At 60.1% G+C, this 115,343-nt stretch carries 100 protein-coding genes and 1 other RNA gene (1 of these 101 running past the window's edge); 39 read left to right on the plus strand and 62 right to left on the minus strand.

Going from position 1 to position 115,343, the window contains the following annotated elements:
* Positions 1–447: 447 nt before the first annotated feature.
* From glxR to gcl, 3 genes are all read right to left on the minus strand, one after another.
* Entirely contained in the window at positions 448–1,335 is an 888-nt protein-coding gene (gene glxR, locus AKL25_RS15325) for a 2-hydroxy-3-oxopropionate reductase (RefSeq protein WP_050478566.1), read from the minus strand.
* A gap of 44 nt (positions 1,336–1,379) precedes the next feature.
* Positions 1,380–2,159, minus strand: coding sequence for a hydroxypyruvate isomerase (hyi, locus tag AKL25_RS15330; RefSeq protein ID WP_050478567.1), 780 nt, complete (start codon positions 2,157–2,159; stop codon positions 1,380–1,382).
* A 301-nt stretch (positions 2,160–2,460) separates the two neighbouring features.
* Positions 2,461–4,236, minus strand: coding sequence for a glyoxylate carboligase (gcl, locus tag AKL25_RS15335; protein ID WP_050478568.1), 1,776 nt, complete (start codon positions 4,234–4,236; stop codon positions 2,461–2,463).
* A 172-nt stretch (positions 4,237–4,408) separates the two neighbouring features.
* Here gcl and AKL25_RS15340 point away from each other — a divergent pair, with 172 nt between their 5' ends.
* The 8 genes from AKL25_RS15340 (at position 4,409) to AKL25_RS15375 (ending at position 17,559) form a co-directional block, all read left to right on the plus strand.
* Positions 4,409–5,317, plus strand: a complete 909-nt coding sequence (locus AKL25_RS15340) for a LysR family transcriptional regulator (RefSeq protein WP_050478569.1) — start codon at positions 4,409–4,411, stop codon at positions 5,315–5,317.
* A 376-nt stretch (positions 5,318–5,693) separates the two neighbouring features.
* Positions 5,694–6,986, plus strand: coding sequence for an NCS2 family permease (locus AKL25_RS15345; protein WP_050478570.1), 1,293 nt, complete (start codon positions 5,694–5,696; stop codon positions 6,984–6,986).
* A gap of 210 nt (positions 6,987–7,196) precedes the next feature.
* Entirely contained in the window at positions 7,197–8,708 is a 1,512-nt protein-coding gene (xdhA, locus tag AKL25_RS15350; RefSeq protein WP_050478571.1) for a xanthine dehydrogenase small subunit, read from the plus strand.
* 12 nt (positions 8,709–8,720) lie between these two features.
* Entirely contained in the window at positions 8,721–11,099 is a 2,379-nt protein-coding gene (xdhB, locus tag AKL25_RS15355) for a xanthine dehydrogenase molybdopterin binding subunit (protein ID WP_050478572.1), read from the plus strand.
* A gap of 21 nt (positions 11,100–11,120) precedes the next feature.
* Complete coding sequence (gene xdhC, locus AKL25_RS15360; RefSeq protein WP_050478573.1) at positions 11,121–12,212, plus strand: xanthine dehydrogenase accessory protein XdhC; 1,092 nt, start codon at positions 11,121–11,123, stop codon at positions 12,210–12,212.
* A gap of 131 nt (positions 12,213–12,343) precedes the next feature.
* The gene (gene guaD, locus AKL25_RS15365) at positions 12,344–13,642 is read left to right on the plus strand and encodes a guanine deaminase (protein WP_050478574.1); all 1,299 of its coding nucleotides are present in this window, start codon (positions 12,344–12,346) and stop codon (positions 13,640–13,642) included.
* A gap of 270 nt (positions 13,643–13,912) precedes the next feature.
* Complete coding sequence (mutS, locus tag AKL25_RS15370) at positions 13,913–16,621, plus strand: DNA mismatch repair protein MutS (protein ID WP_050478575.1); 2,709 nt, start codon at positions 13,913–13,915, stop codon at positions 16,619–16,621.
* Complete coding sequence (locus AKL25_RS15375; RefSeq protein WP_050478576.1) at positions 16,618–17,559, plus strand: hypothetical protein; 942 nt, start codon at positions 16,618–16,620, stop codon at positions 17,557–17,559. The genes mutS and AKL25_RS15375 overlap by 4 nt, the downstream gene beginning before the upstream one ends.
* 311 nt (positions 17,560–17,870) lie before the next feature.
* Here the strand turns inward: AKL25_RS15375 and AKL25_RS15380 are convergent, their stop codons facing one another.
* Positions 17,871–18,431 carry an FKBP-type peptidyl-prolyl cis-trans isomerase gene (locus tag AKL25_RS15380; RefSeq protein ID WP_050478577.1) on the minus strand — a complete coding sequence of 187 codons (561 nt, stop codon included), beginning with the start codon at positions 18,429–18,431 and terminating at the stop codon, positions 17,871–17,873.
* A 301-nt stretch (positions 18,432–18,732) separates the two neighbouring features.
* Here AKL25_RS15380 and AKL25_RS15385 point away from each other — a divergent pair, with 301 nt between their 5' ends.
* Together AKL25_RS15385 and AKL25_RS24810 are read left to right on the plus strand one after the other, a co-directional pair.
* Positions 18,733–19,857, plus strand: a complete 1,125-nt coding sequence (locus AKL25_RS15385) for a cupin domain-containing protein (protein ID WP_050478697.1) — start codon at positions 18,733–18,735, stop codon at positions 19,855–19,857.
* Between the two features lie 283 nt (positions 19,858–20,140).
* Positions 20,141–20,395: a hypothetical protein gene (locus AKL25_RS24810; protein ID WP_083444733.1), complete on the plus strand. Its 255-nt coding sequence runs from the start codon at positions 20,141–20,143 to the stop codon at positions 20,393–20,395.
* On the opposite strand, the gene AKL25_RS24815 is transcribed toward AKL25_RS24810, so the two are convergent.
* The 11 genes from AKL25_RS24815 to AKL25_RS15440 form a co-directional block, all read right to left on the minus strand.
* Positions 20,364–20,579, minus strand: coding sequence for a hypothetical protein (locus AKL25_RS24815; protein ID WP_157050659.1), 216 nt, complete (start codon positions 20,577–20,579; stop codon positions 20,364–20,366). The two genes, AKL25_RS24810 and AKL25_RS24815, sit on opposite strands and share 32 nt — an antisense overlap.
* Positions 20,557–21,339 carry an MBL fold metallo-hydrolase gene (locus tag AKL25_RS15395; protein WP_050478579.1) on the minus strand — a complete coding sequence of 261 codons (783 nt, stop codon included), beginning with the start codon at positions 21,337–21,339 and terminating at the stop codon, positions 20,557–20,559. Before AKL25_RS15395 ends, AKL25_RS24815 begins: the two co-directional genes overlap by 23 nt.
* A gap of 40 nt (positions 21,340–21,379) precedes the next feature.
* Positions 21,380–22,555 carry an outer membrane protein assembly factor BamC gene (gene bamC, locus AKL25_RS15400; protein ID WP_050478580.1) on the minus strand — a complete coding sequence of 392 codons (1,176 nt, stop codon included), beginning with the start codon at positions 22,553–22,555 and terminating at the stop codon, positions 21,380–21,382.
* Between the two features lie 64 nt (positions 22,556–22,619).
* Positions 22,620–23,498 carry a 4-hydroxy-tetrahydrodipicolinate synthase gene (gene dapA, locus AKL25_RS15405; protein WP_050478581.1) on the minus strand — a complete coding sequence of 293 codons (879 nt, stop codon included), beginning with the start codon at positions 23,496–23,498 and terminating at the stop codon, positions 22,620–22,622.
* 123 nt (positions 23,499–23,621) lie between these two features.
* Positions 23,622–24,821, minus strand: a complete 1,200-nt coding sequence (locus AKL25_RS15410; protein WP_050478582.1) for a tryptophan--tRNA ligase — start codon at positions 24,819–24,821, stop codon at positions 23,622–23,624.
* 8 nt (positions 24,822–24,829) lie between these two features.
* Complete coding sequence (locus tag AKL25_RS15415) at positions 24,830–25,492, minus strand: site-2 protease family protein (protein WP_050478583.1); 663 nt, start codon at positions 25,490–25,492, stop codon at positions 24,830–24,832.
* A gap of 193 nt (positions 25,493–25,685) precedes the next feature.
* The gene (locus AKL25_RS15420) at positions 25,686–26,312 is read right to left on the minus strand and encodes an L-threonylcarbamoyladenylate synthase (RefSeq protein WP_050478584.1); all 627 of its coding nucleotides are present in this window, start codon (positions 26,310–26,312) and stop codon (positions 25,686–25,688) included.
* Positions 26,313–26,395: 83 nt separating this feature from the next.
* Positions 26,396–27,277, minus strand: a complete 882-nt coding sequence (htpX, locus tag AKL25_RS15425; protein WP_050478585.1) for a protease HtpX — start codon at positions 27,275–27,277, stop codon at positions 26,396–26,398.
* Between the two features lie 150 nt (positions 27,278–27,427).
* Positions 27,428–28,264, minus strand: a complete 837-nt coding sequence (locus AKL25_RS15430; RefSeq protein WP_050478586.1) for a 3',5'-nucleoside bisphosphate phosphatase — start codon at positions 28,262–28,264, stop codon at positions 27,428–27,430.
* A 119-nt stretch (positions 28,265–28,383) separates the two neighbouring features.
* Positions 28,384–29,262, minus strand: a complete 879-nt coding sequence (locus AKL25_RS15435) for an alpha/beta fold hydrolase (RefSeq protein ID WP_050478587.1) — start codon at positions 29,260–29,262, stop codon at positions 28,384–28,386.
* 119 nt (positions 29,263–29,381) lie between these two features.
* Entirely contained in the window at positions 29,382–30,407 is a 1,026-nt protein-coding gene (locus AKL25_RS15440; RefSeq protein ID WP_050478588.1) for a patatin-like phospholipase family protein, read from the minus strand.
* Positions 30,408–30,531: 124 nt separating this feature from the next.
* On the opposite strand from AKL25_RS15440, the gene AKL25_RS15445 reads away from it, so the two are divergent.
* Complete coding sequence (locus AKL25_RS15445) at positions 30,532–31,128, plus strand: LOG family protein (RefSeq protein WP_050478589.1); 597 nt, start codon at positions 30,532–30,534, stop codon at positions 31,126–31,128.
* Between the two features lie 83 nt (positions 31,129–31,211).
* On the opposite strand, the gene AKL25_RS15450 is transcribed toward AKL25_RS15445, so the two are convergent.
* The 20 genes from AKL25_RS15450 to AKL25_RS15545 all read right to left on the minus strand — a co-directional run bounded on the left by AKL25_RS15450 (position 31,212) and on the right by AKL25_RS15545 (position 54,912).
* Positions 31,212–32,453, minus strand: coding sequence for a cystathionine gamma-synthase family protein (locus tag AKL25_RS15450; protein ID WP_050478590.1), 1,242 nt, complete (start codon positions 32,451–32,453; stop codon positions 31,212–31,214).
* A gap of 173 nt (positions 32,454–32,626) precedes the next feature.
* Complete coding sequence (gene purF / locus AKL25_RS15455) at positions 32,627–34,144, minus strand: amidophosphoribosyltransferase (protein ID WP_050478591.1); 1,518 nt, start codon at positions 34,142–34,144, stop codon at positions 32,627–32,629.
* A gap of 38 nt (positions 34,145–34,182) precedes the next feature.
* Entirely contained in the window at positions 34,183–34,671 is a 489-nt protein-coding gene (locus AKL25_RS15460) for a CvpA family protein (protein WP_050478592.1), read from the minus strand.
* Positions 34,672–34,711: 40 nt separating this feature from the next.
* Complete coding sequence (locus tag AKL25_RS15465) at positions 34,712–35,731, minus strand: SPOR domain-containing protein (RefSeq protein WP_050478593.1); 1,020 nt, start codon at positions 35,729–35,731, stop codon at positions 34,712–34,714.
* Between the two features lie 134 nt (positions 35,732–35,865).
* A complete protein-coding gene (gene folC, locus AKL25_RS15470; protein WP_050478594.1) occupies positions 35,866–37,173 on the minus strand; it encodes a bifunctional tetrahydrofolate synthase/dihydrofolate synthase in 1,308 nt (435 codons plus the stop codon).
* 136 nt (positions 37,174–37,309) lie between these two features.
* Positions 37,310–38,182 carry an acetyl-CoA carboxylase, carboxyltransferase subunit beta gene (gene accD, locus AKL25_RS15475; protein ID WP_050478595.1) on the minus strand — a complete coding sequence of 291 codons (873 nt, stop codon included), beginning with the start codon at positions 38,180–38,182 and terminating at the stop codon, positions 37,310–37,312.
* 167 nt (positions 38,183–38,349) lie between these two features.
* Complete coding sequence (gene trpA, locus AKL25_RS15480) at positions 38,350–39,147, minus strand: tryptophan synthase subunit alpha (protein ID WP_050478596.1); 798 nt, start codon at positions 39,145–39,147, stop codon at positions 38,350–38,352.
* A gap of 120 nt (positions 39,148–39,267) precedes the next feature.
* Positions 39,268–40,527 carry a tryptophan synthase subunit beta gene (gene trpB, locus AKL25_RS15485; protein ID WP_050478597.1) on the minus strand — a complete coding sequence of 420 codons (1,260 nt, stop codon included), beginning with the start codon at positions 40,525–40,527 and terminating at the stop codon, positions 39,268–39,270.
* Positions 40,528–40,570: 43 nt separating this feature from the next.
* On the minus strand, positions 40,571–41,230 hold the full coding sequence (locus tag AKL25_RS15490; protein WP_050478598.1) for a phosphoribosylanthranilate isomerase: 660 nt from the start codon (positions 41,228–41,230) through the stop codon (positions 40,571–40,573).
* Positions 41,231–41,312: 82 nt separating this feature from the next.
* Positions 41,313–42,143, minus strand: a complete 831-nt coding sequence (truA, locus tag AKL25_RS15495) for a tRNA pseudouridine(38-40) synthase TruA (protein WP_420840715.1) — start codon at positions 42,141–42,143, stop codon at positions 41,313–41,315.
* A 200-nt stretch (positions 42,144–42,343) separates the two neighbouring features.
* Positions 42,344–45,085: a motility hub landmark protein FimV gene (locus AKL25_RS15500; protein WP_050478599.1), complete on the minus strand. Its 2,742-nt coding sequence runs from the start codon at positions 45,083–45,085 to the stop codon at positions 42,344–42,346.
* Between the two features lie 333 nt (positions 45,086–45,418).
* Positions 45,419–46,525, minus strand: a complete 1,107-nt coding sequence (gene asd / locus AKL25_RS15505) for an aspartate-semialdehyde dehydrogenase (RefSeq protein WP_050478600.1) — start codon at positions 46,523–46,525, stop codon at positions 45,419–45,421.
* A gap of 66 nt (positions 46,526–46,591) precedes the next feature.
* Complete coding sequence (gene leuB / locus AKL25_RS15510; protein ID WP_050478601.1) at positions 46,592–47,662, minus strand: 3-isopropylmalate dehydrogenase; 1,071 nt, start codon at positions 47,660–47,662, stop codon at positions 46,592–46,594.
* A 135-nt stretch (positions 47,663–47,797) separates the two neighbouring features.
* Complete coding sequence (gene leuD / locus AKL25_RS15515) at positions 47,798–48,445, minus strand: 3-isopropylmalate dehydratase small subunit (RefSeq protein ID WP_050478602.1); 648 nt, start codon at positions 48,443–48,445, stop codon at positions 47,798–47,800.
* 123 nt (positions 48,446–48,568) lie between these two features.
* Positions 48,569–48,700, minus strand: coding sequence for an entericidin A/B family lipoprotein (locus tag AKL25_RS15520; RefSeq protein WP_050478603.1), 132 nt, complete (start codon positions 48,698–48,700; stop codon positions 48,569–48,571).
* An 18-nt stretch (positions 48,701–48,718) separates the two neighbouring features.
* The gene (leuC, locus tag AKL25_RS15525; RefSeq protein WP_050478604.1) at positions 48,719–50,119 is read right to left on the minus strand and encodes a 3-isopropylmalate dehydratase large subunit; all 1,401 of its coding nucleotides are present in this window, start codon (positions 50,117–50,119) and stop codon (positions 48,719–48,721) included.
* 142 nt (positions 50,120–50,261) lie between these two features.
* Positions 50,262–51,089, minus strand: a complete 828-nt coding sequence (locus AKL25_RS15530) for a M48 family metallopeptidase (RefSeq protein ID WP_050478605.1) — start codon at positions 51,087–51,089, stop codon at positions 50,262–50,264.
* Between the two features lie 183 nt (positions 51,090–51,272).
* A complete protein-coding gene (gene aroC, locus AKL25_RS15535; protein ID WP_050478606.1) occupies positions 51,273–52,370 on the minus strand; it encodes a chorismate synthase in 1,098 nt (365 codons plus the stop codon).
* Positions 52,371–52,427: 57 nt separating this feature from the next.
* On the minus strand, positions 52,428–54,314 hold the full coding sequence (locus AKL25_RS15540; protein WP_050478607.1) for an MFS transporter: 1,887 nt from the start codon (positions 54,312–54,314) through the stop codon (positions 52,428–52,430).
* Between the two features lie 148 nt (positions 54,315–54,462).
* Positions 54,463–54,912 (minus strand): CBS domain-containing protein, encoded by a 450-nt coding sequence (locus tag AKL25_RS15545; protein WP_050478608.1) that lies wholly within the window; start codon positions 54,910–54,912, stop codon positions 54,463–54,465.
* 202 nt (positions 54,913–55,114) lie between these two features.
* Here AKL25_RS15545 and AKL25_RS15550 point away from each other — a divergent pair, with 202 nt between their 5' ends.
* Positions 55,115–55,435: an Mpo1-like protein gene (locus AKL25_RS15550; protein WP_050478609.1), complete on the plus strand. Its 321-nt coding sequence runs from the start codon at positions 55,115–55,117 to the stop codon at positions 55,433–55,435.
* Positions 55,436–55,450: 15 nt separating this feature from the next.
* Here AKL25_RS15550 and AKL25_RS15555 read toward each other — a convergent pair whose 3' ends face one another.
* Positions 55,451–56,755, minus strand: a complete 1,305-nt coding sequence (locus AKL25_RS15555) for a YihY family inner membrane protein (RefSeq protein WP_050478610.1) — start codon at positions 56,753–56,755, stop codon at positions 55,451–55,453.
* A 163-nt stretch (positions 56,756–56,918) separates the two neighbouring features.
* On the opposite strand from AKL25_RS15555, the gene wrbA reads away from it, so the two are divergent.
* Genes wrbA through AKL25_RS15575 form a run of 4 tightly spaced genes read left to right on the plus strand, consistent with a single transcriptional unit; the run spans position 56,919 to position 59,844 of the window.
* Positions 56,919–57,530 carry an NAD(P)H:quinone oxidoreductase gene (gene wrbA / locus AKL25_RS15560; protein WP_050478611.1) on the plus strand — a complete coding sequence of 204 codons (612 nt, stop codon included), beginning with the start codon at positions 56,919–56,921 and terminating at the stop codon, positions 57,528–57,530.
* Positions 57,531–57,926 (plus strand): DUF2069 domain-containing protein, encoded by a 396-nt coding sequence (locus tag AKL25_RS15565; protein ID WP_050478612.1) that lies wholly within the window; start codon positions 57,531–57,533, stop codon positions 57,924–57,926.
* A 15-nt stretch (positions 57,927–57,941) separates the two neighbouring features.
* On the plus strand, positions 57,942–59,360 hold the full coding sequence (locus AKL25_RS15570) for an FAD-binding oxidoreductase (RefSeq protein ID WP_050478613.1): 1,419 nt from the start codon (positions 57,942–57,944) through the stop codon (positions 59,358–59,360).
* 25 nt (positions 59,361–59,385) lie between these two features.
* Positions 59,386–59,844 carry a hypothetical protein gene (locus AKL25_RS15575; protein WP_050478614.1) on the plus strand — a complete coding sequence of 153 codons (459 nt, stop codon included), beginning with the start codon at positions 59,386–59,388 and terminating at the stop codon, positions 59,842–59,844.
* Between the two features lie 75 nt (positions 59,845–59,919).
* Here AKL25_RS15575 and AKL25_RS15580 read toward each other — a convergent pair whose 3' ends face one another.
* Entirely contained in the window at positions 59,920–61,551 is a 1,632-nt protein-coding gene (locus tag AKL25_RS15580; protein WP_050478615.1) for a methyl-accepting chemotaxis protein, read from the minus strand.
* Between the two features lie 535 nt (positions 61,552–62,086).
* On the minus strand, positions 62,087–64,174 hold the full coding sequence (locus AKL25_RS15585) for a putative bifunctional diguanylate cyclase/phosphodiesterase (RefSeq protein WP_050478616.1): 2,088 nt from the start codon (positions 64,172–64,174) through the stop codon (positions 62,087–62,089).
* A 278-nt stretch (positions 64,175–64,452) separates the two neighbouring features.
* Between AKL25_RS15585 and AKL25_RS15590 the strand changes: the two genes are divergently transcribed.
* Positions 64,453–65,724, plus strand: coding sequence for a phospholipase A (locus tag AKL25_RS15590; protein WP_338034495.1), 1,272 nt, complete (start codon positions 64,453–64,455; stop codon positions 65,722–65,724).
* 44 nt (positions 65,725–65,768) lie between these two features.
* Here AKL25_RS15590 and gorA read toward each other — a convergent pair whose 3' ends face one another.
* Together gorA and AKL25_RS15600 are read right to left on the minus strand one after the other, a co-directional pair.
* Positions 65,769–67,121: a glutathione-disulfide reductase gene (gene gorA, locus AKL25_RS15595; protein WP_050478617.1), complete on the minus strand. Its 1,353-nt coding sequence runs from the start codon at positions 67,119–67,121 to the stop codon at positions 65,769–65,771.
* 18 nt (positions 67,122–67,139) lie between these two features.
* Positions 67,140–68,744 carry an ABC transporter permease gene (locus tag AKL25_RS15600; protein WP_050478618.1) on the minus strand — a complete coding sequence of 535 codons (1,605 nt, stop codon included), beginning with the start codon at positions 68,742–68,744 and terminating at the stop codon, positions 67,140–67,142.
* 290 nt (positions 68,745–69,034) lie between these two features.
* Between AKL25_RS15600 and AKL25_RS15605 the strand changes: the two genes are divergently transcribed.
* Complete coding sequence (locus AKL25_RS15605; protein ID WP_050478619.1) at positions 69,035–70,123, plus strand: ABC transporter ATP-binding protein; 1,089 nt, start codon at positions 69,035–69,037, stop codon at positions 70,121–70,123.
* A gap of 97 nt (positions 70,124–70,220) precedes the next feature.
* Here AKL25_RS15605 and AKL25_RS15610 read toward each other — a convergent pair whose 3' ends face one another.
* The 3 genes from AKL25_RS15610 to AKL25_RS15620 form a co-directional block, all read right to left on the minus strand.
* Positions 70,221–71,255: a Fe(3+) ABC transporter substrate-binding protein gene (locus AKL25_RS15610; RefSeq protein ID WP_050478620.1), complete on the minus strand. Its 1,035-nt coding sequence runs from the start codon at positions 71,253–71,255 to the stop codon at positions 70,221–70,223.
* 299 nt (positions 71,256–71,554) lie between these two features.
* Positions 71,555–71,785 carry a hypothetical protein gene (locus AKL25_RS15615; RefSeq protein WP_050478621.1) on the minus strand — a complete coding sequence of 77 codons (231 nt, stop codon included), beginning with the start codon at positions 71,783–71,785 and terminating at the stop codon, positions 71,555–71,557.
* A gap of 178 nt (positions 71,786–71,963) precedes the next feature.
* The gene (locus AKL25_RS15620) at positions 71,964–73,310 is read right to left on the minus strand and encodes a TAXI family TRAP transporter solute-binding subunit (protein WP_050478622.1); all 1,347 of its coding nucleotides are present in this window, start codon (positions 73,308–73,310) and stop codon (positions 71,964–71,966) included.
* A gap of 80 nt (positions 73,311–73,390) precedes the next feature.
* Here AKL25_RS15620 and AKL25_RS23790 point away from each other — a divergent pair.
* Positions 73,391–73,465: non-coding RNA, sX9 sRNA (locus AKL25_RS23790), on the plus strand.
* Positions 73,466–73,490: 25 nt separating this feature from the next.
* On the opposite strand, the gene cynS is transcribed toward AKL25_RS23790, so the two are convergent.
* From cynS to AKL25_RS15650, 6 genes are all read right to left on the minus strand, one after another.
* Positions 73,491–73,934, minus strand: a complete 444-nt coding sequence (gene cynS, locus AKL25_RS15625; RefSeq protein WP_050478623.1) for a cyanase — start codon at positions 73,932–73,934, stop codon at positions 73,491–73,493.
* Between the two features lie 82 nt (positions 73,935–74,016).
* Complete coding sequence (locus AKL25_RS15630; protein WP_050478624.1) at positions 74,017–74,877, minus strand: ABC transporter ATP-binding protein; 861 nt, start codon at positions 74,875–74,877, stop codon at positions 74,017–74,019.
* An 18-nt stretch (positions 74,878–74,895) separates the two neighbouring features.
* The gene (ntrB, locus tag AKL25_RS15635) at positions 74,896–75,768 is read right to left on the minus strand and encodes a nitrate ABC transporter permease (protein WP_050478625.1); all 873 of its coding nucleotides are present in this window, start codon (positions 75,766–75,768) and stop codon (positions 74,896–74,898) included.
* Positions 75,768–77,177 carry a CmpA/NrtA family ABC transporter substrate-binding protein gene (locus AKL25_RS15640; RefSeq protein ID WP_050478626.1) on the minus strand — a complete coding sequence of 470 codons (1,410 nt, stop codon included), beginning with the start codon at positions 77,175–77,177 and terminating at the stop codon, positions 75,768–75,770. Before AKL25_RS15640 ends, ntrB begins: the two co-directional genes overlap by 1 nt.
* Positions 77,178–77,329: 152 nt before the next feature.
* A complete protein-coding gene (locus tag AKL25_RS15645) occupies positions 77,330–77,974 on the minus strand; it encodes a response regulator (RefSeq protein WP_050478627.1) in 645 nt (214 codons plus the stop codon).
* 51 nt (positions 77,975–78,025) lie between these two features.
* Complete coding sequence (locus tag AKL25_RS15650; protein ID WP_050478628.1) at positions 78,026–79,258, minus strand: sensor histidine kinase; 1,233 nt, start codon at positions 79,256–79,258, stop codon at positions 78,026–78,028.
* A 209-nt stretch (positions 79,259–79,467) separates the two neighbouring features.
* On the opposite strand from AKL25_RS15650, the gene AKL25_RS15655 reads away from it, so the two are divergent.
* Both AKL25_RS15655 and AKL25_RS15660 read left to right on the plus strand, forming a co-directional pair.
* Complete coding sequence (locus AKL25_RS15655) at positions 79,468–79,965, plus strand: YqhG/Tai3 family protein (RefSeq protein WP_157050661.1); 498 nt, start codon at positions 79,468–79,470, stop codon at positions 79,963–79,965.
* A gap of 65 nt (positions 79,966–80,030) precedes the next feature.
* The gene (locus AKL25_RS15660) at positions 80,031–80,543 is read left to right on the plus strand and encodes a hypothetical protein (RefSeq protein ID WP_050478630.1); all 513 of its coding nucleotides are present in this window, start codon (positions 80,031–80,033) and stop codon (positions 80,541–80,543) included.
* A gap of 77 nt (positions 80,544–80,620) precedes the next feature.
* Here the strand turns inward: AKL25_RS15660 and AKL25_RS15665 are convergent, their stop codons facing one another.
* Positions 80,621–81,391, minus strand: a complete 771-nt coding sequence (locus AKL25_RS15665) for an SDR family NAD(P)-dependent oxidoreductase (RefSeq protein ID WP_050478631.1) — start codon at positions 81,389–81,391, stop codon at positions 80,621–80,623.
* Between the two features lie 190 nt (positions 81,392–81,581).
* Positions 81,582–82,301 carry a FadR/GntR family transcriptional regulator gene (locus tag AKL25_RS15670; protein WP_050478632.1) on the minus strand — a complete coding sequence of 240 codons (720 nt, stop codon included), beginning with the start codon at positions 82,299–82,301 and terminating at the stop codon, positions 81,582–81,584.
* Between the two features lie 131 nt (positions 82,302–82,432).
* Here AKL25_RS15670 and AKL25_RS24275 point away from each other — a divergent pair, with 131 nt between their 5' ends.
* Entirely contained in the window at positions 82,433–82,666 is a 234-nt protein-coding gene (locus tag AKL25_RS24275; RefSeq protein ID WP_157050662.1) for a hypothetical protein, read from the plus strand.
* Here AKL25_RS24275 and AKL25_RS15675 read toward each other — a convergent pair.
* Positions 82,648–83,628 (minus strand): aldo/keto reductase, encoded by a 981-nt coding sequence (locus AKL25_RS15675; protein WP_205627261.1) that lies wholly within the window; start codon positions 83,626–83,628, stop codon positions 82,648–82,650. The genes AKL25_RS24275 and AKL25_RS15675 overlap by 19 nt on opposite strands.
* Positions 83,629–83,788: 160 nt before the next feature.
* On the opposite strand from AKL25_RS15675, the gene AKL25_RS15680 reads away from it, so the two are divergent.
* Positions 83,789–85,462 carry a Na+/H+ antiporter gene (locus tag AKL25_RS15680; RefSeq protein WP_050478633.1) on the plus strand — a complete coding sequence of 558 codons (1,674 nt, stop codon included), beginning with the start codon at positions 83,789–83,791 and terminating at the stop codon, positions 85,460–85,462.
* 227 nt (positions 85,463–85,689) lie between these two features.
* Here AKL25_RS15680 and acpA read toward each other — a convergent pair whose 3' ends face one another.
* The gene (acpA, locus tag AKL25_RS15685; protein WP_050478634.1) at positions 85,690–87,318 is read right to left on the minus strand and encodes an acid phosphatase; all 1,629 of its coding nucleotides are present in this window, start codon (positions 87,316–87,318) and stop codon (positions 85,690–85,692) included.
* A 226-nt stretch (positions 87,319–87,544) separates the two neighbouring features.
* Positions 87,545–88,708, minus strand: a complete 1,164-nt coding sequence (locus AKL25_RS15695; protein WP_050478636.1) for a porin — start codon at positions 88,706–88,708, stop codon at positions 87,545–87,547.
* A gap of 459 nt (positions 88,709–89,167) precedes the next feature.
* Here AKL25_RS15695 and AKL25_RS15700 point away from each other — a divergent pair, with 459 nt between their 5' ends.
* The 7 genes from AKL25_RS15700 (at position 89,168) to AKL25_RS15730 (ending at position 97,942) form a co-directional block, all read left to right on the plus strand.
* Positions 89,168–89,932 carry a DUF1868 domain-containing protein gene (locus tag AKL25_RS15700; protein WP_167541893.1) on the plus strand — a complete coding sequence of 255 codons (765 nt, stop codon included), beginning with the start codon at positions 89,168–89,170 and terminating at the stop codon, positions 89,930–89,932.
* Positions 89,933–90,723: 791 nt separating this feature from the next.
* Complete coding sequence (gene ureA, locus AKL25_RS15705) at positions 90,724–91,026, plus strand: urease subunit gamma (RefSeq protein WP_050478701.1); 303 nt, start codon at positions 90,724–90,726, stop codon at positions 91,024–91,026.
* Positions 91,027–91,107: 81 nt separating this feature from the next.
* Positions 91,108–92,745 carry an urease subunit alpha gene (locus AKL25_RS15710; RefSeq protein ID WP_050478638.1) on the plus strand — a complete coding sequence of 546 codons (1,638 nt, stop codon included), beginning with the start codon at positions 91,108–91,110 and terminating at the stop codon, positions 92,743–92,745.
* 40 nt (positions 92,746–92,785) lie between these two features.
* Positions 92,786–93,058 carry an urease subunit beta gene (locus AKL25_RS15715; protein ID WP_050478639.1) on the plus strand — a complete coding sequence of 91 codons (273 nt, stop codon included), beginning with the start codon at positions 92,786–92,788 and terminating at the stop codon, positions 93,056–93,058.
* A gap of 100 nt (positions 93,059–93,158) precedes the next feature.
* Positions 93,159–94,271 carry a MauE/DoxX family redox-associated membrane protein gene (locus AKL25_RS15720; protein WP_157050663.1) on the plus strand — a complete coding sequence of 371 codons (1,113 nt, stop codon included), beginning with the start codon at positions 93,159–93,161 and terminating at the stop codon, positions 94,269–94,271.
* Positions 94,268–96,400 carry a glycerophosphodiester phosphodiesterase family protein gene (locus AKL25_RS15725; RefSeq protein ID WP_157050664.1) on the plus strand — a complete coding sequence of 711 codons (2,133 nt, stop codon included), beginning with the start codon at positions 94,268–94,270 and terminating at the stop codon, positions 96,398–96,400. The genes AKL25_RS15720 and AKL25_RS15725 overlap by 4 nt, the downstream gene beginning before the upstream one ends.
* A gap of 270 nt (positions 96,401–96,670) precedes the next feature.
* A complete protein-coding gene (locus AKL25_RS15730; RefSeq protein ID WP_050478642.1) occupies positions 96,671–97,942 on the plus strand; it encodes a cytochrome-c peroxidase in 1,272 nt (423 codons plus the stop codon).
* 178 nt (positions 97,943–98,120) lie between these two features.
* Here the strand turns inward: AKL25_RS15730 and AKL25_RS15735 are convergent, their stop codons facing one another.
* The 6 genes from AKL25_RS15735 to AKL25_RS15760 all read right to left on the minus strand — a co-directional run bounded on the left by AKL25_RS15735 (position 98,121) and on the right by AKL25_RS15760 (position 103,188).
* Positions 98,121–98,357, minus strand: coding sequence for a hypothetical protein (locus tag AKL25_RS15735; protein ID WP_050478643.1), 237 nt, complete (start codon positions 98,355–98,357; stop codon positions 98,121–98,123).
* A gap of 194 nt (positions 98,358–98,551) precedes the next feature.
* A complete protein-coding gene (locus AKL25_RS15740) occupies positions 98,552–99,361 on the minus strand; it encodes an ABC transporter substrate-binding protein (protein ID WP_050478644.1) in 810 nt (269 codons plus the stop codon).
* A gap of 19 nt (positions 99,362–99,380) precedes the next feature.
* On the minus strand, positions 99,381–100,154 hold the full coding sequence (locus AKL25_RS15745; protein ID WP_050478645.1) for an ABC transporter permease: 774 nt from the start codon (positions 100,152–100,154) through the stop codon (positions 99,381–99,383).
* A gap of 190 nt (positions 100,155–100,344) precedes the next feature.
* Positions 100,345–101,349, minus strand: a complete 1,005-nt coding sequence (locus tag AKL25_RS15750) for an ABC transporter substrate-binding protein (protein ID WP_050478646.1) — start codon at positions 101,347–101,349, stop codon at positions 100,345–100,347.
* Positions 101,346–102,131 carry an ABC transporter ATP-binding protein gene (locus AKL25_RS15755; protein WP_050478647.1) on the minus strand — a complete coding sequence of 262 codons (786 nt, stop codon included), beginning with the start codon at positions 102,129–102,131 and terminating at the stop codon, positions 101,346–101,348. The genes AKL25_RS15750 and AKL25_RS15755 overlap by 4 nt, the downstream gene beginning before the upstream one ends.
* 175 nt (positions 102,132–102,306) lie before the next feature.
* On the minus strand, positions 102,307–103,188 hold the full coding sequence (locus AKL25_RS15760; protein WP_050478648.1) for a sugar nucleotide-binding protein: 882 nt from the start codon (positions 103,186–103,188) through the stop codon (positions 102,307–102,309).
* Positions 103,189–103,200: 12 nt separating this feature from the next.
* Between AKL25_RS15760 and AKL25_RS15765 the strand changes: the two genes are divergently transcribed.
* The 4 genes from AKL25_RS15765 (at position 103,201) to AKL25_RS15780 (ending at position 106,680) form a co-directional block, all read left to right on the plus strand.
* Entirely contained in the window at positions 103,201–104,232 is a 1,032-nt protein-coding gene (locus AKL25_RS15765) for a CDP-6-deoxy-delta-3,4-glucoseen reductase (RefSeq protein ID WP_050478649.1), read from the plus strand.
* Positions 104,233–104,528: 296 nt separating this feature from the next.
* Positions 104,529–105,731, plus strand: coding sequence for an acetylornithine transaminase (locus AKL25_RS15770; protein ID WP_050478650.1), 1,203 nt, complete (start codon positions 104,529–104,531; stop codon positions 105,729–105,731).
* Between the two features lie 16 nt (positions 105,732–105,747).
* A complete protein-coding gene (locus tag AKL25_RS15775) occupies positions 105,748–106,284 on the plus strand; it encodes a C40 family peptidase (protein ID WP_050478702.1) in 537 nt (178 codons plus the stop codon).
* A 21-nt stretch (positions 106,285–106,305) separates the two neighbouring features.
* The gene (locus AKL25_RS15780) at positions 106,306–106,680 is read left to right on the plus strand and encodes a GFA family protein (RefSeq protein WP_050478651.1); all 375 of its coding nucleotides are present in this window, start codon (positions 106,306–106,308) and stop codon (positions 106,678–106,680) included.
* A 24-nt stretch (positions 106,681–106,704) separates the two neighbouring features.
* Here the strand turns inward: AKL25_RS15780 and AKL25_RS15785 are convergent, their stop codons facing one another.
* Complete coding sequence (locus AKL25_RS15785; protein WP_050478652.1) at positions 106,705–107,640, minus strand: FCD domain-containing protein; 936 nt, start codon at positions 107,638–107,640, stop codon at positions 106,705–106,707.
* Between the two features lie 124 nt (positions 107,641–107,764).
* On the minus strand, positions 107,765–108,829 hold the full coding sequence (locus AKL25_RS15790; RefSeq protein ID WP_050478653.1) for an Ldh family oxidoreductase: 1,065 nt from the start codon (positions 108,827–108,829) through the stop codon (positions 107,765–107,767).
* A 482-nt stretch (positions 108,830–109,311) separates the two neighbouring features.
* Between AKL25_RS15790 and AKL25_RS15795 the strand changes: the two genes are divergently transcribed.
* The 5 genes from AKL25_RS15795 to AKL25_RS15815 all read left to right on the plus strand — a co-directional run.
* The gene (locus AKL25_RS15795) at positions 109,312–109,557 is read left to right on the plus strand and encodes a hypothetical protein (RefSeq protein WP_157050665.1); all 246 of its coding nucleotides are present in this window, start codon (positions 109,312–109,314) and stop codon (positions 109,555–109,557) included.
* An 87-nt stretch (positions 109,558–109,644) separates the two neighbouring features.
* Entirely contained in the window at positions 109,645–111,372 is a 1,728-nt protein-coding gene (locus tag AKL25_RS15800) for an IlvD/Edd family dehydratase (RefSeq protein WP_050478655.1), read from the plus strand.
* Between the two features lie 151 nt (positions 111,373–111,523).
* On the plus strand, positions 111,524–112,480 hold the full coding sequence (locus AKL25_RS15805) for a C-terminal binding protein (RefSeq protein ID WP_050478656.1): 957 nt from the start codon (positions 111,524–111,526) through the stop codon (positions 112,478–112,480).
* A gap of 359 nt (positions 112,481–112,839) precedes the next feature.
* On the plus strand, positions 112,840–113,928 hold the full coding sequence (locus tag AKL25_RS15810; RefSeq protein WP_050478657.1) for an ABC transporter ATP-binding protein: 1,089 nt from the start codon (positions 112,840–112,842) through the stop codon (positions 113,926–113,928).
* Between the two features lie 124 nt (positions 113,929–114,052).
* Positions 114,053–115,343 carry the 5' portion of an ABC transporter substrate-binding protein gene (locus tag AKL25_RS15815; RefSeq protein WP_050478658.1) on the plus strand. 47 nt of this gene lie beyond the right edge of the window, so 1,291 of the gene's 1,338 nt are visible here — the first part of the coding sequence; its start codon is at positions 114,053–114,055; its stop codon lies beyond the right edge, outside the window.

A 115,343-nucleotide genomic window follows, 5' to 3' on the forward strand; every position in this document is an offset into this window, starting at 1 on the left:
TCAGCGCATCTTCAAACTTCGTCACGACGCTGGGTTCCAACTTTCGTTGGAACGACAAAGCAAAAGAGACCAGACAAGTGAAAACCACCTCAGTCCCCTGGCGATGCGCAGCGAGCCAGTCTCGAAGTCCGCTTGAGAGTAGCCGGTGGCGGCAGGTGCAAATCGGATAAAGAGGGGAAAAATGTCTGAGCGCAGCGAGTTGTTTTCCCCTCCCGATTTGTACCTGCCGACACCGGGAACCCCCGAAGGGGGCTACGAACCGCGGCCGCCTTCTTTTGCTTACTTTTCTTGGCGGAGCAAGAAAAGTGAGTAGCTGCCGGGCTACCCCCGGCGAAGGGTTGATCGAAGAAAGAAAAACCGAAGCTACCCACAAAAGGCCAGTCGGAACAACGAACGCCACTGGGTCCTGACTTACGTCAGGACGACAAGCCCTTTGCAAGCTATCAATCAGCCCTTGGCAATCTCATGATTCGACATCAACTCAATCGCCCGGCACAACGCCGAGTGATCCAAGCCACTCATCCCATTCGCCGCACAAGCATTCATCAACTCCTGCGCCATCGCCGTATTAGGCAAACTGACGCCCAAAGCCTTGGCACCCTGCAACGCCAGATTCAAATCCTTCTGATGCAGCTCAATGCGGAAGCCCGGATTGAAAGTACGCTTGACCATGCGCTCGCCATGCACCTCCAAAATACGAGAAGAAGCAAACCCGCCCATCAGCGCCTGGCGCACGCGCGCAGGATCTGCACCGGCCTTGGACGCAAACAGCAACGCTTCAGCCACCGCCTGAATGTTCAGCGCGACGATGATCTGGTTGGCGACCTTAGTGGTCTGGCCGTCGCCGTTGCCGCCGACCAGGGTGATGTTCTTGCCCATCAGTTCAAACAGCGGCTTGACGTCGTTGAACGCCGACTCATTGCCGCCGACCATGATGGTCAGCGAGGCCGCCTTGGCGCCGACTTCGCCGCCGGAGACCGGTGCGTCCAGGTATTCGCAACCCAGTGCGTTGATCTTCTGCGCGAAACCTTTGGTGGCGATCGGCGAGATCGAGCTCATGTCGACCACGATCTTGCCGGCGCTCAAACCTTCGGCGACACCGCCTTTGCTGAACAGCACGGCTTCAACGTGCGGGGTGTCCGGCACCATCACGATGATGATGTCGGCGCGCTTGGCGACTTCTGCGCCCGATGTGCAGACGGTGGCGCCGCCTTCGATCAATGCTGCCGGCGGATTTTTCTGATCGTGCAGGTAGAGCTTGTGGCCGCCCTTTTGCAGGTTGTCCGCCATGGGCGAACCCATGATGCCTAATCCGATGAATCCGACTTTTGCCATGATGTGTCTCCTCTAAGATGAAATGAATTCGTTGCGATGGGCGATTAAAGACCGTGCGCTGCGCGCCAGCCCAGCCCTTCGACGGTGCCGGCCTTAGGCTTATACTCGCAGCCGATCCAGCCCTGATAGCCGATCTCGTTCAGGTACTTGAACAGGAAGCGGTAGTTGATCTCGCCGGTGCCGGGTTCGAAACGGCCCGGGTTGTCGGCCAGTTGTACATGGCGGATCAGCGAGAGATTGGCCTTGATGGTGTTGGCCAGTTCGCCTTCCATGCGCTGCATGTGATAGATGTCGTACTGGATGAACAGGTTGTTGGAACCGGTGGCGGCGATCAGTTCCGCGGCCTGCTTGGTAGTGTTGAGGAAGAAGCCGGGGATGTCGAAATAGTTGATCGGTTCGATCAGCAAGGCAATGCCTTCGGCTTGCAGTTTGTCGGCGGCGAACTTCAGATTGGCAACCAGGGTTTCGCGCGCGGCGGCGGCGCTGACGCCTTGCGGCTGGATACCGACCAGGCAGTTCAGTTGCTTCACGCCGAGCACCTTGGCGTAGCGGATGCCGTCGTCGACGCCCTGGCGGAATTCATTGACGCGATCGGGACGACAGGCGATGCCGCGCTCGCCGGCTTCCCAGTTGCCTGCGGGCAGATTGTGCAAGACCAGTTCCAGTTCGTTCTTGCGCAGCTGCTCGGCGATCTGCGCCGGTTCGAAGGCGTACGGGAACAAGAATTCCACTGCCTTGAAGTTGGCTTGCGCAGCAGCGCGGAAACGCTCCAGGAACGGCAGCTCGGTGAAGAGCATGGTCAGGTTGGCGGCGAGTTTGGTCATGTGTGTGTCCTTGGTGGTCGTGGTGCTTGTTAATGCATCGTCAAACACACCACCGTCGTCCCGGCGAACGCCGGGACCCGGTGGCTTGCTGCAATGGCGACGGCGGTTGTTCGCTCGGCACATGGCGACATGTGCCGGCAAACTGGTTTAGTTTTCCGCTATCGTTCCCGGCGACGTCGATGCGCTGACGACGCTGGGTCCCGGCGTTCGCCGGGACGACGGAGAAGTGATGGAACTCCTCCGTCGTTGTCTCCTCTGGTGATCTTTCTTCCTGCTTATCGCTATCTCTTCGCGACTATTCCTAGTCCAGCAAACTGATCGCCGTCGGCGCATGTTCGCGCTTGGTGGCCAGTTCTTCGAACTCGTTGATCGCATTGATCTCGGTGCCCATCGCGATATTGGTGACGCGTTCAAGGATGATTTCCACCACCACCGGCACGCGGTACTCGGCCATCCAGCGCTGCGCCACGGCGAAGGCGTCCTGGATTTCGTTCGGGTTGGTGACGCGGATCGCCTTGCAGCCCAGGCCTTCCACCACGGCGACGTGGTCGACGCCGTAGCCGTTGAGTTCGGGGGCGTTGATGTTTTCGAACGCCAGCTGCACGCAGTAGTCCATCTCGAAGCCGCGTTGCGCCTGGCGGATCAGGCCGAGGTAGGAGTTGTTCACCACCACGTGCAGATACGGCAGATTGAATTGCGCGCCGACGGCGAGTTCTTCGATCATGAACTGGAAGTCGTAGTCGCCCGAGATCGCCACCACCTTGCGCTGCGGATCGGCTGCGCACACACCCAGCGCGGCGGAAATCGTCCAGCCCAGCGGACCGGCCTGGCCGCAGTTGATCCAGTGGCGGTCTTTGTAGACGTGCAGGAATTGCGCGGCGGCGATCTGCGACAGGCCGATGGTGCTGACGTAGCAGGTGTCGCGGCCGAAGGCGCGATTCATTTCTTCGTAGACGCGTTGCGGCTTGATCGGCACTTCTTCGAAATGCGTGCGGCGATGCAGGGTGCGCTTGCGCTCCTGGCATTCGGCCAGCCATGCCGAGCGGTCCGGCAGCTTGCCGGCGGCTTTCAATTCTTTCGCCACTTCGATGAACAGCTTCAATGCCGCCTTGGCGTCGGAGACGATGCCGTAGTCCGGACCGAACACGCGGCCGATCTGGGTCGGCTCGATGTCGACGTGGACGAACTTGCGGTCCTTGGTGAAGACTTCGATGGAACCGGTGTGACGGTTGGCCCAGCGGTTGCCGATGCCGAGCACGAAGTCGGACGCCAGCATGGTGGCGTTGCCGTAGCGGTGGCTGGTCTGCAGACCGACCATGCCGGCCATTTGCGGGTGATCGTCGGGAATCGCGCCCCAGGCCATCAAGGTCGGGATGACCGGCACGCCGGTGAGTTCGGCAAATTCCACCGCCAGCTCGGCGGCATCGGCGTTGACCACGCCGCCGCCGATGGTCAGCAGAGGACGCTCGGACTGGTTCAGCATGGTCAGCGCTTTTTCGATCTGGGCGCGGGTGGCCGACGGACGATAGACCGGCAGCGGCTCGTAGGTGTCCGGGTCGAATTCGATCTCGGCCATTTGCACGTCGAACGGCAGGTCGATCAGCACCGGACCGGGACGGCCCGAGCGCATCAGGTGGAAAGCCTGCTGGAACACGCGCGGCACCAGCGCCGGTTCGCGCACGGTGACGGCCCACTTGGTGACCGGCTTGGCGATCGATTCGATATCGACGGCCTGGAAGTCTTCTTTATACAAACGTGCACGCGGCGCCTGACCGGTGATGCACAGGATGGGGATCGAGTCGGCCTGGGCGGAATACAGGCCGGTGATCATGTCGGTGCCGGCCGGGCCGGAGGTGCCGATGCACAGGCCGATGTTGCCGGCCTTGGCGCGAGTGTAGCCCTCGGCCATGTGCGATGCGCCTTCGACGTGGCGCGCCAGCACATGTTTGATCCCGCCATGGCGTTTCAGCGCCGAGTAGAATGGATTGATCGCCGCGCCGGGCACGCCGAAGGCTTGCAGGCAGCCCTCTTTTTCCAGCACATATACCGCTGCGTCTACTGCCTTCATCTTTGCCATGTTGCCTCCTTGGTGTGCAATGTCTAATACGCCGGGAAGCAAACAGCGATGCCCCTCGACCAGTGAGATGCATCCTATAGCCAACAATAATGTTTGATAAGAAGACTAAATATCTGTTTATTCCGTACTAAAAATATGGAAATATAGAAAAAGTATGGAATAAGGAGGACTTATGGACAAACTCAAACAAATCGAGGCTTTCGTCTCGGTCGTCGAAAAAGGCAGCCTCGCGGCGGCGGCGCTGGAAGAAAACATCACCCCCGTGATGCTGGGCCGGCGCATCGACGCCCTGGAAAAACGCCTCGGCACCAAGCTCATGCATCGCACCACCCGGCATCTGACGCTGACCGAACAAGGCAGCGTTTTTCTCGATCATTGCCGCAAGCTGCTGGGCGATATCGAAGTAGCGGAAAAGAGCATCGCCGAAGGCCGCCACAAGGCCACCGGCCATCTGGTGGTCTCAACGCCGGCGGCGTATGGACGGCTGCACGTGGCGCCGCATGCGCCGGCTTTTCTTGCCCATCATCCGGAAGTGCAGATCTCGTTCAACCTGACCGACCGCGTGGTGGACCTGGTGCGCGAAGGTTATGACCTGGGCATCCGCATCGGCGGCGCGATCGAGCCGAGCTTCGTTGCCGTGAAGCTGGCCAGCAACCGCCGCGTGGTGTGCGCCGCGCCGGAATACCTGCACCGCAACGGCATCCCCAAGACGCTGGACGACCTGGCCGATCACAACTGCCTGGCCTTCAACCTGCAGGGCGGGCAGCAGCGCGGCTGGTATTTCCAGCAAGGCGGCAAGCCGGTGATCATCCGCGCGCAGGGCAATCTGGATTGTAACGACGGCGAGCTGCTGCACCGCTGGGCCAGCGAGGGCCTGGGACTGGCGTGGCGTTCAACCTGGGAGATCCAGTCGCAGCTGGCCTCGGGCGAACTGATCACGGTGCTGGACGAATACGCCCTGCCCCATTACGACATCATGGCTGTGTATCCGCAACAACGGCACCTGCCGGCGAAGACGCGTTTCTTTATCGATTATCTGAAGGAGGTATATTCGCAGCCGGATTACTGGACCAAGGGTTGAAGGGCCAAATACGGCCACCGGCGCAGCTTAATTTCGCGATCAGGCCCCCAGCCCTTTGCGATTCGATACATTCCGATCAGGAATTCCCCGATTGGTACGATGGCAAATCGTCACTATTTGAATTCCTTATCGCCATATACCCATAAGCTTATAGTTGATATTCCCTATGCCTTACTTTTTCACCAAATATTTCAACGACATTACATACGCTGCAATCAATCTGCTCACAGCCGGTTTCCGTGCTTGTCATCAGGGATGGGAAGCGGCAAATAACAAGATGCAAATCAGAACGCCCATTTTTTGTGGACCTGAGAAATCCGCGAGTTTTCTGGCGTATAAAAAAGAACCGCGTACTGCGTAAACGGAGACAATTCTCATGACTTTTCTGGACAACTATTTCAAACTGAGCGACAACGGTACGACTGTACGCACCGAGTTGCTGGCCGGTCTCACGACCTTTCTGACGATGGCATACATCATCTTCGTCAACCCATCCATACTCGGGGATGCCGGTATGCCGAAAGACTCCGTTTTTGTCGCTACCTGTGTGGCGGCGGCAATCGGCACCTTGATCATGGGCCTATATGCCAACTACCCGATCGGCCTGGCGCCGGGCATGGGCTTGAACGCCTACTTTGCCTACGCCGTGGTCAAGGGCATGGGCTTCCCGTGGCAGGCTGCGCTGGGCGCGGTGTTCATCTCGGGCTGCCTGTTCCTGCTGGTGAGCCTGTTCCGCATCCGCGAGCTGATCATCAACAGCATTCCGCATTCGCTGCGTACGGCGATACCGGCGGGGGTGGGGTTATTCCTCGCGCTGGTGTCGCTGAAAAACGCCGGCATCGTCGCGGCTAGCCCTGCCACCTTCGTCACCATGGGCAACCTGCACCACGCCCCTGCCGTGCTGGCGGTAGTCGGCTTCCTGGTGATCGTGGCGCTGGACAAGCTGAAGGTGCGCGGCGCGTTGCTGATTGGCATCCTGACCGTGACCGTGCTGAGCTTCATCTTCGGCGGCAATCATTTCGACGGTGTGTTCTCGGCGCCGCCATCGATCTCGCCGACGCTGTTCCAGCTGGATCTGAAGGGCGCGATCTCGATGGGCCTGCTGAACGTGGTGCTGGTGTTCTTCCTGGTTGAGTTGTTCGATGCCACCGGCACGCTGATGGGTGTGGCGCAACGCGCCGGCCTGGTCAAGGACGGCAAGATGGAACGCATCAATAAGGCCCTGCTGGCAGACAGCACCGCCATCGTCGCCGGTTCGCTGCTTGGCACTTCGAGCACCACTGCCTATATTGAAAGTGCAGCCGGCGTGCAAGCAGGCGGCCGCACCGGTCTGACTGCAGTCGCGATTGCCGTGTTGTTCTTGCTGTGTTTGTTCATTGCGCCGCTGGCTGGCGTGGTCCCTGACTATGCAACGGCGCCGGCGCTGTTCTTCGTGGCCTGCCTGATGCTGCGCGAACTGGTCGACATCGACTGGAACGACACCACCGAATGCGTGCCTGCCGTCATCACCGCACTGGTGATGCCGTTCACGTATTCAATCGCCAACGGTCTGGCGCTGGGCTTCATCAGCTATGCCGCACTGAAGCTGATGACCGGTCGCTACAAGGAAGTTTCGAAAGTGATCTGGGTGATTGCTGCGATTTTCTTGTTCAAATTGATTTACCTGTAAGAACATGAAACCGGCGTCGCAACGTCACTCAGCGATGCGATGCCGGTCGATGTGAAAGTAGCAAGGAAACCAAGGATTTTCCAGAGAGAAGTGCTTCAACAATCTGTCGCAACAATCCATTGCGGCAAATAAGTTTTCTCTCTAAAAGGTCCCGGCACAGATCTTGATTCATTGTTTTTCAATAGCCATTTTTATATAGCAAAGCACACCATGTCCGAACCGATTCGCTTCTATTTCCGCGGCGAGACCCATCAAGTCGATGGCCTGCCCAATACACGCACCGTTTTGCAGCATCTGCGCGAAGACCTGCATTGCACCGGCACCAAAGAGGGTTGCGCGGAAGGCGACTGCGGCGCCTGTACGGTGGTCGTGGGCGAGCTGCGCGGCAACGAGCTGGAACTGAAAACAGTCAACTCCTGCATCCAGTTCGTGCCGACGCTGGACGGCAAGGCGCTGTTCACGGTGGAAGACCTGAAGCAAAACGACGGCTGCCTGCACCCTGCCCAGCAAGCCATGGTGGAATGCCACGGTTCGCAATGCGGCTTCTGCACGCCCGGTTTCGTGATGTCGCTGTGGGGCCTGTATCTCAAGCATGAGCAAGACAACGTCACGCCGACTGCGCGCGAAATCGACGATGCGCTGTCCGGCAATCTGTGCCGCTGCACCGGCTACCGTCCCATCATCGACGCTGCGCGCCGCATGGGTGAATTGCCGAAAGTGACGTTCGACCGCGCGCCGGTGATGGATGCCTTGCGCGCCATTCAACGCGAAGAACCGCTGTCAGTCACGCACGCCGGCCAGACTTTCCATGCGCCGCGCACGCTGGCTCAACTAGCGACATTGCGCCACGAACTGCCGAAGGCGCGCATCCTGGCCGGCTCGACCGACGTCGGCCTGTGGGTGACCAAACACATGCGCGATCTGGGCGACATCATCTACATCGGTCAGGTGGAAGAACTGCGCCACATCGCCAGCAAGGACGGCTGGCTGGAAATCGGCGCCGGCGTCACGCTGGAAAAAGCCTACGGCGCGCTGACCGAACAATATCCGCAAGAACTGACCGAGCTGTGGCAACGCTTCGCCTCGCTGCCGGTGCGCAATTCCGGCACGCTGGGCGGCAACGTCGCCAACGGCTCGCCGATCGGCGACTCGATGCCGTGGCTGATCGCGCTCGGCACCGAGATCATGCTGTACGGCGTGGACGGCCAGCGCATCATGCCGCTGGAAGATTTCTACATCGCCTACCAGAAGTCGGCCATCCTGCCGAACGAGTTCGTGCAAGGCGTGCGCGTGCCGCTGCCGCGCAAGGATGTGGCTTTCCGCGTGTACAAGCTGTCCAAGCGTTTCGACCAGGACATTTCGGCGGTGTGCGCGTCATTCGCTTTCCGTCTCGACGGCGGCAAGGTGGCCGACGCCCGCATCGCCTTCGGCGGCATGGCGGCGACGCCCAAGCGCGCTGCACTGGCCGAGGCAGAACTCAATGGCCGCGACTGGAGCGAAGCCAATGTCAAAGCGGCAATGCTTGCGCTGGCGCAAGACTATGCACCGCTTTCTGACATGCGCGCCTCTTCGGCGTATCGTATGAGAACGGCACAGAACCTGTTGTATCGCTACTGGCTGGAAACGCGCGCCGATGCGCCCTTGCAGGCTGCTTCCGTGAGCGCTTTTGTACACGGTAAAAATGCCGCTGTCGCTTCTGCTACTGCTCCACAGATTGCTTAGGAAGGAAACGCAATGAACAAGCAAACTGAAGAATTCATGTCCGTCAAGAATCCGCAAGCCTTGCCCTCCTCCGCCTGGACCGAGGTCGGCAAACCGCATCCGCACGAGTCCGCCATCCTGCACGTGACCGGCGAAGCCACTTACACCGACGACATCGTCGAGCTGCAAGGCACGCTGCACGCCGCGCTCGGCCTGTCGACCAAGGCTCACGCAAAAATGCGTGCGATCGATCTCAGCAAGGTCAAGGCCTCCGCCGGCGTGGTCGCGGTCTACACCGCCGACGATATCCCCGGCGAAAACCAATGCGGCGCCATCATCAAGGATGACCCGGTACTGGCCGACGGTCTGGTGCAATACGTCGGCCAGCCGATCTTCGTGGTCGTCGCCGACACCCACGACAACGCCCGCCGTGCGGCGCGCCAGGCCGTGATCGACTACGAAGAATTGCCGGCCATCCTGACCCCGCGCGCTGCGCACGAAGCCGAATCCTACGTACTGCCGCCGATGCACCTGTCGCGCGGCAACCCTGCCGACGCCTTCGCCAAGGCGCCGCACAAGCTGCAAGGCAAGCTCGACGTCGGCGGCCAGGAACAGTTTTATCTGGAAGGCCAGATTTCGTACGCGATTCCCAAGGAAGGCCGCGGCATGCATGTGTATTGCTCGACCCAGCACCCGAGCGAAATGCAGCATCACCTCGCACATGTGCTGCACGTCGCCTCGCATGACGTGCTGGTGGAATGCCGGCGCATGGGCGGCGGTTTCGGCGGCAAGGAATCGCAATCGGCTTTGTGGGCTTGCGCTGCAGCCGTCGCTGCGGTGCGCCTGCGCCGTCCGGTCAAGCTGCGCGCCGACCGCGACGACGACATGATCGTCACCGGCAAGCGCCACTGCTTCGCCTACGATTACGAAATCGGTTACGACGACGACGGCCGCATCGTCGCCGCGAAGATCGACATGGTCTCGCGCGCCGGTTTTTCGGCCGACTTGTCGGGCCCGGTGGCCACGCGCGCGGTCTGCCATTTCGACAATGCCTACTACCTGTCGGACGTGGAAATCCACGCCATGTGCGGCAAGACCAACACGCAATCGAATACCGCCTTCCGCGGTTTCGGCGGTCCGCAAGGCGCCATCGCGATCGAATACATCATCGACGAAATCGCCCGCAATCTCGGCAAGGATGCACTGGAAGTACGCCGCGCCAATTTCTACGGCAGCAGCGACGCCGACGGCCCGGATGCGCGCAACACCACGCACTACGGCCAGAAGGTGGAAGACAACGTGATCGCCGCGCTGGTCGGCGAACTGGAACACACCAGCGACTATCAGGCGCGCCGCAAAGCCATTCATGCCTTCAACGCCGGGAACACCATCCTCAAGCGCGGCATGGCGCTGACACCGGTCAAGTTCGGCATCTCCTTCAACGTGCCGCACCTGAACCAGGCCGGTTCACTGGTGCACGTGTATACCGACGGTTCGGTGCTGGTCAATCACGGCGGCACGGAAATGGGCCAGGGCTTGAACACCAAGGTGGCGCAAGTCGTCGCCAACGCGCTCGGCCTGCCGCTGGATCAGGTGCGCTGCACCGCCACCGACACCAGCAAGATCGCCAACACCTCGGCCACGGCCGCATCGACCGGCAGCGACCTCAACGGCAAGGCGGCGCAGGATGCCGCATTGCAAATCCGCGCACGGCTGGCGCAGGTAGCCGCCAAGCATTTCAACGCCGAAGCCGCCGACGTGCGTTTCGCCGACGGCCTGGTGACGGTCGGCGAACAGTCGATTCCTTTCGACCAGCTGGTGATGCAGGCTTACCTGCAACGCGTGCAATTGTGGTCGGACGGTTTCTACTCGACGCCGAAGGTGCACTGGAATTCCAAGACCATGACCGGCCATCCGTTCTTCTACTTCGCTTATGGCGCAGCAGTCGCCGAAGTGGTGGTCGATACGCTGACCGGCGAGTGGCGCCTGATGCGCGCCGATTTGCTGTACGACGCCGGCGAAAGCCTGAACCCGGCAATCGACGTCGGCCAGGTGGAAGGCGGCTTCATCCAGGGCATGGGCTGGCTGACCACCGAAGAATTGTGGTGGAACAAGGACGGCAAGCTGATGACGCATGCGCCGTCGACTTACAAGATTCCGGCGGTGTCGGATTGCCCGACGGATTTCCGCACGCAGCTGTTCAAGAACAGCAACGTCTCGGACACCATCCATCGCTCCAAGGCCACCGGCGAACCGCCGCTGCTGCTGCCGTTCTCGGTCTTGCTGGCGATCCGCGACGCGGTGTCGGCGGTCGGCGAACATCGCATCAATCCGCCGCTGCGCGCACCGGCGACCAGCGAAGCGATTCTGGATGCGATTGATGCGGTGAAGGCTGCACAAGTTACGCAGTAATTTTTATTGACCGGAGAATTCATGACCACTTGGCTTGCCGCACTCAAAGACTTGCACGATAGCGCCACTGCGGCGGTATTGGTAACGGTTGCGACCATTCAAGGGTCGACGCCGCGCGAGGCGGGTGCGCGCATGGTGTTTACGGCCGACGGCCAGTACGACACCATCGGCGGTGGTCATCTGGAATGGCGTGCGGCGCAGATTGCTCGCGACATGCTGGACGCTGATCCGGCGGTATTCTCCAGCACGCGTAAATTCGAACGCATCGCGCTCGGACCTAGCCTGGGTCAATGCTGTGGCGGCGTGGTGTTCCTCGCCTTTGAACGTATCGATCAACACAGCGATGCGCGCACAGGCGCGATGCTGAGCGAACTCGAACATCACTGGCGCAACGGGGTCGACGTCTGGCGCGCGGTGGCGCTGGAGGCTAACGAGCCGACGCTGCTGTATGAACTGGAAGGCGAAGCCTGCGATCTGAGCGCACCCGACAACGGCCTCGACGCGGCGATGTTCCGCGACGCCGGCAATACCCACGTGACGGAAGACCGCTACGGCCGCCGCTGGCTGCTGGACCGCTGCCGCGCGCATCAGCCGCAGGTGGTGCTGTTCGGCGCCGGCCACGTCGGCGCGGCCATCGTGCGCGTGCTGGCGACATTGCCTTGCCGCGTGCTGTGGGTGGACGAGCGCGAAGACATGTTTCCGTCCGACCTGCCGATGCAGGTGACGGTCGAAGCCACCGACGTGCCCAACGCCGTGGTGGACCTGGCCGAGCCGGACGCCTACTTCCTCGTCATGACGCACAGCCACGCGCTGGACCAGCAACTGAGCGAACGCATCCTCAAGCGCGAAGACATCGGCTGGTACGGCCTGATCGGTTCGTACACCAAGCGCAAGCAATTCGAACACCGCCTGCTCGACCGCGGCATCACGCAGGAGCAGTTGAACAAGATGACCTGCCCGATCGGCATTCCGGGCATCTATGGCAAGGAACCCGCCAGCATCGCGATCGCGGTGGTGGCGCAACTGATGCAGTTATGGGAAATCCGCTTTCAGCAGCCGGATCGCAAGATCAAGGCGAAGCTGGCCACACACCTGCTGGACGGCCGGAGCTAAAAGGACAACCGGACCGTCGCCTCAGCAGTATCTGTTCCAGCACCCATCACGTTATCATTCAGTTGTCGCAGTTGCCGCTCGCGCCTATGCAGGGTAGCACGCAACTGAATAGCCAAGATTAAAGGATCATCATGACTTCCCACGTGCAAGCCTATCGCGCCAGCCTGCTCCATTTCCGCAACGACCCGGCCTTCGACGAACATGCCACGCAATGGCATAGCGACGGCCTGCTGATCGTCGCCGACGGCAAGATCGTCGCGGCCGGCGATTACAGCAAGCTGTCCGCTTCCCTGCCCGTCGATTGCGATTTGCACGACTATCGCGGCAAGATCATCACGCCCGGTTTCATCGACACCCACGTCCACTATCCGCAAACCGACATCATCGGCTCGCCCGCACCGGGCTTGCTGCCGTGGCTGAACACCTACACCTTCCCGGCCGAGCGCCGTTTCGAGAGCAGCGAGCATGCCGGCGAAGTGGCCGACTTCTTCCTGGCCGAGTTGCTGCGCAACGGCACCACCACGGCCGCGGTGTATTGCACCGTGCATCCGCAATCGGTCGACGCCTTCTTCACCCGCAGCAGCGAACTGAACCTGCGCATGGTGGCCGGCAAATGCCTGATGGATCGCAACGCGCCGGACTTCCTGCGCGACACGGCTGAGAGCGGCGCACGCGAAACCGAAGAACTGATCAATCGCTGGCACAACAAGGGCCGCCAGCACTACGCCATCACCGTGCGCTTCGCGCCGACCTCGACCCCGGAGCAACTGAAGCTGGCCGGCGAACTGGCGACGCAATACCGCGACACCTACATCCAGACCCACGTTGCCGAAAACACCGATGAAGTGAAATGGGTCAAGGAACTGTTCCCCGACAGCCGCAGCTATCTCGACGTCTACGACCAGTACGGCCTGATGCGCGAGCGCGCGCTGTATGCGCACTGCATCTGGCTGGACGACGCCGACCGCGCACGCATGGCGGCGACGCAATCGGTGGCGACGGTCTGTCCGACCTCCAACCTGTTCCTCGGCAGCGGCCTGTTCGATTTCGCCAACGCCGACAAGCTGCGCATGCCGGTGTCGCTGGCAACCGACGTCGGCGGCGGCACCAGCTTCTCGATGCTGCAAACGATGAACGAGTTGTACAAGGTTGGCCGCATGGCCGGCACGCATCTGGCGGCGCAACGCATGTTCTACATGGCAACGCTGGGCGGTGCGCGCGCGCTGCAACTGGAAGGCACGATCGGAAATTTTGCAGCCGGTTGCGACGCCGACTTCATCGTGCTCGATCCGAAAGCAACGCCATTGCTGGCACGCCGCAGCGCCACCACGGACAGCCTGGAAGAGCAGCTGTTTGCACTGGCGATCCTGGCCGACGACCGCGCGATTGCGGCGACGTATTCGGCGGGGGTTTGCGTGCATACGCGCTGAAGCACTGATCGAAAATTTCTTTGAGGAGTTGGGGCGGGCCGTGCGAACGGTTCGCCCTTTTTTCTCGGTGGAACACCGATTCTGCACAGCATCGAAACATTGATTTTTTATCAACTGCCGCTAGCGACAGAACCATCTTGGCTCCGTCTTGTAGTTCAGCCTCGTGTGCGGCCCTCGCACGCGGTAAAATGGCAGATCGCCAGAACCCCGAAAACCTTCGCAAGACGACGCCGCTCCCATGCCATGGAAGCAGCGTCGACAATTGACTGAATGACCAAACACCAAAAATCCAACGTTGAATCCGACCCCGGCAGCGCCGGCGGCGAGAAGCACACGCCGATGATGATCCAGTATCTCCGCATCAAGGCGGAGTACCCGACCACGCTGGTGTTTTACCGCATGGGCGACTTCTACGAACTGTTCTTCGACGACGCCGAAAAAGCCTCGCGCCTGATGGGCATCACGCTGACCCAGCGCGGCTCGTCCAACGGTTCGCCGATCAAGATGGCGGGCATCCCCTTCCACTCCGTCGACCAGTATCTGGTCAAGCTGATCAAGCTGGGCGAATCGGTGGCCATCTGCGAGCAGATCGGCGATCCGGCTACCAGCAAGGGGCCGGTGGAACGCAAAGTGGTGCGCGTGATCACGCCGGGCACACTGACCGACTCCGACCTGCTGCCGGAAAAATCCGAACGGCCGCTGCTGGCGATGAACGTCGCCTCCGGCAAGCAACGCAAATCCGTCACGGTCGGCCTGGCCTGGCTGTCGATGGCCAGCGGCGCCTTGAAACTCATGGAATTCACGGTCGAACCGGCCTTGCTGGAAGCCCGCCTGAAGCAGGAGCTGGAACGCATCTCGCCAGCCGAAACGCTGGTCGGCGACAGCGAAGAAGCGGCTTACGCGCACATCCTCAGCGGTAAATCGACCACCGTGCCCGACTGGCACTTCGACCAGCCGAGCGGCGAGAAGTCGCTGCTGGATCAATTGTCGGTCGCCACGCTCAACGGTTTCGGCGCGGAAGGCATGACGGCGGCCGTCGGCGCCGGCGGCGCGCTGTTGCGCTACGCCCAGTCGACGCAAGGCAAGGGCCTGCAGCACGTGCGCGCACTGACCGTGGAATCGGAAAACGAATTCATCGGCCTCGACGCCTCCACCCGCCGCAACCTGGAACTGACCGAAACCATCCGCGCGCAAGACGCCAATGCGCTGGCACCGACGCTGTTTTCGCTGCTCGACCATTGCCGCACGGCGATGGGTTCGCGCCTGCTGCGCCACTGGCTGCATCATGCACGCCGCGATCAGAAGATCGCCAGGGCCCGCCATGCCGCCATCAACGCCTTGATGCGCACCGACGCCTGCTCGGGCTTGTCGGCGACGCTGGCGGCGGTGCCGGACATCGAACGCATCACCACCCGCATCGCGCTGTTGTCGGCGCGTCCGCGCGACCTGGCCGGCTTACGCGCCGGTTTGCAGCAGCTCGGTTCGCTGCGCAATTACGTCGCCATGTGCAGCCGCGATGCCGACGCGCCGCTGCTGCTGGAATTGCACGAAGCGCTGGCGACGCCGACCGAATGCGTCGACTTGCTGGAACGCGCCATCATGCTGGAACCGGCGGCCATGGTGCGCGACGGCGGCGTGATCGCGCGCGGCTTCGACGCCGACCTGGACGAGTTGCGCGGCCTGTCGGAAAACGCCGGCCAGTTCCTGATCGATCTGGAAACACGCGAACGCGCCCGCACCGGCATCGCCAACCTGCGCGTCGAATACAACAAGGTGCACGGCTTCTACATCGAGGTCACGCACGGCCAGACCGACAAGGTGCCGGACGACTATCGCCGCCGCCAGACGCTCAAGAACGCCGAGCGCTACATCACGCCGGAACTCAAGGCCTTCGAAGACAAGGCCTTGTCGGCGCAGGAACGCGCCCTGTCGCGCGAGAAATTCCTCTACGACCAGTTGCTGCAGGATCTGGCGCCGCATATCGTCACGCTGCAAGCCATCGCGCATGCACTGGCCCAGCTCGATACGCTGGTGGCGCTGGCCGATCATGCCGCGCGCAACAACTGGTGCGCGCCGCAACTGGTGAGCGAGCCGACCATCCTGATCGAGCAAGGCCGCCATCCGGTAGTGGAGAACCAGATCGAACGCTTCATCGCCAATGATTGCGCCTTCAGCGCCGATCGCAAGCTGCTGCTGATCACCGGTCCCAACATGGGCGGTAAATCGACCTTCATGCGCCAGGTGGCGCTAATCACACTGCTGGCCTACATCGGCAGCTTCGTGCCGGCGACCAGCGCGACCATCGGACCGATCGACCGCATCTTCACGCGTATCGGCGCCGCCGATGACCTGGCCGGCGGCCGTTCGACCTTCATGGTGGAAATGACGGAGTCGGCCGCGATCCTCAACAACGCGACCGAAAATTCGCTGGTGCTGATGGACGAAGTCGGCCGCGGCACATCCACCTTCGATGGCCTCGCGCTGGCCTGGGCGATCGCCAAGCATCTGATCGACGTGACACGCAGCTTCACGCTGTTTGCGACGCACTACTTCGAGCTGACGCAATTGCCGGACGTCCATCCGACCGCATCCAACGTGCATTTGTCGGCGGTGGAACACAAGGACAGCATCGTCTTCCTGCATGCAGTGCAGGCCGGCCCGGCCTCGCAGAGCTACGGCTTGCAGGTGGCGCAGCTGGCCGGCGTACCGACGCCCGTCATCCGCGCCGCGCGCAAGCATCTGACCGCATTGGAAACGCAATCGGTGCAGACCACGCCGCAGTTCGATCTGTTCAGCGCGCCGTCGCATCGCGCTGCCGACGACGACGCGGATGAGACAAATGACGAGCGCTCGTCCGCGGCTCCCGACCCGGCCGCGCTGGCGGTGGCGGAAGCTCTGGCCGATATCGATCCGGACGCCATGACGCCGCGCGAGGCGCTGGAAGCCCTGTACCGTCTTAAACAACTGGGCGGCGCATGAAGCTGAAGCCCTTGCGCACATTCGCCTTTGCCATTGCCGTGCTCAGCGGCACGGCGATGCAGGCGGCGACGGCACAAGACAGCTTCCAGTTCGGCGTGATCGGCCACTCGTTTTCAGGCACACCGGATGACGGCGTGCTGCGCAAAGCACTGGGCGAAAGCGATGCCGACAATCTCGCCTTCGTCGTCGTCAACGGCATCAAATCGGCGGCGGAGCCGTGCAGCGACACGCTCTACAGCGAACGCCGCGATTTGCTGAAGGAAGCGGAAAACGGCGTCATCGTTTCGCTCGCCGCCAGCGACTGGGTTAGTTGCCGCAACAAGAACGGTTCCATCGCCATCGAACGCCTGAACCGCGTGCGCGATCTGTTCTTCCCCGATGAATTTTCATTCGGCGCCAGCAAGGTACCGCTGTTCCGCCAGTCGGTGACGCCGAAGTTTCGCAGCTATACCGAGAACGCACGCTGGGAGTTCGGCAACATCCTGTTTGCGACGATCAACCTACCTTCGGCCAACAATCACTTCCTGCCTGACGGCGGCCGCAACAGCGAATTCGAAGACCGCCTGATCGCCAACAAGGATTGGCTGCAGCGCCTGTTCACCTTCGCCACGCAAAGGAAGATGGCCGGCATCGTGCTGTTCACCGACGGCAATCCGCTGGCGCAGCCGAGCCAGCGTCCCTTCCTGCTGCGCGGCCAGCGCGACGGCTTTGCCGAAGCGCGCCAGCGCATCACCACGCTGGCCGGCGAATTCCGCGGCAAGGTCTTGCTGGTGCATGGCGAAAACCTGAAGAGCGAATCCAATGCCGGCATACTCTGGCGCCGCAATCTGGGCAGCATCGGCGTGGCGTCGGGGTGGTCGAAGTTTGCGGTCGATGGCGGCAAGCCGAATCTCTTTACGCTGGCGAACGAGACGAAATCGGCGCCGGCTTCGCAGTAGTTGTTGCGGCGCATGATGGCGCTTGTCAGATCGCTGTTTCTTGTGTTCTCCGAACGCAAATACGTCGCTGGGTCCTGACTTTCGTCAGGACGACAGAGGATGTCTTTGCTTTTGAAACGCCCATAAAAAAACGCAGCCTGAGCTGCGTTTTTTTATTTATACCTGGTACCAAATCTGTTCGGAATCCGTAGCGAGAGGCCGTCAGCCGGTATCGGCCGGAGCGCAGGAACCGGAGTGTACTCTAGTACACGAGGATTCCGAGCACCGCACGATGCCGGATCACGGCCTCGCAGTAGGATTACGGACAGATTTTAGTGGATGGGCTGGCTGCGGAAGTGATCGCCTTCGTCGCCGTCGTCATCGCCGTGATCGTGATCGTGACCGTGGTCATGATGGTGATGGCCGTGCGGACCGTGCACGTGCTGATGCTGGATCTCTTCTTCGGTCGCTTCGCGCACTTCGGTGACGTTCAGGTCAAAGCGCAGTGCGATACCGGCCAGCGGGTGGTTGCCGTCGAGGACGACCTTGTCGTCGGCGATTTCCGTCACGGTGAAGATCACCGCAGCCTGGTTTTCATCGTCCGGCGAACCTTCGAATTGCATGCCGACTTCGATAGGCGACGGCAGGCGATTCTTCGGTTCGATCTTGACCAGCTCGGCGTCGTATTCGCCGAAAGCATCTGCCGGCTCGACCTGGATGGTCACGCTGTAGCCGGTTTCCTTGCCGTCCAGCGCTTCTTCGATCTTCGGCAGCGTGTTTTCGTAACCGCCGTGCAGATAGACCATCGGCTCCTGGCTTTCTTCGATCAGTTGGCCTTGTGCGTCGGACAGTTTGTACTTGACGGAAACGACGGTATTTTTGGCAATCTTCATGTATGCCCCTTCTCTTGGTTCTGGTTCATCGGTCATTGCAGGTCTGGTGAAGCGCCGGACTGAACCGGCGACAACCTGCTACGTGTTTGCTGTTGTTGCGAGGGCCGTACTCTGGTGCGGGCCCGAGAAGGCATGACATGGGAATGTACTGCAATCTGCAAGCCGAATTATACCCTTTCGCCGGTATTGTCATTACCTGCTCCAGGCACAGGCATGCGGCTTGGTTGACATGCAGGCAAGCCCGCCGGCTTCGGCATCCGCTGCTGCAATACGCTTCGGCATTGCGCTCTATAATGTCGCCATGAAAAATACCCTGACTCTGCTCGGCGACATCAGTCCCGCCACCTTCCTGCGCGATTACTGGCACAAGAAACCCTTGCTGATCCGCCAGGCGATTCCCGGCTTCAAGCCGCTGCTGTCGCGCCAGGCGCTGTTCGACATGGCCTCGCGCGACGATGTCGAGTCGCGCCTGATCCAGCAGAACGGCGAGCACTGGAAGATGGACCACGGTCCGCTGACCAAGCTGCCGGCGCTCAAGCAGAAGGAATGGACCATGCTGGTCCAGGGCGTGAATCTGCACGACGATGCGGCCGACGACCTGCTGCGCCAGTTCCGCTTCATCCCCGATGCGCGCCTGGACGACCTGATGATCAGCTATGCCAGCGACGGCGGCGGCGTCGGCCCGCATTTCGATTCCTACGACGTATTCCTGCTGCAAGCCCACGGCCAGCGCCGCTGGCGCATCAGCGCGCAGAAGGATTTGTCGCTGGTGGACGGCATGCCGCTGAAGATTCTGAAGAATTTCAAGTCGGAACAGGAGTTTGTGCTGGAACCGGGCGACATGCTGTACCTGCCGCCGCACTATGCCCACGATGGCGTTGCCGTCGGCGAATGCATGACCTATTCGATCGGTTTCCGCGCGCCGGCCTACCAGGAGCTGGGCGAGGCCTTCCTGCAATTCATGGCCGATTCCATCGATCTGCCGGGCCGCTATGCCGATCCTGCGCTGACACCGGCCAAACATCCGGCCCAACTGCCTGAGGACTTGCTGTCGCAGGTGACCGAGGAAATCAACAAGATGCGCTTCACCGACGACGACATCACGATCTTCCTCGGCGAATATCTGTCGGAGCCGAAGGCCACGGTTTTCTTTGAACCGGCTGAGAAATCGTTGACGCCGGCGCGCTTCGCACAGGCCGCAAACAAGCGCGGGCTCAAGCTTTCACGCAAAACGCAGATGCTCTATCGCGGCAAGCATGTGTTCATCAACGGCGAGTCGTTTGGCGTCGGCCGCGCCGACAAAGCGCTGCTGAGCGTGCTGGCGGATGAGCGTCGCCTGGACAAAAGCGCGTTGCAACATGCTTCAGAGGATGTGATGGAAGCCTTCCACAACTGGTACGAAGACGGCTGGCTGGAACTGTCTTAACAAGCTTAAAATTCATCGCTTTTTTGATTTTCGAGATTTGGCGGAATGCCGGAAACCTGCATAAATAAAGGCCTGACGACAAGCTGACGGGATTTCCGACAATCTTACAAATTCTTACAGAAAAGAATAATTCGCATGTGATTTTTGGAAAAAGTGGCTATAATATCGGGCTGGAAAGCTTTCGTTGTTAAGCGAATCTGTGAGACGACGAAAACATCCTATAGAGCGATAATTACCGGTAATTATTCATCGCAAAATTTTGATTATTATTGAAGGAATATTCATGACAAAGACTCTGTTGATCGCATCGTTGTTGGCTGTTGCCCTGGCTGCTTGCGGCAAAAAAGAAGAAGCTCCTGCACCTGCACCAGCTCCAGCAGCTGAAGCTCCAGCAGCAGCACCAGCAGCTCCTGCTGCTGATGCAAAGCCAGCTGACGCAGCTCCTGCAGCTCCAGCAGCTGACGCTAAGCCAGCTGACGCTGCTCCTGCAGCACCAGCAGCTGACGCTAAGCCAGCTGACGCAGCACCAGCAAAATAATCAACTGATTATTGAAAAAGCCGACCTGAGGGTCGGCTTTTTTTATGCCTGTGCGGTTTGTGCCGCTGCGGCGCTTGCCGTCCGTGTTATCGCGCTCGTCAAGCTGTTCGCCGCCCCCTTGCTCCAGCGTCCCAGCCTGCCGCAATCGCCTCCCAGGCTCTTCAGCCGATGGCAATCCAATCAAAACCCTCTTCCTGACAGGCGATCATGACTTCACCCGGATGCGCATCCAACGCGCCGCATAATGCTGCACGCGCGAGTTCCGGGGTATTGTTTTTCAGGCTCAGATGGGCGCCGATGACGGTCTTGAGTTTTTGCTTGTCGAGCGCGGCCAGGATTTCCGCGCTGGTGTCGTTGGCCAGGTGACCGTACGCGCCGCCGATACGGCGCTTGAGCGATGGCGGATATACCGAGTCGGCCAGCATCTGGCGATCGTGATTGCATTCCAGCACCAGCGCATCGCAACCGCCCAGCGCCTGCACCAGATGCGCCGTCGATTGTCCGGCGTCGGTCAGCACGCCCAGCTTGTAGCGGCCGTCATTGGCGACATACTGCACCGGCTCGCGCGCATCGTGCGGCACCGTGTAAGGCAGGAAGGATAAATCGCCGATGACGAGCTCTTCGCTGTCGCGGCAAAAATGCAGCTGGACGCCTTTGCAGGCTTCTTCACCGACAGCCTGGTAAGTACCGTAGGTCAGCCAGACCGGGATGCCATGGCGACGGGCGAACTTGAAGGCGCCGCCGACATGATCCTGATGTTCATGCGTGACGATGATGCCGGAAATATCCTGAGGGAGCTTGCCGATACGCGTCAGGCGACGCTCGGTTTCTTTGATGCCGAAGCCGCAATCCAGCATGACCGTGGTGCCGGTCGCGCCGGGATTGCTGCCGGTGATGATGAGGGCATTGCCTTCGCTGCCACTGCCGAGACTTGCAAATTTCAACAGTGGCCTCGCGAAGACATATGTACTGCTTGCTACGAAATTACTTCAGCTGATCGTTCAGCAGACCGAGGATCTTGTCCGCGGTTTGCGAAAGTTCAGGCTTGCCGTCGTTGTTCTGGACGGTGATGTTGCTGACGTCGCCTGTGCCCTTGACCACGATGCGGTAACGCGCTGCCTTCTTGTCCTTGTCCTTGGAGCTGAACAGGTTCGAGAAAAAGCCGCCGGAGTCCTTGTCCTTGGCGTCCTGGTTCTGATCGACGTAACGCACGAAATAGACGCCTTGCGAACGGTCGCGGTCTTCCACGGTGAAGCCGACGCGATCCAGCGCCAGGCCGACGCGGCGCCACGCACGGTCGAAGCTTTCATCCACTTGCACGCTGGAGCCGGTCGCCGCCTTCAGCAGCTTGGAGCGGGCCTGCAGGGTCGGCGCATTGGCGACGGCGGCCTTGGCCTTGGTTTCTTCCGCGCCCAGACGCACCATCAGGCGCGCCAGGAATTCTGCTTCCAGGCCTGGATCGGAAGGACGTGCGGTCCACACCGACGTTTCCTTGGCCGAGCCGGTCAGCACTTCTTCGGCGCCGCGATGGCTGATGAAGATTTCCGTGGTGCCGTTCGGACCGCGTTCCAGACGGGTACGGAACTTGTCGCGTTCGCCGGTGGAATACAGCGAGTCAAACACTTTGCCCAGTGTGTTGCGGATGAAGTCTTGCGGGATCTTGGCGCGGTTTTCTGCCCAGTCGGTTTCCATCACGCCGGTGTCAGGCGATTCGACGTTGATCAGGAAGCCGGAGTCTTGCCAGAAGTCCTTGATCGGGGTCCACAGCTGTTCCGGCGTTTGCGAGACCACCAGCCAGCGCTGGGTACCGTCGCGCTCGATGCGCAGATCGCCCTTGGCTTGCGGCGCTACAGCAGCAGCGTCGGCGGCAGGACGGGTCTTTTGTTCCAGGCTGTAGCCCGAAGCGGTGGCCACGCCCTTGTTTGCCTCAGGAATCGCATAGCGGTTGTCGCGCTGCAGCTGGGTCAGATCCGGCGGTACTTCGAGTCGTGGGCCCTTGGCTTTTTCTGCGCTCTTGTAATCGATACGATCCCCTTCCAGCATGTTGCTGACGGCGCTGCATCCTGCGAGGCTGGTGAAGGCCAGAGCAATCATAAGACCCGTGAGACCACGTTGTGGGAGAAGACGTGAAGCAGAGTGAACGTTCTTGCGAATTGTCATATCGTTGCAATGAAAAGCGGGTTCGGGTTCAAGGGAAAACGACACTGCCGTTTATGTTAATTAATTATTTTAATACACCGGACTCACGCAACGCGCCACGCACGGTATCGTGATAGGCGTCGCCCAGCGGAGCCAGCGGCAAACGCATGCCGGATTCGATCAGGCCCATCTCCATCATTGCCCACTTCAGCGGTACTGGATTTGGTTCGACAAACAGCTTGTTATGCAGAGGCAGCAGCTTGTTGTTCAGTTCGACTGCGCGGGCGATGTTGCCGCTCATGGCCGCAACGCACAGCTCGTGCATATCGCGCGGCGCAACGTTGGCCGTCACCGAGATATTGCCGTGGCCGCCGTACAGCATCAGCGCGATCGCCGTAGCGTCGTCGCCGGAATAAATCGAGAACGACTTCGGCGCCAGACGGATCAGGTCCGTGCCGCGGCCGATGTTGCCGGTTGCATCCTTGACGCCGACGATGCCCTTCACTTGCGCCAGGCGCAGGATGGTTTCGTTGCTCATATCGGCGACGGTGCGGCCGGGAACGTTATACAGAATCACCGGCAAGTCGACCGATTCGGCGATCTTCTTGAAGTGCAGGTACATGCCTTCTTGCGTCGGGCGGTTGTAGTAAGGAACAACCTGCAGCGATGCATCGGCGCCGACCTTCTTGGCGAACTCGGTCAGCTCGATCGCTTCCGAAGTCGAATTGCCGCCGGTGCCGGCGATGATGGGTATACGTTTGGCGGTGTGCTCGACCGCGACTCTGATCAGCTCGGAATGCTCTTCCACCGATACGGTCGGGGATTCGCCAGTGGTGCCGACGATAACGATGCCGTCGGTGCCTTCTGCGATATGCCAATCAATCAACTTGCGCAATCCCGGGAAATCGAGACTGCCATCCGGATGCATCGGCGTGACGATGGCGACTATGCTGCCCTTGATCATGATGTTAGTGCGTAGTGAGTAGAAAATAAAAGACCGATTGTAGCGGATAGCCACTGCTATCGGTCAATTTGTTCAGATTTGCTTACATAGTACCTATACCCTGCGGGGTTTTGATGCAGGCCATCAATAACCCAGTCCCATGGCTTCGCGGACGTCGCGCATGGTGTCCTGCGCCAGCTTGCGGGCGGTGTCGCAGCCGTCGGCGATGATGGCGCGCACCAGCGACGGATCGTCGATATATTGCTGCGCGCGCTCCAGCATCGGCTGCTGCTCTTTCAGGATGGCGTCGATGACCGGTTGCTTGCATTCCAGACAACCGATGCCGGCGGAGCGGCAGCCTTTGTCGACCCATTGCCGCGCAGCATCATCCGAATACACCAGATGGAATTGCCAGACCGGGCATTTGGCCGGGTCGCCCGGATCGGTGCGGCGCACGCGCTGCGGATCGGTCGGCATGGTGCGGACCTTCTTGGTGACGGAATCCTTGTCCTCGCGCAGCGCAATGGCGTTGCCGTAGCTCTTGGACATCTTGGCGCCGTCCAGCCCGGGCAGGCGCGACGCTTCCGTCAGCAAGGCCTGCGGCTCGGTCAGGATCAGCTTGCGGCTGCCTTCCAGATAGCCGAACAGGCGTTCGCGGTCGATCATGGACAGGTTCTGCGCGTCGTCCAGCATCGCCTTGGCCTGCTCCAGCGCTTCTTCGTTGCCCTGCTCCTGGAATTGCGTGCGCAGCTCCTGATACAGCTTGGAGCGCTTGCTGCCGAGCTTTTTGACGGCGTCGCGGGCTTTTTCCTCGAAGCCTTTTTCCTTGCCGTAGAGATGGTTAAAGCGGCGCGAAATCTCGCGCATCATCTCGATGTGGGGGATCTGGTCTTCACCCACCGGCACCTGGCTGGCGCGGTAGATCAGCACGTCGGCCGCCTGCAGCAGCGGATAGCCGAGGAAACCGTAAGTCGCGAGGTCGCGGTCGGCCAGCTTCTCCTGCTGGTCCTTGTAGGTCGGCACGCGTTCCAGCCAGCCCAGCGGCGTGGCCATCGACAGCAGCAGGTGCAGCTCGGCATGCTCGGGCACGCGCGACTGGATGAACAAAGTGGATTGGGAGGGATCGACGCCGGCGGCGAGCCAGTCGATCACCATTTCCCAGGTGCTGGTTTCGATGACGCTGGGGTCGTCGTAGTGCGTCGTCAGCGCATGCCAATCGGCAACAAAGAACAGGCAAGGCAGTTCGGATTGCAGCTTGACCCAGTTCTTCAGGGCGCCGTGATAGTGGCCCAGATGCAGCGCACCTGTGGGGCGCATACCGGAGACAACGCGATCAGGATACATGGTGTGTTTTAGTTAAAAAGTAAGGACAACGGCGAAGTAATCAACTGCAGCAAGCTTCCTGCCAGGTACATGACCGGCGCCATCCACCAGGTGTAAATCACCTTGAGCAAGACCAGTGCCATCACGATGAAGAACCCGTAAGGCTCGATCTGTGCAAATTTATACGCATATTTGTTCGGCAGCAAACTGGTCAGAATGCGTCCGCCATCGAGCGGCGGGATCGGGAACAGGTTGAAGGCGAACATGACCAGATTGGTCAGCACGCCGGCCTTGGCCATCAGCATGAAGAATTCTTCTTGGACGCCGCCGATCGCCAGTGCGTAAATCATCAGGGTCCAGATCAGCGCCATCAGGAAATTGGCGGCCGGACCGGCCAGCGCCACCCACGCCATGTCGCGCTTGGGCTTGCGCAGCTTGCCGAAGTCCAGCGGCACCGGCTTGGCGTAACCGAACAGGAAAGCCCCGCTGGTGGCGAAGTACAACAGCACCGGAATCACGATGGTGCCGAAAGGATCGATGTGCTTGAGGGGATTGAGGCTCATGCGCCCCATCATGTAGGCGGTGGTGTCGCCGAAGTACTTTGCTGCAAAGGCGTGAGCCGCCTCGTGCAGTGTAATCGCGAACAGTACCGGGAGCGCATACACTGCGACAGTCTGGATAAGATCATTCATGGGTGCGAATTTTAGCAGAGGGATCAGGCTGGATCGCCGGAAAATCGGCAGATGGGACAAGAAATGCAGAATGACGGCGCACGGCGCCGCCCGGAGAAGCAGAAATTAGCTGCATGACAACGATTACATCTCGATTGCCGCTGAATTGCCGCCGACAATGCCGCGGCATCAACCGTAAATTTCCTGCAGGAAATTATAGGCCGAACGGCGCCGCATCGCCCCGTCCCTGCCGCACCAGCACCGGTTCGCTGTCGTCGCTGAGATCGATGACGGTAGTCGGCTCCAGGCTGCAGGCGCCGCTGTCGATGACCAGCTCGATCTGCTTTTCCAGGCGATCGCGAATTTCCTCGGCGTCGGTCAGCGCATCGTCCTGATCCGGCAAGATCAGCGTCGTGCCGATCAGCGGCTGGCCCAGTTCGGCCAGCAAGGCGTGGGCGATCTGGTTTTCCGGCACGCGCAGGCCGATGGTCTTGCGCGACGGATGGCTCAGGCGGCGCGGTACTTCCTTGGTGGCTTCGAGGATGAAGGTATACGGCCCCGGCGTCGCCGCTTTGAGCAGACGGTATTGCCGGTTGTCGACCTTGGCGTATTGCGCGATTTCGCTGAGATCGCGGCACAGCAAGGTCAGATGGTGCTTTTCATCGACGCCGCGGATGCGGCGCAGGCGTTCCACCGCGTTCTTGTCGTCGAGCTGGCACACGAGCGCATAGCAGGAATCGGTCGGCAAGGCGACGATGCCGCCGCCCTGGATAATCTGCGCGGCCTGCTTGATCAGGCGCAGTTGCGGGTTATCGGGATGGATCTGGAAAAACTGACTCATGAATCCTTCGTGTCAAAATCGGATACGGTTTTCAAAAAGGCAAAACGGCGGTTGCTACACCGCCGTTCATTGTCACATCGACATTATCGCGTACTACTGCTGCGCAAGGCGGCGATACGCTGCTCCAGCGGCGGGTGGGTGGAAAACAATTCCATGAACCCCGGCTTGTCGTTGATGCCCATGGCGGCCATCGATTCCGGCAAACCGCTGACCGGAATGCCGCCCAGACGCGCCAGTGCATTGATCATCGGTTGCGGGCCGCCAAGCAGTTTCGCAGAGCCGGCGTCGGCGCGGAATTCGCGATGGCGCGAGAACCAGGCCACGATCATCGAGGCGCCGATACCGAACACGATCTGGCACACCATCACCGTCACCATGTAGCCGATGCCGGGGCCGGAATTGTCATTGTTACGGCGCAGTGCCGAATCGACGAAGTAGCCGACCACGCGCGACAGGAACACGACGAAGGTATTCACCACGCCCTGGATCAGCGTCATGGTCACCATGTCGCCATTGGCGATATGCGCCACTTCATGGCCGAGCACGGCTTCGACTTCGTCCTTGGTCATGCCTTGCAACAGGCCGGTCGAGACCGCGACCAGCGCGGAATCCTTGAACGCGCCGGTGGCAAAGGCATTCGGCTCGCCTTCATAGACCGCCACTTCGGGCATGCCGATGCCGGCGCGCTGCGCCAGCTTGCTGACGGTGTTGACCAGCCAGACTTCGGTGGAATTGACCGGCGTGTCGATGATGCGCGCGCCGGTGCTCCACTTCGCCATGGTCTTGCTCATCAGCAGGGAAATGATGGAACCGGTAAAGCCGACGACGATGGAAAACACCAGCAGCATCGGCAGGTTGAGGCCCGCGCGCGTCAGGAATTTGTCCACGCCGAGCAGGGACAAGATCACGCTCATCACCACCAGCACGGCGATATTGGTCGCGAGGAAGAGGAATATGCGTTTCATCCGGAAAACTCCTATCGGGAAAGTGGTTATTAGATAGGATCGGAAGGGAGAAAATCAAGAGATTGCACCGATTCCCTGCAGAATTGGTGCTGAATTGAGACTTTAAGCGGCGATAACAGCGCTTTTATGTACTTACAGAGGTCGTCGCGCTTACAACTTCCAGTCGTGCCAGACAGGCGTCAGATCCTTCGGCAAGGGCGGCAGCGTGCCCAGATCCACGCGCGATTCGCCCGGGCCGTGGAAATCCGAACCTATCGATGCGAGAAAGCCGTAACGCTTGGCGACACGCGCATATTCTTCGTATTGATCCGGCGTGTGGCTGCCGGTGGTGACTTCGATCGCTGCCCCGCCATGCTGCTTGAATTCGTCGAACAAGGCGCCGAACTCCAGATCGCTGTACTGGTAGCGGCCCGGATGCGCAATCACCGCCACACCGCCGGCGCCGCGGATCCAGTCGACCGACTCCTTGAGCGTCGCCCAGCGATGCGGCACATAGCCTGGTTTGCCTTCGCACAGATAGTTGCGAAAGACTTCCTTGGTGTCGGCGCAGCGGCCGATCTCGACGATGTAGCGGGCGAAATGCGTGCGCGACATCAGGTCGGGATTGCCGACGTGCTTGAGCGCGCCTTCGAAGGCATCGGGGATGCCGACCTTTTCCAGCTCTGCCGCGATATCGCGACCGCGCCGTTCGCGGCCGTTGCGCGTGGACGCCAGGCCCTTGACCAGTGTTTCGTTCTTTTCATCGATGCGCAAGCCGACGATGTGCACGGTCTGCCCTGCCCAGGTGATCGAAATCTCGACGCCGGGGATGTAGCGCATGCCGAGATCCTGTGCGGCCTCGCGCGCGACGGCAATGCCGCTGATTTCGTCATGGTCGGTCAGCGCCCAGACGTCGACGCCATTGGCCTTGGCGCGCGCAGCCACCTCCGCTGGCGGCAGCAGGCCGTCAGAGACGTTGGAGTGGCAGTGCAGGTCGACGTTGAGCATTGTTGGAAACACCTTGAAAACACGAAAAAGATAGCTTCATTGTACGCCGCCGGCGCCCTCTCTGCTGCACTTGCACACACTGCCGGAAAGGCTTTGAGACGATGTATGAAGGTAACGGCTTATTCGGCCAGAAACGCCTCGATCGCCGCCGCCAGCAGCGCCGGCTGATCGTGATGCAGCATGTGCCCGGCGTCGGGAATGATCTCTGTGCGCACGTTGCGCAGGAAAGCGATGCGACGGTCGATTTCCGGGCGCATCAGCGCATTCTGGCCGAACCAGCGCCAGATGTCGGTTTCGGCCGCTTCCACCCACAACACCGGCGCGGTGATCTGCGCCCAGCAGGCGGTCACTTCGTCGACGCGGTACAGCAGCGGATTGGTGTTCTTGTGCGCCGGATCGCCGAGGATCGCCCAGCTGCCGTCGTCGTTCTGCCCGGCCCAGTGCTGCGCGAGGAAGGCGGCGCGCTCGCGGCTCAGGCGCGGGTTGGTCTTTTGCAGGCGTCCCATGACTTCTTCCAGGGTGGCGTAGCTGCGCATCTCCGGTTTTTCCTGCAGCTCGTCGAGCCATTTGGCGAAGCGTCCCGGCGCCTGTTCGGGCTTGGTGCTGGGCAGGCCGAAACCTTCCAGGTTGACCAGCTTGGCAATGCGATGCGGGCGTATCCCGGCATACAGGCCAACGACATTGCCGCCGAGGCTGTGGCCGAGCAGATTGACCGCTTCGTCCGGCGCATAGTGCAGCAGCAAGGCGTCGAGGTCGGCCAGATAATCGGGATACCAGTAGGTGTCGGCCCGGGGACGTTCGGTCAGGCCGAAACCGCGCCAGTCGGGCGCGATCACATGCCATTCCTGTTGCAGGCAATCGACCATGAACTGGAACGAGGCCGAGATATCCATCCAGCCGTGCACCATGAAAATGGTGGGCGCCTGCGGATCGCCCCAGTGGCGTACGTGATATCGCAGACCGCGGATATCGAGGAATTCGGAACGGGATGGCTTCATGGCTGAGCGGCTTCTCTGCAAGCGGGGAAACCTCACAGTATAAGGCTAGCCTGCCCCGCCTGCTGCGCCGCCGGTTATATGCAACGGCGCCCAACGACGTTCAACTGCGGCCGGATGCCTTACTGCAAATATCGCCCGAGATCGAAGGACGACTTCAGCCCCACCGTGTGGAAGTGCGCCTCCATCCAGCGCTCGGCGGCTTGCCGGCCTTCATCGTACAGACCGTGGATGAACGACCGCTTGGTGTTGAGCTTGCTCATGACATCGAGCTGGCTCATCAGGTCATTGGCCTCCACCAGATGCATGTTGAGCCGCTTCAGGCGCCGCTCCAGCGTGCCGAAGGCGAACATGCCGCTTTCCGCTTCGCGCTTGGCCAGGGCCAGTCCGCCAAGCTCGGTAAAAAACGCCGAGCTGAAACTGATCTCCGACAGCCGCTGGCCGATCTCGTGCGTCGACGTCGGCGTGCCGGGGCGGCTGCACGGATGCAGCAGCACCACCATCAGATCGCGCGACGAGCACAGATGCAGCAGCGGGAAAATCGGCGGATTGGCGGTCAGGCCGCCATCCCAGTACGCCTCGCCGTCGATCTCGACCGGGCGGTGCATGGACGGCAGGCAGGCCGACGCCAGCAAGGCATCCAGCGTCAGTTCGCGGTCGCGGAAGATCTTCAGCGTGCCGCTGCTGACCTTGGTGGCGGCGATGAATAGTTTGATGGTGCTGCGGGTGCGCAGGCGCTCGAAGTCGACCTGCTCTTCAAGGATGTCGCGCAAGGGATTGATATCGAGCGGATTGAGCTGGGTCGGTGAAAAGAACCGCGTCATCGCCAGGAAAGCATGCATCGCCGCCGGCGTGGTCTGGGTCAGCAGGCTGGTGCCGCCCGGCATCATCTCCGGCGGCAGGAAGCTGAACGGTTCCTTGATCGCGATACGTCCCCAGAATGCCGACAGCGCTTCGCGTGCGCCTTCGCGGCCGCCGACGTTGAAGCCGTGCGACAGAACGGTCGCGTTCATCGCGCCGGCGCTGGCGCCGCTGATGCCTTCAAAGGCCATGCGCCCGTCTTCCAGCAGACGATCCAGTACCCCCCAGGTAAAGGCGCCGTGCGATCCGCCGCCTTGCAACGCCAATGTCATGATCTTGTTTTGCATGCTGTTCCTTGAGTTGCCGGCTGTCATGGCGAAGTCACGTCCTCGCGATATGCTCGCGCCAGGATAGTTGTCGTGACAGGCATGTTATAACATGGTCGTATTGTTTTAATTCGAGCGAGAGAAAATGAAATCCATCTGTGTTTATTGCGGTTCTTCCGCCGGCGCTTCCGAAGTCTACGCGGAAGGCGCACGCGCACTGGCGCGCGAAATGGTCAAGGACAATATTGCACTAGTATATGGCGGCGGCAACGTCGGCCTGATGGGCATTATTGCAACAGAGGTGATCCGCCTGGGCGGCGAAGCGACGGGCGTGATCCCGAAAGCGCTGCTGGACAAGGAACTGGGCCACAACGGCCTGACCCGCCTGCACATCGTCAAGGACATGCACGAACGCAAGGCCATGATGGCGGAGCTGTCGGACGGCTTCATCGCCATGCCGGGCGGCATGGGTACGCTGGAAGAATTGTTTGAAGTGCTGACCTGGGCCCAGCTCGGTTTCCATTACAAGCCGATCGGCCTGCTCAATGTGGATGGCTTCTACAACAACCTGATCGCCTTCATCGAGCATCTGGTGTCGCAACGCTTCCTGACGGCCGAGCAATCGCTGCTGATGATGCATGAGCAAAATCCGGCGGACCTGCTGCAGCGTTTCAAGACCTACAAGCCGAGTTATACCAACAAGTGGGCCGACAAGACTGCGCCGTCGCCCCTGCTGCCGTAATCCGGCTTCGAAAAAACAAAATGGCCATGCCGTTCGCCGGCATGGCCATTTTTTCATGGTCGGGAAATCAAGCGAGTTGGCAATCAGGAATCCAGCGCCTGCCTGAAATCTTCCACCAGATCGTCCGTATCCTCAAGACCGATCGACACGCGGATCAGCGATTCTGCGATGCCCATCGCGGCGCGGCGTTCCTGCCCCATTTCATAGAAGATCGTGTGCGCCACGGGAATCACCAGCGTGCGGGTGTCGCCAAGGTTGCTTGACGCCACCGCCAGTTGCAGGCGGTTCAGGTAATCGAAGCAATCGATGCCGTCTTTCAGTTCAAAGCTCAGCAGGCTGCCGTAAGAACGGAACAACTCGGTCGCCAACGCATGTTGCGGATGCGACGGCAAGCCGGGGTAATACACGGCCGCCACACGCGGATCGGCGTCCATCATCTGCGCTACCGCCAGGGCATTGGCGCATTCGCGATCCTGGCGCAGCGCCATGGTTTCCGAACCGACGGCAATGTGATGCGCCGCTTCCGGTCCCAGCGAAGCGCCGAAATCGCGCAAGCCCTTGGCGCGGATCTGCGCCATGCCCCACTGCGCCGGGGCATTCTTTTTATAGCTGTCGGCGATGTGCGGATAGCGTGTCCAGTCGTACAGGCCCGTGTCGGTCAGCGCGCCGCCCAGCGCGTTGCCGTGGCCGCCGATGGACTTGGTCAGCGAATTGACGATCAGGCCGGCGCCGACGGCCTTCGGTTGGAACAGGTAGGGCGAGGTCATCGTGTTGTCGACGATATACAAGATGCCGCGCTCGCGGCACAGCTCGCCGATACGCTTGAGATCGGCGATCTGGGTGCGCGGGTTGGCGATGGTTTCGACGAAGACGATGCGCGTCTGCGGCGTCAGCGCGGCTTCCACCAGTTTGACGTCGGTCGCATCGACCATGGAGACGCGCGCGCCTTGCGCATGCACCGTCATCCACATGCTGTTGGTGTTGCCGAACAGGAAAGCCGACGACACCACATGATCGCCTTCGCGCAGCAAACCCTGGATCACGGCGCCGATGGCGGCCATGCCGGTGGCGAAACAGATGGTGGACAAGCCGCCTTCCATCTTGTTGACCTTGTCTTCCAGCGCCGACACGGTCGGGTTTCCCTGGCGGCCGTAGCGATAGCCGGATTGCTTGCCCTGGAACACTTCGGCCAGCTGGCGCGCATCCTTGTAACCGAATGCCACGGAGGTGTGGATCGGCTTGTGCAGCGATCCGTGCTCGATGTCCTTCTGGCGATCGCTGTGCAAAATGGTGGTGGTGAAACCGTAGCTCTTCTTGTCGTTCATAGATGTAGATGCATGAGGCGCAAATCGTGGGAGAACGGTGATGATAAGCCAGTTCTCCCGCTGCCGCAGCATTCCGCTCGGCAAGGAAGCCAAAGACCCAATGAAAAACGCCGGATGCTCTGGGAGCGATCCGGCGTTTTTCTGTCCAGAATATTCCGGAACGCGGAGAAAACTTAATCCACGCGCGCCAGATTCAGATTGAGTTGCGAGCGCGCGGCGTCTTCCAGCGCAGGCTTCGGATTCTTGCGTGCAAACTCGAGACGGTCGAGGTAGTCGCGCGAGATGTCGCCGGTGATGTAGTTGCCGTCGAAGCACGATGCTTCGAAGTTGCGCAATGCCGGGTTGACGTCGGAGATGGAACGCTTCAGATCTTCCACGTCCTGATACACCAGCGCGTCGGCCGTGATTTCGCGGCAGACTTCTTCGTCGGTGCGGCCATAGGCGATCAGTTCGTCGCGTGTCGGCATGTCGATGCCGTAGACGTTCGGGAATTTGACCGGTGGCGCGGCCGACGCGAAGATCACGCGCTTGGCGCCGGCTTCGCGCGCCATTTGCACGATTTCACGGCTGGTCGTGCCGCGCACGATCGAGTCATCGACCAGCAGCACACTCTTGCCCTTGAATTCGGAACCGATGGCATTGAGTTTCTGGCGCACGGACTTCTTGCGCAGACCCTGGCCCGGCATGATGAAGGTGCGGCCGATATAACGGTTCTTGATGAAGCCTTCGCGGTATTCCAGGTTCAGCTTAAGCGCCAGTTCCATCGCGGCAGGACGCGACGAATCGGGAATCGGCATGACCACGTCGATATCGCCGCCGGCGATTTCGCGACGGACCTTCTCGGCCAGGTATTCGCCCATCTTCAGGCGGCTGGCGTAGACCGACGCGCCGTCGATGACCGAGTCCGGGCGCGCCAGGTAGACGAATTCGAAGGCGCAAGGATTGAGCGTCGGGTTGTCGGCGCATTGCTGGTTGTACAGCTTGCCGTCGTTGTCGATGAAGATCGCTTCGCCCGGCATCACATCGCGCAGGAAACGGAAGCCCAGGCCTTCCAGCGCCACGGATTCGCTGGCCAGCATGTATTCGGAGCCCTTGTCGGTTTCGTTGAAACCCAGGCACATCGGACGGATGCCGTACGGATCGCGGAAGCCCAGCAGGCCGTAACCGGCGATCTGCGCCACCACGGCGTAGGAACCGCGCACGCGCTTGTGCACCATCGCCACGGCCTTGAACACGGCAGCCGGATCCAGCGAGTAACCGGTCGTGGCTTGCTGCAACTCATGCGCAAACACGTTGACCAGCACTTCGGTGTCGGAATCGGTGTTGAGGTGGCGGCGGTCGTTCTTGAACATCTCGACCTTGAGCTGTTCCGCATTGGTCAGGTTGCCGTTGTGCGCCAGGATGATGCCGAACGGCGCATTGACGTAGAACGGTTGCGCTTCCTCTTCGTTGGACGAGCCGGCGGTCGGATAACGCACCTGGCCGAGGCCGGTGTTGCCCGGCAGCGAACGCATGTTACGCGTACGGAACACGTCGCGCACCAGGCCGTTGGCCTTGTGCATCGAGAAACCGTTTGCGTGATTGGTTGCGATACCGGCTGCATCCTGACCGCGATGCTGCAGCAGCAGCAGCGCATCGTAGAGCAACTGATTGACTGGACTATGGGAAACGACGCCGACAATGCCACACATGGTGGACTCCTAATGAAATCAAAAACGAAGAAACAAAATTAAAAATGGACGTGCTGCGCGAACTGGCCCGGCAAATAGGGTTTAACGGTTTCCGCAGCGGTTTCCGCCAGCGGACTCAACCTCGCATCTTTCCAGAATGGCTGCTGCGGAATCGACGTCGTACCGCACAACAACACCACCGCCAGCACAATCACCGCGCCGCGCGCCAGCCCGAACACTGCGCCCAGGCTGCGGTCGATCAGCGACAGGCCGCTCGCCTTCACCACTTCGGACATTGCCCTGGTCACCAGGCCCATCAACAGGCGCGTACCGATGAACAAGGCAATGAACCCCACAATCAATCTTGTCGACTCGCCCGGAATCACGTCGGGCAACATCGTCGCCAATGTTTCACCATAGGCGTTGGCGACGACTAATGCAATTACCCAGCTGGCCAGCGATAGCACTTCCCTGACCAGTCCACGTAACATGCTGATGATTACTGAACAAACCAGCACCAGCAATACCAGATAATCAAAAATCGTCACAATAACAACATAAGCAATATGCGACCGGTCATCGCGAAATTCAAGCCGGAACGATAGTGGCGTTCAGGCCGAGCTTATTAATCTTTACCCGCATCTTCTCGGCTTCGTCGCGGGTGGCAAACGGGCCGACGCGAATGCGCGTGCGGTCGCCCGACTGGGTCGCGACTTTTTGCGTGAAGGACTTGATGCCGGCGCCGCTAAGCTTGCCGCGCAGTTCATCGATTTTTTCCTGCGTCGCCAGCGCGGCGACCTGAATCACGAATTTTCCGCCTGCAGCCGCCGGCGTCGCCGCTGCCGGCTTCTTGTCGGAGGTCGCAGACTTGCCTTCCAGAATCGCCATGGCGCGCGCCGCGTCGTCGGGCTGGTCTGCTGTCTTGGGCTTGGCGGCTTCTTTCACGTCCTTCTTGTGATCGTCCTTGCGCTCCGCAGGCTTGGCGGCAGTCTTGCTGTCTTTTACGTCTGCTTTGACCTCGGCTTTAGGCTCCGGCTTGGCGGCAGCCTTGGGTGCTTCAGGCTTGTCGGCTGGCTTTTCTGCAACCGGTTCAGCCGGCAGAGACGGTTTGGCCAGCGCTGCATTGGCGGGACCGGAAGGCATGGCCGGAGCGCCGGGAGCGATGGCCGGCTTTTCCGCGGCAGGGGCCAGCGTTGCCGGATCGACAAACTCTTCCTTCGGCTGTGCAGCAGCGGCAGGCTTGGCATCGGCAGCCGCCTCCTTACTTGCATCCTTGGCGTCCTTGCCGTCCTTGGATGGAATCTGGATCGCAATATCGTCCGCCAGCGGACGCGGTTCGGAATCGAGGATCATCGGCAGCACGATCACCACCGCCAGCACCAGTGCAACGGCGCCGATCAGGCGGCGGCGTGCGCGTTTCTTTTCCGGCAGTACGGGATCGACGGACTCTTCTTTGCCAGCCTTGCCGGACTTGCGAGAATTCCCGGCGCTGCGACTGCTGCGGCTGTTCTGCGCGGCCGACGACTCTCCTGCGGAACGCGAGAGGAATTCGCCTTGACCGGAAGCAGATTCCTGCTTGTTTTTACGAAAAAACGAGAACAAGCCCATGCTGATCTATGTAAGGTGGTCTGAAAAATGCGGATGACAAATACCGGGTGCTGCTTGTGCGACTGACTGCATCAACAAACAAACGGCAACATCACGGCCGGAAACAACGCAAACCGGGGCAAAACGCGAAAAACTCAATGCAATTCCGGCTTACGGGCTTGCATCACGCCTGCAACGGTGAGGAAGGATCCAAAAACCACAATTCTATCATTCTCGGTAGCTCTGCTCTGCGCATTTGCGAATGCAGCAGCCGGCGTATCGAAGGTTTCTATGGTGCAGGCGGCGTCCGGCTTGAATTCCGGCTCGACACCCGCTTCCAGCAATTTGTCCTTCAATTGCTGCGCCGTCGCAGCGCGCGGCAACGGCAAGCCGGTCACGCACCAGTGATCGATCTTGCCTTTGAGCTGATTGATGACGCCTTCGATGTCCTTGTCCAGCATGGAGCCGAACACCGCGTAGGTGTAGGGATGGAAGCCCATGTTGTCGAGATTTTGCGCCAGCGTGGCGGCAGCGTGCGGGTTGTGCGCGACGTCGAGGATCACCAGCGGCTGGCCCGGCAATACCTGGAAACGTCCCGGCAACTCGACCGTCGCCAGGCCGGTGCGCACTTCTTGCGCGCCGATCGGCAGCACGTCGCGCAGGGCTTCCAGCGCCGCCAGCGCCGCGGAGGCGTTGAGCAACTGGTTGGCGCCGCGCAGGCTCGGATAGGCCAGCGAATTGCGGCGCTGGGCGCGACCGCCGTAGGCCCACTGCTGCTTGTCGCCCTGATAGTTGAAATCGCGGCCCATCAGCCAGAGATCGGCGCCGATGGATTCGGCATGCTTGATGAGCGACTTCGGCGGCACCGGATCGCCGCAGATTGCGGCCTTGCCGGCGCGATAGATGCCGGCCTTTTCAAAGCCGATTTCTTCGCGCGTGGTGCCGAGGTATTCGGTGTGGTCGATGTCGATGCTGGTGACGATGCCGACGTCGGCGTCGATCACGTTGACGGCGTCCAGGCGGCCGCCGAGGCCGACTTCCAGAATGACGACATCCATCCTGGCATCGGCCAGCAGCTTCATGATGGCCAGCGTGGTGAACTCGAAATAGGTCAGCGAAATGTCGCCGCGCTTTTCTTCCACCGCCTCAAACGCGGCGATCAGCGCCGCGTCGGATGCCGGCACGCCTTCGACACGCGCGCGTTCGTTGAAATGCAGGAAATGCGGCTTGATGTACAAACCCACGCGATAACCGGCGCGCATCAGGATCGATTCCAGCATGGCGCAGGTCGAGCCTTTGCCGTTGGTGCCGGCCACCGAGATGACGGGGCAATCGAAACGGATGTCGAGCAACTCTTTGACCTTGCCGACACGTTCCAGGCCCATGTCGATGGACTTGGTGTGACGGGTTTCCAGAAGGGTCAGCCATTCGGCCAGGGTGGAAGGTTTTGCTTGCGCTTGCATGAGTTGAATCTACAGTGAATCCGAGATGACCTGCATGGAGCCGGGAGGCCCGATGAATGACTTTAAACGACTTAAAAGCAAAAACCCGAACTTGCGTTGAACGACGACAAGTCCGGGTCTGTATAGAACATCGCGATCAGGAAACGGTTTCGGCCGCCTGATTTTGCAGCAACGCCAGCAAACGTGCGATTTCTTCGCGCATCTTGCGGCGGTCGACGATCATGTCGATGGCGCCCTTGGTCACGAGGAACTCGGAACGCTGGAAGCCTTCCGGCAACTTTTCACGCACGGTGTTCTCGATCACGCGCGGACCGGCGAAGCCGATCAGGGCTTTCGGTTCGGCCATCACGACGTCGCCCATGAAGGCGAACGATGCCGACACGCCGCCCATGGTCGGGTCGGTCAGCACGCTGATGAACGGCAATTTCTTTTCCGACAGCTTAGTCAGCATGGAAGTGGTCTTGGCCATTTGCATCAATGACAACAGGCCTTCCTGCATGCGTGCACCGCCGGTGGCGGTGATGCAGATGAACGGGACTTTTTGTTCCAGCGCCATTTGCGCGCCGCGGGCGAAACGCTCTCCGACCACGGAGCCCATCGAGCCGCCCATGAATTCGAATTCGAAGCAGGCAACCACGACCGGCAGGGTCATGATGGCGCCGCCCATGACGACCATGGCATCGGTTTCGCCGGTGGATTCCAGCGCGTCTTTCAGGCGGTCAGGGTATTTCTTGCTGTCTTTAAACTTGAGCGTGTCGACCGGCAGGGCTTCCTGGCCGATTTCATAACGGCCGCCTTCATCGAGCAGCGAATCCAGGCGCGCACGGGCGCGGATACGCATGTGATGGCTGCACTTGGGGCAAACGTGGAGATTGGATTCCAGATCAGTGCGATAAAGCACTGCTTCGCAGGACGGGCACTTGACCCATAAACCTTCGGGTATCGACTTCCGGCTTGCGGAATCGCTACGTTGAATTTGAGGCGGGAGTAATTTCTCTAGCCAGCTCATAGAAACCTCTTTCTAATTTCCGGTGGCGCATTGTACCAGAGGCAAAGCCGCACAACCGGGGACGATGATTTGATTGCTTTTCGATAATTTCTTTTTGGAAATTATATGGAATGATGTGATTCGAGGGTATCGGACGCGCTGCCGACACCCTCTTCGTTATCCTGGAATCAGGCGTCCATTGCCTTGCGAATATCCGTCACGAAAGCCTGCACCGCTTCCACCGCACGCTCACGCGGCGTGTTTTCCAGTTCCTGAATGATGCGGCTGCCGATCACGACCGCATCCGACACCTGGCTCACCGCCTTGGCGGTGGCGCCGTCGCGAATACCGAAGCCGACGCCGATCGGCAGTTTGACGTGCTTGCGGATTTCCGCAATGCGCTTGGCCACTTCAACGGTATCGATGTTGCCGGCGCCCGTCACTCCCTTGAGCGACACGTAATAACAGAATCCGCTGCTGACCTTGGCGACTTGCCGGATGCGTTCGTCGGTCGACGTCGGCGCCAGCAGGAAAATCGGGTCGAGCCCCTGCGCCTGCATCTTTTGCGCAAACTCTTCGCACTCTTCCGGCGGGTAATCGACGATGATGGTGCCGTCCACGCCCGCTTCTTTCGCCGCAGCAATGAAGGCATCGACGCCGAAGCGTTCGAGCGGATTGGCGTAGCCCATCAGCACCACCGGCGTGGTGACGTTGGTCTTGCGGAACTCACGCACGTAACCCAGCACGTCGCGCGTGCTGATGTTGAATTTCAGTGCGCGTTCGCAGGCGCGCTGAATGACCGGACCTTCTGCCATGGGATCCGAAAACGGCACGCCGAGTTCAAGAATATCGACGCCGCCGGCGACCAGCGCATGCAGTAGCGGCACGGTCAGTTCGGGCGCCGGATCGCCGGCGGTGATGAAGGTGATCAGCGCCTTCTTGTTGCTGGCGGCCAGCGCGGTAAAAGTAGATTGGATACGGGACATGGTGTTGGAATATGGTGTTCGTCGATTCGGCCAGCCCTGCTTTGTTTTTGCGGCTTGCGAGCGGCGGATTAAGAGTCCGCCGCTCGCATGCAGAGCTGGAGCCTTGTTGCTTGAGCTTGTTTAACCCTGACGTTGCTGGACGGTATGCATGTCCTTGTCGCCGCGTCCCGACAGATTGGCCAGCACGATCTTGTCTTTCGGCAAAGTCGCTGCCAGCTTGGCGGCGTAAGCCAGCGCATGGCTCGATTCCAGCGCCGGGATGATGCCTTCGATGCGGCAGCAGGTGTTGAAGGCCGCCAGCGCTTCCTCGTCGGTGATGCATTCATAGCTGGCGCGACCGCTGTCCTTCAACCACGAATGCTCAGGACCCACGCCCGGATAATCGAGGCCGGCCGAGACCGAATGGGTTTCCATGATCTGGCCGTTTTCGTCCTGCAGCAAGTAGGTGCGATTGCCGTGCAGCACGCCCGGCGAACCCAGCGTCAGCGAGGCGGAATGACGCCCGGTATCGAGGCCGTCGCCGGCGGCTTCAACGCCGACCAGCTTGACGTCGTGATAATCGATGTAGGGATAGAAGATACCCATCGCATTGGAACCGCCGCCGACGGCCGCCACCACATAGTCAGGCTGACGGCTGGCGATCTCGGGCATCTGCACGATGCATTCGTTGCCGATCACCGATTGGAAGTCGCGCACCATCATTGGATAGGGATGCGGACCGGCGACCGTGCCGATGATGTAGAAGGTGCTTTCAACGTTGGTGACCCAGTCGCGCATCGCTTCGTTGAGCGCATCCTTCAACGTCTTGGAACCGGATTCGACCGGCACCACTGTCGCGCCCAGCAGGTTCATGCGATAGACGTTCTGCAACTGGCGCTTGACGTCTTCGCTGCCCATGTAGACGATGCATTCCATGCCGAAACGCGCACAGATCGTTGCCGTCGCCACGCCGTGCTGGCCGGCGCCGGTCTCGGCGATGATCCGTTTCTTGCCCATGCGCTTGGCGAGCAAGGCCTGGCCGATGACGTTGTTGATCTTGTGCGCGCCGGTGTGATTCAGGTCTTCGCGCTTGAAATAAATCTGCGCGCCGCCTGCCAGTTCGGACCAGCGCTTGGCGTGATACACCGGGCTCGGACGGCCGACAAAGTGTTTCAGCTCGGTATGAAACTCCGCCAGGAACTGTTCGTCGTTCTGGTAATGCGCATAGGCTTCGCGGAGTTCGGTCAGGGCGTGCGTCAGGGTTTCCGATGCGAAGCTGCCGCCGTATTGGCCGAAATGGCCGCGCGCGTCCGGCAGGTTGTAGGGTGCGGTCTGATGCAAGGCAGCAGCGGCAATGGGCTGGCGCTCGGAGAAGTTGCCGAGCGGATTCAATTCTTTCATGGTATTCCTCTAGTGTTCTGGTGAGATGGCTGCCAGGCCTGGTTCAGGAATTGTCCGCCAGTCGGACTGCGCTGATGAAAGCGTCAATCCTGGCGGCATCCTTGATGCCTTTGGCTTGCTCGACACCACTGCTGATGTCGACGGCGTGCGGGCGCACGCGCTGCACCGCGTCAGTCGCGTTTTGTACGCTCAAGCCACCACTTAAAACGACCCGAGGCGCGAGTTCTTCTGGAATGAGAGACCAATCGAAAACCTTTCCGCTGCCGCCGTATTGCTCAACCAGGGTGTCGAGCAAGAGTCCCGTAAAAAAGGTACTGACGGAACGATAATCCTGTTCGTATTTTATCAAATCCTCAGGCGTGGTCGAGCTTCCGATGCGTGCCGCGCGCATAAAAGGCCGTTTGACGGCTTGCGCAATCGCAGCGCACTGCTGCGGCGTCTCGTCGCCGTGGAATTGCAACAACGACAAGGGCGCCTGTTCCAATACGGCGGCCACTTCCTCCGCGCCGGCATTGACGAACAAGCCCACCGTCGAAATGAAAGGCGGCACAGTGCGAATCAGCTCCGCCGCGGCGGATGCGGTGACGTAACGCGGGCTCTTGGCGTAAAACACGAAGCCGATCGCATCCGCACCGGCCGCCACGGCGGCGGCGACGTCTTCAGCGCGGGTCAAGCCGCAAATCTTGATTCTGGTCCTGTGCATAGTTGCTAGATGGGGTCGTAAGAGAAAGTGGCAAGACGGCTCGCAAGATGCCTAGTCTAACCGATTGAGGCGCCTGGCCGGACTACAGCCAGGGCCAGGATGCGTCTTCCTGCGGCAAGGCCCAGCGCGCCGGATAGTCGACCTTGGCCAGATACAAACCGTCCGGCATGAATGTCGGTGCGGCGAGACTGCGGTCCTGTTGCGCCAGTATCTGCGCGATCCATTCCGGCGGCTGCCTGCCGTTGCCGACAAAGATCAGCGAGCCGACGATGTTGCGCACCATGTGGTGCAGGAAGGCGTTGGCCTTCAGCGTGAAGACGATCATGTCGCCATGGCGGCGCACCTGTAGCGACGCCATCGTACGCACCGGCGACTTGGCCTGGCACTCCACGGCGCGAAACGTCGAGAAATCATGCTCGCCGACCAGATGGTTCGCCGCCTGCTGCATCCGCTCCACATCCAGCGGGCGGAAAGTCCAGCCGGCCTTGCCGGCGAGCAAAGGCGAACGCACCGGGTGGTTGTACAACATGTAGTGATAGGTGCGCGCAGTCGCGCTGAAGCGCGCATGGAAGCCGCCTTCGCGCTCGGCAATATGATGCGCCGGACCATCGTCCGCCGGCAATTCGATCGCCCAACGCACGGCAATCGACGGCGGCAGGAAGGCGTTGACGCCGCGCACCCAGGAGGCTTTGTCGCGCGCGATCACGGTGTCGAAATGCACGACCTGCTCCAGCGCATGCACGCCGGAATCCGTACGGCCGGCGCAGATGGTATCGATATCGAGCAGCGTGAATTGTTTCAGCGCCGCTTCCAGTTTGTCCTGCACCGTCAGGCCATGCGGCTGGGTCTGCCAGCCTTGCCAGGAATTGCCGTCGTATTGAATGCCGAGCACGATGCGGCGCAGCGGACGCAGAGATTCCGCAGGACTTTTCGACGATACTGCTTCCGCAACAGTTTGCAGCTCGGCAGAAATGGGGGGCGGTGATTCGGTCACGGTGTTGTTTCAGGTTTGTTGCACAATTCATTGCACTTCGAAAAAAGCAAACGGGCGCCGGCATCGGCGCCCGTCTCCGGACAAGTCGTCCGGCAGCGTGCGAGAAATACGCACCCTGCTTACGACAATTTGGACAACATATCCTTGGCGCGTTCGATCTGGCTGTCGCTGCCGCCGCGAATGACTTCATCCAGCAATTCGCGCGCACCTTCCCTGTCGCCGATTTCCTGATACGCCGCGGCCAGATCCAGCTTGGTCGACATTTCGGCGGCGAAGGCAGACTCGTCGTCTTCCAGCACATCAGGCTTAGGCGCTTCCACCGGCTCCGGCAAATCGAGCTCGATGTCGGCCGCGGGCGGCGATGCCTTCGGCAAATTATCCGGTATCGCGGCAGCCGGAGCTTCTTCGTCCTCTGCTGCTTTGCCGCTGTCAAGCTCCAGATCGAAATCGATCTTGCTGCCGATGTCGGCAACCGGCGGTGTGGCGCCCGGTTGAATTTCGGCGCCCTTGAAGTCGTCGAGATCAAACTCCAGGCCTTGCTCTTCCGGCGCAACCGGTTCGGGTTCAGGCTCGGGCGCCTTCTCGACGACCGGCTCAGCTTCGGCGACGACTTCTTCCACCGGCGAACCGCCGTACAGCGGATTGGTCGGATCAAGCACGATGCCCATGGCCGCAGCTTGCTCCCATTCGGAGCCGATGCCGCCGGTGGCGTCATGCAATTCTCTCGCGACGTCATTGAAGCCTTCGACATCCTGACGCTTGGAGTAGATCTCCAGCAGCTTCAGGCGGATGGCCTGGCGATCCGGATCGCTCTTCAAGGCCAGGCGCAAGATATCTTCGGCCTGCTCATCGCGGCCGTAAGAGATGTACATGTCGGCTTCGGAGATCGGATCAACCTCGTCGACCACGGCCGCTGCGGCTGCCGCTACAGGCACTGCCTCCGGAACGACTTCAGGCGCAGCTTCAGGTTCTGCTACTGCGGCTACTGCAACAGGTGCTTCGGGAGCCGGTTCAGGTGCTTTAGTTACCTTTCCCGGCTCATCCTCCTTGTCTGCATCGGCAGAAACGGCGGTTGCCGCCTTCTTCCGATTATTGCGCATACGCATCACGCCCCATCCGGCGAGCAGTGCGACCACCAATGCGCCCACGCCGGCGCCGCCCAGGACATATGGATTGTCCTGCATGTTTTCAAAGAAACTGCCCTTGGCGGCAGGTGCAGGCGTCGGAGCAACCACAGGCTTGGCCGGCGCTGGAGTTGGGGCCGCCGGAGCAGGAGCCGGTGCGGTCGGGGCTTCCGGCTTCGGTTGCTCGGCGGCGGCTTCAGCCGGTTTGGCTTCCGCAGGCTTGGCTTCGGCAGCCGGAGCCGGTTGCGGCGCAGGCGTTTCCGGCTTGGCGGCAGCCATCTTTTGCTGCTCGCTCATTTCGGCCAGCGTCTTGTTCTTGATTTCCAGCAGCTTTTGCAGATCGCTGACGTTTTTCTCAAGCGCCTTCACGCGTTCGTTCGCGTCGGCAATCGCCTTGTCCGCCGCGATCTTTTCTTCTGCCGCGGCCTTGTCGGCGGCGGCACGATCGCTGGCGCCGGCTTTGGACAGTTGCAGCTTGTCCCGGGCCTCGCCTGCGCCGGATTTTTCTTCCACGCGCGCGGTCACTTTGCCGCTGCTGCTTTGCCTTGTGTCGCCGGCCCTGCGCGAAGGCCCGTTGGCAACCTGGCCGGCCAGCTTGTTGCGGTAGGCGTTGAAATCCTGTGCTTGCGCAACGACGGTCGTACGCGCTTCGCCCTTGTCGACGGCGGTTGCAGTGGCCGCATCCGGCACCGACAGCACGCGACCGGCGCGCAAGCGGTTGATGTTGTTGCCCATGAAGGCATCAGGATTAGCGCGGTACAAAGCGACCAGCATCTGATCCAGCGAAACGGTATTGTCTTTGGTGCGATTGGCGATCTCCGCCAGCGTATCGCCCTCTTTCACCTTATACGACTTGCCGTCCGGCTTGGCCGCGCTGTCGGCCTTGCCGCCTTTGCCGCGTTTGCCTGAAGTCGCGGCAGGTGCGCCGGAAGACTCGTCCGCCTTGGCTTCCATCTTCGCCGGCGCGGCGGCCGGTACAGTCTTTTCCGCGACGGCAGGCGGCACCGGCGCATTGCTCAGGCCGCTCTGATCACCGTTGCCGCCATTGCGGATCAGTTCTTCCGCCTGGCTCGAAGGAGCCGACTTGGTGACGATGCGCGAAGTCGGTTCTTCGTCGCTGTTGTTCATTGCTGCAGCCGGCGCAGGGGCAGCAGCGGGAGCTGCTGCCGGTGCAGCTGCAGGTTTCGCAGGCGCCGGCGCGGCTGCGGCGACCGGCGCGGCTGCGGCGACCGGTGCGCTGGCCGCAGGCTTGGCGGCAGGTGCAGCAGCAGGCGGTGTCGCAGGAGCCGATTGCGCCGTTTGCGGCTTGCGCATGTCCGGCGGGTCGAGCAGGAAGGTGTATTCACGCACCAGACGCGAACCGCCGCCGCTCAATTCCAGCAGCAGGTCGACGAAAGGTTCATTGATCGCCTGCGGCGAACTGATGCGAATCAGTTGCTTGCCCTGGCGTTGTTCGACCGAAAATCGCAGCGACGACAATACCGGATTGAAATCGATATTCGCCTTCTTGAAAGCGTCTGCCGGTGCGAGTCGCGCCACCAGCGCGCCCTCTTCTTCTTTCGACACCGAGTTCAGCTCGATTTCCGCACGCAGAGGTTGTCCGAGTGACGAAAGCACCGTGAGCTTGCCCAGTCCTGCGGCATGCGCCGCCATCGGCAGAGCCAATGCCAGGGTCACGGCGGCACTCAGTGTTTTCAGGCGGGACAGCGCAAACTTGTTATGAGTATATAGAGGCATGTTTGTATGGTTTTAGATAGACGTTCTGCTAAAGAAGGCCTGAAAACTAAAATTTATTTCATCGATGACAATCAAAAAATCGACAACTCAATCAAAGCCCTCCAACTTGCCACGAAGCAATGGACTTGAACATCCCTCATGGTAAAGGGCTTTAATGACCGGATTGTTGACAGTGATGAGATAAATTCTGATTTTCAACATATCATCAAGAACTTAGGCCTGCAAGTGTAACCAAGTTCTCAAGATGGTCAAAACCCGTCAACATTCCAGTGAAGGAATGTTTGACGGGTTTTCGTTGCAAATTGACAACGGAAGGCTAGGCCTTCCGCTTCATTATTTACCCAGAATGATGCGCAACATGCGGCGCAGCGGTTCTGCGGCGCCCCACAGCAACTGGTCGCCGATCACGAAGGCGGAAATATATTCCGGTCCCTGGTTCAGCTTGCGCACGCGGCCGACGCCGATTTCCAGACTGCCGGTGATCGACGCCGGAGTCAGTTCCTTGACGGTGATGGCACGATCGTTCGGCACCCATTTCACCCATTGGTTACCCGCACGGATGATGGATTCGATCTCGGCCAGCGGCAGGTCGCGCTTGAGCTTGATGGTCAATGCCAGGCTATGGCAACGCATCGCGCCGATACGTACGCACAAGCCGTCGACAGGAATGACTTTCTCGCTGTCGAGGATCTTGTTGACTTCAGCCTGGCCCTTCCACTCTTCCTTGGACTGGCCGTTTTCCAGCTGCGCGTCGATCCATGGGATCAGGCCGCCTGCCAACGGTGCGCCGAAATATTCGGTCGGCACGTCTTCGCGGATGGTCTTGGCGACTTTGCGGTCGATGTCCAGAATCGCCGACGACGGTGTCGCCAGTTCATCGGCCACGGCCGCGTTGATCACGCCCATGCCCTTCAGCAGTTCGCGCATGTGATTCGCGCCGCCGCCGGAAGCCGCCTGGTAGGTCATGGAGCTGACCCACTCGACCAGGCCTTCCTTGAACAGGCCGCCCACGCCCATCAGCAGGATGGAATTGGTGCAATTGCCGCCGATGTAGTTCTTGACGCCCTTGGCCAGCGCGTTTTTGATGACATCGTTGTTGACCGGATCGAGCACGATCACGGCGTCGTCCTTCATGCGCAGAGTCGACGCCGCATCGATCCAGTAGCCGTCCCAGCCCGCTGCACGCAGCTTGGGAAAGATCTCGGTGGTGTAGTCGCCGCCCTGCGCGGTAATAATGATGTCGCATTTTTTCAGCTCATCAATGCTGTTGGCGTCTTTCAGCGTCGTTGCCGTTTTGGCGAACGACGGAGCTTTACCGCCTGCATTCGAGGTCGAAAAAAATACCGGTTCGATGTGATCGAAATCACCCTCGTCCTGCATGCGTTGCATCAGGACCGAACCCACCATTCCACGCCAGCCAACTAAACCAACCAGTTTCATCATCTTTCCCTATTAATGAACTTCCATAATCAATGAACTACAACGTTAAAAAAACCACCGCCTCAATTAGCCCAATGCCTTGACGACTGCGTCGCCCATTTCCTTGGTGCCGACCTTGGTAGTGCCCTCTTCATAAATATCGCCGGTGCGATAGCCTTGTGCAAGGACTTTCTTCACCGCCGCTTCAATGCGGTCTGCCTGTTCCGCCTTGTTCAGCGAGAAACGCAGCATCATGGCTGCCGACAAAATGGTCGCCAACGGATTGGCGATGCCCTTGCCGGCGATGTCGGGCGCCGAACCGTGCGACGGCTCGTACAAACCCTTGTTGTTGGCGTCCAGCGATGCCGACGGCAGCATGCCGATCGAGCCGGTCAGCATCGCAGCCGCGTCCGACAGGATGTCACCGAACATGTTGCCGGTGACGATGACGTCGAAGTTCTTCGGCGCCTTGACCAGTTGCATTGCTGCATTGTCAACGTACATGTGGGTCAGTTCGACTTGCGGATATTCATTGTGCACGTCGGTGACGATGTCTTTCCAGAACTGGAAGGTTTCCAGCACGTTGGCTTTGTCGACGCTGCACAGACGGTTGCCGCGCTTGGCCGCGGCCTGGAAGGCGACGTGCGCGATGCGGCGGATTTCCGGCTCGCTGTAGCGCATGGTGTCGAAACCTTCACGCGCCCCCTTGAACGGACCGTCCGGCGCTTCGCGCATGCCGCGCGGCTGGCCGAAATAGATGTCGCCGTTCAGTTCGCGCACGATCAGGATGTCCAGGCCGGCAACCAGCTCAGGCTTCAACGACGAAGCGCCGGTCAGTTCCGGATAGCAGATCGCAGGACGGAAGTTGGCAAACAATTGCAGATGCTTGCGCAGACCCAGAATCGCTTGCTCAGGACGCAGCGGACGATCCAGCGTGTCGTACTTCCAGTCGCCGACGGCGCCGAACAGGATCGCATCGGCTTCCTTGGCCAGCTTCAGCGTGCCGTCCGGCAGCGGATGGCCGTGCGCTTCGTAACCTGCGCCGCCGACCGGCGCAGTTTCCATTTCAAACTTTTCGCCCAGCGTATCGAGTACACGTACGGCTTGTTCAATGATCTCGGGACCGATGCCATCGCCTGGCAAAATTGCAATCTTCATGTCGTCGTCTTCTAGTCTTGGAAAATAATAGCGCCGGAGGCCGCATCCGCACCGGTCGTGGCGACCGTGCGATGCGGCATCCGGCTGATCAGAACTTCAGAAACCTGCTGCGAATAAACGTGGCGGCGTAACTAATCAGATAGTGTTTGCCAACCAGGGTTGATCGTACAGGTGACGCTCTTCAAAAGCGCGGATTTTGTCCGCTTGGCGCAATGTCAGACCGATGTCGTCCAGGCCGTTGAGCAAGCAATATTTACGGAATTCGCCGACCTCAAACGGATAAGTCTGACTACCGTTGGCGGTAGTAATGATCTGTTTGTCCAGATCAATGATCAGGCGGAAGCCCGGGAATGCCTTCACTTCATCGAACAGATGGTCGATCTGCTGTTCCGACAGCACGATCGGCAGCAAGCCGTTCTTGTAGCAATTATTAAAGAAAATATCGGCGAAGCTCGGTGCAATCACCGCGCGGAAGCCGTATTGGTCCAGCGCCCACGGCGCATGTTCGCGCGAGGAGCCGCAGCCGAAATTCTTGCGTGCAATCAGGATCGATGCACCTTGGTAACGCGCCTGGTTCAGCACGAAATCCGGATTCAGCGGACGCTTGGAATTGTCCATGCCCGGCTCGCCGTGGTCCAGGTAACGCCATTCGTCGAACAGGTTGGGGCCGAAGCCGCTGCGCTTGATCGACTTCAGGAATTGCTTGGGGATGATCGCGTCGGTATCGACGTTAGCGCGGTCAAGCGGAGCAACCAGACCATCATGGACAATAAATTTATTCATGGCACTTGTATCGGTGATGAATCGCCGCATCATGCGGCAACCCGGATCAGCCGATTTCTCTATCTCTTCAACAAACGAATCAGCAGCAGCGATGCAAGCGCACCGGCTGCCGCCACTGCATTCTTACTTCTTGCTGGCGTCTTGCATCTTGTCGCCGACCTTCGCGACGTCTTCACCGAAACCGTGAACGGTGTTGCATGCAGTCAGTGTCAGGATCGAAACAGCCAGCAAAGCCAAAGCAAGTATTTTTTTCATGATTTCACCCAGGTAGTTTTACAAAGAACGAATATCAACAAAATGTCCGGCGATGCCCGCTGCTGCTGCCATCGCAGGGCTCACCAGATGCGTACGGCCGCCGGCGCCCTGGCGTCCTTCGAAGTTGCGATTGGATGTCGACGCACAGCGTTCACCCGGCTCCAGACGGTCGGCGTTCATCGCCAGACACATCGAACAGCCCGGCTCACGCCATTCAAAACCGGCATCGCGGAAAATCTTGTCCAGGCCTTCGCGCTCGGCTTGTTCCTTCACCAGACCGGAACCCGGCACCACCATCGCCAGCTTGACGTTGGAAGCGCGGAACTTGCCGCGCACCACCGCCGCCGCTTCGCGCAAATCTTCGATGCGCGAGTTGGTGCAGGAGCCGATGAACACCTTGTCGATGCGAATATCTTCGATCGGGGTATTGGGCTTCAACGCCATGTAGGCCAGCGCCTTTTCCATGCCGTCGCGCTTGGTGGCGTCTTTTTCCTTGTCCGGATCAGGGACGCGGCTGTCGATGGCGACCACCATCTCCGGCGAGGTGCCCCAGGTCACTTGCGGCTTGATGTCGGCGGCATTCAAGGTCACGACCATGTCGAACTTGGCGCCCGGATCGGAATGCAGCGTACGCCAATAAGTCACGGCGCGCTCCCAATGCGGACCCGACGGCGCGAACGGACGGCCCTTCAGGTAATTGATCGTAGTGTCGTCAACCGCAACCATGCCGGCGCGTGCGCCTGCTTCGATGGCCATGTTGCAGACCGTCATGCGGCCTTCCATGGTCAGCGAACGCATGGTCGAGCCGGCGAATTCAATCGCGTAGCCGGTGCCGCCGGCGGTGCCGATCTTGCCGATTACGGCCAGCACGATGTCTTTTGCGGTCACGCCGCTCGGCAATGCGCCGTCGACCTGCACCAGCATGGCCTTGGATTTTTTCGCGAGCAGCGTTTGCGTGGCCAGCACGTGTTCGACTTCAGAGGTGCCGATGCCGTGCGCCAGACAGGCGAACGCGCCGTGCGTGGAAGTGTGCGAATCGCCGCACACCACGGTCATGCCCGGCAGCGTGGCGCCTTGCTCAGGTCCGATGACGTGCACGATGCCCTGGCGCTTGTCGTTCATGCCGAAATAGGTCAGGCCGTATTCCTTGGCATTGGCGTCCAGCGTTTCCACCTGCAGGCGCGAAATCGGATCGGCGATGCCGTTGGCGCGATTGGTGGTGGGCACATTGTGGTCGGCGACCACCAGGTTGGCGGCGTTGCGCCATGGCTGGCGGCCGGCCAGCTTGAGGCCTTCAAATGCTTGCGGGCTGGTCACTTCATGCAACAGGTGACGGTCGATATACAAAATGGCCGTTCCGTCTTGTTCTGCATGAACAACGTGAGATTCCCAAAGTTTGTCGTAAAGCGTCTTGAGCATGATGATGCGGGCGTGTGAAAGCTACGCAAGTCGTTGAAATGAGCCTTTGATTATGCCATAAACACGCCTTTCCCGAGGCGCGAATGTGGTTATGGCCATGCTTTTAAGGCAACGCAGCGCCGGGCGTTGCGACCGACGCCGCTCAGCGCGTCTTCCGACTTTGCTCGTAGAGCGGCATCACGCGTTGCGAATACACCGTAAGATCGCTGATGCGGTCTTCGCGCGAAGGGTGAGTGGACATGAACTTCATCGGTTCGCTGCCGCCGATCTGCGCCATTTTTTGCCACAGGGAAATGGCCGCACGCGGATCGTAACCGGCACGAGCGGCCAGCTCCACGCCGATGCGGTCAGCCTCGGTCTCGTGGGTGCGCGAATTCGGCAGGCCGACCAGCCCCATGTAGGCATACTGCGCGCCCTGCTGCCCCAGTTCGCCGACACCCAGAATCGAGGAGCCGATGGAAATCAGCGATCCCGTCACGGCCTGCTCGGAAGCGCGCTCGCGGGCGTGTTCGCGCAAGGCGTGGGCGATTTCGTGGCCCATGACGGCGGCCAGCTCGTCGTCGGTGATTTTCAGCTTCTCGATCAGGCCGGTATAGACCGCGATTTTGCCGCCCGGCATGCACCAGGCGTTGGCCTCGGGCGAAGTGATGACGTTGACCTCCCATTTCCACTTGACGGCGTCGGGACGGAAAGCGGCGGTCTGCGGGATCAGGCGATCGGCAATGGCGCGCACGCGGCGCACCTGGGCGGCATTCTGATTCAGCGCGCCCTTCTTCTTTTGTTCGTCGAGCACCTGCGCATATTCCTTGACAGCGGCGCTGTCGACTTCTTGCGCAGACAACATCATGCTCTGCTGGCGCGTGATGCCGACGGCGCCACCTTGCGTGGTTTGCACGCTTTCGCAGGCAGTCAGCGCCACGGCGGCGGCAATCAGGAAGAAACGGGAAAGAAGTTGTTGTGAACGCTGCATTCGGTACGCCATGCTGTCTCCATCGTCAAAGATAAAAATACGCGGGAGAAACGCTTGGCCATCCTTGCGAAAATTGCCACGCGATTGTCATTGCCGACGCGGCGCTCCCCCGATGTTGCAGGTCATTCGACCGGCGTACATTGACTCAGTTCTGACGCCGGCGCAAAAGCCGCCGATCTCGTTTTATTTCTGCGCGGCGATTTGCGGCGTGGATACCTTGACATCGCCGCATTGCGCGCGATGACGCAAAGCATGGTCCATCAGGACCAGCGCCACCATGGCTTCAGCAATGGGCGTTGCGCGAATGCCGACGCAGGGATCGTGACGGCCGTGCGTCTCCACTTCGGTCGGCTGTCCGGCCTTATCGATCGACGGACGCGGCGAACGGATGCTCGACGTCGGCTTGATGGCGATCGACGCCGTAATATCCTGGCCGGTCGAAATCCCGCCCAGGATACCGCCGGCGTTGTTGCCGACGAAACCTTCCGGCGTCAGCGCATCGCCGTGTTCGGTGCCTTTTTGCGCCACCGATTTAAAACCGGCGCCGATCTCGACGCCCTTGACGGCGTTGATGCCCATCAGCGCATAGGCGATTTCCGCATCGAGCTTGTCGTAAATGGGTTCGCCCAGGCCGACCGGCACGTTCTGCGCCACCACGTCAATACGCGCGCCGCAAGAGTCGCCGGCCTTGCGCAGCGCATCCATGTATTCCTCAAGCTGCGGAATGAGGGTTGCGTTGGCGGCGAAGAATGGATTTTCGCGCACGTGATCCCAGGATTCGAAGGGAATCGCGATGTCGCCGAGCTGGCTCATGCAGCCCTTGAAGGTGGTGCCGTATTGCTCGAACAGCCATTTCTTGGCCACCGCCGCCGCACCGACCACGGGAGCCGTCAGACGCGCCGAAGAACGGCCGCCTCCGCGCGGATCGCGGATGCCGTATTTGTGCCAGTAAGTGTAATCGGCGTGACCTGGACGGAAGGTGTCGAGCAGGTTGCCGTAATCCTTGCTGCGCTGGTCCTGGTTGCGGATCAGCAGTGCAATCGGCGTACCGGTGGTTTTGCCTTCGAACACGCCGGAGAGGATCTCGACGGTATCCGGCTCCTGGCGCTGCGTCACGTGACGCGAAGTACCCGGCTTGCGCCGATCCAGCTCAGGCTGAATGTCCGCTTCGGACAAGGTCATTCCCGGCGGACAGCCGTCGATCACGCAGCCGATGGCCGGGCCATGGGATTCGCCGAAGGTGGTAACGGTAAACAGCGTGCCGAGGGTATTGCCGGACATAGCGAAGCTCTACTTTGAATGATCTGAAGGGGTGATTTTACCAGATAGGCCCTGGGACTATTTCCACTCACCGCGCAACTCACTCACGCGTTGCTGCAGGTATTCCGGCGTCGCCTGCTCCGCCGGAATCGGCTCGCCCACCGCCAGTTCCAGCTTCGAAAACAAGCCGCGCTTGAACGAGCGATGGAAGGGATTGCCGCTGTCGCGCGTGAGCAGGCTGCCCCACAAGCCGCGCAAGGCCATCGGAAACACCTGCACCGGCGTGCGCTCGATGATCTTCCGGATGCCGCCCTTGAATTCGTTGATCTCGCCGGTGCTGGTCAGCTTGCCTTCCGGGAAGATGCACACCAGATCGCCTTCGTGCAGCGCCTGGGCGATGTCGACGTAGGCTTTCTCCATCAGCCACGGGTCTTCCTTGGCCGGCGCGATCGGAATCGCCTTGGCGGTGCGGAAGATCCAGGACAGCACCGGCGTCTTGAAGATGCGATGATCCATGACGAAGCGGATCGGACGCGGGCTGGCGGCCATGATCACGATGGCATCCACGTAGCTGACGTGATTGCACACCAGCACCGCGGCGCCATGCCTGGGGATCAGATCGGCATTGACGGTGCGCACGCGATGGATGGTGTGGATCAGCATCCACGCCAGGAAGCGCATCAGGAATTCCGGCACCAGCGAGAAAATGTAGGTCGCCACGATCGCATTCAGGATCGCCGTGATCAGGAAAATCTGCGGAATCGTGAAGCCCGATCGCAGCAGCACCATCGCCAGCAAGGCCGCCACCACCATGAACAGCGAGTTCATGATGTTCATCCCGGCAATCGTGCGCGAGACGTGTTGCGGATCGCAGCGCGTCTGGATCAGCGCAAACAGCGGCACGATGTACAAGCCGCCGAACACGCCGATCATCAGGCAGTCGAACAGGATGCGCAGGCTGCCGTGCTGGGCGATAAAGCCGCTCATGTCGACCGCCGCCGTCGCGCTGTAACTGACGCTGGCGAAATACAGCTCCAGCCCGAACACCGACAAGCCGATTGCACCGAAAGGCACCAGGCCGATTTCCACCTTGTGCCCGGACAGACGTTCGCACAGCAGCGATCCGACGCCGATCCCGACCGAAAACACCATCAGCAGCAAGACGAACACGCTATGGTCGCCATGCAGGTAATTCTTCGCATACAAAGGAAATTGCGCCAGCACGATGGCGCCGTAAAACCAGAACCAGGAGTTGCCCAGGATCGACAGGAAAACGGGACGATTGCGACGCGAGAAGCCGAGGTTGCGCACCATTTCCGAGAACGGATTCCAGTTGATCTTCAGATCGGGCGCAGGCGCCGGCGACAAGGGAATCGCCAGGCTGGTCAGCCAGCCGAGAATCGCAAAACCGATGGTCACGAAGGCGATGGTTTCCAGCCCGAACGGCTTTTGCACCACCAGCACGGCGCCCAGCACTTCACCCAGCAAAATGCCGACGAAGGTGCCCATTTCGATCACGCCGTTGCCGCCGACCAGCTCTTGCGGCTTCAGTTGTTGCGGCAGATAGGCGTATTTGACCGGGCCGAAGATGGTCGAGTGGATGCCCATGCCCGCCACGGCAATAACCAGCAGCCACAGGTGATGCGTCATCCAGCCGTAGGCGGCGATGCCCATGATGACGATTTCCAGCAGTTTGACGTAACGCGCCAGCCGCCCCTTTTCCATCTTGTCGGCCAATTGCCCCGCCGTCGCCGAGAACAGGAAGAACGGCAGGATGAACAAACCCGGGATCAGGTTGTTGAGCAGGCCGGTGTCCAGCGTGGTCCAGCTCAGTGCATCGTAGGTGAGGATAGTCAGCAGGGCCGTCTTGAAAACGTTGTCATTGAGTGCGCCGAGGAACTGGGTCCAGAAGAAAGGAGCAAAACGACGCTGGCCGAGCAGGGAAAACTGATTGGATTGACTCATGGAGCGAGCAGAATAGGCAAGTTGGGCGAATCGGCTAAAAAAGACGCCGTTCGGATAACAAAAAACCGTTCATGACGACATGAACGGTTTCTCGGATAAGCGGCGCGCCTGTTTCAACAACACTGCCAGGGCGCTGCCGATGTTTGTTTCAGCTGTTTTCTTCCTCGGCCGGCCAGTCGCGGATGTAAGCCTTGAGCATTTTGTTCTCGAAGCCCTGCGCATCCAGCACCGCCTTGGCGACGTCGTAAAAGGACATCACGCCCAGCAGCGTCTTGGCGTCCATCACCGGCACATAGCGCGCATGCTTTTCCAGCATGATGCGGCGCACTTCGTTGAGGTCGGTGTCGGGAGTAACGGTGATCGGATGGTCGTCCATGTGCTTGCGCACGGTATTGGTGCCGACCGAGCCGGCGTTTTCCTGCAAGGTCTTCAGCACTTCGCGGAACGTCAGCATGCCAACCAGTTCACCGAATTCCATGACCACCAGAGAGCCGATGTCTTTCTCCGCCATCGCACTCACGGCTTCCGCAATCGGCGTGTCGGGGGTAACGGTGAAGAGAATGTTGCCTTTGACTTTAAGAATTTCAGAGACTTTCATGGTGTCATCCTTAAGTTATTGTGGCCTTATCGGGAATGTAGCCCATGCGTGGGCAAAAATCTACAAACCGGCGGCGGTTTCTCCATGGTACGAGGTTTGGCGTCTGCCTACAATCACCATTGCGTATTAAAAATGAAATTTTTCATTGATTACGCCCCCGCAACGGCCTACCCTGAAACCATAAGACTAGAAGGAGATGAGCATGCCTACCGTCCTGCAACATGAAAAGTACGCCAGCTTCGAAGAGTTCTACCCGAGCTATCTCAACGAACATCTCAACCGGACTTGCCGCCAGTTGCATTTTGTCGGATCCACGCTGGCGCTGTTCTGCCTGGCATTCATGCTGCTAACGCACAATTTATGGTGGCTGGTCGCCGCCCTGCTTTGCGGCTACGGCTTTGCCTGGGTCGGCCATTTCAGGTTCGAGAAAAACCGGCCGGCGACCTTTCGCCATCCCTTGTATTCCTTCATGGGCGACTGGGTCATGTACTGGCAACTGCTGACCGGGCAGATTTCGTTCTGACCGTTCCGCCCCGGCTCAACGGCCGGCGATCACTCCGACCGAACTCACTTCGCGCAAATCCGGCCCATTGTGGTCTTCTGAAAAATACGATTCCAGGGTCTGATCCAGCACTGCTGCGACGGCGGCGTCGACACGATTGACCAGCGGACGGTCTTCATCGACATGCGCGGCAGTATCGAAGACGAACAGGCGATAGACATCGACCAGCTTCAGAAACTCGGGATTGATGAGCAAGGTCCAGCGATCAAGGCCATCCACGAGACGCTTGTTCCAGGCCGATTTCTTCGGCGCTTCGCTCTTGAGCGAACCGACCCAGCCGGCGTCCAGCATCTTCTGCAGCAGATTTTGCAACTCTTCCAGCCCCATGTGCGTATGCGCCCGCAGCAGTGCGATATCCACTGTCGCCGATTCGCCGTTGGCGCGGGCGTCATGCAGAATCTTCAAGACCTTCATGGCGTCGACGAACTCGCTGCCGGGCGAAGCGACATGCCACCAGCGCTCATAGCGCACGATCGGCAAAGCAGCCGTCAGCAGCGCGCCCACCAGCGTAATCATCCACAGCATGTAGATCCACAGCAGGAAAATCGGCAAGGCTGCCACTGCGCCATACACCATGGTGTAGGTCGGGAATTTCATGACATAGCTGGCAAACAGGCGCTTGGCGATTTCCACCGCCACGCCCGCCAGCAAACCGCCCCAGACAGCGTCGCGCCAATCCACCCACTGATTCGGCACGGCGATGTACAGCAGCGTAAACGCACTGGTCGTCAGCAGCACCGAAATCAGGGTGTAGAAGCTGGCACCGATGAACGGCACGCTGGTGACCACGCCGTTGGTGGCGGAATACAGGTAAGACGTGACGCTGATCGATACGCCGATCAGCAACGGTCCCAGGGTGATGATGGCCCAATAGACCAGGATGCGCTGCAACAGGGGACGCGATTTCTTGACGCGCCAGATCTGGTTGAACACGCGGTCGATGGTCGCCATCGTCAGCACCGAGGTCAGGATCAGCGCCACGCCGCCGACCGCCGACAGGCGCGCCGACTTCGACGAAAACTGGTTGAGGTAGCCAAGTATGGTGTTGGCCACGCCCTTGGGCATCAGGTTTTGGACGAAATACGCCTCCAGCGCCGAACGGAAGGTGCTGAACAGCGGGAACGCCGTAAAGATCGCCAGCGCGATGGTCAGCAGCGGCACCAGCGACAGGATGGTGGTAAACGTCAGGCTGCCTGCCACTTGCGGCAAGCGGTCGTCGCTCAGCCGTTTGACGGCAAACCGGAACAAATCGCGCAACTGGGTACGAGACAAGCCCTGCATGGGTTTCAAAAAGGTAAGCAAGATGAGGCAATCAAAATCACGAGAGAGGCCAGGGCCTGTTAACAGGCCCTAAGGACCGTCTCCCATGCGCCAGGTTCCATCCGCAAAAATGCGAGCAGTAAACACGTAGCGATGGATAAATAAAGGCTCCTATAATACCAACATGGCGAACACAACTAATACAACAATACTGGTCCTTTACTATTCGAGACACGGCTCCACCCGCAAACTGGCCGAACTGATCGCCCAGGGCGTGGAAAGCGTACCCGGCTGCGACGCGCGCCTGCGCACCGTGCCGGCGGTATCCACCGTGACCGAAGCCACGGAGCCCGATGTGCCGAAAGAAGGCGCCCCCTACGTCGAATTGCAAGACCTGGAACAATGCGCCGGCCTGGCGCTCGGCTCGCCGACCCGTTTCGGCAACATGGCGGCAGCGATGAAATACTTCTGGGACGGCACCGCGCCGCAATGGCTGTCCGGCGCACTGGCCGGCAAACCAGCCTGCGTCTTCACCTCCACCGGCAGCATGCACGGCGGCCAGGAGTCGACGCTGCTGTCCATGATGATTCCTCTGCTGCATCACGGCATGCTGATCCTGGGCCTGCCCTATACCCAGCCCGAGCTGATGAGCACCAGCACCGGCGGCACGCCCTACGGCGCCAGCCACTGGGCCGGCGTCAACGGCAATCAGGCGATTTCGGACGATACGCGCGCGCTGGCCATCGCACTGGGCCGGCGCCTTGCACAAAACGCCATCAAACTGCAGGAGGCTTGAATGAGCACGCAACGGTTCCGTTTTTTCCATCTGGGCGCCGCCATCAGTCTGGTGGCGCTGATTGTCCTGTGCGTCGCCTGGGAACTGGCGCTGGCGCCCCTGCGACCGGGCGGATCGTGGATGGTGCTCAAAGTGATTCCCCTGCTGTTCCCGCTGCGCGGCGTGCTCAAGCGCGACGTCTACACGATGCAATGGTCGTCGATGCTGATCCTGCTGTACTTTACCGAAGGCATCGTGCGCGCCACCAGCGACCGCGTCGCCATGTCGGTCACGCTGGGCTGGGTCGAAGTTGCGCTGACCTGCATCTATTTCCTGTGCGCCATCCTCTACCTGCATCCTTACAAGAAAGCAGCCAAGGAAATCGCACGCCAGGCCATTCAAAAGGCCTCGCAATAATTTTCTGAGGTATTCATGAGCGCAGCACCAGAAGCATTCCTGCAAGCCTGCCGCGCCGCCATCGGCGCCGCGCATGTCCTGACCGACGACGCCGACACCGCCGGCTACCTGACCGATCAGCGCGGACGCTATACCGGCAAAGCCGTGGCGGTGCTCAAGCCCGGCAGCACCGAAGAAGTCGCCGCCCTCGTCAAACTGTGCCACCAGCATCTGGTGCCCATCGTGCCGCAAGGCGGCAATACCGGCCTGGTGCTCGGCAGCGTGCCCGACACCAAGGGCAACGCGGTGCTGCTGTCGCTCACCCGGCTCAACCGCATCCGCGCCGTCGATCCGGTCAACAACACGATGACCGTCGAAGCCGGCTGCATCCTGCAAAACATCCAGCAAGCCGCCGCCGCCGCACAGCGCCTGTTTCCTTTGTCGCTGGCGGCAGAAGGCAGCTGCACCATCGGCGGCAACCTGTCGACCAATGCCGGCGGCACCGGCGTTCTGCGTTACGGCAACACCCGCGAGCTATGCCTGGGCGTCGAAGTCGTCACGCCGCAAGGCGATGTCATGAGCAGCCTGCGCGGCCTGCGCAAGGACAACACCGGCTACGACCTGCGCGACCTCTTCATCGGTGCGGAAGGCACGCTGGGCATCATCACCGCCGCCGTGATCAAACTGTTCCCGCAACCGAAGGCGCAAGTCACCGCACTGGCCGCATTGCGCACGCCGGACCACGCGCTGCGCCTGCTCAGCCTGGCGCAAGAACGCTGCGGCGCGGCGCTCACGGGCTTTGAACTGATGTCGGATTTTTGCCTGCAACTGGTGGCCAGACATTTCCCGCCGCATCGCGCGCCGTTCGACAAGCCGCACGCGCAATACGTATTGCTGGAACTCTCGGACAGCGAATCGGAAGCGCACGCGTCCGACATGTTCGAAGCCGTCATCGGCGATGCGCTGGAGCAGGAACTGATCGACGACGCCGTCATCGCGACCTCCATCGCGCAATCGAAATCGCTATGGCAATTGCGTGAACACATTTCGATGGCGCAAGCGCACGAAGGCAAGAACATCAAGCACGACATCTCGGTGCCGATCTCGCGCATCGGCGAATTCATCCGCGTCACCGATGTGCTGCTGCAAGAGACTTCGCCCGGCTGCCGCATGGTGACCTTCGGCCACCTGGGCGACGGCAACCTGCATTACAACGTGTCGCCGCCGGAAGGCGTGAAGGACACCGACTTCATCGGCCAGCAAGAAAAAATCAATCGCACGGTGCACGACAGCGTCGACAAATTCGGCGGCTCGATTTCGGCGGAGCACGGCCTGGGCGCACTCAAACGCGAAGAAATCCTGCGTTATAAATCGCCGGTAGAACTCCAGTTGATGCGCACCATCAAACAGGCGCTGGATCCTCACGCGCTGATGAATCCAGGCAAAGTCATCTGACGCCTCTTCTATCGGAGTTTTATCCATGCCGCACGTTTCCCCTTTCTGGCTGCCTGCCGCCTTGTCCCTGTACATGCTGGTGGCCACGCCGGCCTGGGCCATCTACAAATGCGAGGCGGACGGCAAGGTGACCTATAGCGACGCCGCCTGCGCCAACGGCAAAACGCTCAATGTCGATACCGGCAAGAGCAATGCCGGTATCGCGCCGCTGCCAACCGCCCAGGACAAAGCCGAATCGCAGCGCCTGCAGCGTGAACGCGCCAAAGCCGACAAACAGCAACTCAAGGCGCAGCAAACAGCCGAACGCGAAGCCGCGCGCGCCAAACTGCTGGAAGACAAGCAGAAACGAAAATGCGCCCAGCTGGCGCAACGCAAGAAGTGGGCGGATGAAGACGTACGCGCCGCCACCGTGAAGAATCTGGAAAAAGCGCGCCGCAAGAGCCAGCGCGTCAACGAGCAATATCAGGCGGAATGTCCTGCATAAAAAACCGGCCGTCGCTGCATAGCGCAACGACGGCCTGGCTCCCCCTTCCCCGGACTTCCCCCTGCTCTTCCCCTGTTACTCCAGACGCGGCGCAGGATTGATGTCAATCGTGCGACGCGGATTCGATGCCGCCGGCGCGCTCAGGCTGCCGGTGCTGCTGATGTTGAACACGCTGACGAGCTGAGCCAGCTTGCCGGCCTGCTCCTGCATGGATTGCGCGGCAGCCGCGGCTTGCTCGACCAGTGCGGCGTTCTGCTGCGTGCTCTCGTCCATCAGGGTGATGGCGCGATTGACCTCTTCGATGCCGGTGCTTTGTTCCTGGCTGGCCGAACTGATCTCGCCCACGATGTCGGTCACGCGCTTGACGCTGGCGACCACTTCGTTCATGGTCGATCCGGCCTGCTCCACCAGCTTGCTGCCGGTGCCGACCTTTTCCACCGAGTCGTCGATGAGCGATTTGATTTCCTTGGCAGCTGCCGCAGAACGTTGCGCCAGGCTGCGCACTTCGCTGGCCACGACCGCGAACCCGCGGCCCTGTTCGCCGGCGCGGGCGGCTTCCACTGCCGCGTTGAGCGCCAGGATGTTGGTCTGGAAGGCGATGCCGTCAATCACGCTGATGATGTCGACGATCTTCTTCGACGAATCGTTGATCGAACTCATGGTCGCAATCACCTGGCCGACCACGCTGCCGCCCTGCACCGCAACTTCCGACGCCGACACCGCCAGCTGATTGGCCTGACGCGCATTGTCGGCGTTCTGTTTCACGGTCGAGGTCAGCTCTTCCATCGCCGAGGCGGTTTCTTCCAACGAGCCGGCCTGCTGTTCGGTGCGGCTGGACAAGTCCAGATTGCCGCTGGCGATCTGGCTGGAGGCGGTGGCAATGGTGTCGGTGCCGGTACGCACGTTGCCGACGATGTTGCGCAGGCTGACGTTCATATCCTTGAGCGCCTGCAGCAACTGGCCGGTTTCATCCGTGGTGCCGACGGTAATTTCTCCCGACAGGTCGCCTTCGGCAACGCGGCGCGAAATGCCGACGGCGGTATTGAGCGGACGTGTAATACCAGTCGTCAGATACCAGGCGCACATGATGCCCATCGCCAGCACCAGCACTTCCAGCACGATCAGCAGATTGGCGCTTTGCGAGGCGATTTCGGAGACATGCTGATTGAGGTCATTGATGCTTTTGCGCTGCAGCTCAAGCAGGCTTTCCACTTGCTGCTGATACAGCCGGGCGGCAGGCAGGTAGTCTTTTTCCAAGGCCGCTGCAATCATGGCGGGATCGGGATTGGGCTCCGCTTTCGCCTTGTAGATCACATCGCGCGTGGACAGATAGATTTTGCGCTGCGCCATGATCTTGTCGTAAAGCTGCTTTTCTTCATCGCTGGCCAGCAATTCAAAAATCTTTTTTTGCAGCTCGCTCGAGATGCGCGTGGCTTCGTCGGTTTCCGGCTTGAAGAAAGGTCCCAGCGACGGATCGGAACTCTTGGCTACAGCCGTCGTGCGGCGAATCCCAGAATAGGTATGCCGATACCAGTCGCCGATCATGCGCTCTTTGGCCAACGGGATATCCATCATGGCCTGCGTCGCCTTGGCGACGCTTTGCAGACGCCATACACCGATGCCGGCAATAACGATGGACAAACCCAAAATCGCTGCAAACCCCAACCCCAGTCGTTTGCCGATCTTCATATTTCCGATGATGTTCATTTCCCCTCCTGACACTTCATTAACGACAGGCAATATTGATTTTTATCAACTACATAGTTAGGGCCTGTTAACAATTAATTTGCGAGTGCGAACGCGCGGCAGGCGTTGACTGCCTAGGCGCAGCGACGCGACGTAGCGGCACTACGGCAAGGAGCTGCAACAACGGCAGTCGACGCCTGCAGCCGTTCCCGAAGGGTTGCTGCCAGAAAGCGCGCTGGCCGCGTTGCATGGCGTAGCAGGTGGACCCACCACCTGCTACGCCACACGCCTTGCCAGCACGCTTTCTGGCAGCAACGCATCTCGCAAATTAATTGTTAACAGGCCCTAGCACCTACCGCCCATATTGATCCCATGAACCCGGATTGAATGCGCGGAATAGCGATTGAGTGCCGTGTCTGTTCATGGCTTGCAGGGACTTGCATTGACAAGCGGCAACGCCAGCCGATTCGACGCGTTTCGCCTCCTCCGGAAAAGCGATCCGGAAAGAGAAAAACGTCTGTTCAGCCTAGCTGGAGAGGAAAAGTCGAACGAAAAATCAGAGCGGCTGCACGATTTTATTTTGGAGGTCGGAAGTCGCCTCCAGGAATTTTTCCGGCGTCATGGGGCGTCCCATCAAATAACCTTGCAAGGCGTCGCAACCGACCGAGGTCAGGAAATCCTGTTGTTTGGTCGTCTCCACGCCTTCGGCGACGATGCGCAGATTCAGCGTACGGCCCAGCGCCACGATGGCCGCGATGATCGCCGCGTCGTCGTTGCCGTCGGCGAGATCGCGCACGAAGCCGCGATCGATCTTCAATTCATTGGCCGGCAAACGCTTGAGATACAACAGGCTCGAATAGCCGGTGCCGAAATCGTCGATGGAAATATCCACGCCCAGATCGGAAATCTGCTGCAAGGTCTTGAGGCTGTTTTCGGCGTCGTGCATGGCGGTCGATTCGGTCACCTCAAGCGTCAGGCAACGCGCCGGCAAGTTGTGACGCGTCAGCGTGTTCTTGACCAGATCGATCAGGTCCGCATGAGCGAATTGCAGTGCCGACAAATTGACCGCGATGGTCCAATCGGTGTGGCCGAGGTCGAACCATTCCCTCATTTGGCGGCAGGCTTCATTAAGCACCCATTCGCCGATCGGCACGATCAGGCCCGAACGCTCCGCCAGGCCGATGAATTCGTCCGGGCCGACCAGTCCGTGCGTCGGATGCTGCCAGCGCAGCAGCGCTTCGGCGCCCAGCACCGGGCCGTCCGGCGAATTGTATTTGGGCTGGTAATGCAAGATGAATTCTTTGCGCTCCAGCGCCAGGCGCAGGTCCTGCAGCCATTGCAACTGGTTGTGGGCGTTGACGTTCATCGATGCTTCGAAGAAGTGGTAACCGTTCCGGCCGGCGCGCTTGGTGTGATACATCGCGGCGTCGGCATTGATCACCAGATCGTGGCGATTGCTGCCGTCTTCCGGGTAGATGGCGATGCCGATGCTGGCCGACACGCGCAGCTCATGCTTCTGGACGTGGAAGGTTTCGTTGACGATGTTGACCAGCTTTTCTGCAATCGCCATCGCATCGTTGGGTTCTTTCAGTTCCACCAGCATAACAAACTCGTCCCCGCCCAGACGGGCCACCGTGTCCTGCGCGCGCATGACGGAACAGATGCGCTGGGCGACTTCGACCAGCAGCAAATCGCCGATGTGATGCCCGAGCGAATCGTTGATCGCCTTGAAGCCGTCCAGGTCGCAAAACATCAGCGCAAAATGTCCCTGCTCGCGCGACGCCTTGTGGATGGCCTGATTCAGGCGATCTTCCAGCAAGGTGCGATTGGGCAGCTTGGTCAGATTGTCGTGCAGCACCAGATGCGTCAGTTCTTCATTGGCTTCGGCCAGCGAGCGCGCCAGTTTGGCGGTACGCGATTCAAGGCGCGCATCGAGCAGCGATGTCAGCAAGGCAATCGTGAGCACGGCCAGCGTCACGACAATGATGAGGATGGACAGCCAGCCCGGGCTCACGCCGTCCCTGACTGCCAGACAGATGCTGCCGTCCGGGAAATTGGCCGCGGCCATGCCGCTGTAGTGCATGCCGACGATGGCGATGCCCATGACGACAGCTGCGCCGGCGCGCGCGAATTTGACGTGGGGCGTATTCTTGCGCAGCCGGAAGGCGATCCACAGCGCCGCACCAGACGCCGCAACGGCGATGAATATCGATGCCGCAAACCACCAGGGGTCATAGCGAATGCCGGGATTCATCAACATCGCCGCCATGCCGGTGTAATGCATGGCCGCGATGCCCAGGCCCATCGCCAGCGCGCTGTTGAACAGACGGCGCAGCGGCAGCTCGGGCCGGCTCACGATCCAGAGCGCAAAACCGGAGACCGCGACGGCGATCAATAAAGAGAGGAAGGTGATCCAAGGGTCGTACCCGAGATCGATAGGCAGGCGGAACGCCAGCATGCCGACGAAGTGCATCGACCAGATGCCGATGCCCATCGCCACCGCACCGCCGATCAGCCAGGAGCGACCGGCATAGTCGCGCGTCGAGTTGATCCGCTCGGTCATGTCCAGGGCTGTATAAGAAGCCAGAACTGCGACCAGAAGGGACAATGCAACGAGCAAACTATCGTAAGAAGCGGATAACATGATGTGATGAAGTACTAACTAAAAAACAACTTTTTGCGTGACTATTTGTATAGCTTATCCACATTATCCCGCAGAACGACCGTTCTAATTTGAAGAACACCGCAAAACGGCGACCTTTACATACTTCGACGTATGAATCGTCGGATTCGAGCAACTTTCCTTGACGAAATTACTCCATATGGCGGATGTTCGCTCATCAATCCATATTAAATCGACAAAAAAGACAAACAATGATCAAGACACCCTCCGCCTCAGCTTTGCCGTTATGGAAAGACATTTTGCCAAGCAAATTGCGCACATTACAACGCGCCCTGTTCGCCGCAGGCGCGTTGACGCTCACCCACGGCGCCGTTGCGGGCATCTCCGTATTACAACCGCCTAAAGTCATCGACGGCAACAAGCCGTTTGTCCTGACGCTCATGGTCAGTGAAGATGAACACGCATCGCAGGCCTATGCGCTGCCCGACGATCTGGTGATTGCCGCCTCGGCCGACATGACGCCGCCGGTACAGGTTCATCTCAGGCGCGATGGCGCGGGGCCGGGACAATTCACCCTGCAACGCGGCGAGTTCCGCAAAGTCACCTACAGCGCGGAACTGCCCAGATACTTGCGCGGCGTGATACGCATTGAAACTGTCGGCGTCGACGCTTCGCCGGTGCTGGTCGCAGTTGTCCGCGCCAAACCCGGACAAGAACAGGTTGCCGATGCCAGTGTCGCGGCGGCAGCCACCAGCGTCGAAGGCGGCGCGGCCACGCCGTCGGCTTCCGCCATCACGCCAGGTGCCAGCAGCAGCCCGATCGGCATCGCGCCGGCAGCCGCAGACCTGATCAACACGCCGCGCCTGTCGTTCAACGAACCGATGTATTTTGCGGCGGGCAACAGCGGCGGCAACCGCAACGCCAAGTTCCAGCTGAGTTTCAAATTCCGCATCTTCCAGCCTGACGACATGCGCTCGCGCGGGCTGATCGACAATCTGTATTTCGGCTACACCCAGTTCTCGCTGTGGGATCTGCAAAGCCCGTCGTCGCCCTTCCGCGACACCAACTACCGGCCCAGCCTGTACTACTACCTGCCGGACGTCGGCATCCACAACAGCGTGCTGAGCCGCGTCTCCATTGCGAGCGGTCTGGAACATGAATCGAACGGCCGCGATGGTCCGCAATCGCGCGGCTTGAATATTTTCTTCGTACAGCCGACGCTGACCTTCGGCAATCTCAACGACTACCAATTCCGCATCTCGCCGAAGATCTATACCTACCTCGGCCCGCTGTCGGATAACCCCGACATCGGCCAGTATCGTGGCCATACCGATCTGAAACTGGCATTCGGCAAACCGGATGGCGTGGAGTTCTCGACGACGCTGCGCAAGGGCACGCGCAGCAATACCGGCAGCGCGGATTCGATGCTGTCGTATCCGCTGGCCAGGCTGATTCCCGGCACGGCGGGTTATCTGATGGCGAGTTATTTTTACGGCTATGGCGAGAGTCTGCTGACTTATAACCAGAAGTCGACGCCGCAGTTCAGGATCGGTTACAGCCTGTCTCGTTAAACGCGTGCAGAGGCTCATCGGCCTCTGCAGCGCTCCCCGGATGCTTACGCCGCCGGCGTACGCATCGTGACGAACTCTTCCGCCGAGGTCGGGTGAATCCCGATGGTTGCATCGAACTGCGCCTTGGTGGCGCCGCATTGCAAGGCCACCGCAAAGCCCTGCACGATCTCGCCGGCATCCGCGCCGACCATGTGTACGCCAAGCACGCGGTCGCTTTTCGCATCCACCACCAGCTTCATGAAAGTGCGTTCACTGTTGCCGCTGAGCGTGTGCTTGAGCGCCTTGAATTCCGATTTGAAGATACGCAGCTCGCCGGCCTGCTTGCGCGCATCTTCTTCGCTCAGGCCGACCGTGCCGACGTTCGGATGGCTGAACACCGCCGTCGGAATATTCGCGTAAGACATTTCCCTGCCGCCCTTGTTGAACAGGCGCGCGGCCATCACCATCCCCTCCGCCAAGGCAACCGGCGTCAAGGCAACGCGGTCGATCACGTCGCCGATGGCATGGATGGACGGCACGCTGGAAACGAAGTTGTCGTCGACCTTGACCGCGCCTTTATCGGTCAGCACGACGCCCGCTTTCTCCAGGCCGATGCCGGCCGTGTTGGCATGACGGCCGGTGGCGAACAGCACGCAATCGGCGTCGATAGTGGCGCCGTCGCTCAGCGTGACCTGCCTGGCGTCGCCCACTGCCTTGAGCGCCTCGATATTGTTTTCAAACAGAATCTTCATGCCCTTCTTGCGCATCTCTTCGGCCAGGAAAACGCCCAGCTCGCTGTCCATGCCGCGCAGCAGATGCTTGCCGCGATACACCAGCGTGACGTCGCTGCCCAGTCCGTTGAGGATCGAGGCCAGCTCGACGGCGATATAGCCGCCGCCCAGCACCACCGCGCGCTTCGGCAACGCGCCCAGGTGGAAGAAGTCGTCGGAGACGATGCCGAGTTCCTTGCCCGGGATGTCCGGCACGGTCGGATGGCCGCCGGTGGCGACCAGAATATGCGCAGCGGTGTAGCGCTTGCCGTTGACGACGACGGTGTGGGCGTCTTCAACGGTGGCGTAGCCTTCGACGATGTCGACTTTGGCGCCGTCGAGTATCTTGCGATAGATGCCGTTGAGGCGGGCGATTTCCTTGTCTTTGCTGGCGATCAGCGCCTGCCAGTCGAAGCGGCTCTCGCCCACGGTCCAGCCGAAGCCGGCGGCATCGGCAAAGTCTTCATGAAAATGCGCGCTGTAAGACATCAGTTTTTTCGGAATGCAGCCGACGTTGACGCAGGTGCCGCCAAGATCCTTGCTCTCGGCAATCGCCACGCGCGCGCCGTATTGCGACGCAAACCGGCTGGCGCGCACGCCGCCGGAACCGCCGCCTATCGTGAACAGATCGTAATCGTATTGGCTCATGTTTTCCTCTATCTTCTGCTATCTTCTATTTAATGCCCGCGTGACCAGCAACACCGGGATCAAGCCAACCGCGACAATACTCAATGCCGGCAGCGCAGCCTCTCCGAGACGCTCGTCGCGCGCCAGGTTATGCGCAATGACCGCCAGCGTGTCGGTGTTGAAAGGACGCAGCAACAGCGTCGCCGGCAACTCCTTCACCACATCGACAAACACCATCAGCGCGGCCGTCGCCAGCGAACGCCACAGCAAAGGCATGTGGAGCTTTTGCACGATGCGGCTGCGCGATGTTCCCATGGTGCGCGCCGCTTCGTCGAAACTCGTCGGGATGCGGGTATAGCCGGCTTCCACCGACTGCACCGCAACGGCCGTAAAGCGTACCAGATACGCGTAGATCACGCCGAGCGAGGTCGCCGTCAGCCAGACGCCCGCCATGCTGCCGGGAAACACCGCCTGCAGCCAGGCGATAGGCAGCAGAATGCCGATGGCGATGACCGAGCCGGGAATCGCATAGCCCATGCCGGCGATACGCGCGACCACGCGCAAGAACGCGTATTGGAAGCGCGGTAAATCGCTGGCACGCTGGGCGAAACACAAGGCCAGCGCCAGCGCGACCGCAATCGCCGCCGCCATGCCGCCGAAGCGGAAACTGTTCCAGGTCCAGCCCGCGTAACGCGCCAGATCGGTCGCCAGCGACATCTCGCTCTCGCGCCACATCAATTGCAGCAGGATCTGCACCGGCAAGACGAAACCCAGAGCTATCGGCGTCGCGCACACCATCCACGCCGCCATCGCTTTGACGCCGTGCAATTGCGGCAGGCGCGACTCTGCGTCATCGTCGCGATTGCCGCGCACTGAAGAAAACCGCATGCGCTGCTGCTCGCGACGCTCCAGCCACAGCAGCACGGCGACGAACAGCAACAGCAAGGACGCGTACTGCGCCGCGGCGATACGATCGTCCATCACCATCCACGCCTTATAGATACCGGTGGTGAACGTCGTCAACCCGAAGTAGGCGCTGACGCCGTAATCCGCCAGGGTTTCCATCAGGGCCAGTGCAGCGCCCGCCATCAGCGCCGGCCGCGCCAGCGGCAACGCGACTCTATAGATGCGTTCATGCAGCGGCGTACCGAGCAGGCGCGCGGCTTCCATCAGATGCACGCCGCGCTCGCTCAAGGCATTGCGCGCCAGCAGATACGCGTAGGGATACAAGGTAAAGACGAACAGGAAGATCGCCCCCGACAAACTGCGCACGTCGATGCGGAAGCCCGGAAAGATATCGCGCAAGCTGCTTTGCACCATGCCGGCGTATTGCAGGAAATCGGTATAGGCATAAGCGGAGACGTAGGCCGGCATCGCCATCGGCAAGAGCAAAGCCCACGACAGGAATCGCTTGCCGCGAAACTCGAACAGACTGATCGCCACCGCCGTCGCGGCGCCGACCACGATCACGCCGGCCGTCACGAACAATGCCAGCCAGCCCGACGTCGCCAGATAACCCGGCAACACGGTCTGCGCCTGCTGCCGGATGGCGTCGATGCCGGCCGCATCCAGATGCAGCCAGGCGCCGGCGATGCCGAGGATGGGCAAGGAAATGAGGAAGGCAATCAGGCCGATGAAATACATGGATGCGTCGATGGAAAGATAAGTAAATAGAAATAAATTCTGCAGCTGCTCAGTCGCGTCTGGTCCTGCTTTTTACCGTCATCCCAGCGAACGCTGGGATCCAGTGTCCTAACGACTGTCGACACGACACTGGACCCTGACTTTCGTCAGGACGACGGCGGAACAAACTTTGCATGTTCAACTGAAGCGCATCGGAGCAAAAGATTGGAGGATGTTCGCAAGCGCGAGTGACGATACGCTACACTTGCAAACGTTCCACGACCCGTGAATTGTAACGACAAAGGCCCCCGATGTTCCTGCACATTGACCACGTCAGCATCAGTTATCCGCGCGCTGCCGCACCTGCGGTGCAATCGGTCGCGCTGGCATTGCAGGCCGGACAACTGGGCGTGCTGATCGGTCCTTCCGGCAGCGGAAAAACCACGCTGCTGCGCGCCATCGCCGGGCTTGAGCATCTGCAATCCGGCCGCATTCTGCTCGACGGACAAGTACTGGACGGCCCCGGCGTGCGCGTCGCTGCAGAGGAACGACGCATCGGCATGGTGTTCCAGGACTTTGCCCTGTTCCCGCACCTCAGCATCGCAGCCAACATCGGCTTCGGCCTGCGCCAGGAACATGGCGACAAACCACAACGACGTCGGCGCGTGCAAGAGATGCTGGAACTGGTCGGCCTGGCCGGCATGGAAGACAAATTCCCGCATCAGTTGTCCGGCGGCCAGCAGCAACGCGTCGCTCTCGCCCGGGCGTTGGCGCCGCAGCCGCGTCTGTTGCTGCTGGACGAACCCTTCTCCAGCCTCGACGTCGAGTTGCGCGAACGGCTGGCCGAAGAAGTGCGCCGCATCCTCAAGCAGGCCGGCATCACCGCGCTGATGGTGACGCACGATCAGATGGAAGCGTTCGCCGTCGGCGATGTCGTCGGCGTCATGCAGCAGAGCCGCCTGGAGCAATGGGACGAACCTTACGCGCTCTACCATCGCCCCGCCACGCGTTTTGTGGCCGACTTCATCGGGCACGGCATCTTCGTGCCGGGCGCATTGGTCAGCGATTCTACCGGCCTGGCGATGGACACGCCGCTGGGCAAGCTGCACGATGTCGCGCACATGCTGGAGACCCTGCAATCCGAAGCGTCGCACGGCCAGCCATTCGACGTCTTGCTGCGCTCCGACGACATCGTGCACGACGACTTGTCGCCGTTCAGGGCGCGCATCGTGCGCAAGTCCTTCCGTGGCGCGGATTTTCTCTATGCCCTGCAACTCGATGACGGCATTGAGCTGCTGTCGCTGGTCCCTTCACATCACGATCACGCCATCGGCGAAGCTATCGGTATCCGGCTTGACGTCAATCACGTGGTGGCGTTTCCACGCTCTCACGCAGCCTGATTAATTTTTCTCGTAAAAAAGCACCGGAGGTCTTAAGCTTCCGGTGCTTTTTCATTTCAGCGCAGCGCAACCAGCCCCGCCTTGCTCTTCATTGCGATTACTTGTAACCGACGCGATCCAGAATCTGCAATACCTTTTGCTGATTGCGTCCGGTCGCAGCGACGTCGATCACTTCCGCCTTGAACGGTCCCAGCGTATCGAGCGCGGCATTGCCGGTCTTCACGCTCTTGACTGCCGGCCATTCATTATTGCCTTCGGCGAAATAGCGCTGCGCATCGTCGCTCGCCAGATATTCCAGGAATTTCACGGCCTCAGCCTTGTGCGGAGCGTTCTTCGCCACGCCTGCGCCGGCGATATTGACGTGCGCGCCAAAGCTCTTCTGATTCGGCCAGACCACGCCGAATTTGCTGACGACGGCAATGTCTTCCGGCTTGGTGGACTTCATCAGGCGCGCGACATAGTAGGAGTTGGAAATCGCCACGCCGCATTCGCCGGAAGCGACCGCCTTGATCTGGTCGGTATCGCCGCCCACTGGCGTGCGCGCCATGTTGGCGACCATGCCTTTGAGGATGGCTTCGGTTTTGGCTTCGCCGACGTGTTCATACAACGCGCCGAACAAGGACACGTTGTAAGGATGCGAACCGGAACGGGTGCACAGTTTGCCCTTGTTCTTCGGATCGGCCAGGGACTCGTAGGTGTCGACGTCTTCCGGCTTCACGTTTTGCTTGTTGTAGACGATCACGCGGGCGCGTGTCGAGAAACCGAACCATTGCGAACCCTGGCCGTCATCCTTGCCGCGCAGGTTGGCGGGGATGCGCGACTCCAGCACGCTGGATTTCACCGGCTGAAACAGGCCGTCGTTCTCGCCGCGCCACAGGCGGGCAGCGTCGACCAACAGGATCACGTCGGCCGGGCTGGCCGTACCTTCGCTTTTGAGACGCGCCAGAATACCGGCGTCATCGGCGTCGACACGGTTGATCTTGATGCCGGTCGCCTTGGTGAAATTGCCGTACAAGGCTTCGTCAGTCTGATAGTGGCGCGCGGAGTAAAGGTTGATGACCTTTTCCTGGGCGAACGCGCCGACCGAGCTTGTCGCCAACACCATTCCTGCAACAAAAGTACGTAAAAACATGAACTTATCCCTTTCTGCTGGTTGATCAGTCTATCTATCAGCCGACGGCGTTTTCCGGAAAACTTATCGAAAAACACATGCCGAGCGACCGCAAAGAAAGACGGAATATAGCACAAATGAGAATAATTCCCGTTTTAAATTCAGCTTATTGTCAGGATTTGAAAAATGAAAATTTATCACCAGCAATATCCAGCCGACACCCCTGCTCGCATTTTAAACATGCCGGGAGATCGACGGATGAGACGCGTACGCCGGGTCAAAAACATAAAATATGCATCAGCGAGAGCGAACAGCGTTTATCAGGCACGCGCCTTCGACAGCACGACCAGCCAGCGGCGGAACAACAAGACTTCCAAATGGCCAGGTTCGATGCCGGCGCTGCATTCGATCACGGGATTGACGCGATAACGGCGCACGTAGGAATCGCGGCAGACGAACATTTCACGACGACCGAAGCGCAGGCTGAAAGATGAAGGGGAAGAAGATTCCAGACCAAAGCGAGCGCCTGAAGTGAGATCCAAGTGAGTCATGGCAGTGGTTCCTATCTCTGTTGAAGAGATTCCACTGTATCACAAACACTGTATAAATAAACAGTAGTTTTTGATCTCGTTGTTTTTTGAGCGATTTTGGGATTTTTTCGATTTTCGCCCGAATTTGCCTGATTCTACCCCGTTTCAGGGGAGATCAGTCAAATCCGGTCCGACATCGCTAAGCCCCGCTCTCCAGCCGGCTGCGCACAAAGCCGATGTGTTCGCGCAGGACATAGAATTGATCCGCAAAAGCCAGTGGCATCTTCATGCGATTGACCGAGGCCTCAATCTCATCGAGCTGCTTGAGCATCTGCACCTGTTCTTCCTTGGTGCCGGTAGTCACCGCGCGCTCCAGCGAAATCAAGGCGCCATACCATTTGTAGATGCGCGAACGGATGCGCCAGCCATACAGCAGAGGCACCAGTTTGATGCCGGGAATCAGCAGCAGGATGATAGGCAGCACGATCACCATGGTGCGATCCACCAGGCTCGCCAGCCAGAACGGCAGCGTGCGGTAGAAGAAGCTCTTGCCCGACTTGTAATAGCGCGCGGCATCGTCGCTGATCGGATACTCATGCGCCAGCGGCGCCGGGAACTCCCCCGCTTTCTGCAACACGCTGGCCTTGCCGTGCACCTCGCGCGCGGCCTCGATCAGCAGGTCGGACAAGGCCGGATGCAAATCGTCGCGGGCGATCAGCTCCGCGGTCGGCGCAATCAATCGGATCGTGTGGTCAGGCAGATTGCGGCGGAAGTCGAACACGCCCGGAGGCAACGTCAACTCATTGAGATAACTGAAACGGCGCGTGTACGCCGACGCCTGCGAAAAATCGAGCAGGCGGATACCGGACGTACGCAGCAACTTGCCCATGGTGGCCGGCGCCGCCGACTCGCCCATCAGGAAGGCGACATCGATCTTGCCCTTGCTCAGCGCGTCCGCCGCCTCGTCGCCGCCCATATCGAGCAGTTTGGTGGCGCCGCCCGGTTCAATGCCGCTGGCCTTGAGCAAGGTCAGCGCCAGCACGCGCGAACCGCTGCCCTGCAAGCCGATGGCGATACTTTTGCCGCTCAGCTCGGACAGGCGCGACACGGCCTTGTCGTTGCGATAAAACACCGACACCGGCGAATACGACACGCTGCCCAGCGACACCAGGTCTTCAATATTGACGCTGTCGGCGATGCCGCCCTGCACGAAGGCGACGTCGACGCCGCTGTCGGGATCGGCCAGCTTGCGCAGGTTGTCGAGCGAACCTTCTGACGCCACGATCTTCACCGTCACGCCGTCGCGCGCGAGAATCTTTTTGTAGCGCTCGGCGACGTTCCAGAAATTGCTGTGTTCAGGCCCGGTCGCGATGGTGATGGTTTTCGGCGGGGCCGGATGGATCAGCCAGATCGCCAGCCAGACGCCGACGATGATCAGCAGCACCATCGGCCCGAAACTGACGGCCAAGTCGCGCCAGGAGATGGCGACGAAACGCGCCTTCATGGCGCTGACGGAATGTTTTCGAGGGGCGGTAGTTTTATCCATCTAGGCATTCTACCGCCAGAACTTGTTCACGATCCTACTGCGAGTCCATGATCCGGCGTCGGGCGGTGCTCGGAATCCTCATGTACTGAAGTACATTCCGGTTCCTCCGCTCCGGCCGCCACCGGCTGATGGCCTCTCGCTACGGATCGAGAACAAGTTCTCTACTTCGGCGAAAACCGATCAATACGTCTTGTACGGCAAAAACTTCCCGCTCAACATGACATTCACGCGATCGCCGTTGGGATCGGCCTGGCGCTGGATGTCCATCTTGAAATCGATCGCGCTCATGATGCCATCGCCGAATTCTTCGTGGATCAGTTCCTTGATGGTCGAACCGTAGACGCTGACGATTTCGTACCAACGGTAGATCAACGGATCGGTCGGCACCGCCGTCGGCAGCGAACCCTTGTACGGCACGATCTGCAGCCACAGGGTTTCTTCATCGCTCAGGCCGAACAGTTCCTGCGTGACAGCCGCCTGTTTGGCGGTCAGCGTCATCTGGCCGAGCATGGCGGCGGTTGTCCATTCCTTGCTTTGGCCGATGCTTTCGGCAATCTTGGACCAGGACATTTTGTTCCTGACCTTGGCTTCGATGATTTTTTGGGTAACGAGATTGCGATCCATGAGCTTCTCCTTGCTGTAAATATTGAAATTGCGATTTAAACTGCGATTGAAATAATAAAAACCGGACGACCAGATAGTCTTGCTAAGCCACCGCCTGCGGAAACTTGTCTTCCTCCAGCCCCGGCGTCACCACGCGCGTCACCGCATCTTCCGTCCCCGCCTCCTGAATGCGGCGCGAGCGATGCACCAGGAAGTCGACCAGATGATTGCGGATGCGGTAGAACTGCGGATCGTGATGCATGCTTTCACGCGTACGCGTCTTGGGCATGGTGTTGACCACCACTTCGGCGATGCGCGCATGCGGGCCGTTGGACATCAGGAAGATCTTGTCGGCCAGCAGGATCGCCTCATCCACATCGTGCGTGATCATGAACACGGTCTGGTGCGTGGCGCTGCAAATCTTCAGCAGCTCGTCCTGCACCACACCGCGCGTCAACGCATCGAGCGCGCCGAAAGGCTCGTCCATCAGCAGCATCTTGGGCTCGATGGAAAATGCCCGCGCAATGCCGACGCGCTGCTTCATGCCGCCCGACAGTTCGGACGGTTTCTTGTGTTCCGCGCCCTTCAGGCCGACCATCTCAATGAAGCGGCGCGCATGCTGCTCGGCCTTGTCGCGCGACCAGTCCGGCCAACGCGAACGCACCGCAAACACGACGTTGCCCAGCACGCTGAACCACGGCATCAGCGCATGGCTCTGGAACACCACGCCGCGATCCAGGCTAGGCCCTTTGACTTCGCGCTGATCCATGATGACCACGCCGCCCGATGGCGCCTCCAGCCCTGCCAGCACGTTCAGGATGGTGGTCTTGCCGCAGCCCGAGTGGCCGATGATGCAGACGAATTCGCCTTTGTCTATGCTGAACGACACCTTGTCGAACACCGGCGGCGCGTCGTCGGTGTAGCGTTTGTTGAGGTTTTCAACGGTAAGAAATGCTTTATCCATTTTGCTGCCCTATTCTGCTTATTCCGTGTAGGTAACCAGTTTTTGCAGACGCGCAAACACCAGGTCCAGCACCATGCCCGTCACGCCGATCACCAGGATCGCGAAGATCACGCTGGTCAGCGACAGGTTGTTCCATTCATTCCAGACGAAGTAGCCGATGCCGGTGCCGCCGACCAGCATCTCGGCTGCCACGATCACCAGCCAGGCGATACCCATCGAGATGCGCATGCCGGTGAGAATCGTCGGCGCCGCCGCCGGCAGGATCACGAGAAAAGCCTTGCGCAGCGGCGTGACCTCCAGCGTCTTGGCGACATTGAGCCAGTCGCGCCGCACCGACGCCACGCCGAACGCGGTATTCATCAGCATCGGCCAGACCGAGCAGATGAAGATCACGAAAATGCCCGACACCGACGAATCCTTGATCGTGTACAAGGCCAGCGGCATCCACGCCAGCGGTGAAATCGGCTTGAGGATCTGGATGAAGGGATTCAAGGCCCGCTGCATCAGCGGCGACATGCCCAGCAAGAAACCCAACGGAATCGCCACCAGCGCCGCAATCGCAAACCCCAGCCCGACCCGCGCCAGCGAATAGCCGAGCTGGATGCCGATGCCCTTGTCATTGGGGCCGTTGTCGTAGAAAGGATTGGCCAGCTCCTTGCGCATGGTCTCGCCCATCTGCGCCAGCCCGGGGAAACCGCTGGTCTTGACAGGCGAACTGCTGCTCTTGCCCATCAGCTTGGCGTATTCATCCTGCGCGGCGGACGAGGCGCCGGACCCGATACGCGCACTCTCCTTCGGCGCCGTCGCCAGATGCCACACCAGCAGCAGGCACGCGAAGATCGCCAGCGAAATCAGCGCCGCGCGCCAGCCGATTTGCGAAGCCGGCTTCATCAGGTGATCCTCTTGATGGCGAAGCTGTTGACATAGGCGTCGGCCTTGGCGGGATCGAACTCCTTGCCCATGATCTTGTACTTGCGGTACGCGCCGTCCGGCACCGGCTGGCCGAGTTCCTTCATGTATTTCTTGGCGTCGGTCAGCAACAGCACGCGCTCCGCGATGCCCTTGTAGTCGACCTCGCCCTTCACATAGCCCCAGCGCTTCATCTGGCTCAGGATCCACACCGCCATCGAATCCCACGGCACCGGATCGAAATCAGCGCGTCCCGGCACATTCTTGACGTTGCCCAGGCCGTCGGCGAAGCGGCCGGTGAGCACCTGCTCGACCACTGTCTCCGGCTGGTTGAGGTAAGCCGCCGGTGAAATCACCTTGGCCACCAGCGAACGGTTGGCCGGGTCGCGCGCCATCGCGGCGGCCGTCAGCACGGCGCGGAACAAGGCGGCGAAGGTGTTCGGATTCTGCTTGACGAAGTCTTCCGACATGCCGAAGGCGCAGCAGGGATGACCATCCCAGATTTCCTTCGACAGGATATGGATGAAACCGACCTCGTCGTACACCGCGCGCTGGTTGAACGGATCCGGGCCGAGGAAGCCGTCGATGTTGCCGGCGCGCAGATTGGCCACCATTTCCGGCGGCGGCGTGACGCGGATCTGTACGTCGCGGTCAGGGTCGATGCCGTTCTCGGCGAGGTAATAGCGCAGCAGGAAGTTGTGCATCGAATACTCGAACGGCACCGCCAGCTTGAAGCCCTTCCACTGCTTGGGATCGCGCTTGTCCTTATGCTTCACGTGCAGCGTGATGGCCTGGCCGTTGATGTTCTGGATGGTGGCCACGCGCATCTGCACCGGGTTGCTGCCCACGCCCATCGACATCGCCAGCGGCATCGGCGACAGGAAGTGCGAAGCGTCGTGCTCCTTGTTGATCATCTTGTCGCGGATCAGCGCCCAGCCGGCGGTCTTGTTGAGCGACACGTTCAGGCCCTGCTTGCGATAAAAACCGAGCGGATCGGCCATGATCAACGGCGCCGCGCAGGTGATGGCGATGAAGCCGATCTTGAGATCCTTCTTTTCAATCGCGCCGTTCTTCTCCTGCGCCATGGCTTGCAGAGCGCCCAGCGGGAACATGCTGGCAATCGCCGCGCGTGCCGTGTTGACGCCGACCGCGCGCAGGAAGTCGCGACGCTGCGCCGCCTGCGGAAACAGCGCGCGCATCACCGATTCTTCCACCACGTCGTTGCTCAGTTGCTCGGCATCCTGAGAACGCACCTGCGCCTGCGCATCCGCCTTGCGCTGCTGTTCGTCGTCGTGCGCGGTCTGGCTGGCGTGCTTGCCGCAGGAACAGGTATTGCCTGCGCGCTCGGCGTCGTAGGTATGGAAGATGGTGCTGTCGATTTCTTTTGGCATGGATTCCCCCGATGGATGAGTGAAGTAACGGCTGCGTTGTTACTCCACCACGTGCAAGGGGCTTGCCAGTGTACTTTTTGATGTCATCGCCAAACGACGGCTTGTAGTGGAACGACTACAAGACGCTGTCAGAGCGACAACGAATTATCCATTCAGGCCGGCAATAATTGATGCCGCACCGCATACATGGCGATGCCGACATCGTTGCTGGCGCCGGTCTTTTCCAGGATGCGGCTGCGGTAGGTGCTGACGGTGTTGGGACTCAGCGTCAGCTGGTCGGCGATTTCCTTGACGCTGCGCCCGGCGGCGATCAGCTGGAACACCTGGTATTCGCGATGCGACAGCGTCTCGTGCGCAGCGCGCTGGGCGCTGGCCGAGTGCGCGCTGAGTTCGGCGGCCAGCGTCTCCGCCATGTGCGGGCTGACATACACGCCGCCATCCGCCGCCTTGCGAATCGCCGCCACCAGTTGCTCGGTGTCGGCGCTCTTGTTCAGATATCCCGCGGCGCCGAGGCGATAGCAGCGCGCCGCATATTGCTTCTCGGGATAAGTCGACAGCATCAGCACCGGCAGGCGCGGCATCTCCTGCTTGAGCTGGCGCAATACGTCCAGGCCGTCCTGCAGCGGGATGGCGATGTCCAGCAAGACCAGGTCGATCGCCTCCACGCGCGCCTTGCGCAGCACTTCCGGACCGTCGGCGCACTCCGCCGCCACCTCGATGTCGGGCGTGTCGGCCAGGATCTGCTTGAGACCTTCGCGCACGATGCGGTGGTCGTCGCATAGCAGGATACGGATCATTGTTTTCCTCGTTGCTGCGGTTGTACTGATGTGAATGCCGCACGGTCGTGCTCAGGCATGGCTGTCGTTCCTCAGCGGCAAGACCAGACGCACGCGGGTGCCGCGATTGGCGGCGGCATTGCCGCTTTCCGGTGCGCCCGCTGCAGCCGATGCACCATCAACGGCGTTTTCTATGCTCAATGCGCCAGCAAAGTGCAACGCACGCTCGCGCATGCCCATCACGCCGTAGGACTTCGGATTGGCCAGCGCCGCCGCCGGCACGCCGATGCCGTTGTCTTCCACTTCCATCAGCAGCTCGTCCGGCGTCAGGCGCACCACGATCTTCGCCTGGGTTGCTTGCGAATGCTGTGCCACGTTGCTCAGCATCTCCTGGAAGATGCGAAACGCCGCCGTCGCCAGCGTCCCTTGCGGCGCAAACGCCTGCGGCGAAATGTCGAATTCGACGTCGCAAGGCAACTCGGTCGCCTCCGAAAATTCCTGCACCTGCCACTCCAACGCAGCGACCAGCCCCTGATGATCCAGAATGCTGGGCCGCAAGTCGGTGATGATGCGTCCGACATTGTCCACCGCCGTTTCGATCAGCCGGTTCATGCTGGCGCATTTGCGCGCCACCGGCTCGCGGTCGGCGACACGGCTCGCCATCCAGTTCACGTCCAGCTTCAGCGCCACCAGCAGGCTGCCCAGCTCGTCATGAATCTCGCGCGCAATGCGGGTGCGCTCATCCTCGCGCACCGAATGCGCATGCGCCGACAGCTCGCGCACCTGCGTCAGCGCCACCGACAATTCGCGCGTACGCTCCGCCACACGCTGCTCCAGCTCCGCCTTGGCGCGCTGCAATTGCTCCTCGGCCAGACGGCGTTTGGAAATATCGCTGAAGGTAATCACCGCCCCGCGCACCTCGCCGCCGTCGATGATCTGGTAGGAAGAATATTCCGTCGCAAAGCAAGTCCCGTTGGCGCGCCAGAACACCTCCTGATCGACCCGGCAGGATTCTCCCTTGCGGAAGGCCTTCAGGATCGGACATTCCTCTTCGGGATAGTGCTCGCCATGCTCGTGACTGTGATGCACCAGCTCGTGCATGTTCTTGCCCAGCACCTGCTCGACCGTATAACCAAGCATCTGCGCCCCGGCGCGGTTGATGAAGGTGCAGCGGCCTTCGAGGTCGATGCCGTAGATGCCTTCGCCGGTGGAGTCCAGCAATAGCGTCAGCTTGTCGCGCAGCAATGTCGAATCGCCTGCAGGGCCGGTAAAGTCGATATGACGTATTTGTTGCAAGGTCTGCATGGATTTGCCGTTGTGTAGCGATCAGATATTTCTCAGGCAGCAAAGCCCGTGCCAATAGCAACTGAATAGCAACTGGCGTGCAGTTCAGCCTTTTTGCACAAAATCGAATTGCGACGAGAAACTCAATCTTTTCCCGCCGATCTCATGCCTGGTTCCAAGAGGGACTCTCCCTCCCTTGATTATCTTGCCACGACAACCGGTTCCTCACGATGAAAACGATGTACAGGAAATACGCCATAGCAGCCATCGCCTTCGGCACGCTCTCTTTGACGGCAATGGCGCAAGCAGCGACGAAAACACCCTTGCAGACGGCAAGACAATTTTGCAGTTATTACATGCAGCGCAATCTCGACCGGCAATATGGCCGCGTCATCAGTGCATCGCTCAACAAGGCAATCAAAGATGCCGACAAGAAAAACGCCATCGTCTCCGATCGCAATCCGGGAAAGTCTCCGCTCGGCGACGGCTTGCCATTTCAAAGCAGCAACGATTTAGGAACTTGCACCGTCGGTGCCCTCACGAAAACCAATGATCGTACGGAAGTCACCATTTCTTACGATCTGGGCGATGGTATTCCCGTACCTGATCACTTGGTGATGATCTTTGAAAAGGGCCAATGGCGCATCGACGACATCCTGTTTGGTCCGGCCTATTCCAACAGCATGCGCAGGCAACTTAAAAGCATATTTTCGACATACAAATTCTGAAGCTATTGCAGCTTGAGAAACAACCCAGAAAAACAGCACGCTCTTTTCTCTCAACCCGCAATTTCATGACCAGACTTACCATTCAGAACACCGCGCTGTTCTCCTTCATGCTGATCGGCTCGGCGCTGAGCTCTGCCGCCGACGCAAAAAACGTCTCGCCTTTGACGATCGCGAAGCAATTCTGCACGCTATACAGCCAGCAGCAACTGGACAGCCAGTATCACGAGCTGGTCACCCCATCGCTGGAAAATGCCATTGCGGAAGCCATGAGACGCAACCGCGAATTGCTGAAAAAAGCGCCGCACAAGAAATCCCCGCTCAGCGACGGCATTCCGTTTCAAAGCTCTTCGGAACGCGGCTCCTGCAAGGTCGGCCGTCTGAGGACGATCGGCGACAATGTCAAGATCACCATCGTCTATCAACTCGACAAGAGGAGTTTCCGACGCGATCAGTTGCTGATGACGGCAAACGGTGAAGAATGGAAGATAGACGAGATACTCTATGCGCCGCTTTACGCAAACACCATGCGTAAGCACCTGAAAACCCTTTTCGAGCCGGCTGTGCCGCCCGCCCGGTAATACCGATAAGAAACCGCCTGAAAAAGAAAAACGCCGGCGGCATGCCGGCGTTTTCAGACCGAATTAAGATGCGCTAATCAAGGCATGTATTGCCCACCATTCACCTCAATGATCTGCCCCGTCACATACCCCGACAACTGATCCGACGCCAGGTACAGGAACGCGCCGCTGCATTCGTCCGGATCGCCGATGCGACCCATCGGGATAGTCTTGCGGAAAGCTTCCAGCTGATCCGGCGTAGTGAAGCGTTCCTGGAACGGCGTCATGATCACGCCGGGCGACACGGCATTGACGCGGATCTTGTCGGCCAGCAGTTCCTTGGCCATGCCGCGCGTGATGGTGCTGACAAAGCCTTTGGACGCGGCATAGACCAGCGCGCCCGGACCGCCGCCGTGGCGTGCCGCGACCGAGGTCACGTTGATGATATTGCCGCCGCCCTGCTTGCGCATGACCGGAATCACGGCACGGGTGAATGCCACGACCGAGCGGGCATTGATCTGCACCACTTCGTCGAACAATTCGTCGGTGATTTTTTCCAGCGCTTCGCGCTTGACCAGGCTGCCGGCGTTATTGATCAGCACGTCGATGCGGCCGAGCTGTTCGACCGCGCTGGCGATGGCTTTGTCGACAGCCTTGCTGTCGCGCACGTTGGCGCCGATGGTGATTGCCTTACTTTCACCCTTGCCGCCTTTGCGAATATCGGCCGCAACTGCCTCGGCCTCTGCTGCCGAGCTGTTGTAGTGGACGACCACGTGCGCGCCGCGGGCGCCGAAGGCGCGCGCTGCTGCGGCGCCGATACCGGTGCTGGCGCCGCTGATGAAGACGACTTTACCTGCGAGATCTTGCATTGCTGTTCTCCTGAAAATAATCGAAGGGCGTGCTCCCCTGGTTGCATCCAGGGTGAATCACGTTCCGGCTCGTTTCAATGTCTGACGATCTTGAGGGCCGGGCTATTTTTTCTTCTGAGCAAATCGGTTTCAATTGTGGCGCAATTTCAGGATGTGCGTGCCGACGTGCTGAAAACGCCGGCCGCCCTGTTCAGTCGTGCACCGACTCGTCCTTGTTTTGCGCCGCGCCGCGATAGGCATCGCGCACACGAATCAGGTGCGTGCGCATGGCTTCGGAGGCGCGTTGCGGATCGCGGGCTTTGAGTGCGACCAGGATGTCGCGGTGGTCTTGCAGGCTGCGTTCCAGCGTGGCAGGAATGCGCGAGGTGATGGTGCGGCTCTTCTTGCCGAGCATGTAGAGGCTGCCGGCGATGCTTTGCAGGAAAGGGTTGTCGCAGGCTTCGATGATGGCTTCGTGGAATTCGACGTCGGCGGCGGCAAAGGCGGCCGGATCGCTCAGCAGGCGCGCTTCGTCTTCGACGTTGCGGCCGAGGCGTTCGAGTTCTTCTTCAGCCATGTGCGTCGCGGCCAGTGCCGCGACGCCGGTTTCGATGATCAGGCGCGCATCGAACAATGCTTCCAGTGTGCCGGCGTTGAGGTCGATGATCATTTCCAGCGGCTCAAGCAGTTCACGCGTTTCCAGCTTGCCGACGAAGGTGCCCTCGCCCTGGCGGATGCGCAGCAAACCCAGCAAGGCCAGACCGCGGATCGCTTCGCGCACGGCCGGGCGGCCGACGCCCAGCATCGCGGCCAGCTCGCGTTCGGGCGGGAGCTGCTGGCCGGGCTTGAGCAAGCCGCTGCGGATCATGGTGAGCAGACGCTGCGCGACTTGTTCGGAAATGGATTTCTGTACGATGGGATCGAAGGACATGGAGTCTGCTGGATTTGCCTGAGTTTGCTTGTTATGTTGCCCGGCTGCCCGTATGCGAGCGACTGGTAAGACCTTTGGGTATGCAGAGAATAGGTGCGGCCCGAAGGCCTGTCAAGCGAGGACTTTCCGCAATGGTCAAACCTTTTTCATGCAGTGTTGGCGCAATGAAAATTCGGCAGCGGCGTTTGTTGACGACAAGGCAATTTTGCAAGCTGCAAGCGGCCTGCCAAGGAATCCGGGAGGATAAACGTATTGCCCGCAATACCAGGCATGGAGCCTGGATGGGGCGATATGACAGTGGCCGTCGCGGTTACGCGGCCACCGTCGAAGAACAGGCGATCGCGGCTTACTCGGCGCTGGCCTGATCGAGCTGGGCGATGGCTGCGCCGTCCAATGACAAACGCGTTGCTTCGATCAATGCATCCATCTGCGCCAGCGTGGTCGCACTGGCGATCGGTGCGGTGATGCTGGGCCGGGCGATCAGCCATGCCAGGGCCACGCTGGCCGGCGTGCTGGCATAGCGTCCGGCGACGGCGTCGAGCGCATCGAGGATGCGCAGGCCGCGCGGGTTCAGGTAGCTGCGCGTCTTGCCGCCGCGCGTGCTCTTGCCGAGGTCTTGCTCCGAGCGGTATTTGCCGCTGAGGAAACCGCTGGCCAGCGAGTAGTAATTGATGACGCCGATTTTTTCCGTGAGGCAGTACTGCTCGAGATTGTTTTCGAAATCGGCGCGTGAGTAGAGGTTGTATTCCGGCTGCAGCGTCTGGTACAGCGGGTAGCCGTGTTCGCGGCTGAGCTTGCGCGCCTCTTCCAATCGGCCGGCGCCGAAGTTGGAAGCGCCGATCAGGCGCACCTTGCCTTGCTGGACCAGCTCGCCGTAGGTCTGCAGCGTCTCTTCCTGCGGCGTGTTCTTGTCGTCGGTATGCGATTGGTAAAGGTCGATGTAGTCGGTCTGCAAGCGTGTCAGCGAGTCTTCGACGGCGCGCCTGATATAGGCCGGCGACAAACCGATCTTGCCGTCGCCCATGTCCATGCCGACCTTGGTGGCGATGACCAGCTTGTCGCGCCTGCCGCCTTGCTTGATCCATTTGCCGATGATGGCTTCGGATTCGCCACCCTTGTTGCCGTTGGCCCAGCGCGAATAAACGTCGGCAGTGTCGACCAGATTGAGGCCGGCGTCGACGAATTTGTCGAGCAAAGAAAACGAGGTCTGTTCGTCGGCGGTCCAGCCGAAGACGTTGCCGCCAAACGCCAGCGGTGCGACTTCGATAGCGGAGTTGCCCAGTTTGCGATGTTGCAGTTGATTGCCGTTTTTGTCAGTCGTACCCATTGCATGTACTCCATGTCACCGAGGAACGATGATTCTATGCCTGATCCGTTTTTGCTGCCGGAGCCCGCCCAGGCTCTATACTTACCACTTGTCAGGTCTGCATGAGCCATCGCCATGACCTCCGCATCCACCCCTGCATGATTCTTCTGCTTTCTCTCCGATGGAAATTGTCTTTACCGTTCTGATCCTGCTGCTGGCCGTTGCCGTCTCCGGCGTGGCGGCGCGTCTGGTCCCTTTCAAACTGCCGCTACCGCTGTTCCAGATCGGCCTGGGCGCAGTACTGGCGCTGCCGCTGTTCGGCCTGCGCATCAGCTTCGATCCCGAATTGTTCCTGCTGCTGTTCATTCCGCCGCTGCTGTTCACCGACGGCTGGCGCATGCCCAAGCGCGAATTTTTCCGGTTGGCGCAACCCATCCTGGCGCTGGCGCTGGGACTGGTGCTGTTCACGGTGCTTGGCGTGGGCTACTTCATCCACTGGATGATTCCGGTGATTTCGCTGCCGTCCGCGTTTGCGCTGGCGGCAGTGCTGTCGCCGACCGATGCGGTGGCCGTGGCGTCCATCATCGGCAAGGGGCGCCTGCCGCCGACCATGCAGCACGTGCTGGAAGGCGAAGCCTTGATGAACGATGCGTCCGGCCTGGTCGCCTTCAAGTTCGCCATCATCGCCGTATTGTCGGGCACCTTCTCGCTGCTGGACGCCAGCATCAGCTTCACGCTGATTTCCATCGGCGGCATCGCCGTCGGTCTGATCGTGGCATGGGGTTTCGGCCTGGTTCGCCGCAAGATCATCGAATGGAGCGGCGACGAACCCGGCATCCAGGTCGTGCTGTTGCTGCTGATCCCCTTCACTGCCTACATCTTCGCCGAACACTTCGGCTTGTCCGGCATCCTGTCCGCAGTCGCCGCCGGCATGCTGATGCCGTATATCGACACCGCCGGCGCCGAATCGGCCGCCACGCGCATGCAGAGCCAGAGCATCCTGACCATGCTGGAGTTCGTCTTCAACGGCATGTCGTTCATCCTGCTGGGCCTGCAGTTGCCGGGGATCGTCAGCCTGGCGCATCTCGACGCCAAGGTGGCCGGCAATGTGCCGGTGTGGCATCTGTTTGCCTACATCGTCGCCATCACGGCGGCGCTGATTACGCTACGCTTCGTCTGGGTGTGGTTCAACCTGCGTCTGCGCCGCTTCTCTGCCGCCGTACGCGGCCAGCGCGCGAAACAACGCTATTTCGACGTGCGGCTGATCAGCATCACCTCGCTGGCCGGCGTGCGGGGCGCGATCACACTGGCGGGCGTGATGTCGATCCCGCTGATGATGCCCAACGGCCATGCCTTCCCGGCACGCGACCTGCTGATCTTTCTGGCCACGGGCGTGATCGTCTGCTCGCTGCTGGGCGGCAGCTTTTTACTGCCATGGCTGCTGAAAGGTCTCAAGCTCGACGCCGACAACGAACGTCGCCGCAACGAAGAAATGATGGCCCGCCTGCGCGTCTCCGAGGCGGCGGTGCGCAGCATTGAAGAAGCGCAGGAGCGCATGGGCGCAGGCATGGATCAGGACGACCTGGCCCTGCTCACCGAAGTCAGCGGCAGCCTGCTGGCGACCTATCGCATGCGCATGGACGCCGAAAGCGGCACCGAAGAAACCCATCGCGTCGCCAATCGCTTCAAACACTTCGAGCGCGAACTGCGGTTGGAAGCAATCCGTGCCGAACGCCGTGAAGTACACCACCTGCGTGCCGAACAGCAGATCAATGACGAGACCTTCATCGCGTTGATCAATCAGATCGACCTGGCGGAAACCTGGCTGATGGGCTCGCTGAATGCGGCGCATTGATCCTCGTCCAACTGCATCTCTGTCGTCCTGACGAAAGTCAGGACCCAGCGGCGTATAGAGACGGCGGATTGAAACGCGGACTCTGCGCGACGACACCGGGTCCCGCGTTCGCTGGGACGACATAGGTTAGAACAAGCGGCAGAAGATGATAGAACCCGCAAAACAAAAACGGCGTCATGCACATCGCATGACGCCGTTTTTATTTAACGCAGCAAACTCGGCTCAACTCAATTGGCTTGCGACACCAAAGCATTGCTGAGATCGCCGATCGGCTTGCCGCCGTTGGACTGGATCGCCTTGTCGCGCAGCGTGATGCCGTCGAGCACCGGCAGCGACCAGCGGCGCGTGATGAAGCGCAGCACCGAGCTGGTGTCATACAGACTGTCGTCGACATAGCCCTTCTTCGCATACGGCGACACGATGATGGCCGGGATACGTGTGCCCGGGCCCCATTTGTCGGCCTTCGGCGGTGCGGCGTGATCCCAGAAGCCGCCGTTTTCGTCATAGGTCACGACGATCAGCATGTGGCCCCATTGCGGGCTTTGGCGCAGCTTGTTAACCACGTCGGCGATGTGCGCATCGCCCGATGCAACGTCGGCGTAACCGGCGTGCTGGTTCAGGTTGCCTTGCGGCTTGTAGAACGACACGGCCGGCAACTTGCCCGCAGCGGCGTCTTGCAGGAAGCTGCTGTCGAAGTCCTTCAGATGCTCGGCGCGGTAGGCGGCGTTCTTCACCGGATCCATGTTGGCGAAGTAGTTGAACGGCTGGTGATGGAACTGGAAGTTCGGCGTCGGCGACGGGAATTTGCGGTCGGTCTGCGCTGCCTTCGTCGTCGCATTCCATGCGCCGGCGTACCAGGCCCAGCTCACGCCCTTGTCGCTCAGCAGGTCGCCGATGTTCTTTTGCGTTTGCGGCGGCAAGGTCGATGCGCTGTTCGGATCGGCATACAGCCTGGCGCTGTCGCTCGCGGCCGATGCGACGTTGCTCGGTTGGTAAGGCGGCTGCATGGTGTTGATGGCATACGACATGCCGTTGGCGTCAGGCGGCGTCAACGTGCCGTCGTTGGCGTATTTCTGCGCGCCGTCGAGCGTCGACTTCGGCGAACCGGAAGCCGGGGTCAGGCGCACGAAATTGCCGTTGGCGTCGACGTCGATCTTGGAGATGCCGCCCCTGGCCGGCGACTTCTCGGCGTTCGCATATTGCGGCGTGCAGGCGCAGATCAGGTATTGGTGATTCTGGAAGGAACCGCCGAAGGAGCCCATGAAAAAGTTGTCGGCCAGCGTGTATTCTTTCGCCAGTTTCCACATCGCCATGCTGCTGCCGTCGTAGTAACCCATGGACAAACCGCCGGCGTCGGAGTACGTGGCGAACTTGTCGTTCTTGCCGCCGTTGATCTGCATCTGGTTGTTATAGAAACGATGGACCAGGTCGCGCGTGACGATGTCGCCGCCGATATTCATGCCATCCTTGCCGTCGATCTGGAACGGCTTGTTCGGCATGCCGGCCGATTGCGCCTGCGTCATCACCTTGGTTTGTCCCGGCGCAGTCACGCCGCCCCAGGTTGGCGGCAGCACCGGCAACACGGCGCCGTCGACATCGACTTGCGGCACATAAGCGCCTTTGGCAGACGGGTTCACACCAGGAATGCCGTTGGCGCCCGGGAACAAGCCGTACAAGGTGTCGAAGCCGCGGTTCTCGGCGTAAATGACAACGACGGTGTCGATGCTGCGGACGGCCGTATCGTTACCGGCAAGGTTGGCCCCGCCGCTGCAGGCGGAAAGGCCGACGGCGATGGCGGCGGCCATCAGGGAGAGGCGGATTGGCTGTCTGAAAGACTGGCTACATTGGAGGGGCATGGCTATTCTCTTTTTCTTGAACCGCAGGGGACGAATGGGAATGAGGACGGCTACTATGCTAGCCGGTAAATATAACCACAAAATGACAAGATCGCTGCATCCAGCGATCTTGTCATTTTTTGATTGCTTCCGGCGTCTTCAAGCGCAGGCCCTATTGTACGGGCGACAGGCCGATGAGGGATGACGAAAATCGGCTGACCGGCGCTGCGTCCGGTCAGCACCGGTGTCAGAAATCGTGCTTGATGCCCAGGGCCAAGGCACGCAAATTGCGTCCTTGCAGGGCGTCGCCTGAAGTGTAATGCGCCCCGCCAAGATCGTATTGGGCGTTGCGGCCGTTGCGGAGTTGCGCCAGCTGCGACCAAAGTTCGGTACGTTTTGACAACGCATAGCGGTATCCCAGAATAAACAGATTGGATTGAGAGCCGTCGCCGGTGCTGATGCCGGAATAAACCGGCGTCTGATCACCCTTGCCCTGCCCGGCGTGATACCAACCCAGTTCGATGGTATGCGGACCGATGTAGCGACGCCCGACTATGCCGAAGCCGTCCTGTTTCAAATTGCGTTTGCCGGGATTGCTGTAGAGCAGCGTCTGGTAGTAGGCGCCGATATATCCCTGGGTGCCGATCTTGTAACCGCCCGCCAGCATGACGATATGATCGTTGAGTCCCCTGCCGCGCAAGTTGTGATGCAGGTTATAGGCCAGCGCGACCTGTACGTCCTCGGTTTTATATTTCAATGCATTCGACCAGGCGTAAGAATTGCACCCCGTCAGTTCCGTCAAGCCCGCGTGCGTAGCGAAACTGAAGCCGCCCATCGACGGCGTGTCATAACGAATCGAGTTGCCGTAACGGTTATCGAAAGAAAACCGGTTGGAGGCATTCAGATTGCCGGGAATCGTGCTGGCGCAGTTATCGGTTGGCGAGTCGATGCCGGCATTGTCGGTGAACATGTTGCTGAATCCGTTGGCCCAGAAACCATTGATATTGTCGTTCGTGACATTGGTCAGGTAACCAGGTCCCGCAATGGAATGCAGATCATCCAGTGCGGTCAGCATGAAGCCGATTTTGACGCGCCCGAACGGCCCCTGCAAACCGATGGTCGTTTCCCGGTTTCCCAGACCGCCGGCGCCGGTATCCGGATTAAAACCGGACTCGATCATGAAGAGTGCATTCAATCCTCCGCCGAGGTCCTCGGTTCCTTTGAATCCCAGACGGCTCGACAAATTATTCTGTCGCGTGATGGAGCCCTGGCCTGCGCCGTAGCCGCTGTAATTCACCATGCCGACATTGATGCGGCCATACATCGTCACATTGGATTGGGCATAAACATGGCCGCTACAGACAGCCATGGCGATAGTCATGATTGACGACTGTGCTCTTGTAAGTTTCATTGCGCGTTCTCCTCGTTTCGGTAGGGCGATTGCCCGTGGGTGAAACCATGCTCATCAACATGTCGCAACATCGCTGAAACCGGCCAGTTCAGTGCGAGCGAGAATAGCGAGGAGAAGCGTGCGGAGTCTCTAGCTGAAGTTCGATAAATAGCGACACGTCACGATGTAGTTTTGTAGTTTCGCGAAGCCGACGATGCACCAATCACGACGTGCTGAATGCTTCAATTTTTATCACCTAAAAAACTTCTACCTGTGTAGTCGGTTCATCGCTTCTGCGTCTGAAACAAAACGGACATTTCATCTCTATTTGATGAGCGCCGCACGGAATCGGCAGCACGCCTCCTACACTCGTCACGTCGCGGATGAGCGCAGGAAAACAAAGCGTGTTGTGCGATCGTCGCCACATCCGTGATGTGAAAATCAATCAACAGGAGATGAACGATGAAGAAACGCAGCTTTATGAAAATGGCCGCCCTCGGGACATTGGGCGCAAGCCACTACCTGCCGGGTGTGGCGGCGGAGACCGGCGCCCCTCTCAAGAAATTTGATGAGAACGGCGTCGTCAGACCGTTCGGCGGCAATACCGTCGTCTATGACACGGAAAAAACCAGCGCTTTATTCTTGACCATGTTGCGAGTACAGGTCGAATTGCAGCGTCATTTCGGCGGAAGCATCACGTGTTTGCCGCCCGATTCTTATCACATGACCTTGTTTGAAATGGCGAACCAGCAAGACAGGACGCCGGGACTCTGGCCCTCCTCCGTTCCTCTCGATGCGTCTGTCGACGAATGCACGAAAAAACTGACGGCGATCCTCAAATCGGCGCGCTTGTCTTTCCCCCAGAAGGTGAACATGAAGATCGATCACAATCGTCCTTTGTCGCTGCCCAAAGAGCACAAGCCGGGATCGCAATCCGCATTCATCATTCCGCTGCTGCCCTATTCCTCCGAAGACGCCGAGATGCTGCGTTCATTCCGCAACCAGCTATCGCAGGTCAGCGGCATACGGGCGCCGAATCACGACACCTACGTCTTCCATACCTCGATGGGTTATCGGGTAAAACCCATGTCCGCGGATGCTTACGCCATGTTCGAAAAATACTATAAGAAATGGCTGACAGAGATGGATCAGGCCGCCGGAAAAATCAGCTTCAACACGCCGGCATTCTGCGCCTTTGAAGACATGTATCAATTCAATCCCGTCGTTGTTTTCGGCAAGACTTAAACTCTCCCGGGCGGTCGGCAAGCGCTCACGTCAGTAGCCGAAAATAAAAAACAAATCTGACTGAGCGAGCCGACGGCCGCAACCATAAACGGGTTGCGATCAGGCGATCGGAGGAAGCGCTTGATCACACACCAAGCTGCGCAACAAACTGGCGGGGACATGTCAGCTGCCTCCTTCATCCCGAATCGCGGAATTCATCTCTGCAATTAAAAAACAACTAGAACTCATTTCATCAACAGGCTTGAGATGCGTTCTACTATCGCTTGATCGATCTTCAACAAAAAAACACTGCCTTGATCGCGACTTATGCAACGGCATCGATGATTGTTACAAGAAAAAAACAGATTGCCATCATCGCAATATGTCGAGCAGAAGCGGCATCGATTCATCATTAACCCGACCATCGCGATACGCCGCAAAATCCTCACAAAACCCAGTCTGGTGGCCGCTCACAAGCCCCTTCCCCGAATCTGAAAACACCGACTATATCGCCTGGTATCGCTTGTGCTGGATTGTCTAATTCGAAAATAGACGAGTACATATTTCGACCATGAATATCGAATTAATTTTGGTTTTTACGGATTTTTCAAAAGGCATGAATCTAGTTCAAAGAGCGAATCTACAATGAGTTCCTTTTCGAATTTCCGGTAGGTATTAATCGCCGGTGATGCAGTAATTTAATTTGGTTTCGGTCTGCTCGCACCTGGCATGTGCGTCTGTTTCTGCTGTTGAAAATGGTCGACGGTGTGTTGCGGGTTTCGTTTTCAGTTATTCCTTCGGAGGGTATTTACATGAGCGATATTGGGTATGGTCAGGCTTTCATGGACACGGCGCTGGCGGCGATCATCGCCAGAAAAAGACTGGAACGTGGCGTCAAGTTGAACCTGGTGGAAGCGGAAGCGCTCATCCGGGATTTCATTCACGAGGGCGCCAGGGACGGCAGGTCGGTGGCGGAGTTGATGGCCGCCAGCGCGGGAGTTCTGACGCGTGATCAGGTCATGGAAGGCGTTGCCGACATGCTGACCCCCATCACCACCGTCGGAAGTTTTCCAACGGGTCTGCATCCTGTCACGGTCTGGAATCCGATTCGATGACAGGCAAGCATCCGGTTCGATGGTGTGCAGGGGCGCCCAGCCCTGTTTTTTGAATATTTCGTCAAAAAAAATGGAGTCAACATGACAAAGATTACTCGTGACAAGTATCGCAATATGTTTGGTCCGACCACAGGAGATCGTTTCCGCCTGGGCGATACCAACCTGTGGGCGCAAATTGAACGCGACTTTACGACCTATGGCGAAGAGCTCACCTTCGGCATGGGAAAAGCGATCCGTGACGGGATGGGGCAATCCCAGCTCTCGCAGGCACAAGGAGCATGCGACACGGTCATTATCAATGCGGTGGTGATCGACCACACCGGCGTGTTCAAGGCGGATATCGGCATCACCGGCGGCAATATTTCCGGCATCGGCAAGGCCGGCAATCCGGATATGCAGCCCGGGGTCAGCCTGATTGTCGGCCCCGGCACCCAGATCATCGATGCAAGCGGCAAGGTGGTGACGGCGGGAACGGTGGCCTCGAATGTACCGATCTCGTCTCCCAACATCCTGGGGGCCATGTCCGCCTCCGGCGTCACAACGGTGATCGGCGGCGGCTCCGGGCCGCTCACGGCGACCCGCGTCACCAGCTCCACGCCCGGCGCCTGGGCAGGATTGCGGCTGCTCGACTCGCTGGATGCCTGGCCCTTGAATTTCCTTGTCCTCGGCGTCGGCAACGTGTCGCAGCCTGCGGCGCTCATAGAGCAGATCACGAACGGTATCGCCGCCGGGTTCGTGGTGCACGACAATCGCGGTTCTACACCTGCCGCGATCGACGCTTGTCTGAGCGTGGCCGACGACTACGGCCTGCCGGTTGTGATCGCTTCGGATACATTGAATGAGTCCGCCTACGTTGATGACACTATCGCAGCGTTCAAAGGTCGCACGGTCATTGCCGTTGACATTGACGGGGTTGAAGGCGGCCATAGCCCGGACGTGGTGAAACTGGCGGGATTGCCGAATTGCCTCCCCACCACCAGTATCGCGGCGCATCCTCACACCAAGGACACTATCGATGGATTGCTCGATGCAGTCGTCAGGGCCAACAATCTCGACAAGGCGATTCCGGAAGACGTGGCGGTGGCGGAGTCGATGGTGTTAAGGGATGTGATCACGGCGGCAGATATTTTGCATGATCTGGGCGCTATTTCCATCTTCAGCGCGACGTCCGTCGTTCCGGAGGCGAACGCGACGATGGCGACCCGGGTATGGCAAACAGCCCACAAGATGAAGGCCCAACGCGGCGCCCTTCCGGGGGACAACCCGCAGTCGGATAACGCACGCATCAGGCGCTACATCGCGAAATATACGATCAATCCCGCGATCGCCTATGGCGTCAGCCGGCAGGTCGGGTCGGTGGAAGTCGGCAAGCTGGCGGATCTGGTGCTATGGGATCGGGCGCGTTTCGGGGTCGCCCCGGAGCTGGTCATCAAGGGCGGAGTCGCCGTGGTGGACCGCGACTCGGCCATCCTTTCCACGGACCAGAGCCTGATCTTCACCGCCGGCGAGAATCGCCTCCCCTCCGACGCTTTCCGCCACAGACCGACCAGTATCGAGGTGAACAGGGTGCGTGGCCTGCGCAAGGCGGACATGGTGCACAACGGCACAACTCCCCGGATCGCGGTCGACCCGGAGACGTTTCAGGTCATGGCAGAGGGCGAGCTGCTGACCGGCGGGCCCGCGGACCTTGTTCCGTTGGCGCAGTTGTATACCCTCTGAACCGACACCCCCATCCACACTTTCAGGAGGACGCAATATCATGATTCCAGGCGAATACGACACCACCATCACCGGCGACATCGAACTCAACCAGGGCCGGCAACCCGTCAACCTCACGGTTGTGAACACCGGAGACCGGCCCATCCAGGTGGGCAGCCACTATCACTTCCTCGAGACAAATCCGGCCCTTTCTTTCAACAGGGATCTCGCCCGCGGCTTCCGCCTGGACATTGCGTCCGGCTCCTCTGTCCGGTTCGAGCCGGGGCAGAGCCGCGATGTGACGCTGGTTCCTTTCTCAGGCAGGCGCCCTTGACAAAGTCTCCCATCGGATGATCGATGGGAGGCAGTCCGCAGCAGAACAAAGCCGCGCCGAAGGTGGAAACCCCGGCCGGCGCTAACATTGCGAGTTGACGATGCTACTAGTGTTAATGCCGATTCTGGTCGCGGCGGTATTCGCCACGTCCGGAATACTCAAGTCCGCGGACGGCGCGGAAACCCTGTCCTTTCTCCGCCGCCTGCCGCTGCCCGGATGGCTGAAGAACAAGACGGTCGCAGGACTGATCCCGCTGGGGGACTTTGTACTCGCTGCAGCGCTTGTGCTTGCCGGCGGCGGCTGGTTTCTCGCCGTCGGCGTCGCCACGCTTGCGGTCACGCTCGCTTACCTGGCGATCGTGGTGTGGGCGTGGCGCGCGCCGGAAGAGATTGCCTGCAACTGCTTCGGCAGCCTCCGCCGGGAACCTGTCTCGGGGCGCACGGTGGCACGCAATGGCGTGCTCGTCACGGCGGCTGTCGTGCTGGTCCTCATGGGCGCCTTCGGCTACCCCGGCGTGCCCGCGCAAGTCCTGTCCATGCGCGCCGATGACCTGGCCTGGTTGCTGCTGGTATTGTGCCTCGCCGCGGCCCTCGGCTGGAGCTGGTTGCGACGGCCAGGATTGACGGCTCCCTCCGCGATCGGTGCTGCGCCCGTTGCGGAGCATGCGGACCAGGCTTCGCAGTCATGGTCGCCGATACTGCCACCGCCCTCAAGTCTTGAGCATGCGCGCGCCCGCACGGAGGGCATGCGGCTTCCTCCCATCGAGCTTGTGTCGCGCGCGGGAGACATCGTCTACCTCGACAAGCTGAACAAGAAAGAAGACCGCCTGGTGTTCTTCATTCAGTCGGGGTGCGACGCCTGCGCAGAAATCATGCCCCTGATGCCGCTGTGGGAAACCCTGCTGCGGGGCAAGATCGAAGTCATGGCCGTCAGCCAGAGCCCGCGCGCGGAGTTCATGGCGGCGCATCCCGAGGTCGCTCATTTCACCTGTTACGGCGGCCTTTCCGCGGCGGAAAAACTCTCCATTGTGGTGTCGCCCAGCATGGTGCTGCTCGGTCACGAAGGCGTCGTTCTGGCCGGCCCCATTGCCGGGCCGGATGAGATCGCCGCATTCATGACCGGACTCATCCGTGCAGCGGTTCCCACCCCCGACACGCATCGTCGACCGCTTCATCCATCCTACATCTACGCAACGAGCGAAGGAAAATCATGAGCACTACGCCCGCTTCACATTCCTCACCCCGCTTAGCCTGCCCATCGTATACGGTGCAACTGCAGCAGCTGCTGCAATTAGGAAACGCCGACAAAGTGATCACTGCGCGACATCGCGGCGATTTCTCCGCAGCTTTCGGTGAAAACACGCTGGAAGCCTTCCATCGCTCCTACCAGAATTGCCGGGCCGCCATCGAGACCGACGTGCGCTTCGCTCAGGTGCCGTCGGGAGGCGACCAGAAAGACGCCGCCGTCGTTTTCCACGACACCAACATCGGCAAGATGCTGGTGGACCGCTACGCGCCGCACTTCTGGGATCCGAGCAATATCGGTCGGGACAACACCCCGCTCACGCAGTTGACGGTGGCGCAACTGCAGGCCTACAAGGTGCTCAACGTCTTTACGCGACAGCCGCTTGGACGAGGCGATCCCAATTATCCCGGCGTCCATACGCTGAATCAGCTCCTGACCGACTATGTGCGCGGGGGATATCAGTCCCTGATCTATCTCGACATCAAAATGTCGGGGGACGATGTCGCCAACCGCAAGTACGTGATCGACACCGCACGGGTGATCAAGGACGTCGACGACGCCAATCCCGGCTCGGACCTGTTTAACCGCGTCATCCTGAAATACAACTTCCATCTGTTCCCGAGGCCGGTCGATCTCTCCAACGCCCTGGCAGCAGCCGGAGTCATCCCTATCCTCGGCGTCCTCGCCAACCCCTATCTGGCGCCGTTCGGGATCAAGAGAATCAACGATCTCCCCGCCGGCACCGTGCCTCAGCCGCCTGTGCCGACTGGCGGCGCGCGCCCCTACACGGCCGACTACAGCACGCAAGCCGCGAAAGCCGTCGGATGGTGGTCCGCCGCCGTCCGCGACAACGGCACCAGCCGGCCGATCGTGACGCCGGTCGCCGTCGAGATCGTGATCAAAGACTCCATCAATTTCCTCAATGTGCGAGATCAGACGCACCCGGTCCTCGGCGATTACCTTGTCCCTGTCAGCGGCACCGCATTCAGTTCCATGCCGGGCTGCGCAGCGAACATGCCGGCACTGCATCCATGCAACACCCAACCCGGTTCCGTCGCCGAGCTTGCCGCTATCGTCAAATGGTACAAAAAAGCCCTCGGGATTTTCGCCGCCATCCCTGACTACCTGTTCTGGCGAGACGAGTACACCGAATTCGGCGTCCCCAACCTGACGCCGCCCTCCTCCGGCGGACTCCTCAAGACCATGCGCGCCGACGTCGGTTACTACAACAACGATTCCCGCTGCTGCTACTGGGCCGATGACCGCCTCTCCAACGACCCGGAGTTCATCGAAGGCGCCGACTACCGGATGATCCTCGAATGGCACAGTGCCATCGGCGTCAACCTGTTTACCGCAGACGACACCGATTCCATCGATCGCTTCTACGACATCAGAGGAAATCTCGACAAGATTGCCATGCCGGTGCTCATCGCCCCCGACCGCAGGATGAACTCAGCGCTTGCCTGGGCATACCGATATTATGATCGTCCGGCGCGTCCCAGCGTGCAAATCAGATCCTGGCAAACCGATGCCGCCGGCAATACGCTCTGCATCTGGGGCAACGCGTCGAGCGCCTGGGTGGGCCGCTGCGACGCCTCCCTCTGGCCGGCCGAGCAGACAACATTTGTCACACGCCTGGTTACCGCCCCTGCCGTTGCGGCGGAAGGATGGATGCAAATCTGGAACCGGACCATGAGTCATTGCCTGTATAGCGACTCCGGGAGCGACGCTCGATGGGCTGCCGCTGCGTCGAGCCAATGCCAGCAAACCGCCCTCGCATCGCATTGGGACTGGGACAATGGCGGCCACATCCGGACGCGCAACAATCCTGCGCGGGTCCTGTATAGCGATTACGTCAACCCCAATGAATGGGAAACCTTGAAGGTGGGAAGCATTAGCAGCGGCGACAATGACAAATGGTTCATCGTCGTGAGCCACGTCGGCCCCGGACCTGGGCCTATCCCACCGCTCCCCCCGATACCCGGCAACCGCTTAAGCTCACCGCCGTCACTCTTGGCGCTGTACTTTAAGAATCCGTTCACCGGTGGGCTTAGAGTGATCAACCGATTGTTAGGAGGCTGGTTCAATCCACGCTAAGCGTTCAGTTCACCCTACTGAGGCCTTCGCGACCCGGTTGACGGGGGAAAGCCCAATCAAACCGAAAATGGTCTGGCGTCAGAATTGGATGTCGATGGGCTCATCGACATCCAATTTTTTTGCACCTTTTTTTACGCAAAAAAGGAACAGAGATTCTGATGAGAAGACAATGGACGGCTCATTGGTAAATACAGGTACAAAACGACGATAATGCAGCATCCGGAACCGCTTCTTCACACTTTAGTCACATTGCCCTGCTAACCTGCGCGCATGAAATCCCTGTACCTTGTCGCCGCCGTCACGGCCTCCCTCGCCCTCGCCGCCCTGTATTTCGACAGCCAGTCGCCGGTGGTCGCTGCTTCGGCAGGCACGCCCGCTTACGCCAACGCTGCCTATGCGCCCCAGCCGGGACGCCGTCCGAGCGTGGAAGAAATGACCGCGCTGGGCCGCACCATGTTTTTCGACCCCTCGCTGTCGGGTTCCGGCAAGCAATCCTGCGCAACTTGCCATAGCCCGGACCATGCCTTCGGTCCCCCGAACGACCTGTCGGTGCAGCTTGGCGGCAAGGACATGAAAACCGTCGGCACGCGCGCGGTGCCGTCGCTGCGTTACGGGCAAAACGTGCCGCCGTTCAGCGAACACTTCCACGACGACGACGGCGACGACAGTATCGATGCCGGCCCGACCGGCGGTCGCACCTGGGACGGCCGCGCCGATTCGGCCCACGACCAGGCGCGCATCCCTTTGTTGTCGGCGCACGAGATGGCCAATGCCGATGCAGCGGAAGTGGTCGCCAAACTTAAACGCGCACCGTATGTTGCGCAATTCAAGGCGACCTTCGGCGAAACGATTTTCGACAATACCGATCGCGCTTTCCAGGCGGCGCTGATGGCGCTGGAAGTATTCCAGGAAAGCCCGGTCGATTTCTATCCCTACACCAGCAAGTACGATGCATACCTGCGCAAGCAAACCACCTTGAGTGCCCAGGAATTGCGCGGTCTGGAATTGTTCAACGAGCCGGCCAAGGGCAATTGCGCTTCTTGCCACCTCAGCGAGATCCTGCCCAACGGCGCGTTCCCGCAGTTCACCGATTACGGCCTGATCGCCGTGGGCGTGCCGCGCAACAAGAAGATTCCTGCCAACAAGGATCCGCACTATTACGACTTCGGCCTGTGCGGCCCGGAGCGCACCGACTTCAAGGACAAGCCGGAATACTGCGGCCTGTTCAAGACCCCGACCCTGCGCAACATCGCGCTGCGCCAGACCTTCTTCCACAACGGCGTGTTCCACACGCTGCAGGAGGTGATGGAGTTCTATGTCCAGCGCGATACCAATCCGGAGAAATGGTATCCGCGCAATCGCGACGGCAGCATCCGCAAGTTCGACGACCTGCTGCCGGAGCATTTTTCCAATGTGAACATGGAGCCGCCCTTCGATCGCCAGCCGGGCGACAAACCGGCGCTCAACGATGCAGAGATCAAGGACGTGATTGCGTTTTTGAAGACGCTGACGGATGGTTACAAACCTGAGTCGAAACAGTAAGGGACAACTCAGCACTGGACGGTGCAACGAAGTAAAACCAGGCGAAACGAGGCTGAGCCAAGCGAGACGAACAGTTCTGTTATGAAGCTGTGTTAACGAGAAAAACCCGCTGCGAGCGGGTTTTTCATTTCATGCTGCGACAAGAGTAACGACCAGCGCAACGACCAGCAGCAAGGAATCAGGCAGTTGTGCTGATCGTGGTGCCGATGACTTCGCCGTTGGAATTGCGCGAGGACTGCGTGGCTTGCGCCTGGCGTGCAGCTTCAGCGCGTTGTTCCTCGAGCCGGCGTTGTGCGTTTTCTTGATCCTGACGCGCCTGCAACGCGCGCGCGTTGTCGAGATTGGTTACCGACGGACCGGAGTTGGGAGAGCTGGATACAGCGCCAGGAGAGCTGGCAGTAATTGCGACGTCCATAAAATCACCTTTCAGTACCTGAGAACATAGTAGGAGTCCGGCGTCGAAATGTGCGGACCTGTGAGCATCTTACACCTTTGAGACAGCTTGCCAAGCTACCGAAGCGTTTGCTTACAAAGCCGGGTTGCCGTCACGACAACTTGGCGAAAACCCGCGCCATGCCTCGTTGACAACGAATATTAGCTGAGCGGCAATCAATGACAATCAGGAATATTCTGATCCAGATACACCTCGAAGGCGACGTTGTTGACCCACTTCTTTCTGAGCTCGATCCAGAAGCTGCCTGCAACCCAGTCTGCGCTTGCCTGTTTCAGATAGGAAATTGATTTTGCGTCATCGGCGCGCACCACGAAGACCAAGGTCTGGTGGCTTTGCACCGGCAATCGTGCAGAGAACTTTTTCCATTCCGGCAACTTCAGCAAATCGTTGAGCATGGTGTCGTCGTGCACGGCGGCATCGCAGGCGCCGATGCGTAAAGACAACAGCGAATCGGCCGGTGCGCGCTGCACTTTTTCGATCGCGCCGTATTTCGCAGCGATCTTGCCGACATAAGCGCCGCCTTCGGACAGGCACACGGTGCGGCCCTTCAACTGCTCCCAGCTTTTGATATCGGTGTCGCTGCGCATGATCGCCATCGCTCCCGCGCTGTAACCGGTCGGAATGGCGACGACGCCGGCGTCGCGGCGCAGGGCGTCGTTGTCATCGGTCAGCGCCAGCACGACGTCGGCGCGTCCCGACTTGACCCACTGCGCGGCATTGCCGTTGTCTGTTTTAGGTGTCCCGAGTTTGAGTTTGAGGCGCTTGCCGAGATCTTCGATCAGCGTCGACTCGGGGCTCTCGGGCGTACGGAATTTGGCGCCGGCGACATAGGCCGGCAAAGGATACGACATGCCCGCCACCAGCGTGCCGCGTTGCCGCGCGGCGTCGATGCCGCTGTCGGCGGCATGCGCCGACGCCAGCAAGGACACGGACACGGACAACAATACTGAGGCGACGGATTTCATGACGTGTGTTTTTGTACGATCAGACGTACTGATAACGCAGCAAACGGTGCTTGAGATTTTCCAGAATCACCTGATCGATCAGCGCCGCCAGAATCGCAATGGCGAGGATATTGGTCATCACGCCGACCATGTCGGCCGTCTCGCCGGAATACGCCAGCGTGCGGCCCAGGCCTTTGCCGAAACCGACCAGCATCTCCGCCGAAATCAGCGCGCGCCAGGCATTGCCGAAGGCCAGCTGCGCCCCGGTGATCAGCTCAGGCATCACCGCCGGCAGGTACACGCGACGCAACATGCCCCAGCGCGAGGCACCCATCACGCGCGCAGCGGACACATGCACCTGCTGCACGCTCTCGGTCGCATTCATCACCGACAAGGCCGCCGGGAAAAACGCTGCAATCGCCACCACCACGATGATCGGCAGATTGCCGAAACCCATCAGGATCAGGAACAGCGGCACCCACGCAATCGACGGAATCGATTGCAAGATGATGATGGCCGACTTCAGCACTTCACGGAAGAAGAACAGCACCGCACCGATCAAACCGAAGCCGATGCCGAACAACAGCGCCGCGCCATAGCCGCCGCCCAGACGCGTGAGGCTGCCCCACAGCGCAGTACGAAAAGCCGGCGCCTGAATCTCTTCCCACAAACGCGCCAATACCGTCGGCACACCCGGCATGAGAAAGTCCGGCAAGCACCACGCAGCGATCTGCCACATCAACAAAATGAAAGCGATCGCCAACACCATGGCAAGCTTTTTACGATAACCGGTAACGCGACGCTGAGAGCTCATGAATTAAAAACTGAGTAGAAATGCAATGGCCGACGAAGTCGTCGGCCCGAAAATTAGTGTTTCAGTGGCTGTCCGTAATACGATGGAAAGCGTAGCGAGCGCGTCGAGTTCTGATCGAGAAGCGCAACCGTACGGATGTACGGTGAGCATCACAGATCGGAAATCGGCGCGCGCAGTAGCTTTACACGGATTACAATTTGCGGTCTTTTTGCCAGGATAGATCTACTATGCTGCGCACCTCAAACGGCTTGCCGTCCTTGGTCTTCAGCGAACCCTGCGCTTGCAGGATATCGGCGATTTCCTGCATGCGGTTCTGTTCCTTGTCGTTCAGCTTGGCGTTGAAGGTCTGGCTCTTGATGGCGTCGCGGATCACGTCTTCGCGCAGCATCTCGCCATGCTTCAGCGTCTTCAATGTCGGCTCGGCGATGAAATAGCCGGCAATCAGCTTGGCGGCATCGGCCGGCTTCTTCTTCAGCAATTCAATCGCATCGCGTTGCGCGTCGAGCGACTTCCACACGGCGGCGCGGCGGTTCTTCAGGGTCTCGCCGGAAGTGATCACGACCATGCAAGGGAAAGGCCAGACTTCGCCGATTTCATAGATTTGCTTGACCGGTGCGATCAATTGCGCAATGCGCGCCTGCGGTTCGAACAGGAAAGCAGCATCGACGCGCTTGCCGACCAGCGACTGCACGGCAACCTGCGGGCTCACGCCGAGCACGTTGACGTCGTCCGGCTTCAGGCCGGCATCGCGGAACACGACGCCCTTCAGCACCACGTCGGCAGTGCTGCCCTCGGCTTGCGAGGCCAGGTTCTTGCCCTTGAGGTCGGCGACCTTGTTGATGTGCGCATCTTCGCGCGCGACGATGGCGTGATAGCCGAGCTGCGCGCCGCTGACGACTTTCAGATCCGCCCCCTTGGAGGCCCAGGCCACTGCATTGGTGAAGCCGAACACACCGCTGTCGAGCTGGCCGCCGACGATGGCCTTGATCAGGTCGGTGCCGGATTTGAATTCGATCAGTTCGACGTCGAGGCCGTACTTCTTGTACAGGCCGGCTTCATAGGCCGCCATCGCTTGCGCATCGTCCATGACGCGCAGATAGCCGATCTTGAATTTTTCGAGCGCCATGGCCGGTGCGGAAAACACCAGCGCGGCCAATGCCGTGGACGCAACAAGCAACAGTCGTTTCAATTTCATATCCCAACCTCTTCTATTGTTTTGGCAAACTCGTCCTGTTCGGCATGGATGCCGAGCAGGCAGAGAATTTCGCGACGGATCGCCGAGAACTCCGACAGATCGTGTGTCTTTTCGTGATGCACCAGATTGAATTCCTTGAGCACGGTAGCCGGACGCGCGCTGAACACGAAGATGCGGTCGGCCAGGAACAGCGCTTCGTCGACATCGTGCGTGACCAGCAGCACCGTCGGCGCCTTGCCCTGCACTTCCGAACGGATCAGGTTGCGCAGCGCGTCTTGCAGCGTCATGCGCGTCAGGGCGTCGAGTGCGCCGAACGGTTCGTCCAGCAGCAGCGCTTTCGGCTGCGAGATGAAGGCGCGCGCCAGCGCGGCGCGTTGACGCATGCCGCCGGAGACTTGATGCGGATAGTAGGCTTCAAAGCCGGACAGGTTGACCTTGGCCAGCCAGTCGCGCGCCTGCGCGGCGGCGGTCTTTTTGTCGACCTTCTGGAATTCCAGCGCCAGCGCAACGTTTTGCTGCAGCGTCAGCCACGGGTAGAGCGCGTTTTCCTGGAACATCAGCGTGCGTTCCGGATGCGGGCCGGTCACCGGCTTGCCGTCGGCGAGGATGGTGCCGGAGCTGGGCGTTTCCAGCCCGGCCGCGATATGCAGCAGCGTCGACTTGCCGCAACCGGACGGACCGACCAGAGCGACCAGCTCGCCCTGCTCGATGTCGCGGCTGAAGCCGTCGATGACGTGCAGGCCGGAGAAACTCTTTTGTATGTCTTTAAAGGATAGCTTCATGGATAGGTACATTGCAGTTGCCTTGCCTATGCGTTGCGATCAAGACAACTTTGCACGGACTTTCAGACGGTAGATCGCGACTTTACTGACATCGTGCTGACCGGACAACAATTTAAAAGACGTATGCTTATACGAAAAACAAATAAGCATAGTCTTCAGTCGTCGACCATTTCCTTTATGGCAATGTTTTCAGCAGCGCCTCGACCGTCGGGTAACGCAGCCGCACGCCCAGCTCAAGCCGCAAGCGATCGTTACGCAGGCGGCGCGATTCCGACATGAAGGACAGCATCATCGGCGACACCTGCTGCTGCAGCTCGCTGCGCGGCAGGCGCGGCGGCGGCGGCAGGCTGAACGTGCGCGCCACGGCGTCGAAGTAATCGCCCATCTTCATCTCGGAATTGTCGACCGCGTGATACACGCGCAGCGGCCGGGCGCGGTCGATGGCGGCCAGTGCAATCATGGCCAGATCGTCGGCATGGATGTGATTGGTATAGACGTCGTCCGCGTCGATCAGCGCCGGCGTGCCCTTTTGCAGGCGCTCCAGCGGCAGGCGGTCTTGCGCGTAAATGCCCGGCACGCGCAGGATCGCCAGCCGGCTGCCGGAACGCCGCGCCCAGGCGCGCAGGACGTTTTCGGCATCGACGCGGCGCTGCGCGCGCGCGTTGGTCGGCCGGGTGGCGCGGGTCTCGTCGAAGCTGGCGCCGCCGCAGTCGCCGTAGACGCCGGTGGTGCTGATATAAACGAGAGTCGCGCGCTCAGGTAAAATGGCGGCCAAATTGCGGGTGCGGCGGTCTTTCTGCCCCGAGGATTGCGGCGGAGCAAGATGCACGATGATCTGCGCCAGGCGCGCCAGCCGGCCCAGCATAGCGGGCCGGTCGAGATCGGCGACGATGGGCAAGGCGCCGGCGGCGCGCAGTTCAGCGCAGCGCTCCGGCTTGCTGGTGACCACGATCACGCGGAAACGCTCGCGCACCAGCGGCAGCATGCGCATGCCGACATCGCCGCAACCCAGCATCAACAGACGCGGCTTGCCGATTTTTTTTACTTTATTGTTCATTGTCAGGATTGTATGAGTTTTCAAGTTACCGTTCAGCCCAGCGGCCATCAGTTTACCTGCGACGAAGGCGAAACCATCCTCACCGCTGCAATCCGCGCCGGCGTCGGCCTGCCCTACGGTTGCAAGAACGGCGCATGCAGCTCTTGCAAGGGCAAGCTGGTCGAAGGCAGCGTGACCCACGGTCCGCATCAGGAACGCGCGCTGTCGGCGCAGGATGAAAGTCTCGGCTTCTCGCTGTTCTGCTGCGCCAAGCCGAATTCGGATGTCGTGATCGAAGCGCGCGAAGTGGCCGGCATCGGCGATTTCCCGGTCAAGAAAATGCCGGTGCGCGTGGCCAAGCTGGACAAGGTCGCCGACGACGTCATCATCCTGTCGCTGCAACTGCCGGCCAACGACCGCCTGCAATACAAGGCCGGCCAGTACGTGGAGTTCATGCTACGCGACGGCAAGCGCCGCAGCTACAGCATGGCCAATGCACCGCACAAGGACGAGCACCTGACGCTGCACATCCGCCACATGCCGGGCGGCCTGTTCACCGACCAGGTGTTCTCGACGCTGAAGGAACGCGACATCCTGCGCTTCGAAGGCCCGTTGGGCACCTTCTTCCTGCGCGAAGATTCCGACAAGCCTATCGTGCTGCTGGCTTCCGGCACCGGCTTTGCGCCGATCAAGGCGATTGTCGAACAGCTGGAACACAGCAAGTCGACGCGCCCGGTCACGCTGTACTGGGGCGGCCGCCGTCCGCAGGATCTGTACATGGACGAGCTGTGCAAGAGCTGGGCGCAAACGCTGCCCGACTTCAAGTACGTGCCGGTGGTCTCCAACGCCCAGCCGGAAGACAGCTGGGGCGGCCGCAGCGGTTTCGTGCACCAGGCCGTGATCGACGACCATGCCGATCTGTCCGGCTATCAGGTGTATGCCTGCGGCGCGCCCATCGTGGTGGAATCGGCGCAGCGCGACTTCGTCGCCAGGTGCGGCTTGCCGGATGACGAGTTCTACGCCGACTCCTTCACCTCGGAAGCCGATCTGGCGCCGGTGCAGTAAATCCAGAGGCGGCGCATGTTGCAAAGTGGTGAGCGTTGGAAAAATCAGGACGAATTTGCACCAAATTAGTTTTGACGCATCGCGCAAAACGTCCTAATATTGACCGCATGAACGCTACCACTATTTCCTTGCGACGCCGCAGCCAACCTCAACGAGGTTTGCCGTGCGCGTGAGTTGATCCTGGTCACGAAGCCACAGGCAATCCCTGTGGCTTTTTTTTATCGTTTTTTTGCGCGCTTCATTTATTACAGTTCGGTTACCACCGCCTTTTACACATCCTTAGCAGGAGTCATTCAATGGAATTCAACGAGTTCGCCATCAACAAGCTGATGTATGTCACCAACCGCCCTGAAATCGTCTTCACCGAAGGCAGCGGCATGTGGATGACCGACCATACCGGCAAGCGATACCTGGATTACCTGCAAGGCTGGGCCGTCAACGCGCTGGGACACGCGCCCAAATGCATCGAAGAAGCGCTGGTTGCACAAAGCAAGAAGCTGATCAACCCGTCGCCGGCGTTCTACAACGCGCCGTCGATCGAGCTGGCCAACCTGCTGACCGAGAATTCCGTGTTCGACCGCGTGTTCTTCGCCAACAGCGGCGCCGAAGCCAACGAAGGCGCCATCAAGCTGGCCCGCAAATGGGGCAAGGTCAACAAGAACAGCGCCGGCGAAGACCGTTTTGAAATCATCACCTTCAACCACAGCTTCCACGGCCGCACCATCGCCACCATGTCGGCCAGCGGCAAACCGGGCTGGGACACCATGTTCGCGCCGCAAGTGCCGGGCTTCCCGAAGGCCGAGCTGAACGACCTGGCCAGCGTCGAACGCCTGATCAGCAAGAAGACCGTCGCCGTCATGCTGGAACCGGTGCAAGGCGAAGGCGGTGTGATCCCGGCCACGCGCGAATTCATGCAAGGCCTGCGCCGCCTGACCAAGAACGCCAACCTGCTGCTCATCGTCGATGAAGTGCAAACCGGCGTCGGCCGCACCGGCGAACTGTTTGCTTACCAACTGTCGGGCATCGAGCCGGACATCATGACGCTGGGCAAAGGCATCGGCGGCGGCGTGCCGCTGGCGGCCCTGCTGGCGCGTGAAGAGATCGCCTGCTTCGAAGCCGGCGAACAAGGCGGCACCTACAACGGCAACCCGCTGATGACCGCCGTCGGCGCCGCCGTGATCAAGGAATTGCTCAAGCCGGATTTCCTGCCGACCGTCAAGGCCACCGGCGAGTATCTGAGCGCCGAGCTGATCAAGCTGTCGGACAAGCACGGCTTCGAAGGCGAGCGTGGCGAAGGCTTGCTGCGCGCGCTAAAGCTGGGCAAGGACATCGGCCCGCAAATCGTCGAAGCGGCACGCGACCTGCAACCGCTCGGTCTGCTGCTGAACTCGCCGCGTCCGAACCTGCTGCGCTTCATGCCGTCGCTGAACGTGACCAAGGATGAGATCGACCAGATGCTGACCATGCTGGAAGGCGTGCTGGTCCAACTGGGTCATTGATTCGGGGCCGGTGACGATGCGCAGCATCTGTTCGTCGAACACTGTGCGTGCATTTGCCGCCTGCTGCATCGTCGTCCTGTTGACGGCATGCGGCAGCGCGCCCATGCGTACGCCGGACGCTTCGACGCCTGCCCCCACGCCGGCGCCGACCGACGTCCGCTCGGATGCCGCGACCGAACACGGCAGCGAGGTCGCCATCTACGCACTCGACATGATCGGCACCGGCTACCGTTTCGGCGGCAAGAATCCGGACGCCGGCTTCGATTGCAGCGGCATGGTGTCGTATATCTTCAATCGCGCCGCCGGTCTCAAGCTTACCGGCAGCGCCGCCGACATGGCGCGCAAGGGGCGCCAGATCGACAAGTCCAATTTGCGACCGGGCGATCTGGTGTTCTTCAACACCCTCAACCGGCCGTTCTCGCACGTCGGGATTTACATCGGCGACGGACGTTTCGTCCATGCGCCTTCCGGCAACGGCAAGGTGCACATCTCGCGCATGGACAACCCTTACTTTGCGCCGCGCTTTGAAATGGCACGCGCTTATTTCAACTGACACTTCACCGGCAGAACGCACATGGACCACCACAAAGGCAGTTGTCATTGCGGCCAGGTCCGCTTCGAAGCCGATGTCGACATCGAACGCATCACCGTCTGCAACTGCTCGATCTGTACTAAAAAGGGATTTCTGCACCAGCGCGTGCAGCCGGAGAATTTTCGCCTGGTTGCCGGTGCGGACAAACTCGCGACCTATCAGTTCGGCACCATGGCCGCCAGGCATCATTTCTGCCCGACCTGCGGCGTGCACGTCTTCACGCGCCCGCGCGCGGCGCCGGAGCTGTACACCATCAACGTGCGTTGCCTCGATGATTTCGACCTGAACAGCGACAAGCTGACGTTCGTCGACTTCGACGGACGCAACTGGGACAAGAACGCCGGCAAGCTGGGCTGATGCCCCGTCTGCGCTCGGTTGGTTTCAGGCGCGGGCGCTGCGGCGTTTGGGTGGCGCAGCAACCGGCGCGCGTTTGGCCGGTGCTTTCAATGCAGCCGTCTTTTTCACCGTCGCCGGTTTTGCGGATTTCTTGACCGCCGCTTTGACGGCACGCTCTTTCACTGCCGGTTTCTTTGCCACGATTTTAGTCTTGGCAACGTTGACTGCTCCGGCAGCCTTGACGGTTTTCTCCGCCACCACCTTTTTGCTGAACAGACCAGCCTGCCCGACCAGGCTGGCGCTATAGCGTTTGAACGCGATATCCATGTGGCGCCGCATCGCTGCGCGCGCCATCTCGGGATCGCGTGCGCGCAATGCCTTCATCACGCGTGAATGTTCTTCAATCGCATCGTTCCACACTTCAATGGTGTCGAAGTGGCTGTGCAGGCGATTGAACAGCGGGCCCAGACGGGCATCGAACAATTGCGTCACCAGCCCGACCAGCACGCTGTTGCCGGTCGCTTCCGCCACGCGGATATGGAACAGGCGGTCGGCTTCCAGCGGATTGGTGCCGGCGCTGGTATGTTCGATCATTTGCTGAAACGCTTCTTCGATGGCGTCGATCTGCGCCTTCTTAGCATTTTTGGCGGCGGCATAGGCGACCTCGCCCTCCAGCATGGCGCGCGCCCGGATCAACTCCAGCGGCCCCTCTTCGGTCGACAGATCGATCTCGCCCTCGGGCGCAGGCGACGGCGGGCAGACGTAAATTCCGGAACCCATGTGCACTTCGATATAACCCTCAACCTCCAGCGCGATCAAGGCTTCGCGCAGCGACGGCCGACTGACGCCCAGTTGCACGGACAAATCGCGCTCCGATGGCAACCGCGAACCAACAGGAAACTCGCCTTCGACAATCAGCTTGCGCAGCTGGTCGCTGATCTGGCGGTACAGTCGTTGCGGCTCGATCGCTTCAATTGGCATAGAGGGTTCCGATGAGAATTCTGTCTTTGTCTTGGCGCCGGATTGTATCTCGTATCTCACCTGCAAGCGAATGATCAGCTTGCTGCCGGCGCAGCAATCTGCTGCCGCGCCGGCATCGTCAGGTTCAGTCCGCCAGCGCTGCCGGAAAGCTTAAACCGTACTGTTGCGCTGCCTCGCGCAGCGTCGGCGCAATCGTCGGATGCAGGGCCACGCCTTGCTCCAGCTGCTGCGCGCGGCGCGCCATGCCGCGGTCGCCCGGCATGCGCACCTTTTCCACGCCGGGGCGCGGCGGATTGGTCCGACACGCTTCGGCGATGTGATCCATCTGGCGTTTGAACGCGGCTTCGCCGCCGAAGGCCGCGGGATCGTACAGACTCATGAACACCGTGGCGCCCCAGCCTGCCGGCGGATCGGCGCGACCGAAACCGGACAGGCCGCCGGTCAGCGCTTCGATCAGCACCGCCAGGCCAAATCCTTTGTGCCCCGCCGACAAACCGCCCAGCGGCAGAATCGTGCCCGGTGGATCGGCGGCGAATACGGCAGGATCGCGGCTGGGATTACCCTGCGCATCAAGCAACCACTCTTCTTCGAACTGCTTGCCGGCCTTATGCAGGCGATTGCTCATGCCGTTGGTCGTGATCGATGCGGAGATGTCGACCAGGAAAGGCGTGCCGGACGTAGGAATGCCGGCAGCGATAGGATTCGGCGTGAATACCGCGCGCGTGCCGCCGAACGGCGCCACGCTGTGTACCGCAGGATCGGAGCTCGACAACACCATCAGGAAACCTTCTTCCGTCGCGCGCAGCAGATACGCAGCGAGGCAGGCAATGTGATGGCTGTGATGAATCGCCAGCGAGGCGGTGCCGAGTTCGCGGGCGCGCGGGATCAGCGCGTCGATGCCCTTGTGCACCAGCCATGGTCCTGGCAGACGACGCCCGTCCCAGACCAGTGCGGCCGGACGATCTGACACCACTTCCGGTTCGCCGGAAGTCGTCATCGCGCCCTTCTCGATCTCTTTGACGTAAGGCGCCAGCAAAGCCAGGCCGTGCGTATCGTGGCCCAGCAGGTCGCCGTCGACCAGCGTGCCCGCCACCGAAGCGGCAGGCTCTAGCGGCAGGCCGGCTTTCTGCAGCAGTTGCGTGGAGAACTGCTTGAGTTCGACAGCGGAAAAACGTTCGGGTGAAGCCATGGAAAAAAACCATCCTTTCATTGCAGTAATCGGTGGCAGGCAGACGCCCGCGCAAACTTGAATTCATGACAGCCCCGGCGCAGGCGCAGATCCGCGCACACAGGGACACAGGGCAGAAGCGATATCGTCTCGACTCTTGTATTTTTGCCTGCCGACGCACACAAAGAGGTCATGTGGTCAGACCAGATAAGGAAAAGAATTTCATATCACCCCGGCAGTGTCAAGAAAGAAAACGATGCACGAAAATAATTCACCTACGCCGCAGCGCACCATTGGGCATCATAGAGTGCAAGGGAAACACGAGTCAGGTATCGGTAAAAAGATGTATGACAAATCTGGTATTACCACTTGACCAAAGCACAAATGCTGAAATAGACTCGCTGGCATCTTTTCGAAGCATGTAGTCCGCGATATATAAAAATACAAGAGCAAAGATTGCCAAATATTGCTCACGGACAGCAACGCAGCACTGGAGACAGGCATTGAAATTCTTAGCTAGCCGGGGGAGTACGCCAACCGTGCCGTGTGCATGGAAGCAAGTCGTGTCGCAGGCGCGCCTGTGCGATCTTGTGTCTGCGCGCACTACTTTTGCGGCGAGCGCTTATGCTGCCGCTGCGTCCCGCTATACCTGCCGCCTCGGCCATGCCGGCAACGGCGACGCCATGCTGGCATATCACCTGATGGATTTCTCCCGCTACTTTTTCGACCAAAGCGATATTCGCCACTGATTCTTCCGACAGCCATCCGATTCAGACAGCATTCATGGTCCGCCTCTCGTCGTCGATGAGCGGGCCACAAGGAAAGAAGGAAAGAACATGAGCGACACCAAAAAGATTACCCGCCGCAGCCAGGCATGGTTCGGCCGGCAAGACCGTGACGGCTTCATCTACCGTTCGTGGGTGAAGAACCGCGGCATTCCGCACGATCAGTTCGATGGCCGTCCGGTCATCGGCATTTGCAATACCTATTCCGAACTGACGCCCTGCAATTCGCATTTCCGCGCACTGGCAGAACAGGTCAAGATCGGCATCTGGGAAGCCGGCGGTTTTCCGCTGGAGTTCCCGGTGATGTCGCTCGGCGAAACGCTGATGCGCCCGACGGCGATGCTGTTCCGCAATCTGGCCAGCATGGACGTGGAAGAATCGATCCGCGCCAACCCGCTCGACGGCGTGGTGCTGCTGATGGGCTGCGACAAGACTACGCCTGCCCTGCTGATGGGTGCGTCGTCGGTGGACTTGCCGACCATCGGCATCTCCGGCGGTCCGATGCTGTCCGGCAAATACCGCGGCGGTGAGCTCGGCTCCGGCACCGGCGTCTGGCAGATGTCGGAAGAAGTGCGCGCAGGCCAGATGTCGCAGGAAGAATTCTTCGAAGCAGAAAGCTGCATGCACCGCTCGCACGGCCACTGCATGACCATGGGCACGGCATCGACCATGGCCAGCATGGTGGAAGCGCTGGGCATGAGCTTGCCGGGCAACGCCGCGATCCCTGCCGTCGATGCGCGCCGCAACGTGCTGGCGCGCAACTCCGGGCGCCGTATCGTCGAGATGGTCAAGGAAGATCTGATCATGTCCAAGATCCTGACCAAGGCGGCATTTGAAAACGCCATCCGCGTCAATGCCGGCATCGGCGGCTCGACCAACGCCGTGATCCACTTGCTGGCGATCGCCGGCCGCATCGGCGTCGACCTGAAGCTGGAAGATTGGGACACCATCGGCCAGAAGCTGCCCTGCCTGGTCAATTTGCAACCATCGGGCAAATACCTGATGGAAGATTTCTACTACGCCGGCGGTTTGCCGTCGGTGATCCGCGAACTGGAAAGCGTGATCGACAAGAGCGCCCTGTCCGCCAACGGCCAGACCTTGTGGGACAACTGCAAGGACGCGCCGAACTGGAACCGCGACGTCATCCACGCTTTCGATGCGCCGTTCAAGCCGGCCGCCGGGATCGCCATCCTGCATGGCAACCTGTGCCCGGACGGCGCCGTCATCAAGCCGTCGGCAGCAACGCCTGCGCTGCTCAAACACATCGGCCGCGCCGTGGTGTTTGAAAATAGCGACGACCTGCACAAGCGCATCGACGACGAAGATCTGGACGTCGATGAAAACTGCGTGCTGGTGCTGAAGAACTGCGGCCCCAAGGGCTATCCCGGCATGGGCGAAGCGGGCAACATGCCGCTGCCGCCGAAGGTGCTGCGCAAGGGCATCACCGACATGGTCCGTGTATCGGACGCGCGCATGAGCGGCACGGCGTATGGCACCGTGGTCCTGCACGTCACGCCGGAAGCGGCTGCCGGCGGTCCGCTGGCGCTGGTGCAAAACGGCGACATGGTGGAACTGGATGTGGAAGCGCGCAAGCTGCACCTGCATGTCAGCGACGAAGAACTGGAACGCCGCCGCGCGTCGTGGCAAGCGCCGAAAGCGCCTGCGGATCGCGGCTGGGTCAAGCTCTACGTCGACCATGTGCAGCAAGCCAACCTCGGCGCCGATCTGGATTTCCTGGTCGGCAAGAGCGGCTCGGGCATTCCCAAGGACAACCACTGATTGCATGGGTAAATATCTGACTTGATTTTTCAATCATCAGGCGGCGAAAGATTCAGGCGCGCTCCCCTCTCGGGGAATGACGACCGATAAAGATGAACTTCCGCCCGCCGTGATGGTGCGCTTTGACTGCAACATACGGAGACATGAAGCAATGAAAGTATTGATTACCGACTACGATTTTCCCGATGTAGAACTTGAACTCGCGCTGTACCGCGAAGCCGGCGTTGAAGTCGTGACGGCGCAATGCCGCACCGAAGAAGAGGTCATCAAAGCCGCCGAAGGCTGCGAGGGCCTGCTGGTGCAATATGCGCCGGTCAACGCCAAGGTATTCGCCGCCCGCCCTGAAATCCGCATCGCCAGCCGTTACGGCGCCGGCTTCGACACCATCAACACCGCCGATGCCGCTCAACATGGCGTCTGGGTCGGCAACTCGCCCGACTATGGCGTCGGCGAAGTTGCCACGCATGCGCTGGCGATGGCGCTGGACCTGGTCCGCAACATCACCGGCTACGACCGCGACGTCAAATCCGGCCAATGGCATTACACTACCGCCGGCAAGATCCAGCGCTGTTCCGAAATGACTATCGGCATCGTCGGTCTCGGCCGCATCGGCAAGCGCATGGCGCATATCAGCCGCAACCTCTTCAAACGCGTGATCGCCTACGATCCGCACATTATCGACGGCGACTTCCCGGCTTATGTGGAACGCGTTAGCAAGGAAGAATTGTTCAGGCAGGCGCACGTAGTTTCCTTGCACACGCCGCTCAACGATGAGACCCGCGGCATGATCGATGCATCGGTGTTGAAATTGATGCAACAGGACAGCTTCCTGGTCAATTCCGCGCGCGGCGGCCTGGTCAATATCGACGACCTGCTCAAGGCGCTCGACACCAACCTGAAGGGTGCCGGACTGGACGTTTTGCCGGTCGAACCGCCGGCCACAAGTTCCGCTATTGTCCAGCACAAACGTGTGCTATTGTCGCCGCACGCCGCCTTCTATTCCGAAGTCGCCGCGAAGGAATTGCGCCGCAAGGCAGCGCAAAACCTGATCGACTGGGACCGCAACGGGCGCCCGTCGTATGTGGTGGTTGAAGGCAGGAAAAAATAATCAAACGACAAAGATAATTGTCTGCATCCCAGCCAGTCGCCAGATGCAGGCAAGCATGAACTCAGCAAGCGCAGCAGATTTGACGAAGACAGCAACCGATCTCGCAACAAGCAAAAATAAGCAACAAGAACAAGCAGCACAAGAGAGGTATGACGCGTTGATGATGTAAGAGTATTCGCTATCGCAAAACGAATGACCGAATAAGTAACGATAGTGCGCTATCACCGTTGTATCTCTCAATACCGCCGAAAATCATAAAAATCAAACGGCGCAGGTATCAGAAATAAATGTGCGGAGGCCCTCCAAGAAGGGGCCTGCTGCAGACACAAAAAACGAGATATTGAGACGAGGAGCAAGGCATGGCATCAGTTCAGATTCGCGGCATCAAAAAGCAATTCGGCAGCACCCAGGTCATTCGTGGCGTCGATATCGAGATCGAGGACGGCCAGTTCGCCGTGCTGGTCGGCCCTTCCGGCTGCGGCAAGTCAACACTGCTGCGCATGCTGGCGGGCCTCGAAGAAATCACCGAAGGCGAGATCTCCATCGGCGGCACAGTGGTCAACAACGTCCAGCCCAAGGACCGCGACATCGCCATGGTGTTTCAGAACTATGCGTTGTATCCGCACATGACGGTCAACGACAACATGGCGTTCTCATTGATGCTGGCCAAGAAGGACAAATCCTTCATCCAGCAACAGGTCAAGAAGGCCGCCGAAATTCTCGGCCTGACCAATCTGCTGGAACGCTATCCGCGCCAGCTCTCCGGCGGCCAGCGCCAGCGTGTGGCGATGGGCCGCGCGATCGTGCGCGATCCGCAGGTCTTCCTGTTCGACGAACCGTTGTCCAACCTTGACGCCAAGCTGCGCGTGCAGATGCGCACCGAGATCAAGGAACTGCATCAGCGCCTGAAGACGACTTCGGTCTACGTCACCCATGACCAGATCGAAGCGATGACCATGGCTGATCAGATCGTCGTCATGCGTGACGGCCTGGTGGAACAACGCGGCCGTCCGCTGGAACTGTACGACCGCCCCGCCAACATTTTTGTCGCGGGCTTCATCGGTTCGCCGGCGATGAACTTTATCCCCGCCACACTGCGTCGCAATGCCGACAAGGCCGAAGTCGAATTCGCCGACGGCACGCGCCTGCCTGCGCCGTATGCACACCGCGGTCTGGACGGCGTCGACGGCCAGCGCGTGGTCTACGGCGTGCGTCCGGAACACCTGAGCATCGGCCCCGCCGGCAGCGGCATGAGCACCAAGGTGGTGGTGGTCGAACCGACCGGCGCCGACACCGAAGTCTATGCACGCTTCAACGATACCAGCCTGACATCGATCTTCCGCGAACGCCATAACTTCGGCGCCGGCGACACGATCAACCTGGTGCCGGAACACGGCAGCACGCATCTGTTCGATGCAGACAGCGGCAAGACGCTGGCGCGCGGTTGATCTTGAATTTGATTCATCTTTTTCAAAGCAGTCCCTGTAACACCATCTGTACTACAGCAAGTAAAAATAACAACGCAACAGAGCGGACCCATTCACTTTCATCAGAAGAGAAGGAGTAGGAGACATGACTAAGCTGACCAGACGTGACTTTTTGGCTGCGAGCGCATCCGTCGCTGCAGCATCGACCGTAGCCACCACCAATGCATTCGCCGCACCGGCAGCGCCAGCCGCCACCGGCGCCGGCCTCAAGTTCGAGATCGAGAAAGGCGCGACGCTGCGCGTGCTGCGCTGGAAGCGTTTCGTTCAGGGCGATGAAGACCTGTGGAATGCCAACGTCAAGAAATTCACAGAGAAGACCGGCGTCGCCGTGCGTACCGACAGCGAAGGCTGGGAAGACCTGCGCCCCAAGGCGGCGGTTGCCGCCAACGTCGGTTCCGGCCCGGACATCGTGATGAGCTGGTTCGACGACCCGCAACAATACCCGACCAAACTGATCGACCTGACCGACCTGGCGACTTCGCTGGGCAGCCGCCTGGGCGGCTGGTACGACGTCTGCCGCAAATACGGCACCAAGGACGGCAAGTGGATCGCGCTGCCGGTCGGCGTGGTCGGCAATGCGCTGGTCTATCGCGAAAGCCAGTTGAAAGCTGCCGGCTTCGACGGCGTGCCGAAGGATACCGCCGGTTTCCTGAAAATGTGCCAGGCGCTCAAAGCCAAGAACACACCGGTCGGTTTCGCCCTCGGCAAGGCCGTCGGCGACGCCAACAACTGGGCGCACTGGCTGCTGTGGTCGCATGGCGGCAAGCTGGTCGACAAGAAAGGCGCCGTCGCCATCAACTCGGCGGAAACCCGCGCCGCGCTGGAATACGCCAAGCAACTGTACGCGACCTTCATTCCAGGCACGCTGTCCTGGCAAGATCCGTCGAACAACAAGGCCTACCTGGACGGCCAGATCAGCATGACGGCCAACGGCATCTCGGTGTACTACGCCGCCAAGAACTCGACCGATCCGAAGATGCAGGAAATGGCGAAGGACACGCAACACGCCCACTTCCCTATCGGCCCTGCCGGCAAGCCGACCGAGCTGATGCAGATCACGCAGATGATGATCTTCAAGCACACCAAGTTCCCGAACGCGGCCAAGGCTTTCGTCCAGTTCATGTTCGAGCCTGAGCAATACAACCCATGGATGGAAGCCTCTATCGGTTACGTCAGCCAGTCGCTCAAGGCCTATGAAAAGAACGCCATCTGGACCTCGGATCCGAAGGCCACCGTGTATCGCGATTCGGCGGCGCTGATGATCGATCACGGCCACGAAGGCCCGCTGGGACAAGCATCGGCGGCGTGTATGGCCGACTACGTGGTGGTCGATATGGTGGCGGAAGCGGCCAGCGGATCGAAGACCGTGCAGCAGG

Origin of the sequence: Herbaspirillum rhizosphaerae (genome assembly GCF_001189965.1) — a bacterium.
Taxonomy (GTDB): Bacteria; Pseudomonadota; Gammaproteobacteria; order Burkholderiales; family Burkholderiaceae_D; genus Herbaspirillum; species Herbaspirillum rhizosphaerae.

Coding starts and splice junctions, on each gene's coding strand:
- trpA (WP_050478596.1), bottom strand. CDS start 39,147: ATGTCCCGTATCCAATCTACTTTTACCGCGCTGGCCGCCAGCAACAAG.
- AKL25_RS24810 (WP_083444733.1), top strand. CDS start 20,141: ATGACAAAGACTCTGTTGATCGCATCGTTGTTGGCTGTTGCCCTGGCT.
- AKL25_RS15640 (WP_050478626.1), bottom strand. CDS start 77,177: ATGCCAAAAGAAATCGACAGCACCATCTTCCATACCTACGACGCCGAG.
- AKL25_RS15745 (WP_050478645.1), bottom strand. CDS start 100,154: ATGAGCTCTCAGCGTCGCGTTACCGGTTATCGTAAAAAGCTTGCCATG.
- AKL25_RS15410 (WP_050478582.1), bottom strand. CDS start 24,821: ATGTATCCTGATCGCGTTGTCTCCGGTATGCGCCCCACAGGTGCGCTG.
- AKL25_RS15650 (WP_050478628.1), bottom strand. CDS start 79,258: ATGCAGACCTTGCAACAAATACGTCATATCGACTTTACCGGCCCTGCA.
- AKL25_RS15670 (WP_050478632.1), bottom strand. CDS start 82,301: ATGTCCTTCGATCCCATCGTACAGAAATCCATTTCCGAACAAGTCGCG.
- AKL25_RS15615 (WP_050478621.1), bottom strand. CDS start 71,785: ATGACTCACTTGGATCTCACTTCAGGCGCTCGCTTTGGTCTGGAATCT.
- cynS (WP_050478623.1), bottom strand. CDS start 73,934: ATGGATCGCAATCTCGTTACCCAAAAAATCATCGAAGCCAAGGTCAGG.
- dapA (WP_050478581.1), bottom strand. CDS start 23,498: ATGATCAAGGGCAGCATAGTCGCCATCGTCACGCCGATGCATCCGGAT.
- wrbA (WP_050478611.1), top strand. CDS start 56,919: ATGGCGAACACAACTAATACAACAATACTGGTCCTTTACTATTCGAGA.
- AKL25_RS15655 (WP_157050661.1), top strand. CDS start 79,468: ATGAAAACGATGTACAGGAAATACGCCATAGCAGCCATCGCCTTCGGC.
- ntrB (WP_050478625.1), bottom strand. CDS start 75,768: ATGAAGCCGGCTTCGCAAATCGGCTGGCGCGCGGCGCTGATTTCGCTG.
- AKL25_RS15605 (WP_050478619.1), top strand. CDS start 69,035: ATGTTCCTGCACATTGACCACGTCAGCATCAGTTATCCGCGCGCTGCC.
- AKL25_RS15490 (WP_050478598.1), bottom strand. CDS start 41,230: ATGCACAGGACCAGAATCAAGATTTGCGGCTTGACCCGCGCTGAAGAC.
- AKL25_RS15540 (WP_050478607.1), bottom strand. CDS start 54,314: ATGAGTCAATCCAATCAGTTTTCCCTGCTCGGCCAGCGTCGTTTTGCT.
- AKL25_RS15520 (WP_050478603.1), bottom strand. CDS start 48,700: ATGAAAAAAATACTTGCTTTGGCTTTGCTGGCTGTTTCGATCCTGACA.
- AKL25_RS15380 (WP_050478577.1), bottom strand. CDS start 18,431: ATGAAGATTGCCAAAAATACCGTCGTTTCCGTCAAGTACAAACTGTCC.
- AKL25_RS15445 (WP_050478589.1), top strand. CDS start 30,532: ATGAAATCCATCTGTGTTTATTGCGGTTCTTCCGCCGGCGCTTCCGAA.
- aroC (WP_050478606.1), bottom strand. CDS start 52,370: ATGTCCGGCAATACCCTCGGCACGCTGTTTACCGTTACCACCTTCGGC.
- AKL25_RS15610 (WP_050478620.1), bottom strand. CDS start 71,255: ATGTTTTTACGTACTTTTGTTGCAGGAATGGTGTTGGCGACAAGCTCG.
- AKL25_RS15660 (WP_050478630.1), top strand. CDS start 80,031: ATGACCAGACTTACCATTCAGAACACCGCGCTGTTCTCCTTCATGCTG.
- gcl (WP_050478568.1), bottom strand. CDS start 4,236: ATGGCAAAGATGAAGGCAGTAGACGCAGCGGTATATGTGCTGGAAAAA.
- trpB (WP_050478597.1), bottom strand. CDS start 40,527: ATGAAAGAATTGAATCCGCTCGGCAACTTCTCCGAGCGCCAGCCCATT.
- acpA (WP_050478634.1), bottom strand. CDS start 87,318: ATGCCCCTCCAATGTAGCCAGTCTTTCAGACAGCCAATCCGCCTCTCC.
- leuD (WP_050478602.1), bottom strand. CDS start 48,445: ATGAATAAATTTATTGTCCATGATGGTCTGGTTGCTCCGCTTGACCGC.
- AKL25_RS15420 (WP_050478584.1), bottom strand. CDS start 26,312: ATGAGTCAGTTTTTCCAGATCCATCCCGATAACCCGCAACTGCGCCTG.
- AKL25_RS15630 (WP_050478624.1), bottom strand. CDS start 74,877: ATGGATAAAGCATTTCTTACCGTTGAAAACCTCAACAAACGCTACACC.
- AKL25_RS15780 (WP_050478651.1), top strand. CDS start 106,306: ATGGACCACCACAAAGGCAGTTGTCATTGCGGCCAGGTCCGCTTCGAA.
- AKL25_RS15385 (WP_050478697.1), top strand. CDS start 18,733: ATGAAAAATACCCTGACTCTGCTCGGCGACATCAGTCCCGCCACCTTC.
- AKL25_RS15700 (WP_167541893.1), top strand. CDS start 89,168: ATGAAAATGGCCGCCCTCGGGACATTGGGCGCAAGCCACTACCTGCCG.
- AKL25_RS15715 (WP_050478639.1), top strand. CDS start 92,786: ATGATTCCAGGCGAATACGACACCACCATCACCGGCGACATCGAACTC.
- hyi (WP_050478567.1), bottom strand. CDS start 2,159: ATGACCAAACTCGCCGCCAACCTGACCATGCTCTTCACCGAGCTGCCG.
- guaD (WP_050478574.1), top strand. CDS start 12,344: ATGACTTCCCACGTGCAAGCCTATCGCGCCAGCCTGCTCCATTTCCGC.
- xdhB (WP_050478572.1), top strand. CDS start 8,721: ATGAACAAGCAAACTGAAGAATTCATGTCCGTCAAGAATCCGCAAGCC.
- AKL25_RS15800 (WP_050478655.1), top strand. CDS start 109,645: ATGAGCGACACCAAAAAGATTACCCGCCGCAGCCAGGCATGGTTCGGC.
- AKL25_RS15345 (WP_050478570.1), top strand. CDS start 5,694: ATGACTTTTCTGGACAACTATTTCAAACTGAGCGACAACGGTACGACT.
- asd (WP_050478600.1), bottom strand. CDS start 46,525: ATGAAACTGGTTGGTTTAGTTGGCTGGCGTGGAATGGTGGGTTCGGTC.
- AKL25_RS15415 (WP_050478583.1), bottom strand. CDS start 25,492: ATGAATGATCTTATCCAGACTGTCGCAGTGTATGCGCTCCCGGTACTG.
- AKL25_RS15725 (WP_157050664.1), top strand. CDS start 94,268: ATGAGCACTACGCCCGCTTCACATTCCTCACCCCGCTTAGCCTGCCCA.
- AKL25_RS15790 (WP_050478653.1), bottom strand. CDS start 108,829: ATGGCTTCACCCGAACGTTTTTCCGCTGTCGAACTCAAGCAGTTCTCC.
- leuC (WP_050478604.1), bottom strand. CDS start 50,119: ATGCTCAAGACGCTTTACGACAAACTTTGGGAATCTCACGTTGTTCAT.
- folC (WP_050478594.1), bottom strand. CDS start 37,173: ATGCAAGCGCAAGCAAAACCTTCCACCCTGGCCGAATGGCTGACCCTT.
- xdhA (WP_050478571.1), top strand. CDS start 7,197: ATGTCCGAACCGATTCGCTTCTATTTCCGCGGCGAGACCCATCAAGTC.
- leuB (WP_050478601.1), bottom strand. CDS start 47,662: ATGAAGATTGCAATTTTGCCAGGCGATGGCATCGGTCCCGAGATCATT.
- AKL25_RS15600 (WP_050478618.1), bottom strand. CDS start 68,744: ATGTATTTCATCGGCCTGATTGCCTTCCTCATTTCCTTGCCCATCCTC.
- ureA (WP_050478701.1), top strand. CDS start 90,724: ATGAGCGATATTGGGTATGGTCAGGCTTTCATGGACACGGCGCTGGCG.
- xdhC (WP_050478573.1), top strand. CDS start 11,121: ATGACCACTTGGCTTGCCGCACTCAAAGACTTGCACGATAGCGCCACT.
- AKL25_RS15570 (WP_050478613.1), top strand. CDS start 57,942: ATGAGCGCAGCACCAGAAGCATTCCTGCAAGCCTGCCGCGCCGCCATC.
- AKL25_RS15720 (WP_157050663.1), top strand. CDS start 93,159: ATGCTACTAGTGTTAATGCCGATTCTGGTCGCGGCGGTATTCGCCACG.
- glxR (WP_050478566.1), bottom strand. CDS start 1,335: ATGGCAAAAGTCGGATTCATCGGATTAGGCATCATGGGTTCGCCCATG.
- AKL25_RS15620 (WP_050478622.1), bottom strand. CDS start 73,310: ATGGATAAAACTACCGCCCCTCGAAAACATTCCGTCAGCGCCATGAAG.
- AKL25_RS15805 (WP_050478656.1), top strand. CDS start 111,524: ATGAAAGTATTGATTACCGACTACGATTTTCCCGATGTAGAACTTGAA.
- AKL25_RS15545 (WP_050478608.1), bottom strand. CDS start 54,912: ATGAAAGTCTCTGAAATTCTTAAAGTCAAAGGCAACATTCTCTTCACC.
- AKL25_RS15665 (WP_050478631.1), bottom strand. CDS start 81,391: ATGCAAGATCTCGCAGGTAAAGTCGTCTTCATCAGCGGCGCCAGCACC.
- AKL25_RS15340 (WP_050478569.1), top strand. CDS start 4,409: ATGGACAAACTCAAACAAATCGAGGCTTTCGTCTCGGTCGTCGAAAAA.
- AKL25_RS15730 (WP_050478642.1), top strand. CDS start 96,671: ATGAAATCCCTGTACCTTGTCGCCGCCGTCACGGCCTCCCTCGCCCTC.
- AKL25_RS15375 (WP_050478576.1), top strand. CDS start 16,618: ATGAAGCTGAAGCCCTTGCGCACATTCGCCTTTGCCATTGCCGTGCTC.
- htpX (WP_050478585.1), bottom strand. CDS start 27,277: ATGAAACGCATATTCCTCTTCCTCGCGACCAATATCGCCGTGCTGGTG.
- AKL25_RS15735 (WP_050478643.1), bottom strand. CDS start 98,357: ATGGACGTCGCAATTACTGCCAGCTCTCCTGGCGCTGTATCCAGCTCT.
- AKL25_RS15440 (WP_050478588.1), bottom strand. CDS start 30,407: ATGCAAAACAAGATCATGACATTGGCGTTGCAAGGCGGCGGATCGCAC.
- AKL25_RS15555 (WP_050478610.1), bottom strand. CDS start 56,755: ATGCAGGGCTTGTCTCGTACCCAGTTGCGCGATTTGTTCCGGTTTGCC.
- AKL25_RS15450 (WP_050478590.1), bottom strand. CDS start 32,453: ATGAACGACAAGAAGAGCTACGGTTTCACCACCACCATTTTGCACAGC.
- AKL25_RS15550 (WP_050478609.1), top strand. CDS start 55,115: ATGCCTACCGTCCTGCAACATGAAAAGTACGCCAGCTTCGAAGAGTTC.
- AKL25_RS15575 (WP_050478614.1), top strand. CDS start 59,386: ATGCCGCACGTTTCCCCTTTCTGGCTGCCTGCCGCCTTGTCCCTGTAC.
- AKL25_RS15760 (WP_050478648.1), bottom strand. CDS start 103,188: ATGAACAATAAAGTAAAAAAAATCGGCAAGCCGCGTCTGTTGATGCTG.
- AKL25_RS15765 (WP_050478649.1), top strand. CDS start 103,201: ATGAGTTTTCAAGTTACCGTTCAGCCCAGCGGCCATCAGTTTACCTGC.
- gorA (WP_050478617.1), bottom strand. CDS start 67,121: ATGAGCCAATACGATTACGATCTGTTCACGATAGGCGGCGGTTCCGGC.
- accD (WP_050478595.1), bottom strand. CDS start 38,182: ATGAGCTGGCTAGAGAAATTACTCCCGCCTCAAATTCAACGTAGCGAT.
- AKL25_RS15530 (WP_050478605.1), bottom strand. CDS start 51,089: ATGCAGCGTTCACAACAACTTCTTTCCCGTTTCTTCCTGATTGCCGCC.
- AKL25_RS15695 (WP_050478636.1), bottom strand. CDS start 88,708: ATGAAACTTACAAGAGCACAGTCGTCAATCATGACTATCGCCATGGCT.
- bamC (WP_050478580.1), bottom strand. CDS start 22,555: ATGACAATTCGCAAGAACGTTCACTCTGCTTCACGTCTTCTCCCACAA.
- AKL25_RS15565 (WP_050478612.1), top strand. CDS start 57,531: ATGAGCACGCAACGGTTCCGTTTTTTCCATCTGGGCGCCGCCATCAGT.
- AKL25_RS15500 (WP_050478599.1), bottom strand. CDS start 45,085: ATGCCTCTATATACTCATAACAAGTTTGCGCTGTCCCGCCTGAAAACA.
- AKL25_RS15770 (WP_050478650.1), top strand. CDS start 104,529: ATGGAATTCAACGAGTTCGCCATCAACAAGCTGATGTATGTCACCAAC.
- AKL25_RS15775 (WP_050478702.1), top strand. CDS start 105,748: ATGCGCAGCATCTGTTCGTCGAACACTGTGCGTGCATTTGCCGCCTGC.
- purF (WP_050478591.1), bottom strand. CDS start 34,144: ATGTGTGGCATTGTCGGCGTCGTTTCCCATAGTCCAGTCAATCAGTTG.
- AKL25_RS15710 (WP_050478638.1), top strand. CDS start 91,108: ATGACAAAGATTACTCGTGACAAGTATCGCAATATGTTTGGTCCGACC.
- AKL25_RS15675 (WP_205627261.1), bottom strand. CDS start 83,628: ATGGGTACGACTGACAAAAACGGCAATCAACTGCAACATCGCAAACTG.
- AKL25_RS15585 (WP_050478616.1), bottom strand. CDS start 64,174: ATGTTATCCGCTTCTTACGATAGTTTGCTCGTTGCATTGTCCCTTCTG.
- AKL25_RS15680 (WP_050478633.1), top strand. CDS start 83,789: ATGGAAATTGTCTTTACCGTTCTGATCCTGCTGCTGGCCGTTGCCGTC.
- AKL25_RS15755 (WP_050478647.1), bottom strand. CDS start 102,131: ATGAAGCTATCCTTTAAAGACATACAAAAGAGTTTCTCCGGCCTGCAC.
- AKL25_RS15810 (WP_050478657.1), top strand. CDS start 112,840: ATGGCATCAGTTCAGATTCGCGGCATCAAAAAGCAATTCGGCAGCACC.
- AKL25_RS15465 (WP_050478593.1), bottom strand. CDS start 35,731: ATGGGCTTGTTCTCGTTTTTTCGTAAAAACAAGCAGGAATCTGCTTCC.
- AKL25_RS15750 (WP_050478646.1), bottom strand. CDS start 101,349: ATGAAATTGAAACGACTGTTGCTTGTTGCGTCCACGGCATTGGCCGCG.
- AKL25_RS15435 (WP_050478587.1), bottom strand. CDS start 29,262: ATGAAGCCATCCCGTTCCGAATTCCTCGATATCCGCGGTCTGCGATAT.
- AKL25_RS15740 (WP_050478644.1), bottom strand. CDS start 99,361: ATGAAATCCGTCGCCTCAGTATTGTTGTCCGTGTCCGTGTCCTTGCTG.
- mutS (WP_050478575.1), top strand. CDS start 13,913: ATGACCAAACACCAAAAATCCAACGTTGAATCCGACCCCGGCAGCGCC.
- AKL25_RS15645 (WP_050478627.1), bottom strand. CDS start 77,974: ATGATCCGTATCCTGCTATGCGACGACCACCGCATCGTGCGCGAAGGT.
- AKL25_RS15785 (WP_050478652.1), bottom strand. CDS start 107,640: ATGCCAATTGAAGCGATCGAGCCGCAACGACTGTACCGCCAGATCAGC.
- AKL25_RS24275 (WP_157050662.1), top strand. CDS start 82,433: ATGGTCAAACCTTTTTCATGCAGTGTTGGCGCAATGAAAATTCGGCAG.
- AKL25_RS15580 (WP_050478615.1), bottom strand. CDS start 61,551: ATGAACATCATCGGAAATATGAAGATCGGCAAACGACTGGGGTTGGGG.
- AKL25_RS15430 (WP_050478586.1), bottom strand. CDS start 28,264: ATGCTCAACGTCGACCTGCACTGCCACTCCAACGTCTCTGACGGCCTG.